Consider the following 112801-nt stretch of genomic DNA (forward strand, 5'->3'; position numbering starts at 1 on the left):
GGGCAGCAGCACGGTGATGACTTTTTCTTCGGTGTAGGCCAGCGCGCCGGGCAGGCCACCTTCGCGGCCGATGCCGCTGGTCTTCAGGCCGCCCCAGGGCAGGTTGGCGTCGAGCGGGCTCCAGCAGTTCACGCCGACGGCGCCCACGCGGATCGCTCCGGCGACCTTGTGCGCGCGCTCGAGGTTGCTGGTCCACACGGTGGCAGCGAGGCCGTAAGCCGAGTCGTTGGCCAGGGCAATGGCTTCCTCTTCGGTCTCGAACTCGATGACCGTGCCCACGGGGCCGAAGATCTCCTCGCGGGCGATGGTCATCTGGTTGCTGGCCTTGCCGAAGATGGTGGGCCTGACGAACCAGCCCTTGCCACCCTCCGAGACGCCGCCCGCCAGCAGCTCGGCGCCTTCGTCGATGCCGAGCTGGATGTAGCGGTTCACCCGTTCGCACTGGGCCTTCTTGGCCACGGGCCCCATCTGCACGCCATCCTGGCCAGGGTCGCCCACCGTGACCGCTTTCGCGGCCTGCGCCAGTGCGGCGGAGAACCGCCCCGCAATGCCTTTCTGCGCCAGGATGCGCGAGCCTGCGGCGCAGACCTGCCCCTGGTTGATGAAGATGCCCATCGCACAGCCGCGCACGGCGTCGTCGAAGCGGGCGTCGTCAAACACGATCTGCGGGCTCTTGCCTCCCAGCTCCAGCGTCACCCGTTTGAACAGCGGCGCGGCAATGCGCTGGATCGCCGCGCCCGCTTCGGGGCTGCCGGTGAAGCTGATCTTGGCCACCAGCGGGTGCTCGCACAGGGCGCGCCCCACCACGTTGCCCAGGCCCATCACCACGTTGACCACGCCGTCGGGGAAGCCCGCTTCCTGGCACAGGGCGGCCAGGTGCAGCGCCGACTGCGGTGTTTCTTCAGAGGGTTTGATGACCACCGTGCAACCCGCCGCCAGCAGCGCCGCCAGCTTCCAGGTGGTGATCATCAGCGGCGAGTTCCACGGCACGATGGCCGCCACCACGCCCACCGGTTCGCGCACCGTGTAAGACAGTGTGCGCACCCCCATGTAGCCCCCGCTCGGGATGGTGCGCCCCTCCAGCTGGTTGGCCCAACCCGCTGCAGCGCGCAGGTGGGCCACCGCGTTGGGCACGTCCATCATGCGCGGCTCCATGCGCGAGCGGCCGATGGCCCGCGCGTCCATGTCGGCCAGGATTTCCAGATCGCGCTCGACCAGGGCCGCCAGGTTGTTCAGCAGCGTCGCGCGGTGGGTGCCGTTGAGCTTGCTCCAGGCCCCGCCATACAGCTGCGCGTGGGCCGCCGCAACGGCGCGCGCCACGTCGTCCGCGGTGCCGCTGGCGGCGGTCGCGTACACCTGTTCATCCACGGGATTGATCAGGTTCAGCCGGGCGCCACCGGAGGCCTCGGTGTGCGCGCCTTCGATGAAGTGTTTGAGATGCTGGGTCATCTTGAAAAAGTCGGGTGGGTGGAGGAGATCGATGCACAGGAACCAGGTGTGGCCCCGAACGAGTGCCGAGTGTCGGTGTGGGTTCTGGTGATTCAGTAGCCCAAATCAGCAAGTCGTCGAGGTTTGCGCGGGTGCCTTCGGGTTAGCACGGGTACCTGCATGCCCGGGGCCAGAGGCACACTTCTTGCGCGCACAGGGATCACTTCGTCACGGGCCGCCAGATGCCCGCATTCGGACCACGCTGACCGGGGATCTCATGAACACCAGAACAGATCGCTTCAACGACGTGCACCTGCACGCCACTTCGGTGCATGGCTGGGGGCAGACCTACAGCCAGATCTCTGCCGGCGCTGCGCAATGCGCGCTGTCCCAGTTCTCCACCGCGCGCATCCATGCGTTCCGCGAGCACATCAACCAGCGGGTGGTCCAGCAGGGCGAGGCGCCGCGCGGTCAGATCTGTTTCGCGGTGCCGCTGGCCGTGACGGGTGCGGCGCGGGTGCAGGGCCGGGCGGCGGACGACAAGTGCATCTTCGTGCTGCAGGGCGGCGACGAGTTCATGTTCCACATGCCCATGCACATGGACATGCTGTCGATCACCTTCGAGCGCGATGCTTTCGAGCGCGCGATGTCGGGCGCGCCCTGGCCCACCGGCATTGATGCACTGCTGAAACAACCCGTGGTGCAGGTGCCCGGCCACCGCCTCGTGGAGAGCCGCAAGCGACTGCTGGCCCTGTTCAACGCGGTGATCGCCGCCCCCGAGCAGGTGGCCACACCCGAGGCCGAGCAGCAGATCGAGCAGGCCATGCTGGGCGAGCTGATGCGCCTGATCTCTGACCCCGCGTGCGACCGGACCCAGCGCCACGGCAGCTCGTCACGCAGCTTCATCGTGGAGAAGTGCCACCACATGACGGTGTCGGACGCCGCCAACGCACCCAGTGTGGAGCAACTGTGCCAGCGTCTGAGGGTCAGCCGCCGCACCGTGCAGAACAGCTTCCAGAGCGTGACCGAGACCAACCCGGTGAACTACATCCGCAGCGTGCGCCTCAACGGCGTGCGTCGCGAACTCACGGCCACCTGCGCGAACGACGTGTCGATTGGGGACGCGGCCGCGAAGTGGGGGTTCTTCCACCTGAGCCACTTCGCGTCGGAGTACCAGGAGCTGTTCATGGAGCTGCCCTCGCAGACGCAGCGCGCTCGCAGCGCGCCACCGGCACGGCAAGCCGCCGTCGCCTGACAACCGCTGGCGCTGTGCGCCAGACCGGTTGTTGGCCGGCGTGAAGGCAGGCCATCAAAGCTTGCCGATTCGGGCTAACCCCAGGCGGGTGCCCAGAAACAGAATCACCCACACCAAAGCAGTGCGCAGGCGCTTGTTGCCCTGGGCCGCGGTGCATCTGCACGGCGTTCAGGTTCACCCGCATGCCGCGCCACTTTGTCCTCATCGATGCCCGCCGCCCATGGCGGCGGGACGTCGCCGACCCCTGTTCCTCCAAGGTGCATTTATGAACGAAACAGAGCTGGAAGCCTTGAGCTTTCCCGACGCCCCCCACATGGTGTCCGCCACCTTTCCCGGCCCCAAGGCGCTTGAAGCCCTGGCGCTGTCCGCGCGCACGGAATCGATGGCGCGCGGTGGCGGCCGCATGCCGGTCGTCATGGACCGGGCCTTCGGCGTCACCATCAAAGATCCGGACGGCAACACCTTCATCGACCTGTCCGCCGGTGTGGGCGTGAGCAGCGTGGGCCGCTGCCACCCGAAGGTGATCGAGGCCATCCGCCAGCAGTCCGAGGTGCTGATGCACGCCATGGAGGTCAACAGCACCAAGCGCACCGAGCTGGCGGCCAAGATCTCCGAAATCATGCCCGAGGGCCTGCGCGGCGACTGCATCACCTTCTTTGCGCAGAGCGGCAGCGACGCGCTCGAAGCGGCGGTGAAATTCGCCAAGCGCGTCACCGGCCGCCACCAGATCATTGCCTTCCATGGCGGCTACCACGGTGTGTGGAATGCCTCGAACGCGCTGACCACCGGCACGGCCTACCGCAAGGGCTACGGTCCGTTCATGGGCGGCGTGATCCACGCGCCCTATCCCTACGCCTACCGCTTCCCCTTCGACACCACCCACAAGAGCGCCGAGCAGATTGCGGGCGAGTACGTGGACTACCTGCTCAACACGCCGTACACCGCCGCCGACGACGTGGCGGCCGTGATTGTGGAGCCGGTGCAAGGGGAGGGTGGTTACGTGCCGCCATCGCCCGAGTTCCTGCAGCTGCTGCGCAAGGCCTGCGACAAGAGCGGTGCGCTGCTGATCGTGGACGAGGTCCAGTCGGGTGCGGGCCGCACCGGCAAGATGTGGGCGGTGGAGCACTCGGGCGTGAAGCCCGACATGCTCACCTTCGGCAAAGGCATGGGCGGCGACGTTCCCATGGCGGGCCTGGTGATGCGCTCTGACCTGGCGGCGAAGATTCCCGACGGCTCGGCGCCCAACACCTTCGCCGCCAACTCGCTGTCAGCCGCGGTGTCGCTGACCAACATCAGCCTGCTGCAAGACCCGAAGCTGGACCTGCTCAACCGTGCCCACCAGCTGGGGCAGGAAGTGCAGGAATACATCCGCGGTTTCAACAGCCCCTATGTCGGCGAGGTGCGCGGCCGCGGCTTGATGATCGGCATCGAACTGGTCGAAGACAAGGCCACCAAAGAGCCTCTGATCGGTGAAAAGCTGGGCAAGCTCATGGGCCATGTGCTGAGCCACGGCGTGCTGATGGTGCCCTGCGGCCGCTACACCAACGTGATGCGTGTCATGCCCTCGCTCACCATTCCGCGCAAGCTGCTGTTCAAGGCGCTGGACGTTTTCGGCGAAGGTCTCAAGACCCTCTAATACCGCAACCGCCGGCCTGGCGGTTGTGCGGTGGATCCGCGATCACTCGCGGATCCATTGGGCATGGGCGATGCGCCACTTGCCCGCCTCCAGCTTCATGGGCAGGGCGCTGCGGTTGAGCTGGTGCCGGCCGTCGGTAGCCACCCGAAAGGGCTGGTCCATCATGCCGCTGCGCCAGGGCGCCATGGTCGCCAGGGCCTGAGACACGCTGGCCCGGGTGATGGGGCCGCGGATGCCTGTCAAGGTGTGCACCAGGGCCTGTGCAGCGAGATAGCCGCCTTGCGAGAGCGAGCTCGGTTCGATCTGTCGGGCGATCAGCAGGCGCCGCCAGCCCATGATCTGCAGCGAGCCGCTGGACCAGGGGTCGAACTCGGCCATCGCGTACAGGCCGTCGCCCGCGCCCGCGAGCGCCTGCGCGGCCTGCGTGGTGTAGACCGGCGTGAGCATCACGATGGGCACCTGGGGCATCGCTGGCCGGCTGGCCAGCACCCATTCGATGGCGGGGCCGCCGGGGCCGGTGTAGATCACCGCCTGGCACTGGCGCGCTGCCACCCGCTGCACCAGTGGCAGCAGGGGTTCGCCCAGCTGGTACATGTCCAGCGACGGCGCGGGCGCCTTGGTGCGCTGGGTCCAGTGGCGCACCGCTTTTTCAAAGGCCTCGGTCATGCCCGGCAGCGCGGGAGAGACCACGCACAGGCGCTCGTGGCGCAGCACCTGGTGCGCGAAGCTCAGGGCCGTGGCGGTGGCCACATAGGGGCCTGCGTTCAAGGGCGCGATGTGGGTCGAGGCAAAACACGCTGGGTCGCCGCCTGCGCCCGGCAGGTTGAACAGTCCGGCTTGCGCGTAGCGCGCCTGGTTGACGCCACATTCCAGTGCGCTGGAGCCTCCGGCCAGCGCCACGGTGCGCGGGTCCTGAATCAGCTGGGTGGCGGCCACATGCGCCTGCTGCGGCGACATCTGGTCGTCGATCACCCGGTATTCGATGCGCCGCCCCTGAATGCCTCCGGCGGCGTTGATGGCGTCGAAGTACAGGCGGGCTGCCTGCACGCTGGCGTCCGAGGCGCCCTGGCCGGTGAGGCTGCTGACCGCGCCCACCACGATGGGCGGCGGGCCGTTGCCTTGCGCGCAGACGTTGGCGGCCGAGGCCGCCAACGCGGTGGCCAGAGGCAGGAAGCGGGCGGAGCGTTTCATGACGTGGCCTTGCGGAGAGAGATCCAGGGGCGCAGTCCCAGCAGCCCGCGTGGGGCCCACAGGCTGACCACCACCGCCACGGCGCCCATGGCGATCAGGTACCAGCCACCCGAGATGCCGAGCGAGGTGGCCAGCAGCTCGCGCAACCCGAACCAGACCAGCACGCCGATGACCGGGCCGCCGATGGTGCCGATGCCGCCGATGAGCGTGGCAAACAGCATCATCACCACCCAGTTGACGTCGAAGGCCGCGCTGGGCGCGAGGAACATGCCGCCCATGAAATACACCGCGCCCGCGAGTGCACTCATGCCGCCGGAGATGACGAAGGCCACCAGGCGAACGCGCTGAACGTCTATGCCCACGCTGCGCGCAGCCACCTCGTTGTCGCGAACGGCGGTCATGGCCAGGCCCAGGTGCGAGCGCATCAGCTGCTGCATGCCGGCCACCGACACGATGCCCAGCGCGCAGGCGAGCCAGAAGCTCATCTGGCCGAAGAACTCGATGTCGTCCAGCGCCGACATGTCCAGCGTCAGGCCCGCGCTGCCGCCGAGCGCCGATGTCTTGGAGACCAGCAGCGCCACCACCTCGGCCACCACCCAGATGCCGATGGCGAAGTAGGCGTCGCGCAAGCGGAACAGCGCGGGTGCGATCAGCGCCGCGCACAGCGCGCCGGCCAGGCCGCTCAGCGGCAGCAGCCAGTAGGGCGAGACACCGGTGCGCTGCGCCAGATCGAACAGCGCGTAGGCCCCGACACCGATGAACAGCTGGTGGCCCAGCGACATCAGGCCGCCGTAGCCGGCCAGCAGGTTCCACATCTGCGCCATGCAGATCGCCAGCAGCACCTCGCTGGCCAGGCGCATCAGGCCGGCGTCCAGCCAGTGCGGCGCCAGCCAGGCGGCCAGCGCGCAGGGCAGGGTCCAGGCCAGGGGAAGCAACGAGGCGGTTTTCATGCGCGGCCTCCGGCCAGGCCCTTGGGGCGAACCATCAGGGTGATCAGGAACAGCAGGTGCGCGTACAGCGAGCCGGCGTTGGAGTCGAAACGCTGGCCAAAGAGCTGGGCCACACCCAGCACCAGGCCCCCGGCGATGGCGCCCCAGAACGAACCGAGGCCGCCGATGATCACCACCTCGAACGCCACCAGCATGCGTTCCACCCCCGAAAACGGTGTGAACAGCGTGCGCTGCGCGAGCAGGTAGCCCGCGCCCATGGCGAAGGCCGCGGCCAGGCCCATGACCTGGCAGAACACGCGCTCGGGCTTCACGCCCATGAGCCGCACCACGTCCGGGAAGTCGGCCGTGGCGCGCACCGTGCGGCCGAACTCGGTGTGCCGCAGCACCCACTGAAGGCTGGCGAACAGGGCCAGCGCCAGCAGCAGCATCAGCACCGGGTACACGCCCACCGAGAGGCCGAACAGGTTCATGCTCGCGCTGCCCAGCGCACCGGCGTCCACCGCGCGCGAGTCGGCACCAAAGAGCTCGACCATGCCGTTGCGCAGCAGCACCGAGAGGCCGAAGGTGAGCACCAGCGGTGTCAGCACGTTGCCCGAGCGCACCGCGCGGTTGAGCAGCGTGGCCTGCAGCAGCCAACCGAAGGCGTAGCCGATCAGCACCACCGGGATGAGCATGGCCCACACCGGCACGGCGCTGAACCAGCCCACCAGAAAGAACCCGGCGTAGGCGCCGAGCACGATGAATTCGCCGTGGGCCAGGTTCACCACCCGCATCACGCCGAACACCAGCGCCAGGCCCAGGCCGAAGAGCGCGTACAGGCCGCCGAGCAGCAGGCCGTTGATCAAGGTCGATAGCCAGTCCAAGTCATTCCCCAAAATAGGCCGCAGTCACCTGCGAAAGTTCGATGGCCTGGCTCACGCCCTGCAACGTGACCTGGCCTTTGAGCAGGCAGGTGACCTGGTCGGAGACCGCGCAGGCACGCGCCACGTCTTGCTCCACCAGCACGATGGACAGGTCGGCGCCGCGGATGCGCTCGAAGGTGCGGTAGATCTCCTGCACGATCAGCGGCGCCAGGCCCAGCGAGAGCTCGTCGCAAATCAGCAGGCGCGGGTTGCTCAGCAGCGCGCGGCCGATGGCCACCATCTGCTGCTGCCCGCCCGAGAGCTGCATGGCGTTGCGCTGGCGCAGGTCTTTCAGCGCCGGGAACACGTCGTACACGGCGTCCAGCGTCCAGACGCCACGCCGGCGGGTCAGCGTCCCCATCTGCAGGTTTTCCTGCACCGTGAGCGAGGGGAACAGCATGCGGCCCTCGGGCACCATGGCGATGCCGCGGCGCGCCAGGGCTTCGGCGGGCAGGCCGGTCACGTCGTCGCCGTCGAAGCGGATGCGGCCCGAGCGCGGCGGGTGCAGGCCGGTGAGCGCGCGCAGCAGCGTGGTCTTGCCCGCGCCGTTGGCGCCGATGAGCGCGAGCACCTCGCCCGCTGACAGCGACAGGCTCACGCCCGAGACCGCCTGGAAGTCGCCGTAGAACACGTCCAGCTGTTGAATGTCAAGCAGCGGCATTGGCGGGCACCCCCATGTAGATCTCGCGCACGATGGCGCTGTCCATGACCTCGGCGGGGCTGTCCTCCAGCAGCTTGCGCCCGAAGTGCAGCACCATGATGCGGTCGGCCACCGCGCGCAGCGCGTGCGCGATGTGTTCGATCCAGATCACGGCGTAGCGCTGTTTGAGTTCCCCCACCAGTTCCACCATCTGCTGCACCTCGCGCTCGGTCAGGCCGCCGGCCACCTCGTCGAGCAGCAGCAGGCGCGGCTGCGAGGCCACGGCCTTGGCCATCTCCAGGCGTTTGCGGTCCAGCAGGGGCAGGGCACCGGCGGTCTTGTGCGCCATCGCTTCCAGCCCGCAGCGACGCAGGGCCTCGCTCGCGGCCTGGGCCGCCGCCTCGCCGCGCAGGCCACCGGCAAAGCTGGCCGCCGCTAGGGCGTTGTCGAACACACTCAGGTTGCCGAAGGGCTGCGGCACCTGGAAGGCGCGCGCCACGCCCAGGCGGGCGCGCCGGTGGACGGGCAGCCCCGACAGGGCCCGGCCGTCGAGCGCGATGTGGCCCGCGTCGGCCGCCACGGTGCCGGTTAGCAGGTGGAACAGCGAACTCTTGCCAGCTCCGTTGGGACCGATCACACCCAGGCACTGGCCGACCGGCAGATCGATCTCGATCTGGTCGGCCACCACCACCTGGCCGTAGGCCTTGCACAGGCCCCTGACTTTCAAGCTCATGGGGTGGGCCTTATTTGATCTGCGAGAGCAGTTCGAGCTTGCCGCCCAGGGGGATGGCCGGCGCCAGCGCGTTGTTCACCACCACCAGTTCGTAGGGGTGCTTGGCCCCGTTCGCCGTGCGGCGCCACTGGCCACCGGCCAGCGCGGTTTTGGCCACGCTCTTGATCGGGCTGTTCTTGAAGTCCACCCGGCCGACGATGGTGTCCAGGGTCATGTTCTGGATCGCATCGCGCACGGCTTTGCGGTCGAACGGATCAGCCGCCGTCTTGAGCGCGTGCAGGCCCACCTCCCACAGCGCGTGCACGTAGCCCAGCGGCTGTATCCACTGTTGGCCGGTGCCTTTCTCCCAGTCGGTCACCAGATCCCTGGCACTCTGACCGTTCAGCGAAGAACGGAACGGGAAGGTCGGCGCCCAGACCACCTCGGTGCTCATGCCGTTGCCGGCGTTGCCAAGCGCTTTCACGGCGCTGGGAAACGGGAATGCAGCCGCCACGCTCACCACCTCCGGCCGAAGGCCGCTCTGCTGTGCCTGCTTCCAGAAGGTGGCGAAATGGCTCTCGTACACGAAGCCGCTGATGATCTGCGTGCCGCTGTTCTTGAACGTGCTCACCTGGTTCGAGAAGTCGTCGGCGGAGAGCTTGAAGAAGCCTCCTGTGGATTCCCGGTAGCCGCCGCTGCGGATCATGGCCGGCATGCCGCGCAACGGGTCGGCAAACGCCTGGCCCGCCGGGTTGTCCACATACAGCGTGCCGACTTGCTTGTTGGTCGTGACGCTGTCCCACATCGCGACGAATTGCTTGACCAGGTCGTCCGCGCCCCAGAAGAAGTGAAAGGAAAACGGAAACCCTTTGCTCACCTTGCCGTTCCGGGCAAACAGAAACGCTTGCCAGGGCGACATGGTGCTCACCATGGGAATGCCGTGCACATCGCACAGCTGCCCCGCAATGGTGCTGGCGTCACCGTCTTGCACCAGCATCAGGTCCACCTTGTCGCGCAGCACCAAGTCTTGCGCCACCTGCATCGACCGGTTGGCCTCGGACTGGTTGTCTTTCATGATGATTTCGACCGGCAGGCGCTTGCCACCCGCCACCTCGATGCCGTCCTTCAACAACGCACGCATGCGCGCCAGGTGCCATTCGTCGGCGACACCGAACGGCGCCCTCGGACCGGACAGGGCGGTGATGTAGCCGATGCGCAGCGTCTTCTGTTGCGCGATGGCGAAACCAGGCAAGGCGCTGGCGGCGGTGAGGGCGACCGAGGTCTTCAGGAAGTCTCGGCGGGGTGCCGGTGCAAAAGGCGTGGGGAAGGGCTTGGGCTGGTCGGTCATGGTGGTGCTCCGGGGAAGTGGGTTGAACGGGCGACGGTCAGGTCAACGAGGGCGCGGCGCGGGCGCCGGTGAACTTGTGCAGCGTGTTTTGAATCACCTGAGGCTCCATGCCCTGGGTGATGAACACGAGCCGCGAGCGGCGGTCGGCATCGGGCCAGGCCGGCAGGGACACCGGGGGATGGACCAGGTGCTGCGCGGCATGCACCACGAGCGGCCGTTCCGGGTCTTCGGCGATGTGGATCAGGCCCTTGAAGCGCAGCAGGCGCTCGCCGCGCATGGCGGTCAGCAGACCCAGCCAGTGCCGGAAGGCCTCGTTTTCGAAGGGCTCGTCCACGGTCAGGCAGAGGGTCTGGATGTCGCTGGCGTGGGGGCGATGCGCGCGCTGGAACAGCGATCCGGTGCGGGCCTTGGCCGCGCTGAACAGCCAGGTGCCGGCGCCCGGCGCGGGGGCGTCCGGCGGTTGCTGAGAGAGAAAGGGGTTGTGAAGGTTTTCCAGGTAGAGCAGGTGCTCGGACCGCAGCGCGCCGTGGTTCACCCGGTGCTGGGGTGCGCTGGGGTTGATGCGCGCCAGGCGCTGCTCCAGCTGTTCCCGTGCCACCGCTTGCACCAGATCGCACTTGCTCAGCAGCAGCGCGTCGGCCACGGCCACCTGCCGCCGGGCCTCCTCGTGCTGGTCGAGGGTGGCAAAACCATTGAAGGCATCAACCACCGCGACCACGCCCGCCAGCCGGAAGTCGCGGGCGAGCGCCGGATGGGTCGTCAGCGTGTGCATCACCGGCAGGGGGTCGGCCAGCCCGGTGGTCTCCACCACCACACGCTCGAAGTGCAGCTCCTTGCGTTGCCGGCGCGCCAGCAGGTCCGTCAGGGTCAGCGTCAGGTCCTCGCGCACCGAGCAGCACAGGCAGCCGCTTTTGAGCAGGCGAACATGGGGCGCGACGTGCTGCACCAGCAGGTGGTCCAGCCCGGTCTCGCCCAGCTCGTTGATGATCACGGCCGTGTGGCGCCACTCCTCGCGCTGCATCAGTTGCTGCAGCAGCGTGGTCTTGCCGCTGCCCAGAAAACCGGTGAGCACGGTCACCGGAAGACGCGGGTCGTTCATGTCAACGCTCCATGGCGCCGGAGCGCCAGCCCGATGCATGGAAGGGTGCCGCCCAGGGCGCCGCCGGGCCGGCTTCGCCGGACGGCCAGTGCCGCCCCCTTGAGGGGGTCGCGCGAAGCGCGGCGGGGGTGTTCATTGCCCATACACGCAGCGGCCTTCGAACCAGGTCTGCAGCACCCGGGTCTGGCCCAGTTGGTTGGGGTCGATGTCGAAGACCCGGCGGTCCAGCACCGCCAGGTCGGCCGACTTGCCGACCTGGATGGAGCCCGCCCGGTCCGCCAGGCCGGTGGCCTGGGCGGCGTTGACGGTGTAGGCGCGCAGCGCGTCCTGCACGCCGATGGCCTGTTCGGGCACCAGCGCACCCTCGACCCGGCCCGACGGGTCGCGCCGCGTGACCATGCCCTGCATGGCCGGCCAGGGGCTGGGGTCGGGCACCACGGGCCAGTCCGAACCGCCGGCGATCAAGGCACCGGCCTTGACCAGCGAGCGGATGGGCGCCATGCGGTCGACGATGGACTGGGCCACGGTGGTGCGGATGGCGTCGATGATCACGCTCGGGAACCACAGCGGGGGCGAGAGGTCGGCCACGACGTTGAGCTCGGCAAAGCGCGGGATCTCGGCCGGGTCGATGAAGGTCGCGTGCGCGATGTGGTGCTGAAGACCCGGGCCGTTGAAGCTGCGCAGCACGTCGATGGCATCGAGCGCCGCGCGCGTGGACGCATCGCCGGTGCAGTGGATCTTGACCCGGATGTTCTTCTGTTCGCAGTCGGCCAGCACGCGGGCCAGTTGCGGCACAGTCAGTGTGGTGCCGCCCCGGAAGCAGCAGCCGTGCACCGCATCGGGCAGGTAGGGCTCCAGCATGGCGGCGGTGCGTGAGGTGGGCACGCCGTCGAGGAAGATCTTGCCGGCGTCGGGCAGGAAGTGCCGGGTCCGGAATTGATCTCGCAGGGCCTGCAGCTCGTCCGGCATTTCACCGGGCGCCAGCGGGGCCTCCGTCATGGGCAGGGAACCCATGACCCAGGCGCTCAGGCGTCCTTCGTCGTCCAGGGTCTTGAGGGCACGCATCACCGCGCGCGTCGTGAGGGCCTCTTGCATGCCGGTGACGCCGACGGCGTTCAGGCGTTTGACCGCGTGTGCCGCTGCCTCCACGTCGAGCCGGGGTTCGGCATCCAGCGCGCTCGCCACCGCCATCTCCACCAGGCTGCAGGCGGCCTCCAGCAGCAGGCCGGTGGCTTCACCGGTGGTTGGGTCGCGCACGATGCTGCCGTTGGTGGGGTCCGGCGTGTCGTTGTCGATGCCCGCGGCGGCCAGGGCCGCGGTGCTCACGAAACGGTTGTGGTGGGAGTCGTCCCGCAGCATCACCGGGCGGCCGCCCGCGGCCTCGTCCAGCCGCAGTCGGGCGCTTCGATCCATCTGGCCGATCAGTGCCGAGCCCCAGATGCCGCCCACGATCCATTCACTGGGGGCCTTGCTCTTCGCGGCCACGCGAACCGCGTCCAGCACCTGGTCCAGACTGAAGAAGGGCGGCACGAACATCTCGTAAAGCTCGGCGCGGCCGGCCCAGACAAAGTGGTTGTGCACGTCCAGAAGGCCCGGGGTGACCATCTCTCCGGGCAGGCGCACGAGGGGTGCGTCCGGCAGCGCCTGGCGGGCGTCTTCCATGGAGCCCACGGCCACGATGCGGCCGTCGCGGACCGCAATGGCCTCGGCCCACGGACGGCTCTTGTCCATGGTGCAGATCAGGGGATGGTGCAGGATGATTTCTGGCATGGCGATTGCTCTGACTCAGGTTGATAAAAGGAGCGCATGGGCAGGGAATCCACCCTTGCGATGCGTCGGTTGCTCGTTAATCTTTCGCACCATGTCGATCACCCCACCCGCCTTCCTGAGAAAACCCGATGAGCTGATGCTGGACGTGTACGCCGGTGCTGCGCAGCCGGCACGGTGGGTGCGGTCGATGGACCGCCTGTGCAGCCTCACCGGTGCCCAGTCGGCCGTGGTGCAGGCCTTTCGTTTCGAGGGTGGACAGGCGCAGGTGCTGTGGTCCGCGCAGGACTCGCGCACCCAGGCGGTCACCTCGGTGCAGTCGCCCGATCTCAACACCGGTGACAACCCGCGCCTGGACCAGCGCCGCGTGCTGCGCGGGCTGGACCGGGTGGCCAGCGACGAGCTGCTGTTCGACCCCGACGACGAGGCCCGTCCCCGGTTGCAGCAGCGGCTGGCCACGCTGGGCCTGGGCCGCTTCATCGGCACCCTTCAGGACGTGGGCCGGGGCGTGTACCTGGGCCTGGCCCTGCACCGCGCGGTGCATGACGACAGCGATTTTTCTGCCGAGCACATCAACCGGCTGGCCGAACTGGCGCCGCACATCGGGCAGGCATTTCTGCTGACCGACCAGCTGCAGGCGTCCATGGAGCGCGACGAGCGCTTGCGCGGCCTGCTGGACAGCCTGTGTTTCGGCGTCGTGCTGTGCAGCGAGAACGGCCGCGTGCAGTGGGTGAACCGGCAGGCCACGGCCCTGCTGGCGCCCGGCGCGGCCCTGTGCCTGCAGGGAGACCATCTGTATGGACGCATCGCCCAGGACACCCAGGCGTTGCTGGCGGCGCTGTCGGCGGCCATGCGCGCGGGACCACAGCGGGTGGGCTATCTGCGGCTGGGCGAAGGCGCACAGGCCTTGCATGTGGCCATCCGGCCAGGCGATGATCCCGGCTCGCTGATGCTGGTGCTGTCCTCGGCTGCGGTGGCGCTGGAAATGCCCGCCGGCGCCCTGGAGAACCTGTTCGGACTCACCCCGACCGAGGCCCGACTGCTGGGAGCCATCGCGACCGGCAGCACCGTGGAGGCGTACGCGCAACTGCGTGGCGTCTCGGTGGGTACCGCACGGGTGCAGCTCAAGCAGATCCAGTCCAAAACAGGGCGGCACCGGCAGTCCGACCTGGTGCGGCTGGTGCTGTCGTCTGCTGCGGCCCATCTGACGGTCCCTCGCCAGGGTTGAGGTCAGAACGACCACGCCGCGCGCACCGCGAGGTGTGTGCCCTGGGTGCGGTTTCGGGCACCGAACTCCTTGTAGACGTGCGCCCAGAACACCGGCCAGTCCGAACCGGGGTCGAAGAAGCTGATGGCCGGGCCCAGCGCCATCACGCGGGAGCGGTTGCCGTCCTGGAAGCGGGCTCCATTGACCTTGTCGTCGCTGAGCTGCTGGTTCAGGTAGCCACCGACGCCGAGGGTCCAGGGCCCCACGTGCTGACCGACGGCGAACTCGTGCTGGTACTCGATGCCCGACCGGTACTGCGTGTCCTTGTTCTTGCCGTGGACGTTCAACTGGATGTTGGAGGACACTTCCAGCCCGCTGGGGCCGATCCAGGTGAAGGACACGGCGGGTGATGCGGTCCAGTGGTTGGAGCCCGAATTGATCAGGCGGTCCGCCTTGTAGGAACCGGTGGGCAGTTGCAGTTCGACGCGGCCAGTGACGAACAGGCCGGGTGAAGGGGTCCACTTCACCACCACCGGGGCGACGGTGATGTCGCCCACGGCGGCGTTGGTTCCCTTGAGGGGCATCGGACCGACCGGCGTGGGAATCGTGAGCCGGTTGCTCATGTCCAGGTAGGGCACCACGGCCATGAAGGCGTAGGTTCCACCGAGCAGCGGAACGTCGGTGGTCTTGACGATGGCCAGCGATGCGCTTTGGACCTTGAGCTTGATGCTGACCGGGGACCGCTCACCCCGGGTGTCGCGAAGCTGGCTGGCGCTGTAGCTGGCGCCGCGCACGCCGACGGTGGCGGCGAGCGACGACGGAGGCAGGGTGCCCGCGCCGAATTCAAAGATGCCGATGGGCGTGATGGGTGCGCCGTTTTCGACGCTCTGGGCGGTGGAGGCCACGCACGCAAGCGCGACGGCCATCAAGGGATGGGTGAAGTGGAAGGCGGGTTTGCGGTGCATGGGCTGGCCTCTGGGTGGTGTGTGTGGGGGTCGGACGAAATCCACAGACCAGAGGTTAGGCAGCGCAAGGGCATCGGGCACCTACCAAACGGGATAGGTGGCGACTGGGGTTTGTATGGGATCGACGGCCCCGGTGTATCTCCTTTGGGGGGAACGGACATGCTCAAAGGGCGCTTGCAGGCCGACGGCCTGCTGCTCAATGGCCGCCCTGTGCTGCCGTGCGCGTCGGTGCTCAGTGATCACGTCGGTGCCGAGCACGTCTACGGTGTCCGTCCGGAGCACTTCCGGTTGGACGATGCGGGATTCGAGGCTACGGACGAGGTGATCGGACCCCGCCAGCGGGCAGCGCGTCTGACGCCGCGCGGCCACTGTCCCGGGGTCAGCGCTGGTGCGGAAACAACCGTTCGATGGGGCAGTGGGCTTTGATGAACGGCGACTTGATGACGATGTAGCTGAAGTACTTCGCGATCCCGATGTTGCTTTCCAGCAGTTCCTCAACGACCTCCTGGTAGTGGTTGACACCCCGTGTCAGGAACCGCAAAAGGTAGTCGTAGCCTCCGCTCACCAAGTGGCATTCCAGCACCTCGTCCACTTCGCGGATGGCCGCCTCGAAGCGGGCGAAGTCCTCGCGGCGGTGGTCGGCCAGCGTGACTTCGGTGAACACGGTGAGCGTGTCGCCCAGCTTTTCCAGTCGCAGGTGCGCGCCGTAGCCGGCGATGTAGCCCGCCTGTTCCAGCCGCTTGACCCGGATGAGGCAAGGACTGGGCGACAGACCCACCGCGTCGGCCAGGTCCACATTGGTCATGCGCCCGTTTTTCTGCAGCTGCGCCAGGATGCGCAGGTCGAGGCGGTCGATCTTGGTGGCGTCGTTCATCACGGTGTCCTGTGGACTGTTGGGAATGTTTGTATTCTGCCGCTGCGCTGGTGCTTGAATGCTATGGAATACCAGTGTTCAGTCTTTCAGTGCGGCACGCACATCGGGCTCGGCCAGCACATCGTCGAGCGTCTTTTTCAGGCGCTCGAACATCAGGCCGAAGTCCGACTCGGTGAACGTGAGGGCCGGCGCGAAGCCCAGGATGTTGTCGCCGAACGCGCGGAAGATGAGACCGTTCTGGTAGGCGGTGGCCGCCATGCGGTTGGGCAGGTCCAGCGCGGCGTCGAAGCCGGCCTTGGTGGCCTTGTTGCTCACCAGCTCCAGCGCGCCGAGCAGGCCGCGGTGGCGCGAGTCGCCCACCAGCGGGTGGGTCAGCAGATCGTCCAGCCCCTGGCCGAAGCTGCTGGCCACGCGCTGGCCGTTGGCCAGCACACCGCCGTCTTCGTACAGGCGCAGCACCTCCAGGGCCACGGCCGCGCTCACGGGGTGCGCCGAGTAGGTGGCGCCGTGGCCAATGGGCGCTCCCTTGGGGGCACCGTCGGCGATGGCCGAGTAGACCTTGTCGCTCATCAGCGTGGCGCCCATGGGCACGTAGCCCGAGGTCAGGCCCTTGGCCACGGTCATCAGGTCGGGCTCCACGCCTTCCGCATCGCAGGCGAACATGGGGCCGGTGCGGCCGAAGCCGGTGATGACTTCGTCCACCACGAACAGGATGTCGAGCGCGCGGGCGGCTTCGCGCATGGCCTTGAGCCAGCCTTTGGGCGGCACGATCACGCCGCCCGAGCCCTGGATGGGTTCGCAGAAGAACGCGGCCACGTTCTCGGCGCCCAGCTCGGCCACCTTGGCCTTGAGGGCGGCGACCGAGGCGTCGATGATGGCCTGCCCATCGGCCGGGTTGGCGGCGCGGTAGGGGTTGGGCGACGGGATGTAGTGCTGCGTGGGCAGCGGCAGGTCAAAGCCCCGGTGGAACACGGGCAGCGCCGTCAGGCCCGCGCCGGTGGACGAGGAGCCGTGGTAGCCGCGCTCCAGCGCAATGAAGTGCTTCTTGGCCGGTTTGCCGATGGCGTTGTGGTACTGCACGATGAAGCGCACCGCAGCGTCCACGGATTCCGAACCACCCAGCGTGAGATACACGTGCCGCAGCGAAGCGGGCGTGATCTGCACCAGCTTGGCGGCCAGGCGGATGGCGGGCTCGCTGCTGAAGTGGAAGTAGCCCGTGGCGTAGGGCAACTGGCGCATCTGTTCGGCGGCGGCTTGCACCACGCTCTCTTGCCCATAGCCCACGTTCACGCACCACAGGCCGGCAAAGGCGTCGAGCAGTTGTTGGCCCTTGCCGTCGGTGAGCCAGACGCCTTTCGCCGCGGTGAGGATGTTGGGGCCACGCTCTTCATGCACGCGCCAGGGCGCGACGGGGTGGATGAGGTGGGCGCGGTCCAGCGCGTCCAGCGCGGCGATCTGGGGAAGGGCTTCGGAGTGGGTCATGGCGGGCATCCGTTGGTGACAGGGGGACAAGGACACGAGGGGCGGTACGACTTGCACCGTTGCACCTCTTCATGACCTCAAGGTTAGGGGGATTGCCCGCCAAGATGGTGCTGCTTTGAGGGGTTTGCACGCAGCAGCATGCGGTTGTTGGTGGCCAGACAGCACATCGTTTGGTGGCGACCATCCGGGCGGGTTTTGGGCCGTGTGAGGTGCCGCGCGCCCGAACCGCTCTGGCAAAAAATGCCAGGACCCCCGTGGATTGACAACGAATCTGCGTGCAGGCCACCGCGATATGGCATCTCCTGCAGTGGCGTTAAACCTAGACTTTCTTCGTCTCAACGCAGCGGATCAACCCATGACATTCCAACCCAAATTCATCAGTTTCGATTGCTACGGCACCCTCATCAACTTCGAGATGGGGCCGACGGCCAAGGTCCTGTTCAAGGACCGTGTGCCGGCCGAGCGCATGCCAGCGTTCCTGGACAGTTTCCGGGCCTATCGCCTCGACGAGGTGCTGGGCGACTGGAAGCCGTTTTTCGACGTGCTGGAAAATTCCATTCAGCGCACTTGCAAGAAGCACGGCATCGAATGCCTGGCCTCTGATGCGGTCGCTTTGTACGCTGCGGTGCCGACCTTTCAGCCGCACCCGAACGTGGTGGAAGTGCTGGAAGCCATCGCGCCGCACGTGCCGCTGGTGATCCTGTCGAACTCGATGGTGGACCTCATTCCCCACAGCGTCGCGCACCTCAAGGCCCCTTTCCACAAGGTGTACACCGCCGAGGAAGCGCGCGCCTACAAGCCACGCATGCAGACCTTCGAATACATGTTCGACCAGCTCGGCTGCGGGCCCGAACAGATGATGCATGTCTCGTCGAGCTTCCGGTACGACCTGATGACGGCCTCCGACCTGGGCTTCATGGCCAAGGCCTTCATCGACCGCGGTCACGAGCCCACGTCGACCGAATACGGCGTGAGCCGCCTGAGCGACGTGCGTCAGCTGCCTGCGCTGCTGGGTCTGTGATGCTCAGCCCCGATGCACACCGTGGACCGCCCGAGGCGGTGCCGCCGGAAGGCCCAAACGAGGCTGCGGAGTTGAGCACCGCGGCGCCCAGCCTGGCGCCGGCCGAGGTGCAGGCGCTGGTGGCACGCCTCTACGGCATCGACGGCAGCGTCAAACCGCTGGCTGGCGAGCGCGACCAGAACTGCGCCGTGGAAACCGCCGATGGCACGCGCTACGTGTTCAAGATCAGCAACGCCTCCGAGCCGGTGCCGCTGGTCGATTTCCAGATCGCCGCGCTGGAACACATCGCCCGCACATCGCCCAGCCAGCCGGTGCCCCGCGTGGTGCGCACGCTGGACGGCCAGACGCGTGACACCGTGGTGCTCGCCGACGGCGCCCGCACGTCGGTGCGCATGCTCACCTACCTGGAGGGCACCCAGATCCGCGAGACGCCGCGCACCGCCGCGCAGCGCGTGGCGATGGGCCGCACACTCGCCGAACTGAACCTCGCCCTGCAAGGCTTCACGCACCCCGCGGCCGCGCACGAGCTGCTGTGGAACGTGTCGGCCGCGCACCGGCTCACGGTGCAACTGGACAGCCTGCCCGAAGGGCCACGGCGCACACTGGCGCGGTTGTTCATGGCGCGCTTCACCGAGCACGTGCTGCCTCGCCTTGCGTCGCTCCGGGCGCAGGTGATCCACAACGACTACCACCTCTACAACGTGCTGGTCGCGCCCGACGACCAGTCGCGCATCACCGGCATCATCGATTTTGGCGACATGCTGCACGCGCCGCTGGTGGGCGAGGTGGCCACCGCTGCGGCCTTTCACATGACCGGCAACGCCGACCCGTTCGAAGGGCCGTCGCAGTTCGTCGGCGCCTACCAGGCCGTGCTGCCGCTGACCGTGCCGGAGCAGGAGATCGTTGGCGACCTCATGGCGACGCGCCACCTCATTACCGCCCTGATCTCGGAGTGGCGCGCGCTGCGCTACCCCGAAAACCGGGGGTACATCATGCGCCACAACCCCGCGGCCTGGGAGGCGCTCTCGCAGATGGCGGACCTTCCCCGCCACGAAGTGCGCGACCGTTTGCTGACTCCCTCACACCAAGGAACCTCTTCATGAAAACCACCGCCGACTTCAACATGGTCAACGCCTACATTCCCGGGCGTGCCAACGTCGAGCCCGCCACCGAGGCCATGATTGCGCGGCGCAATGCGCTGCTCGGCCCGGCCTACCGGCTGATGTACGAACACCCGCTGCACATCGTGCGCGGCGAAGGCGCATGGCTGATCGACCCGCAAGGCCGCCGCTACCTGGACGCGTACAACAACGTCACCTCGCTCGGGCACTGCCACCCCGCGGTGGCCGAGGCCATCTGCCGCCAGGTGCAGACGCTCGCGACCAACACGCGCTACCTGCACGACACCATCCTTGAGCTGGCCGAGCGCCTGCTCGCCAGCGTGCCCGGCACCGACCTGGCTCACCTGATGCTGACCTGCACCGGCAGCGAGGCCAACGACCTGGCCTACCGCATCGCCAAAGTGCGCACAGGGGGAACGGGCGTGATCGTCACCGACACCGCCTACCACGGCATCACCGACGCCGTGTCGCAGTTCTCGCCGTCGCTGGGCCCGACCGTCGATCTCGGCCCGCACGTTCGCCTGGTGGCGGCGCCCCGCCAATACCACGCCGAAGGCGCTGACCTGGGCGAGCGCTTCACGCGCGACGTCGAGGCGGCCATCGCCGACCTGCGGCGCCACGGCATCCAACCGGCGGCACTGATCGTCGATTCGCTCTTCACCAGCGACGGCATCCTGCCCGAGCCTGCGGGCTTCCTGAAGGGCGCGGTCGAGGCGATCAAACGCGCCGGCGGCCTGTTCATCGCCGACGAGGTGCAGCCCGGCTTTGGCCGCACCGGCGAGCACATGTGGGGCTTCCAGCGCCACGGCCTGGTTCCCGACATCGTCACCCTGGGCAAGCCCATGGGCAACGGTCAGCCCATCGCCGGCCTGCTCGCCACCGCCGACGCCCTGGCGGAGTTCGGCGAGTACTCGCGTTACTTCAACACCTTCGCCGGCAACACCGTCTCGTGCGCAGCGGCCCTGGCGGTGCTGGAGACCATCGAACGGGAACAGCTGGTGCCGCATGCCGCCACGGTCGGCAAGCTGCTGCTCAACGGCATTGCCGAGCTCGCTGCGAAGCACGAGGCCATTGGCGACGTGCGCGGGGCAGGGCTTTTCGTCGGCGTCGAACTCGTGTCGGACCGCAAGACGCGGGCCGCGGACCGCGGCCTCACCAGCCGGGTCGTCAACCTGATGCGCGACAAGGGCGTGCTGCTCAGCGCCTGCGCCCAGGGCCACAACGTGCTCAAGATCCGTCCGCCGCTGGTGCTGTCGGTGGAGCAGGCCGGCATGGTGATCAATGTGCTGGACCAGGCCTTGGCCGAAGCGCAACGCACATCGCCCAGGTCGGCCTGACGGTACGATGGCGCCATGAGTTCTGCAGTTTCGTTCGACCGGTTTGACCTCAAGATCCTGGTGCGTCTTCAGCGCGAAGGCCGCTGCTCGAACGTGGATCTGGCCCAACACGTGGGCCTCAGTCCCAGCCCGTGCTTGCTGCGCACGAAGCGCATGCAAGAGGTCGGGCTGATCCGCAGCTACGGCGCCGACGTTGCACTGGAAAAACTGGGTGACCACGTCATCGTGTTCTCCGAGGTCACCCTCGGCAGCCACACGCCTCACGACTTCCGCAAGTTCGAGGAAGCCGCGGCGAAGCACGAGGAAATCGTCGAGTGCTACAACGTCAGCGGCGGCTACGACTACCTGCTGAAGATCGTGGCACCGGGCATCGGCTATTTCCAGGCGCTGATGGACCAGATGCTGGACGACGACATGGGCATCGAACGTTTCGCCAGCCGGATCGTGCTGCGTCAGCCGCTGAACCGGCGCGAATACCCACTGGGCATCATCGCGACCCGCAAGCGCTGGGAATGATGCCCGTGGGGCTCGGCTCCACTGATTGCCCCCTGGCCCAGGCCGCGCCGAAAGCACGACGGCAGGATCTGCTGGCAGGGCCTCACACAATCGCAGCCTGCTTGGCGCAAGCCCCTCAATACGGCATGGGTGAGAGGGGCATGCGGCCTAGACTTTGGTGATCCACCCCTGAATGACGAAACAGATCCACCATGTCCCCTCCGCTGCAACGCATCCAAACCTCGACCACGCTGCCGGCCTCTGCCGACGTCGTGGTGATCGGCGGCGGCATCATCGGTGTCTTCACCGCCTACTACCTGGCCCAGCGCGGCGTGTCGGTCGCCCTGGTTGAGAAGGGGCAGATCGGCGCCGAACAGTCCAGCCGCAACTGGGGCTGGTGCCGCCAGCAGAACCGCGACGCTCGCGAGCTGCCCATGGCGAGCAAGAGCCTCGACCTGTGGGAACAGTTTGCCGCTGAGAGCGGAGAAGACACGGGGTTCAACCGCTGCGGGCTCTTGTACCTGAGCAACGACGAGGCCGAGATCTCGCGTTGGGCCAGCTGGGGCGAATTCGCCAAGACCGCCGGCGTGACCACCCACATGCTGAGCGCTCGCGAGGCCGCCGAGCGCGGGCGGGCGACCGGCCGCGCCTGGAAAGGCGGCGTGTTCTCGCCCACCGACGGCACCGCCGACCCGGGCAAGGCCGCACCCGCGGTGGCGGCCGCGCTCATCAAGCTCGGTGGCAGCGTCCACCAGAACTGCGCGGCCCGTGGCATCGAGCTTGCGGGCGGGCGCGTCAGCGGCGTCATCACGGAAGCAGGCGTCATCAAGACCAAGACAGCCGTGCTCGCCGGCGGCGCCTGGGCGTCCTCGTTCTGCCGCCAACTGGGCATCCGGTTTCCGCAGGCCACGGTCCGCCAATCCATCCTGAGCGTGTCGCCCGTGGAACACCGCTTGCCGGGTGCCCTGTTCAGCGCGGACGTGTCCGTGACGCGCCGCAGCGACGGACGCTACGCACTGGCCATCAGCGGCAGTGGGCATGTGGACCCGACCTTGCAGCTGTTGCGCTTCGCGCCCCAGTTCCTGCCGATGTTCGCCAAGCGCTGGCGCAACATCCGCCCGGGCGGTCTGGAAGGCATTCGCGGCGGCCATGAAACGCTGGCGCGTTGGCGGCTCGACGCGCCGACGCCCATGGAGCGCGTGCGCATCCTCGACCCGAGGCCCGATGTGTCCATGATCCGGAAGATCCACCACCGCGCCGTCGAACTGCTGCCCCAGCTTCGCGAGGCCCAGATCACCCACACCTGGGCGGGCTACATCGACAGCACGCCGGACGGTGTGCCCGGCATCGGCGAGGTGCCGGGCGTGCCCGGCTTCATCCTGGCCGCGGGCTTTTCCGGACATGGCTTTGGCATCGGCCCTGGCGCCGGCCACCTGATTGCGGACCTGGCCAGCGGCGCCCCACCGATCTTTGATCCCGCACCCTTCCGGCCGGAACGGTTCAGCGGCTCGGCATGGGGCAAGGTCGCTGACTTTTAGTGCGCCGGAGTCCGCACCCTTGGAGGCTGCGCGCGCAGCCTCCTATTGATCCGGCCCTTTGAAGTCTGTGGTTCCGTTCGGGCTGAGCTTGTCGAAGCCCTCACCCGAACTCAGGTGAACCCTTCGACAGGCACACCGGGTATCAGTCTGTAAAACAATCCATCCAGGGAGTAGCTGCCTTTGAGGCCGACCGCGCATCAATGGGTGGCCGGGCCAAGCTACGTGTCGATGCGCTGTAGGGAGAGGTCGCGCCAGCGGCAGCCAGATCACGCCAGGTGTGCCCAGTCGACATGGCGCGCGGGGTGATAGGGCCTGTGATGACACAAACTGCCTCGAACAGGTACATACACATCCCCCGGCCCCTGACATACTGACTGCCGCCCATACGGCCGGCGCTTTTTGTGCGACTGCGGCCAGCGTTGTCGGCCCCACTCGGCCGTACATGACGAACCACCATCCAAGGAGATCTCCATGATGCAAAAACCCCGTTGGGCGCGCATGGCCGTGATGGCCACGCTCGTCGCCGCAGTGTGCAATCCGGCTTACGCCTTTTCCGTGTCGGGTGGGCAGATATATGACAACGCCGGCGCACGCGTCACGCTCAAGGGCGTGAACTGGTTCGGTTTCGAGACCGAAACCCGGGTGGTGCATGGCCTGTGGGCGCGCAACTGGAAAGAGATGCTCGACCAGATGCAGTCTGCCGGATTCAATGCGGTGCGCCTGCCGGTGTGCCCCGGCGCATTGCGCGGCGACGCGGTGAACTCGATCGACTACGGCCGCAATGCCGACCTGCAAGGCCTCAACAGCTTGCAGGTACTGGACAAGCTGGTGGTCGAGCTCAACCGGCGCGGCATGTACTTTCTGATCGACCACCATCGGCCCGACTGCAACGCGATCTCTGAGCTGTGGTACGTCAACGGCTACACCGAGGCGCAGTGGATCGCCGACCTTCGTCTGGTGGCGCAGCGCTACAAGGGCTACGCGCATTTTCTGGGCCTGGATCTGAAGAACGAGCCGCACGGGCGGGCCACCTGGGGCCTCGGCAACAACGCCACCGACTGGAACCTCGCAGCCGAGCGTGCCTCGCAGGCCGTGCTGGCCATTGCCCCCAATGCGCTGGTATTCGTTGAAGGCATCGGCGACCAGAGCGCCTGCAGCACCACGCCCGGCTGGTGGTGGGGCGGCAACCTGGAGCCACTGGCCTGCAAGGGCCTGAACATCCCGATGAACCGTCTGGTGCTCGCACCCCACGTCTACGGGCCCGACGTGTACGTGCAGAACTACTTCAACGCAGGCAACTTCCCGAACAACATGCCTGCAATCTGGAACGCGCACTTCGGCCAGTTCGCGAGTCAGGGCTATGCCATGGCGATCGGCGAAACCGGGGGCAAGTACGGCGCCGGACATCCCAAGGACAAGGCGTTCCAGGACGCCCTCTTCACGTGGCTCAAGACCAAGGGCATCACCAACGTCTTCTACTGGTCGTGGAACCCGAACAGCGGCGACACCGGCGGCATCCTGCAAGACGATTGGGTCACGCTGCGGCAAGACAAGCTGGCGATGTTGCGGAATTTCTGGAGTGGAACGCCAGCACCAGCACCAGCACCAGCACCAGCACCAGCACCAGCACCTGCGCCTGCGCCTGCGCCTGGCGTTTCAACCAGCGTCGTCAAGACGAACGATTGGGGCAGCGGCTACTGCGCCAACGTCAATGTGACCAACGGTGCCAACACGGCACAAACCTGGCGCGTCAATCTGCAGATCGAAGGCGCCATCTACACCCTGTGGAACGCTGTGTGGCAGCAGTCCGGGGCGACACTGACCGCCTCGGGGGTGAGCTGGAACGCCACGCTTGCACCGCAAGCGACTGCGCAGTTCGGCTACTGTGCGAACCGTTGAGCAGGCTGCTACGGCTTTGTACGCCACGGGCGCCACAGCCCGATCTCAGATCGTTGCACGAGCCCTTCGAAAGGCTCAGGGCGAACGGTTGATACTTCACTGGGCCGGGTCCATAGCGCTACTCAGCCCCGGCATACACCTCGGCCAAGTCGCACAGGTCCCAGTTCCCGCCGGTCAGCACCACACAGACTTTTTCGTCGGGCCTGAGCTTCACGCTGCCGGCCAGCAGGGCGCCGATGCCGATGGAGGCGGCGGGCTCGGCGATCAGCTTCGCATCCTTGGCCAGCGCGCGCATGCCCGCGATGATGTGTTCGTCCTCGACGAGGATGATCTCGTCGACGTACTTTTCGATGATGGGATAAGGGTTCTGCCCCGGCACGCTGATGCGCAAGCCGTCCGCGATGGTGTTCTTCAGCGGCAGCGAGGTGCGTTCCTGGTTGAGGCGGCTGTGGAAGTACTTGGGTGTCAGGGCGGGTTCGGCGCCGATCACGCGCACCGAGGGCCGGGTTTCCTTGATGGCGGTGGCGATGCCGGAGATGAGGCCGCCGCCGCCCATGGGGATGATGACCGTGTCCACATCGGCCAGGTCTTCCAGGATTTCAAGGCCGATGGTGCCCTGGCCGGCCATGACCAGCGGGTCCTCAAAGGCGTGCACCACCGCGTAGTGGTGCTCTGCGGCGATCTCGTGCACCCGCTTCCATCGGGCGGCGGTGTCGCCATCGAACAGCACCACTTCCGCGCCCAGCGCCTTGGTGTTCTCGATCTTGATCTTGGGTGTGGTCACGGGCACGACCAGCACCGCCTTGACACCCAGCATCCGCGCGGCGTAGGCCAGCCCCTGGGCATGGTTGCCCGACGAGGTGGCGATGATGCCGTTGGCAATGGCTTCTTTGGGAAGCGACAGCGACTTGTTCAGCGCGCCCCGGATCTTGAAGGCGCCGGTGATCTGCAGGGTCTCGGGCTTCAGGTACAGCTGGCAGCCCACGCTGGTCTCGATCTTTTCAGCGCGCAGCAAGGGCGTGTGCCGGATGTGGGGCTTGATCCGTTCATGGGCCTGGTGGATGTCCTGCAGGGTGGGGTGGTCGAGCAGGCTGATGGTCATTGAATGAACTCAAAGGTGGTGCCGGTGTGGCTGGCGATGGCATTTCGGTAGATCTTGGCAGCGGTGGTGTTGTCCTGGATGGCCATGCCCGTGGAGTCGAAGATCGTGATCTCGTGATCGGTCTCGCGCCCCGGCTTTTGGCCCAGCAGGATCTCGCCGATCTCCGCGTGGATGTCGGCCTGGGTGATGATGTTCTGGTTCAGCGGGTGCCAGGTCTCGCCCTTTTCAATGCACTGCGCGGTCGAGTCGTTGACGATCTTGGCGTTGCGAAAAATCTCTGGTTCCAGTTCCTGCTTGCCATACATGTCCGTGCCCATGGCCACGATGTGCGTGCCGGGCTGGATCCAGGCGGCTTCCACCAGCGAGCCTTTGCCGCGGGTGGTGGTGATCAGGATGTCTGCCTGTTCCACCGCCGCTTGCATGGAGCGGGCCATCACCACCGGAATGCCGAACTCGCGTTCGATGTCGACTTTGTAGCGGGCGAGGTTCTCGGGGTGGTGGTCCCAGGCGTGGATTTCTTCGATCTTCATCACCTCATGGATGGCGCGGATCTGCATGCGGGCCTGGTTGCCGGTGCCGATGGAGGTGATCTTCCGGGCGTTCTGGCGGGCCAGCACCTTGACCGACACGGCGCCGGCGGCGCCGGTGCGCAGGCCGGTGATCAGGCTGCCGTCCATGACGCAGACCAGGGCGCAGGTTCGCGCGTCGAACAGCAAAATGGTGCCCATGCCGCTGGGCACGCCGTGCTCCGCCAGGTTGTTGGGAAAGCCACCGGATGAGGCCTTCATGGAAATCATTTCATTGGCTTCGCAGTAACCCAGCTTGAAATCGATCTCCCCCCGGGGCGGCGGCAGGTGGATGCAGGTGTAGGGCGGCTGATTCACCTGACCGCTGTTGAAGGCCTTGTAGGCCTCTTCCACCGTCCCGATGACTTCGTCCATGCGGATCAGGCTGCCCACGTCCTCTTTGTTCAGCAACAGTGTTTTCATGGTGGTAGGTTTGGGTTTCAGTAGCCCCGCGTGCGGTCGACCAGCCCGATCAACGGCAGGCCTTGTTGATGCCGACGCAAGTTGTCGAGGACCGCATCGGCTGCGGTTTCGGGCTGCGTCATGCTGGCGATGTGTGGCGTGAGGGCCACCTGGGGATGGGTCCAGAACGCATGCCCTGGTGGCAGCGGCTCGGGTTCACAAACGTCCAGCACGGCGCGGGAGAGCTGGCCTGCTTCAAGGGCTTTCAGCAGATCGTCCTGCACCAGGTGCGCGCCCCTGCCCACGTTGATCAGGCAGGCACCACGCGGCAGCTGGTCGAACAGCGATTGGGACAAAATTCCGCAGGTGCTGTCGGTCAGAGGCAGCAGGCAGATCAGGATGTCGGTGCGTTCCAGAAACGCCTGCAAGCCGTCGGGGCCGGCATGGCATTCGACGCCATCGATCTGCTGCGGCGACCGGCTCCAGCCCGCGGAGGGAAAGCCGAAGCTGCCCAGGCGCTCCAGCACGGCGCGGCCCAGCACACCCAGGCCCAGCACACCGACGCGCCGCGACGAGGCCGGATACACGCGGTGGGTCTGCCAACGCCCTTCCTGCTGTTGTTGCCGGTAGGTGTGCCAGTCGCGGTGCAGGGACAGCACGGCCAGGGTCACGTACTCGACCATGCCGTTGACGATGCCGGACTCCACCATGCGCACCACCGGCAGATTCTCGGGGATCGAGGAGAAGTCGAACTGATCGATGCCGGCGCCGGTGGAGAACAGCACTTCCAGATTCGGGTAGTGCGTGGCCAGGTCTGGCGGCGGTTCCCACGCGGCGAGGTAGCGCACGTCTAGCGTGTCTCCAGTGTCGGGCCAGATGCGAAACGGCAGCTCCGGCATGTGTTGTGCAAACCGTTCAGCCCACAGGGCACCGCGCACGGGGTCGGATTTGTAGAGAAAGCTCATGGCCATCACTTGGGCCGGTAGATCACGTAGACCTTGGTCACGTTTTCGCGGCTGTCCCAGGTGCAGCTGGCACCTTGCTCGACGAGGAAGATGTCGCCTTCCGCGAAGGTACCGCTGCGGCCGGTTTCATCCACAAAGTCCACGCTGCCTTCGAGCAGGTACATCAGCTCGTAGTGGCGGTAGAACAAGGGGCGGCGCGCGTAGGGCGTGGAGTCCCAGGTGCCGCACATGAATTCACCGTCAGCGGACACGTAGTCGGTGAAGTTCCGGCAAGAGGGCATCGGCGTGGTCAACAAGTCCAACGATGGCGTGCCAGAAGGCTTGAGCTCTGGCCCTGCCTGGATCGGCACGATGGCGCCGGTGCCCGGCTGGCTGTGGTTGTAGCGCGTGAAGATCAGCGACACCGGCCCTTGCGCCGACCAGGCGAATGCCGCACCCTGCTGGATCACCGCGCTCTGGCCCGGCGCCAGTGTCAGCGTGGCACCCGGTTGCGACAAGGTCAGGCTGCCCTCGGTGACGAGGATGAACTCATCCGCCGGCAGGGACGACACCGAGCCCTGACCGGCTTCGAGCGCGATCACGCCCGCGGTCACGGGGCCGCCCGGCGCCCAGTCCAGGACACGGCGGCTGGACAGGAAACGGTCTTCTCCGGCCGCCGTGACCACTGCGATGCCTTGGTTTTTGTCGCGCGCGAACTGGCGCAGATCCACGAAGGAGGGCGGATTGGCCAGCATGGCCGCTGCGTGCTGAAGATTCGACATGGTGTGTTCTCGATGGGGATAGAAAAGAAGGCTAGGCCGCCTGCAGCGCAGGCTGGGCAAAACGCCCGATGTGGTAGCACTCGATGGGGGTGGTCGTGGCACCGGTGTGGATCAGTTCGGCCATCACGTCGCCCACGCCCGGGCCCAGCTGAAAGCCTTCGCCGGAGAAGCCGAACGCGTAGTACAGGCCGGGCACGCGAGCGCTCGGCCCCATGGCCGGTCGGCTGTCTTGCATGTAGCCCTCGATCCCGCTCCAGACGCGGATGATGCTCAAGTGCTTGAGTGCAGGGATCACACGCGGTGCCTGCGCCAGCTTGATCAGCGTTCTGCGCGGGTTCACGTAGGTGCGCCGGTTCTCCATGTCCACCGGTTCATGGCCGCCGCCGCCGATGACGATGTTGCCGCGCGCCACCTGTCGGAAGTAGGCGCTCTGCTCAGGCACGTCCGTCAACGCACCCATGGTCGGCCGGATGGCGTAAGGCACCGGTTCGGTGACGCACATCTGAGGCGCTTTGACGATCATCGGCACCGGCTCCCCGAAGCTGGCGCTGATGCGGTCGCCCCAGGCGCCGGCGGTGATGAGCGCCACGGGCGCACGGAAAACCCGGCCATCGGTGGCGGTCACGCGGAAATCACCGCCGTCCTTTTCAACCGCCACGATCTCGGTGTTTTCAAACACCTGTGCGCCTGCGCGCGCTGCAGCCCGGCCAATGATCGGTGCCGCCAGACGGGGGTTCGCATGGCCGTCATGGGGGGCATAACAACCCGAAGTCACTTCTGGCCCCAGGTAGGGAAAGCGTTCCCGCAGCGTTAGCTTGCCCAACATCTGCATGCCCATGCCGAAGTCCTTCGCATCCTGCGCATACTGGACCAAGCGTTCTTCATGCGCGGGCGTGAGGCCGAGGCGCAGATGGCCGTTCAGCAAGAGCTCGACATCGGCGCCAAACAGTTCCTTGAACTTCAGCCAGGTCTCGCGAGCGCGGTTGGACAGCGGCAGTTGCTCGATGGGGCGGCCCATCCGGCGGGTGTTGCCGAAGTTGACGCCGCTGGCCTGCTGGCCGATCAATCCCCGCTCAAGCAGGATGACCGACATCCCGCGCTGGCGCAAAAAGAAGGCCGCAGAGGCGCCCATGATGCCGCCGCCGACGATGACCACATCTGCTTTTTCCGTGCTCATTCCACGGCCTCCCGCACCGCCATCGACAGCGGCTTGACCGGCGCCTGGCCGCGCAGCCGCCCGACCTGCTCCACCGGAACACCGGCGGCGTGCGCAATGACTTCCGCTCCCGCGTGTCCGCAATAGCGGCCCTGGCAGCGGCCCATGCCAACGCGGCTCAGGGCCTTGGCCCGGTTTGCTTCCTGCGCGCCCATGTCGCACACCACGCGGCGCAGTTCGCCGGCGGTGATGGCTTCGCAGCGGCAGACGATGGCTTCGTCTGGCAGTTGCGCCGCCTGCTGCACTGGCCAAGGGAAGGCTTGCGCCAGGCCCTGGCGGAAGCGCTCCATGCGGGTCTGCTCGGCCCGCAAGCGCTGCAGTACCTTGTCATCCACGGGCAGGCCGGCATCCTTCAGCACGGCCATCGCCGCGAGGCGGCCACCGATTTCGGCCGCGTCGGCACCCAGCACGCGCGTGCCGTCGCCCGCCAGGTACACACCCGGTACCGAGCTGCGTCCGTCCTCGTCCACCTCGGGCAGCCACTGGCGCGTTTCCTGATCGAAGCGGAAACCGCAGCGCGCCAGGTCGGCCAGCTGGGTTTCTGGCCGCAGGTGGTAGCCCATCGCGACCGCATCGCACTCGAAGCGGTGCGTGCGGCCACTGGCATCGCGCACGACCACGCCTTGCACGCCGTCGTCCGGCGAACCGGTGATCTTGACCGGTGTGATGCCGGTCAGCACCGGCACCCCCGCACGCTGGATACCGGCCACCAGGAACAGGCCCTTGAACAGCACCGATGGCCGTGCCAGCAGCTTGGGCAGCGCGGCCACGCGACGCATCAGCGGTGATGTGTCGAGCACGGCAGTCACCTTCGCTCCCGCCTTGATGTATTGCGAGGCCACCAGATAGAGCAGGGGGCCGGTGCCCATGAAGACAATCTGGCTCCCGATGGCACAGGCCTGCGCCTTCAAGGCGATCTGCGACGCGCCCAGGCTGTAGGTGCCGGCGTAATGCCAGCCCTTGACCGGCATCAGCCGGTCGGTCGCGCCGGAGCAGATCACCAGCGCGTCGTAGGGCAGGGCCGTTGAGACCTCGTCCCTGACGACATGCAGCTTCTTGTCGAAGATGTTCCAGGCCAGCGTTTCGGGCCGGTAGTGAATCTTGTCGCGCAGCGCGTCAAAGCTCTGGTGCAGCGCCTGCGCGCGAGGCGCCTCGGTGCCGTACAGCTTGGCGTAGGGGCGGGTGAAGTTGTCGGGCTGGCGGCGGTAGATCTGGCCGCCGTCGCGCCGGCCCTCGTCGACCACGGTCGGGCGCAGGCCGGCGGCCACCAGGGTCTCGGCGCAGCGCACGCCCGAGGGCCCGGCGCCCACGATGATCACGCGAGCTTGGGCCATGTCGCCTCCGGTTGCTTTGTGATGATGTGCAGGCCTGCTTCCACGACGGTGGTGCAGGCGCGTAGGCGTTCGCCGCTGGCGGTCCAGACCCAGCAGTCCTGGCAGGCGCCCATCAGGCAGAAGCCGGCGCGTTTGCCGTCGCCGAACTCAGATTCGCGCAGGTGGCGCACGTTGTTGAGCAGAGCGACCATCAGCGTGTCGCCGGCCAGCGCGTCCACAGCATGCCCATCGATCACGATGGGCACCCGCTCGCGGGCCGTTTCCGCCAGACGGACAAATCGTTGGCTCATGTGTCATGTCTCCTGGTTGCCTGCCGCGGTCACAGCAGGTCGCTGGGGTCGGTGATCGTTCAGCAGATGGCCTGCGAAACGATGGCAAACAGCCGGGGAGCGCCTTCAGGGTGCTGCAGTGGCGCGCCACGCACCATGGTGGTGGCAGCGTCCACACGCAGCAGGCCCAGGCTCTCCAGCCACTCGGTCAGGCCGGCATCGAAGTCGATGTCGATGCGGGTGAAGCGCCCGGCGTTGGTGCCCGCCAGGTGGGCGATCAGTGCCTTGGCGCTTTCGGCATCGGGCGCGATCACGGGACCAATGACGTGCCCGCGTCCAAAGCGGCGCAGGATGGCAAAGCCCTTCTGCGTGCCGTCGTGGTCCAGCACCACGCAGGCCTCGGCCTGAGCCAGCAAGTCATCGATGAGGGCCGGTCGCGGCATGCCCCGGGCTTCTTCGTCCAGCTTGTGCAGGGCCTGCGCCTCGTTCTGACCCGCTGGGCGCAGACGCCATCCCTCAGGCAGCGCGATCAGCGGCGCGGGTTGCGCCACACCCTGGTGCTGGCGGATTTCGCCGGTGCGCACAAAGCCCAGCCGCTCGTACAGCCCGCGGCCCTCCGTGGTGGCTTGCAGCAGCGCGGTGCAGTGGTCTAGGCCATCGAGCAGGGCCGTCATGAGACGGTGACCGATGCGGCGCCCCTGGCACGCGGGCGTGACGATGACCAGGCCCAGTGTGGCGTGCCGCTCGCCCCAGCGCCAGCGCTGCGCGGTGGCGATGATCTGGCCGTCGCGCTCGGCGACGATGCCTTCCGAGTGCGCAAACACATGCTCCCAATCGACCGGACGATGGGGCCAGCGCAACTCCGCTGACATTGCCTGGGCCTGCGGCAGATCGGCGTCGGTCATGGGGCGCAGCAACACACCGTCGTCGGCCGCAGGGGCCTTGTCTAGAGAGGGAAACGGGGAGTTCGATCGCATGTTGTGCCACCTCGGGTCGATGAAATTGGTGCTTATCTTGGCCGACATTGCGGCCGGACACCAGCAGGAATAAGGGCTTTCCCGCAACTTGCAAGCTTCGTCTGTTGGGCCCCTGCCTTTTGCAATTCGCTGCGGTGCAGCGGCCTCATACGGCCACATATGCCGGGCCTTCCTCCCTAGCATTGGTCACCAGTTTTCGCCGGTGTCCGAAGAGGCTTGGCACCGGGTTTTCGTCTCCTTCGTCGCCCTATTTTTTCAGGTGCTTCCATGCCGTTGTTCGACCCCCTCTCCATCACCGTATCCAGCGCTCACTTCATCGGGGGCCGTGTGGTGCCCGACACCGCACGCCTGGAGGTGCGACGCCCTTCGGACGGGCAGGTGCACGCCGGCCTGCCGCTGGCCGATGCCAGCACCGTGGACGCTGCGGTGCAAAACGCCTGGCAGGCCTGGCGCCAGACCGACTGGGCGCGCCGCGCACCGCGCGAGCGGGCACGGGTGCTGCGCCGCTGGGCCGATCTGATCGAGGCCGATGTGCAGCGCCTGGCCGAGCTGGAGGCCGTCTGTTCCACGCGCCCGGTGCGCGACGCCGCGGCCTGGGACGTGCCCTTCACGGCCGAGGGCCTGCGCTTCTTCTCCGAGTACGCCGACAAGCTGGGCGGCGAAGTGGCCGCCACGCGCCACGACAACTTGGGGCTGGTCGTGGCCGAGCCCTATGGCGTGGTGGGTGCGATCACGCCGTGGAATTTTCCGCTGGTCATGGTGTCGTGGAAGGTGGGCGCCGCGCTGGCCGCGGGCAATGCGGTGGTGCTCAAGCCGTCGGAGATGACGCCGTTCTCCGTCATCCGCCTGGCCGAGCTGGCGATCGAGGCCGGTGTGCCCGCGGGCATCTTCAACATCGTTCAGGGCGACGGCCGCACCACGGGGGACGCGCTCACGCGGCATCCGCTGATCAGCAAGATGACCTTCACCGGATCGACCCGCACGGGCGCGGCCATCATGGCCAGCTGCGCCTTGCAGGGGCCGAAGCCCGTGACCCTGGAGCTCGGCGGCAAGAGCCCGCAACTGGTGTTCGACGACGCGCCCGATGTGGACCGGCTGGCGGCCATGGTGGCCGGGGCCATCACCGGCAACGCCGGGCAGGTGTGTGTGGCGGGCTCGCGCCTGATCGTGCAGCGCGGCATTGCCGAGGCACTGGTGGATCGCATCACGCAGCGCTTCGGGGCGCTGCGCCCCGGCGCCACCTGGGACGCGCAGGCCACCTTGCCACCCATCATCTCGGCGCCACAGGCCGCGCGCATCCTGGACATCGTGGAGCGCGCGCGCGAGGCGGGCGCACAACTGCGTTGCGGTGGGGGCCTGTTTGAAGGCGGCCCGGGTGGCGCGTACTTCCAACCCACCCTGATTGAAGGCGTGGCCGCCGACAACCCCGCGGTGCAGGAAGAGATCTTTGGCCCCGTGCTCACCGTGCAGACCTTCGACACCGAAGAAGAGGGGCTGGCACTGGCGGCCCACGAACACTATGGGCTGGCCGCGGGTGTGCACACGGCCGACATCGGCCGCGCCCTGCGCGCCATGCGCAACCTGTCTGCGGGCACGGTGTGGATCAACCGCTACGGACGCAGCGCCGACTTCGTGATCCCCACCGGCGGCTACCACCAGTCGGGCATTGGCAAGGACCTGGGGCGCCAGGCGGTGGAAGCCAATCTGCGCTTCAAAAGTGTGCTGATTGACTTTGCTGCGTCGCACCAATGAAGGGTGTCCGCACACATCAAGTGCCAACCACACGACATGCTGTCAAGCCCCATGAAATGCGCAACTTTGTCGCGTGAAGCCACCCCATTTCCCTACGCACCCCGTGTTCTTGAATGCTCCAATCACTTCGTCATCACCCAGTCGCAAACAGCCATAAAAGCATGCGACCCGCGACGGTCGGCAACCGATCTTTCAAGGAAATGAGACCATGATTTTTCGACCCAAATACGTGACCTTCGACTGCTACGGCACGCTCACCCGCTTTCGCATGGGTGAGATCTCCCGCGAGCTGTTTGCCGACCGCATCCGGCCCGAGCAGATGGAGCAGTTCATCGCCGACTTTTCGGCCTACCGTTTCGACGAGGTGCTGGGCGCCTGGCAGCCGTATGAGGTGGTGCTGAAGAACGCCGTGCGCCGCCTGTGCAAGAAGTGGAAGATCCAGTACTTCGACACCGACGGTCAGACCTACTACGACGCCGTGCCCACCTGGGACCCGCACGCCGACGTGCCCGCCGGCCTGGCCAAGGTGGCCAAGGAGATCCCGCTGGTCATCCTGTCCAACGCCGACGACGCGCAGATCCAGAAGAACGTGGCCATGCTGGGCGCACCGTTCCACCGCGTGTACACCGCACAACAGGCCCAGGCCTACAAGCCCCGCCTCAAGGCCTTCGAGTACATGCTCGACTCGCTGGGCTGCAACCCCGAGGACCTGCTGCACGTGTCCTCCAGCCTGCGCTACGACCTGATGTCGGCCGACGATATCGGTATCAAGAACAAGGTGTTCGTGAACCGCGGCCATGGCCCTGGCTGCCCGGCCTACGGCTACACCGAGATCCAGGACATCGGCGGCCTGCCTGGCGTGGTCGGTCTCTGATCCACTTGACGACGCCACCAACCCACGACGCACCATGAAACTCGACTCCTACTGGAATCACTCGCTCGCTGCGGTACCGGTGACTGGTGCACAGGCCTTGCCCGCGCAGGTGGATGTGGCCATCGTGGGGGCGGGCTTCACGGGCCTGTCCGCGGCCCTGAAGCTGGCGCAGCGCGGCGCCTCGGTGGTGGTGCTGGAAGCCGGAGCGACGGTGGCGCCGGAAGCCTCCGGGCGCAACGGTGGCCATGTGAACAACGGCCTGGCGGTGGACTACGCCGAGGTGGCGGCCAAGGTCGGCATCGAACGGGCCCGCGCCTGGTACCACGCCTACGACGACGCGGTGAACACCGTGGCGCGTCTGGTGCAGGAAGAGCGCATCGACTGCGACTTCCTGCGCCACGGCAAGCTCAAGCTGGCCACCAAGGCCTACCAGGTGGACGCCTTGCATCGCAGCGCCGAGCGCCTGGTGGCCGATGGCGTGGACACCGACGTCCAGGTGCTGGACGCCTCGCAAGTGCAGGCGGAGGTGCAGAGCGAGCGCTTCGTGGGTGGGCTGCTCTACAAGCGCAGCGCACAGATGCACATGGGGCGCTTTGCCCAGGGCCTGGCGCAGGCAGCGCAGCGACAGGGCGCACAGATCCACACGGGCACCCGGGTCAACCGCGTGGAGCGCGTGCAAGGCCAGGTGCACCGCCTGCACACCGACCGCGGCGTGGTGCGGGCCAACCAGGTGCTGCTGGCCACGGGCGCATCGCGCCACGGTGGTTACGGCAGTTTTGGCTGGCTGCGCCGGCGCATCGTGCCGATTGGCAGCTTCATCGTGGTGACGGAGCCCCTGGGCGCCGAGCGGGCACAGGCCTTGCTCGCCCATCGCCGCACCTACACCACGATCGCCAACATCCACCACTACTTCCGCCTCACCGCAGACCACCGACTGGTGTTTGGTGGGCGTGCGAGGTTTGCCATTTCGAGCCCCACCTCTGATGCCGCGAGCGGCGAGGTGCTGCGCGCAGGCCTGGCGGCCACCTTCCCGCAACTGGGCCCCGTCCGGCTGGACTACTGCTGGGGCGGACTGGTGGACGTGACGCAGGACCGCTTGCCCCATGCGGGCGAACGCGACGGCCTGTTCTATTCCATGGGCTACAGCGGCCATGGCACGCAGATGTCGGTGCACATGGGCCAGTGCATGGCCGATGTGATGGCGGGCGATGCCAGCGCCAACCCCTGGAAGGACCGCGACTGGCCCGCCATTCCGGGCCACTTCGGGCCACCTTGGTTCCTGCCCGCGGTGGGCTTGTACTTCCGGCTCAAGGACCGTCTGGCCTGAAGGCCAGAGCACTGCCAGCCGCCGCTTGCGCTTGCCTTCAATTGTTTTTTTCGACCCACGATCCCTTTCATTTTTACAACCAGGAGCATCACCATGAGCGATAGCCACAACCCGTTCCAGCAACTTGTCGGTCCCAGCGAGAGCCTGCGCGTGATGGACTCGCTCAAGCGCGGTGCCACCCGACGCGACGTCATCGCCATGCTGGCCGCCTGCGGCATGCAGGCCACGGCGGCCGGCGGCATGGCGGCGCTGGCCACCACGGCGCACGCGCAGACCCCACGCAAGGGCGGCCGCATCAAGGTGGCCAGTTCGAGCTCGGGGGTGAGCGACACGCTCGATCCGGCGCGCCAGTCCAGCCACATCGACTACTGCCGCGGCTTCATGTTCTACAACGGCCTGACCGTGCTGGACGGCAACCTGGCCCCGCAGCCCCAACTGGCCGAGGAGTTCACCACCAAGGACGCCCAGACCTGGGTGTTCAAGCTGCGCAAGGGCGTGAGCTTCCACAACGGCAAGCCGCTGACGCCGGCCGACGTGGTGTTCTCGATCATGCGGCACAAGGATCCGGCGACCGCCTCTCGGGCCAAGGTGCTGGCCGACCAGATCGAGTCCGTGACCGCCACCGGCCCCAACGAGGTGACCTTCCGCCTGACCTCGCCCAACGCCGATTTGCCGGTGATCATGGGCACCTACCACTTCCACATCGTCCCGGCCGGAACGACCGACTTCAACGCCGGCATCGGCACCGGCCCCTTCAAGGTGAAAGAGTTCAAGCCGGGCGAGCGCTCCATCGCCGTGCGCAACGAGAACTACTGGAAGCCCAACCGCCCGTACCTGGATGAGATCGAACTCGTGGGCATCACCGACGAGTCGGCCCGTGTCAACGCGCTGCTCTCCGGTCAGCTGGACCTGGTGGTGGCGGTGTCCCCGCGCTCGATCAATCGTGTGCTGTCCAGTGGCACCCACACCATCTTCGAGACCAAGGCGACGTCGTACACCGACCTCATCATGCGGCGCGACAGCGGCCCCGGCAGCAACCCGGACTTCGTGCTGGCCATGAAGCACCTGTTCAACCGCGAGCAACTGCTCAAGTCGATCCAGCTCGGTCGTGGCGTGGTGGCGAACGACCAGCCCATCGCTTCGAACAACCGCTTCTACTTCAAGGGCCTGCCCCAGCGCGCGTACGACACGGAAAAGGCCAAGTGGCACCTGCAGAAGGCCAACCTGGGCAGCGCGCCCATTCCGGTGGTGGCCTCGCCGGCCGCGACCAATTCGGTCGAGACCGCCCTGGTCATGCAGCACGCCGCCAAACAGATCGGGCTCAACCTGGACGTCAAACGCATGCCGGCCGACGGCTACTGGTCCACCCACTGGATGAAGCACCCGGTGGGCTTCGGCAACGTCAACACCCGCCCGAGCGCCGACCTGGCCCTGACCCTGTTCTTCAAGTCCGACGCCCCCTGGAACGAGGCGGGCTGGAAGAACGAAAAGTTCGACCAGTTGCTGGTGGCCGCGCGTGGCGAAACCGACCAGACCAAGCGCACCCAGATGTACGCCGACATGCAGGTGATGATTCATCAGGAAGGCGGTATCGGCATTCCGTTCTTCACCTCCAGCCTCGACGGGCACAGCAAGAAGCTCAAGGGTCTGTCGCCGATCCCGATTGGCGGGATGATGGGCACGTCCTTCGCCGAGCACGTGTGGCTCGACGCGGCCGCCTGAAGCGGGTGCCAAGACCATGAACAGCATCCTGTTCAAGCTGCTCGCGCAGCGAATCGGCCTGGCGCTGCTGTCGTTGCTGGCGGTGTCGGTGGTGGTGTTTGCCATCACCGCCGTGCTGCCGGGCGACGCGGCGCAAGAGCAGCTCGGGCAGGAGGCCACGCCCGAGGTGCTGGCCGAGCTGCGCGCGCAGCTCGGCCTCAACGTGCCGGCGCACGAGCGCTATCTGCGCTGGCTCGGCGGACTCACCCGGGGTGACCTGGGGCTCTCCTCCACGGCCCGCGTGCCCGTGATCGACCTCATTGCCAGCCGGCTGCCGAACTCGCTGCTGCTGGCGGCGGTGACCGCGCTGTTCTCGGTGCCGATCGCCCTGACGCTCGGCATCGCCGCGGCGGTCTGGCGCGGCTCCTGGTTTGATCGCGGGGTCTCCACCGCCGCCGTGACCGTGGTCTCGGTGCCGGAGTTTCTGGTGGCCACGCTGGCGGTGCTGGTGTTTGCGGTGCATCTGCGCTGGCTGCCCGCGCTCTCCTACGTCAGCGACATCGAGTCCGTGGGCCAGATGCTGCGCGCCTTTGCCATGCCGGTGGTGACGCTCACCTGCGTCATCGTGGCGCAGATGATGCGCATGACGCGAGCCGCCGTGATCGACCAGCTGGAAGCGCCCTACATCGAAATGGTGCGCCTCAAAGGGGCCTCGCCAATGCGAACCGTGCTCGCGCACGCACTGCCCAACGCCGTGGGGCCGATCGCGAACGCGGTGGCGCTGAGCCTGTCGTACCTGCTGGGTGGCGTGATCATTGTCGAGACCATCTTCAACTACCCCGGCATCGCCAAGTTGATGGTCGAAGGCGTCGTCCAGCGCGACATCCCGCTCGTACAGGCCTGCACCATGCTGTTCTGCACCGGCTACCTCTTCCTGGTGACCATTGCCGACATGTGCGGCATCCTCGCCAACCCCCGTCTGCGTCACCGCTGAAGGAAACTGCAATGAGCAACGCCATTCATGGTGCTCGCCTGGACCAACCGGCCATGCGCCGCTGGGGCCAGTGGCTGGCCCACTTCGGCCTGACCGGCTGGCTCGGCCTGGCCATCGTCATCTTCTGGGCCGGGGCCGCGATCTTCGGCCCCTCCTTGCTGTCGCAGAGCGGCTCCGCCGATGGCGGCGACGTGTTCGCCCCCATCAGTGCAGCGCACTGGCTCGGCACCGACTACCTGGGCCGCGACATGCTGGCGCGTGTGATCGAGGGCGCCCGCTACACCGTGGGTGTGGCCTTCGCCGCGACGCTGCTGGCCAGCGGCACCGGCACGCTGCTGGCCCTGCTGGCGGCGGCCACCGGGCGCTGGACCGACAGCGTGCTGAGCCGCGTGCTCGACACCCTGACCGCCATCCCCAGCAAGATGTTCGCGCTGCTGATGGTGGCCAGCTTTGGCTCGTCGGTGCTCATGCTCATCGCCACGGCGGCCATCATCTACCTGCCCGGCGCCTTCCGGATCGCGCGCTCACTGGCCGTCAACATCAATGCGCTGGATTACGTGACGGTGGCTCGCACACGCGGCGAGAGAACCCGCTACGTGATGCTCTACGAGATCCTGCCCAACATCACCGGGCCGATGCTGGCCGACTTCGGTCTGCGCTTTGTCTACGTGGTGCTGCTGCTGGCCAGCCTGAGTTTCCTGGGCCTGGGCATTCAGCCGCCCGAGGCCGACTGGGGCTCGCTGGTGCGCGAAAACATTGAGGTGCTCTCCGAAGGCGGCGCCGCCGTGATCGCACCTTCCATCGCCATTGCCAGCCTGACGATTGCCGTCAACCTGGTCATCGACAATCTGCCGGGCCGTGCGGCCCGCGAACGGGGAGGGCGTTGAAATGGGCTCACTGGTCGTTGTTGACAAACTCACCATCCGTGCGGGCGATGCCACGCTGGTCGATGGCTTGAGCTTCACCATCCGTCCCGGCGAGGTGCTGGCGCTGATCGGCGAGTCGGGTTCCGGAAAAACCACCACCGCACTCGCACTCATGGGCCATGCCCGTCGCGGCTGCCACATCAGCAGCGGCAGTGTTCGCATCGGCGACACGGACGTGTTGTCGCTGGGCGCGGGGCCGCTGCGGGCGCTGCGCGGTCGCACCGTGTCGTACATCGCGCAGAGCGCGGCCGCTTCGTTCGACCCTTCGCGCAGCATCATGGACCAGGTGGTCGAACCCACGCGCATTCACGGCACCATGTCGCGGGCGCAAGCGGAGGCCAAAGCCGTGCAGCTGTTTCGAGAGCTGGCCCTGCCCAACCCCGACACCATCGGCCAGCGCTACCCCCACCAGGTTTCGGGCGGGCAGTTGCAGCGGCTGATGGCCGCCATGGCGCTCATCACCGATCCCGAACTGGTGATCCTGGACGAGCCCACCACGGCGCTGGACGTGACCACGCAGATCGAGGTGCTGCGCGCGTTCCGCCGCGTGGTGCGCGAGCGCCGCGCCACGGCGGTGTACGTGAGCCACGATCTGGCGGTGGTGGCGCAGATGGCGGACCACATCCTCGTGCTGCGCAACGGCAAGGCACAAGAGGTCAACACCACCGAGCGCATCCTGTCCCACCCCGCCCATGAGTACACCCAAAGCCTCCTGGCCGCGGCCCGCCCGGCACCCCTCGCATCCGATCTGAAAAAGGGTGAACTGCTGCTGGAAGTGAACACGCTGTCGGCCGGGTACGGTGCACTCAATGCGCAGGGCCAACCCGCGGTCCTGATTCTCGAAGACATCAACTTCAAGCTCCACAAGGGCCAGGCCATTGGTGTGATCGGCGAATCCGGGTCCGGTAAGACCACGCTGGCCCGCGCCATTGCGGGCTTGATCGCCCCGTGCCAGGGCAGCATCTTGTTCAAGGGGCGCCCGCTCAAGCCCGAGGTGCGCCAGCGCAGCAAGGAGGAACTGCGGCAGGTCCAGATCGTGTTCCAGATGGCGGACACGGCGCTGAACCCGTCGCAGACCATCGAGCGCATCCTGGCCCGTCCCCTGCAGTTCTACAAGGGCCTGAAAGGGCCGGCGCTGCAAAAGCGCATCCACGAACTGCTGGACCTGGTGCGGCTGCCGCACTCGGTTGCGCAACGGCTGCCGGGCGGGCTGTCGGGCGGGCAAAAGCAGCGCGTGAACCTGGCCCGTGCCCTGGCCGCCGAGCCCGAGCTGATCCTCTGTGACGAGGTGACCTCGGCCCTGGACACGGTGGTGGGTGCGGCGGTGCTGGAGCTGATGGCCGATCTGCGGCGCGAACTGGGTGTGTCTTACCTCTTCATCAGCCACGACCTGCACACCGTGAAGTCGGTGTGCGACGAGATCATCGTCATGCAACACGGTCGCAAGCTCGACCAGGTGGCGCGTGCCGACTTTGAACGCGGCCCCCACCACCCGTATTACGAGCTGCTGGCCGCCTCGGTGCCCGAGATGCGCCAGGGCTGGCTGGACGAACGTGATGCTGCCATGCCCGCTGCTGTGGCGCTGGCAACTTGAACCAAGGAGAGATATTTCATGAACCCGATTTTTCGGATTGCCGTTCTGGCCGGCGACGGCATCGGCAAGGAAGTGATGCCCGAAGGCCTGCGTGTGGCACAGGCGGCCGCGCAGCGTTTCGACTTCGAGCTGGAATGCCACACCTTTGAGTGGGCCAGTTGCGACTACTACGCCGCCCACGGAAAAATGATGCCCGACGACTGGAAAGCGCAGCTCTCGGGCATGGACGCGATCTTCTTCGGCGCCGTCGGCTGGCCCGCCACCGTGCCCGACCACGTCTCGCTGTGGGGCTCGCTGCTCAAGTTCCGCCGCGAGTTCGACCAGTACATCAACCTGCGCCCCGTGCGCCTGTTTGAAGGCGTGCCCTGCCCACTGGCCGGCCGAAAGCCCGGTGACATCGACTACCTCGTGGTGCGAGAGAACACCGAAGGTGAGTACACGTCGCTCGGCGGCATCATGTACGAGGGCACCGACCGTGAGGTCGTCATCCAGGAGTCGGTCTACTCGCGCCACGGCGCCAATCGCCTGTTGAGGTTCGCCTTCGACCTGGCGCAAAGCCGCAGCAAGAAGCACGTGACCCTGGCGACCAAGAGCAACGGCATCGCCATCAGCATGCCGTGGTGGGACCAGCGCGCCGACGCGGTGGCCAAGGACTACCCCGATGTGGTGCTGGACAAGCAGCACATCGACATCCTCACCGCGCGCTTCGTGCTGCAACCGGGCCGCTTCGACGTGGTTGCCGCCACCAACTTGTTTGGCGACATCCTGTCCGATCTGGGCCCCGCCACCACCGGGACGATTGGCCTGGCCCCATCGGCCAACCTCAACCCCGAACGCGACTTCCCCAGCCTGTTCGAGCCGGTGCACGGCTCGGCGCCCGACATCTACGGCCAGAACATCGCCAACCCCATCGCCATGATCTGGTCGGGTGCGCTGATGCTGGACTTCCTCACGCGCGGTGAGGGTGCCGGCCGCGCCGCGCACGACGCCATCGTGGCCGCCATCGAAGAGGTCCTGCGGACAGGGCCGCGCACGCCCGACCTGGGCGGAACGGCCAACACCACGCAGGTCGGCGAGGCGGTGGCGGCCCTGGTGGCAGCGGCCTGATTCGCTGCCTGGGTCAACACCTTCCTTCCACTTTCATTCCTTCACTGCCATGCCCCTGACCCTTCACCGTGCGGATTTGATCCGCAGTGCCAACTTCATTGACGGCCAATGGACCGACGCGGCCGCCGCATCGTTCGACGTCACCGATCCCGCCACGGGCGCGCTGATCACTCGCGTGCCCGACTCGGGCGCGGCCGAGGCCGGCGCGGCGCTGGACGCCGCCCACCGGGCCTTCGCCACCTGGAAGAAGGTCCCGGCCAAACAGCGGGCCGCGATCATCAAGCGCTGGAACGACCTCGTCATGGCGCACCAGGACGACTTGGGCAAACTCATCTCGCTCGAGCAAGGCAAGCCCCTGGCCGAGGGCAAGGGCGAAGTGGCCTATGCCGCGAGCTACATCGAGTGGTTTGGTGAAGAAGCCACGCGGCTCAACGGTGAAGTCATTCCCGCGCACGTCAGCGGTCGCAAGGTGTTCGCGTTGAAGGAGCCCATCGGTGTGGTGGCCGCCATCACGCCCTGGAACTTCCCCGCCGCGATGATCGCCCGCAAGATCGCGCCCGCGCTGGCCGCGGGTTGCACGGTGGTGTGCAAGCCCGCCGAAGACACCCCGCTGACCTCGTTGGCGCTGGTGCATCTGGCCAACGAGGCCGGGATTCCGCCGGGCGTGCTGAACATCGTCACGGCCTCGCGCGAGAAGACGCCAGAGGTGGTGGACGTGTGGCTGGACGACAGCCGCGTGCGCAAGATCACCTTCACCGGCTCCACACTGGTGGGCAAGCACCTGGCCCGGCGCAGTGCCGACACGCTCAAGAAGCTGTCACTGGAACTCGGTGGCAATGCACCCTTCATCGTGTTCGACGACGCGGACCTGGACGCCGCGGTTGACGGCGTGATGGCCGCGAAGTTCCGCAACGGCGGCCAGACCTGCGTCAGCCCCAACCGCTTGTTCGTGCACCGCAAGGTGCAGGAAGCGTTTTCTCAGAAGCTCTGTGCGCGCGTCGCAGCGCTCAAGGTGGGGCCGGCCAGCGACCCCGCCTCACAGATCGGCCCCATGATCAATGCGCGCGCGGTGGAAAAGATCGAGCGCCATGTGCAAGACGCCGTGGCGCAGGGCGCGCAGCTGCTCACCGGTGGCGAGCGCCTGACCACACTCGGCCCCAACTACTACGCGCCCACGGTGCTCATGGGCGTGGACCCGCGCATGGCCTGCTCGTGCGAAGAGACCTTCGGCCCGGTCGCATCGATGGCGGTGTTCGATGACGAGGCGACCGTGGTGGAGCTGGCCAACGACACGCCGTTTGGCCTGGCCGCGTACTTCTACAGCCAGGATGTGCGGCGCATCTGGCGCGTGGCGGAGGCGCTGGAGACCGGCATCGTCGGCATCAACGAAGGCGCGCTCGCGTCCGAAGCGGCACCCTTCGGTGGCGTGAAGGAATCGGGTTACGGCCGCGAGGGTTCCACGCACGGGCTGGACGATTACACGCACGTGAAATACATCTGCCAGGGGCAGCTGGACTGACGGCGGGTCCTGATCGGCGCCGTGTTCCCTGACGGTGCGCCGGCCCTATTTTTATGTGGCCGCCCGCAGCAGGCCGGTGCCGGGGTGGCAGTTGACGTACTCGAAGTGCGCGTCTCCTGCCTGCAGAACGCTGACCTCGTGGTACAGCCGTAGGTTGGGCGGCGCCGCAATGGCCTGCAGCATACCCATGAAGGAACCGAAAATTTGCTGGTGCGTGGGGTGCTTCTCGGCCCAGGCCTCCATGTGCGCCAGACTGCGCCACCCGCTCAGACCGTAGCTCTTGTCCATGGGCAAAAAATCTTCGTCCAGCACGCGCAGGTAGCGGTTGAACAGGCAGCCCACGCCCAGGCCCTGAGGTGAGGAGAGGAAGTCCATGCCCTCGCGCAGCACGGGCTCGACCTCGCCCAGGTAGCGCTCGCGCTCCACACCGCCGGTGTGTGCCCAGTTTTGGCCGCTGCGGATCAGGGCCATGTTGTGCTGGCCTTCAATGACCACCCGCTGGCCCGGCCGGGGCTTGGTCGGTGGGGCGGCAGGCGTGGCGCCGGTCAGAGCGTCCGTCTGTGAGGCGGGCAGACGATCGCGCATGCCGCCCCAGTAGGCGTGTTCCAGGATTTCATCGCTCACCGCATCGGCCAGACGCGCCACGGCCTCCTGCCCGTCGGGCGATGACATCAGGGTCTCGAAGCGGTCCACCCCAGGGCAGGCCACTTCACGAAACCATCCCGTGCTGCCGCTCAGGCGTTCGTCGCTTTGCCAGAAGATCTGTACGGCCGGGTGCAGCTGCCAGCGCTGGTGGCTCGCCCGGTCGGACCAATAGGCCGTCCACACCAGCGTGTCCCAACCCTCGGGGTCGCGGTACTGTGCCAGGTCGGAGAAGCGGGGCGCGTCGGCGCCGTGCACGGCGTTGCGCAGGGTCTGCAGGCCGGCGACCGCCGCCTCGCGGTCGGCCAGGTCCCGGTACTGCACGCCGTGGTACGCCATGACGGCGTGTGTCTGGCCGGGCGCATAGCGGGCGGTGTACGCAGGCACCGGCGGCGTGTAGCCGGCCGGCATGCGCGCGGGCTGGCTGCGCGGGCAGCGCAGGTGCGGCGCGATGGCGGATTCCATGACAGCTCCTGTGGAAGGACAGATCGCTCTCAGTTCACGGGCAGGTTGTCTTGAGGATCGACCGCGTCGACGGGCAAGGAAAAGTGCTCCACGGGCGAGCCCTTCTTGCGGTTGAGCAGCAGGCGGTGCACGTCGGGGCGGGCATAGTGCCCCACCGGGTCCATGGCGTTCTTGGCCACGCCGATCATGCCGAGGTCGATTTCCGCGATCAGCAGGCCTTCAACGTCTTCCGGCAGCTTCTCCGTCAGAGGAGCGCCATCGGGACCGTAGATCACCGCGTGCCCACCACCCACATGGGTCAGGGCATGCTTGTCAGGGGTGTCGCACAGCTCATCCACCATCGCTTTGGACATGATGGCGCAGGGCGCCAGCACGAAGCAGCCGCCCTCCACGGCATACACCTTGCTGACGGCGTTGTTGACCTCCCAGCCCAGGGCGTGGGCAAAGGGTTCGTAGGTCGAGAAGCTCGGCCAGGCCGCAATGTGCACCTGTTCGTGCTGCGAGTACATGGCGTACTTGTTCAGCGACAGGATGTTCTCCCAGCAGGCCAGCTCGCCCACGCGGCCCAGTGGCGTGTCATGCACTTTCAGGTCGCTGCCGTCACCGTCTCCAAAAACAGTGCGTTCGGAGTGCGTCGGGCGCACTTTGCGCCGCTGCGAAATCGTTTCACCGCCGGGTCCGATCAACCACTGCGCGATGTAGAGGCTGCCGCCGGAACGCTCCGACAAGCCCAGCGATGCCGTGATGCCCGCCGCCTTGACGGCCTGGCGCAGCTTTTCGGCCTGAGGGCTGTCGTAGGACAGCGCGTTGTCGAAATACCGCTGCACAAAGCCCCGGCCAATGGCCCAGGCGGGCGCGCCCATCCAGATGTGCCACGGGTAGCCAGGAATGAACGTCTCGGGGAAGGCGATCAGCTTGCAGCCTTTTCCGGCGGCCTCGTTGATGAGCTGGATGCATTTGTCGACGGTGCCGTCAAGGTCCAGCCAGACGGGGGCGGCCTGGACAACAGCGACTTTGTACTTGGGGTGGGAAATGCCCATGGTGTGTGCTCCTGGTGGGGTTGTGGAAAGGGAAAGCGTGAAGGGGCGTCGTGACGGGTTCAGGGCATCCAGCGCCGGGTGCGCATCGGGTCCAGCGAAGGCCAGCGGCGCATCACCAGTCCCCAGGCGCCCTGGGGCGACAGCACCATCGTGACGATGGCGATGAGACCGAGCGCCACGAAGTACCAGACACCGTGGTCAGCGCCGAGCTCGCGCAGCAGGAAATAGATGGCCGTGCCGATGACGGGGCCTTCGATGCGCCCGATGCCGCCGAGCACCGAAATGAAGATCGCCATGGCGGTCCAGCCCAGGCCGAAGCTGGCGTCCGGGCTCACCTGCAGCGTGTTCATGTAAGCCACGGCACCGGCCAGGCCGGTGAGCGCGGCGCACATCAGCCAAAGCGCGAGCTTGGTGCGCCGCACCGGTACCCCGCTGGCTCGCGCAGCCTCCTCGCTGTCGCGGATGCTGGCCAGCGCCAGGCCGAGCGGGCTCTTGAGCAGACCTCTGGCCCAGAACAGGGCCAGCGCCGCCACCGCCAGCGCGGCCCAGTAGGTGCCCATGTTGCGCTCGGCGCGGTTGAAGTCGCCCAGGGTGCTCAGGGGCATGCCGCCGCCCGCGCCCAGTGTGTCGGTGTTGAGCACCAGGATGCGCATCAGCTCGGCCAGCACCCAGGTGCCCACGGCAAAGTGGGCGCCGCTGAGGCGGAACATGGGCAGGGCCGTCAACGCTGCGAAGAGGGCCGTGACCACCATGGCCAGTGGCAGTGTGGCCCAGGGGTTCCAGCCCAGGGTGTTGGAGAGGAAGAACAGGGCGTAGGCGCCCACGCCCACGAACACATGCAGCCCCACCACCACCATGCCGCCGAAACCGGCGAGCAGGTTCCAGGCCATGGCGATGGCGAACACGGTGAACACCTCCACCAACAGGCGCTGGGTGCCAAAGCCGGTGAACCAGGGCAGGGCGGCCAGCAGGGCCAGACCGGCCAGGGTCAAGGCCAGGCCGCGCCAGGAAGACAGCAGAGAGTGAATGGCTGCTCGCATGGGGATGTCCTTGTCAGTGCTTGCGGGTCATGGGACTGAACAGACCCTGCGGGCGCACGAGCAGGACCACGAAGAAGGTGAGGTGCCCGAAGAAGGCGCCCAGACCGGGGTTGACCTGCGCCCCCAGCACCTGGGCCAGCCCGATCAGCAGGCCACCAAAGAAGCTGCCCCACAGGCTGCCCAGACCGCCCAGCACCACCGCCTCGAAGGCGAACAGCAACCGCTCCGGGCCGGCCATGGGAGCGAACGGCGTGCGCATGCCGTAGAGCACCGCGGCCAGACCGGTGACCACCATCACGAAGCCCGCCATCAGGGCGAAGAAGCGCTTGTCGTTCACGCCCACCAGCCGCGCGGTGGGGGCGTCGTCGGACACGGCGCGCGCCTGGCGGCCCCAGTGGGTGTGGGCCACCAGCAGGTGGGTGCCGGCGTACATCAGCACGCTGATGGCGGCGATCAGCAGCGGGAACACGCCCACCGACACGCCGCCGAAGTTCAGGCCTTGCAGGGTCAGGTCGCCGGACGGCAGGCTGCGCGTGTCGGCGCTGAACACCTCCTGCAGCAGGTTCTGGATCACCACCGACAGACCGAAGGTCACCAGCAGCGGGGACAGCTCGTGGGCGCCCACCACGCGGTTGAGCAGCGTGGTCTGCAGCAGCCAACCGACGCAGAACATGGCCGGCAGCACCAGCGCCAGGCTGGCCAGCGCGGACCAGCCGGTGCTGGACATCACCACCATGGACAGGTAGGCGCCGAGCACGATCAGGTCGCCATGGGCCAGGTTGATCATCTTCATCACGCCCAGGCTCAGGCTCAGCCCCAGCGCGAACATGGCGTAGAGAGAGCCCAGCAGGATGCCGTTGAGCAGCACTTCAATCAGGGTGTTCATGCCGTTTCGACTCCGAAGTACGCAGCGGCCACCTCGTGGTGGCTGGCTTGCAAGGAAACGCCTTCCAGCACCACGCGGCCCTTCTGCAGGCAGACGTAGCGGTCGGAATCGTTGAGGGCACGGCGGACGTTCTGCTCCACCAGCACCAGCGCCATGCCGGACGCACTGGCCTGGCGCAGCAGACGGTAGACCTCTTCCACGGCCAGCGGGGACAGGCCCAGCGACACCTCGTCGCACAGCAGGAATCGCGGGTTGCACAGCAGCGCGCGGGCGATGGCCACCAGCTGCTGCTGCCCGCCGGACATGGCGGTGGCGGGGCGCGCCAGCAGATCGCGCAGCACCGGCATCTCGTCGAGCACGCGTTCGGTCGTCCAGGCACCGGGCCGGCCGTTACGCTGCGCCAGGGCCAGGTGTTCGCGCACCGTGAGGCTGGGAAACAGCCGGCGTCCTTCGGGCACCAGGGCAATGCCCTGGCGCAGGCGATCGAGCTCGTGTCCCGCGCTGATGCATTGGCCGTCAAGGCGGATGCTGTCCGGGCGGGCACGCAGCGCCCCGGCCAGGGTGCGCAGCAGCGTGGTCTTGCCGGCGCCGTTGGAGCCGATCAGGGCGAGCGTCTGGCCCGGCTCCACCCGCAGGCTCACACCGAACAGCGCCTGGAACAGGCCGTATTGCGCATCGAGTTGTTCAACCTGCAGCATGTTCCACCTCCGCTTCCATCTCCAGCTCGGAGCCCAGGTAGGTTTCGCGCACCAGCCGGCTGGCGATCACCTCGGCCGGGGGGCCGTCGGCCAGCAAGGCGCCGTCGGTCAGCACCACCAGACGGCGGGCCACCTTCACCAGTGCGTGGACCAGGTGCTCGATCCACAGCACGGTCACACCCTGGGCGTGGATCTCGCTGACCAGTTCGAGCAATTCATTCACCTCGGCATCGGTCAGACCACCGCCGACCTCGTCGAGCAGCAGCAGCCGGGGCGAGGTGGCCAGGGCGCGCGCCACCTCCAGCCGCTTGCGCTGCAGCAGCGTCAAGCCGCCGGCCGGCTGGTTGCCCTGGGCCGAGAGTCCGCAACGGCGCAGGGCATCACAGGCCGCATCGGCCGCCGGTTCCGGGGCCAGGCCGGCGCCGTAGGTCGCCGCCACCAGCGCGTTCTCGTACACGCTCAGGCCGGCAAAGGGTTGCGGGATCTGAAAGGTGCGGCCGATGCCTGCGCGGCAGCGCTGATCAGCGCTCAGCGCGGTGATGTCGCGCCCCTGCAGCTGGATGGTTCCGCTGTCGCAGCGCAGGTGGCCGGCAATGAGGCCGAATGCGGTCGTCTTGCCCGCGCCGTTGGGACCGATGACGCCGACGAACTCGCCTTCGGCGACCGTCAGGTCCAGGCCGCGGATCACGGGCGTGCGGCCATAGGCCTTGTGCACACCGGTCAGTGTGAGAAGGGAGGTCATGTGGGTCTCTGGTGGTGGACCGAAGGAGGGGTGCCGATCGGCCAGTTCACGGCGGCCGTGATCGCCGACGCGGATGTGCCTGAACAGGGCACCTGGGTGACCTGGCCCGAGCGAATGGCCAACAGGGTCGGGTAGCTGCTGATGCCCAGGGCACGCGCCATCTCGAAATCCTGGAGGGCCCATTCGCGCGCCCGGCCACTCTCCAGGTCCTGTCCAACCCGCTCGGCATCCAGGCCTTCCTGGCGGGCGATGTCGATCACGGTTGCCGGCTCGGACAGGCTGCGCCCGTGCACGTAGAAGGCTTCCTGAAGGCGATGGGCCAGCACCACTGCGCGCGAAGGCGCCTGGACGCGCAGCGCTGCAAACGCAATCGCCGCGCCCAGGGAGTCGAGCACGAAGCTGCCATCGCGCAGCAGCGCTTCGTAACGGTCGCCGAAGCGGACGCCGGTCAGCTCCGCGATGCGCCGGTTGGCGCCGGGAATGTGCGGGTAGGTGTCGATGCGCGCCGAGCGTGGCCCCACGAAGAGGCCTCCGCTGATCACGATGACCGGCACGCCCGGCGCCCATGCCGACGCCAGCTCCTGAATGAGGGGCGACGCGCCCCAGCACCAGCCGCAATAGGCGTCGAACACATACAGCGCACACGGCTCGGGCAGGCCAAGTCCGTTGGCCCGCCCATGTGCCGTGTCACCACCGTGTGTTGCGAACTGCATGGCCGTCAGCTTCCCAGCAGCACGAACTTGCGCTGCACCGGAATCTCCGGGGCGGTGCCGTTGTGTGTGACAACGATGTCGAGCTTGCCCTTCTCATCGACGATCCACTGCCCACCGACGACGCGCATCTTCGAGACGTTCTTGATGCCGCTGCCCGCAAAGTCCAGGCGGCCGATCACCGTGTCCTGCTTCATGTTGCGGATGGCGTCGGCCACCTTCTGCGGGTTCTTCGGGTCGCCGCTGGCCTTGAGCGCCGCGATGCCGGCTTCCACCAGGGCGTGCATCACGCCGATGGGCTGGGTCCATTCCTTCTTCGTCGCGGCCATGTAGGCGTCGGCCAGTTGGCGTGCGGTCTGGCCGGTCAGGCTGCTCTTGAACGGGTAGGCCGGCGACCACCATATCTCGGTGGACATGCCGTGAGCACTCTTGCCCAGGGCCTGCACGCCACCGGGGAAGAGCAGGGCCTTGGCGATGGTCATCACCTTGGGTTTGAAGCCCATCTGCGCGCTCTGCTTGACGAAGCTGGCCCACTCGGGCGGCGCGAACAGTCCGGTGACGACCTCGGCGCCTTCTTTCTTGAACGCCTGGATCTGCGCCGAGAAGTCGTTGCTGCCGGGGGCGAACTTGCCGATGTCGACGATCTTGTAGCCGGCCTTGGCGAACATGGCGGGCATGCCCATCTTCATGTCGCCCATGGCGTTGCCGGGCAGCGTGTTCTCGAAGGCCGAGCCGATCACCTTGGGCAGCTTGAGGTCCTTCCAGATGTCCAGGTACACGTTGGCGATGTCGTCGATGCCCCAGAAGAAGTGGAAGACGTTCTTGAAGCCCTTGGCCGGGTCGCCCTTCATGGGGAACATCCAGGCCTGCCACGGGCTCATGGTGGTGATGCAGGGCACGCCGTTGATCTCGCACTGCTGGGCAATGCCGGGGCCGATGGTGGCCTGACCCAGCATCAGATCCACCTCGTCCTTGTTGATCAGTTCGGCGGCCAGGTTGGACTGGCGGTCGGGGTTGCTCTGGTCGTCCTTGGCGATGAACTCGATGCGGTACTTCTTGCCGCCGATGTTCAACCCACCGGCCAGGGCCTTGGTGGCGTTGTCCAGGATGAAGCTGTCGGCTTCGGCGAACGGGGCGAACGGGCCGGTGCGGTGCGTCAGATAGCCGATCTTGATCACGTCGTCGGCCGCGAACACCTGGGGTGCGGCGACGCTGGCGGCCGCCAGCGCGGAGCCTTGGACCAGGAACTGTCGGCGGGTGCTTTGTGCGGTGGAAGAGGGCTGCTCGTCTTGCATGTGGGGCCTCGTGGAGGTGGGTTGGAACGAGGCTTGAGCTTAGGTTTGGCAGGCGCTTCGAGCTTGCACGGGCACGGCGCAGCGCTTGGTTCAGTCCGACCGGAGCAAGGGCGTTGCAGCCCGGGCGGACGGGACTTGTCTGGATCCGGCCTGGGTCTTGTCCGGGGCCTGCGGCGCGCGCGGCGAGCGCCTGCCAGGCGCCGTGGTGAGGGTTGAACCCGATGCAGCGCAGCCGCCTGCTGGCGTAAGTTCTGTTGCCCGGTGCAGGTCTTGCTTGCCAGGTCCGCATCCCTGAGGAGAACGCCGTGGAAAACCAGTCCCCATCAATGAACGCCCATCAAACGGCCCCCGTGTGCCCGCCGCGCAGCCGCATGGCCACCGGTGAGGTGCCCGAGAACCAACGGTTCGAATACTGGCTGGACATGATCTGCTCCACTTATGTGCAGCTGGAGTGCGACAGGCCCCAGGAAAGGGCGCTGTTCGGCGAGATCGAGTTTTCCCGCATCGGCGGACTGGACCTGACCGAGCTGCGAGCCAACGTGCCACGGGTGCGTCGCACGCCGCTTCATGTGTCCCGTTCGGGTGAGGACTACTGCCTGGTGCAGTTGCAGCAAGCCGGCAAAGGCGTGGTGTGTCAGGACGGGCGGATCGCCGTGGTCAACCCGGGTGACTTCGTGCTCTACGACTGCACCCGGCCCTACGAACTGATGTTCGACGACGAGGAACACCACGTCATGGTGTTGAGGCTGCCGCGCGCGCACCTGGAGCAGCATGTGACGGGGCTGGAAGAACTCACCGCGACCACGGTGTCGGGCGACGGCGCCGCCGGGCACCTCCTGCTCTCTATGGTGAGCACCTTGCGAAATCAGGCCGATCGCCTGCACCCGGCGTCTGCGCAAGGGGTGTCCGATGCCATCACCCAGATGATCGCGGCCGGCCTGCGCAGCCTGCCGCAGGCCAACTCCCGCCGCCCCTCCAACCTCCATGCGTACCACCTCGCCCGCATCAAGGCGTACGTCAAGGAGCGGCTGCGGGACCCCGTTCTGTCTGTCGCCAGCGTGGCCCAGGCGGCCGGCCTGTCGCCTGACCACCTTTCGCGTCTGTTCCGGGGCGAGCCCTTGCCTCTGTCGCGCCTGATCTGGCAATGGCGGCTGGAGGCCTGCCACCGCGACCTCGTCGATCCGCGCCTGGCCAGCCGCAGCGTCAGCGACATCGCGTTCTCGTGGGGCTTCAACGAAGCCGCCCACTTCAGCCGCTCCTTCAAGGAGCTGTATGGCCTCACGCCTCGCGAGTGGCGGCAGCAGGCCTTGGCTGTCCAGCCGTTGGCCTGACGCTCCCCCATGCCCGGGCGGCTTGGCCACCGCCCGTCACCCGCAGCACGCAAGGTTTCCAGCGCGGAGTCTCGCGACCCTGGTGGGCACCGCTGCGCTGGACATGACCGCCGGTCCGCTGCTCAACAGCCGCATGAAGGCGGCACAGATCGCAGCCATCCCGGAACGGGGGATGTCGTGTTTTCTCACAGCCAAAGATTCTTTGTTTCCAGTGCTCACAAACACAAACTGTGCTGTTTGACGCCCTCATTACGAGGCGTGAAATTTGTTCGGTGGTGCTTCAATGATCCGGCCCCAATTGGATGTTCCAAAGGGGTGACCAGCGTGGTGGCCGACATGCCACCCGCCGGTCCAGAAGCAACCATCTGAGGAATAAATGAAACTCTCCACAAGCATTCGGTACCTGCTCTCGACGGGACTCGTTCTCGGCGGCGGTGCTGCCATGGCCCAGTCCAACGTCACCATCAGTGGCAGCCTCGACGTCGGCGTGTTCCGGGACAAAGCGTCGGTGACCAATCTCGGGACCATCAAGCGCAGCCATCTGCAGTTCGATGGCTCGGAGGACCTGGGCGGCGGCCTGGCGGCCACGTTCAAGCTGCGTCAGCGCCTGGATGTGGACACCGGTGCGCTGGAAGGTGCGGGCACCAAGCCGGCATGGCATGGCGAAACCACGGTGGGCCTCAAGGGCGGGTTCGGCGCACTGCGCCTGGGCCGCGCGGTCGATGCGATCCAGAGCCACGACTGGGCCTTTGACGCCTGGGACAACTTCAGCCGGGTGGCTTCGCCGGCCTGGGACCTGTGGCACTGGAACTACTCGGCCGATCCGGTCGGTGGTGGCTCGGGCCGCGTGGCCAACGCCGTGTTCTTTGACTCAGCCAAGTTCTCCAACTTCTCCGCGCACCTGAGCTACTCGCCGGAAAAGCCCGCCGACGCCGTGGGAACCACGCGCGCGGCTTCGGTGGTCTACAACGACGGCACCACACGAGCCATGCTCGGCGCCGGCAAAAACAGCGCCGGAGCCAAAGAGACCTCCATCGGTCTGCGCAGCCGCTTTGCCGACCTGACACTGATGGGCATGTACAACGTCAGCGAGTCCGCCGCCGGGTCCGAAGCCAAAGTGTCCACGCTGGGCGCGACGTATGCGCTGGGCGCCACGACCCTGAAGGCCGGCTGGGGCAGTGCGGATGTGGACGGCATCAAGAAGCAGCGAGTCGTGTCCCTCGGCGCGAACTACGCGCTGTCCAAGCGCACCGGTGTCTACGTCGATCTGGCGTCCAAGCGCTACATCGCCGATGGCACGAAACGGGTCTACGGCGTGGGCCTGACCCACTCGTTCTGAAGCACTCTCATTGCGCAGCAGGACTGCGCTGACTTGAAAGCGGGTCCCGGGTTCGTGCGCGGTGCGCGAACCCGGGACCCCACACCAGACAGGTAGAACCATGGCCCTCTTGCCCAACGATGTCTCCCCGGTCCGGGACTTGCTGCCGGACCTGATCACCTTGCGCCGGGATCTGCACGCCCACCCGGAACTGGCCTACGAGGAGCGGCGCACGGCCGGCATCGTGGCCAACGCCCTGCGCCTGCTGGGCCTGGAGGTGTGTGAGGGCGTGGGCGGCACGGGGGTCGTCGGGACCTTGCGTTGCGGCGACCAGGCGGCAGGGTGGGACGACGGCCAGCGCCCGCGCAGTGTCGGCCTGCGGGCCGACATGGACGCCTTGCCGATGGTGGAATTGGGGCAGCGGCCTTACGCCAGCCAACATGCCGGCAAACACCACGGATGCGGCCACGACGGCCACACCGCGATGCTCATCGGCGCAGCGCGCCAACTGGCACGGACGCACCAGGCGCTGGGCCTGACCGGCACGGTGCATTTCATCTTTCAACCGGCCGAAGAGGGCCAGGCCGGCGCGGCCCGCATGATTGAAGAGGGGCTGTTCGAGCGCTTTCCCTGCGACAGTGTGTATGCCCTTCACAACTGGCCCGACCTGCCCTTGGGCCATGCGCAAACCCGGGCCGGCCCCATCATGGCGGCGGCCGACCGGTTTGACCTCACCGTGCGCGGCAAAGGGGGGCATGCCGCGCAACCCCATCACACGCCCGATGCCCTGTTGGCCGCGAGTCAACTCGTGGTGCAGCTCAACACCATCGTCTCCCGGCGGATCGATCCGAACGAGTCGGCCGTGCTCTCCGTCACCCGCATGGAGGGCGGACACAGCCACAACGTGCTGCCCGCGGAAGTGTCGATCACGGGCACCGTGCGCAGCTTTGACCCGGACACGCAAGACCGCATCGAAGCAGCCCTGCGTGACACCGCTCAAGGCATCGCGCTGGCAACCGGCACCACGGTGGAAGTGAATTACCAGCGCTATTACCCCGCCACCGTCAACACCGCCGTCGAAGCCACGCTGGCCCTCGAAGCGGCCATGGCCGTGGGGCTGCAGGCCCAGATGGCGCCCCGCGCCGCGTTCACCTCGGAAGACTTCGCCTTCATGTTGCAGCGCAAGCCGGGCGCCTACCTCTGGCTGGGGCAGGGCAGGGAGGGGCCAGATGCCAACGGGTCTTTCGCGCTGCACCACCCTTGCTACGACTTCAACGACGACGCCTTGCCCCTGGGCGTGCGCTGGTTCTGCGAAGTGGTGATTCGGGCTCTTGCAAGCGAGACGGCCTGCTGCCCCGCCACCTGATACGGCGTTGCCTTCAAACGTATAACTGCGTTGCTTCGCCTTGCCGTGCTTTCGCACTGTCTGCGGCTTCGCGCCTTGTTCTACGCTTGAATGCAAAGCCGTATGAAAAGGTCGGCGGGCTTGTTCTTTTCGGGACGGCGTTTCTGGGACAGCGTTTTCTTTAGGGCAATAGCCCACGCGACGCCTGTGCGTTGCACCGCGCCACGACAATGCGCCGATGTCCCGACCCACACCCTCCACGCTGTCTGGCGCCGCCTTCGCCACCCTGTTGCTCATTGCTTTCATGATGGGCGCCAACCACGTGGCGGCGCGGCTGGCGTTCAACGACGGCGTGGGCGTGACCACGGCGGTGCTGTTTCGCAGCGGCATCACTGCGCTGGTGGTGCTGGCCTTGCTGCGGAGCACGCGCACCTCGCTGCGGCTTGATGCGCGCCAGCGCCGGGCGCTGCCCGCCATCGGGTTGTTGATTGGTGTGCAAAGCCTGTGCCTGTATGCCGCGGTGGCCCGGTTGCCGGTGGCGCTGGCCTTGCTGGCTTTCAACGCCTATCCGTTGTGGACCGCGTTGTGGGCGCGGGTGGTGTACGGCGAGCGGCCCGAGCCCCGTGTGCTGGCGGCGATGCCGGTGATGCTGGTCGGGCTGGCGCTGGCGCTCGATGTGGCCGGCGCTGCGTCAGGGCTGGGTGCGGCTGGGCACTGGGCGCAGATCGGCGCCGGGGTGGCCTTTGCCCTGTCGGCTGCGGCCACCTTTGGTTTGGCACTGGTGCTCACGCAGCACGAAACGGTTGGCCTGGATGGCCGCCTGCGCACCGCCGCGACCATGGGCCTGGTGGCCTTGCTCGCGTTGGTGGGGGTGGTGTTCCAGGGTGGGCCGAGTTTGCCGGCCACCCCGACCGGCTGGTGGGGTCTGTTGGGTTTGACGGTGCTGTATGGCACGGCCTTCACGCTCATGTTCACCCTGCTGCCGCGCCTGGGCGTGGTGGGCAACTCGGCCATCATGAATGTGGAGCCGATCTTCGCGCTGATGCTGGCCTGGGCCATCCTGGGGCAGAGCATCGCGCCGGTGCAAGTGGCAGGCGGGCTGTTGGTGGTGGCCACGGTGATGTGGCTGGGGCTGCGGCGCCGCTGATTGGGGCCTAGTCGTCCAGCGAGGCGCTCCAGCGTTGGTTCCATTCGCCCGGTGCGGCCCGGCCGCGCAGGGTGTCCATGTCGCGGCGGTCGCGTTTGCTGGGGCGACCCTGGGTGAGGCTCTGAGCAGGCTCGGGCGCGAGACGCCGTTGCTCGGCGTTGGCCAGCCTCAGGGCCACCGAGGCTTCGGTTTCCTGGTACAGCAGCGCCGCCGTCGGGGCTGGCCCGCGCACGCCGCTCAGTGCGCGAACCGTTACCGTGCGCACGACCGGGCCTGAACGCATCTCCACGGTGTCGCCCACCCGCAGCTCCTTGGCCGGTTTGACCGTGGCGCCGTTCACGTGAACGCGCCCCTTGTCAACTTCTTCGGCGCTCAGTGAGCGCGTCTTGTAGAAGCGCGCGGCCCACAGCCATTTGTCCAGACGGACCTTGCCGCCGCTTTGGAGTTCATTGTGGTTCATGGGGTGCATGGCGTTCGGTGGGTGCCAGGGGCAGTCGCACGGTGGCATCAAGTCCTTGCACCACGCCGTGTTCGACGCGGTTGTCCAGCTCGATGCTGCCACCCAGCGACTGGACGATGCCGTGGCAGATCGCCAGGCCGAGGCCCGAACCCGCACCCGACGGGCGCGCGCCGTGGTCGGTGGCAAAGGGCTGGAAGAGGCGCTCCCTCAGCGTTGCCGAGATGCCAGGCCCGCTGTCGCGGATGGAGAGCGCCACCGCCCGCGAGTCCTTCACCATCTCGACGGCCAGGCGCGATCCGGGTGACGTGTTCTTGATGGCGTTGTGCAGCAGATTGCGCCCGAGCTCGCGCAAGGCCCATTCGTGTGAACGAACGCGGGCGGGGACCACATCCAGAGAGAAATCCAGCTCGCGTTCGGCGATCAGTGGCGCGAGGTCGAGCGCCACCGAGCGCACCACCTCGGCCCAGTCGATCACGGGTGCGTCCTTGTCTTCGCGCAGTTGCTCCACCTTGGCGAGCGCGAGCATCTGGTTGGCCAGCTCGGTGGCGCGTTCCACCGTGTGGCCGATTTCATCCAGGGCTTGCAGGGGCGGCACGTCGCCGCGGCGGGCCGATTGCACCTGGGTCTTCAACACGGCGAGCGGCGTGCGCAGCTGGTGCGAGGTATCGCGCACAAAGCGCTTCTGGTGCTCCAGCAGGTGCGAGAGGCGCTGCATGTGCTGGTTCGCCGCTTCCAGCAGTGGCAGCAGTTCGCGGGGCGCGCTCAGCGTGGGCAAGGGCGACAGATTGTTCTCGCTGCGGTGGGCCAGCGCGTGGCTGAGCGCGCGCACCGGGCGCGTGGCGCGCTGCACGACGTAGACCACCACCAACACCATCACGATCACCAGGGCCGCCTGGCGCCAGAGCGTGTCGATCAGGATCTGCCGTGCCAGCGTCTGGCGCAGCTCCAGCGTTTCGGCCACCTGAATGATGGCCATGCCCTGACCCGCCACGCCCGCGACCGGTTGCAGCAGCACCGCCATGCGCACCGGGTCGCCGCGGTACGCCTCGTCGTAGAAATGCACCAGGGCGGCGTAAATTTTCTGGTCGGGCAGCTGGGTGCGCGGCGGGGGGAGGTCTTCGAAACCCGAAACCATCTCGCCTTTGAAGCCATTCACGCGGTAGAAAAGGCGGCTGCGGTTGTCGGCCTCGAAGGCCTCCAGCGCGGAATACAGCAGCGAAGACCGCACCACCGCTTGTTCGCCGTTGCCGACCACCTCCAGTTGTTCACCGAGCGATTTGGCGGTGGCCAGCAGGGTGCGGTCATAGGCCGTGTCGGCCGCCGCGAGGGCCTGGCGGTAGAGCACCACGGTGTTGATGATCATGAAGCCAAACAGCGGCAGCAGGATGCCCAGCAGCAGGGTGCGGCGCAGCGACAGCGGCGTGTTCATTGGGTGAGCGTCCGTGCTGCGCACTGCGGGGCGGAGCGCCTTCGGAGCGGCCGGGCGGCGCTCACGCCATGGCTTTCAGCAGGTAGCCCAGGCCGCGCAACGTGACCAGTTGTGCGCCGGTGTGGGCGATCTTTTTGCGCAGTCGGTAGGCCACGACCTCGATGGCCTCGGGTTGCACGTGACTTTCACCGGGGAACACGAGCTCGAACAGCCGCTCTTTGGTGATGGCCTGGCCGGGGTTGGCGAGCACGGCGCGCAGCAGGGCGAGTTCGCGGGGCGCCAGCTCCAATGGCGAGCCGTCGTGGTACACGGCCCCGCTGTCGCGGTCGGTCTGCATGCCGCACCAGCTCGCGCTGCGAGAGGGCAGGGGGCCGGCATGGTCGTTGTTGTTGGCCGAGCGGCGCACCAGCGCGCGCACACGGGCTTCCAGTTCGTCCAGGTCGAAGGGTTTGGGCAGGTAGTCGTCGGCACCGGTGTTCAGGCCGATGATGCGGTCGCCCACGGTGCCGCGCGCGGTGAGGATGATCACCGGCGTCTGCAGCCCGGCGGCGCGCGCATCGCCCAGCACCTGCAGGCCATCGCGCCCGGGCAGGCTCAGGTCGAGCAGCACGGCGTCGGGCAGACTGGCCTGCCAGAGCGCCAGCGCGCGGTCACCGTCGCCACAGGTCAGCACCTGCATGCCCCGGCGTTCCAGGGTGCGCTGCAGCGTCGCCTGCATGGTGGGGTTGTCTTCGATCAGGAGCAGTTTCATGCAAGGGAGATTATCGGCAGGTCTGGCGCGGCAGGTTTGGGTGTTCGACCACCATCCGATGGCGGCGAGCTGGTGGTCCTCTCCCCCTTCGAGGTGAATGTGCGCTGGCTCAGGATCGACCGGAATTGATGAGTGCCTGACGCGTCACCTCGTCGAGTGCGTCGTCGACCAGCCCGTGTTCGGCGACCACCCGCAAGCGCCCCGTGCTGCGCAACCGATCCAACCCGCGCAGGGTCAGCGAAACGCTGCGTCCATTGGCGGCATTGAACAGGAACATGGAGCCGCTTGGACTGGCCCAGGTCAGCTGGCATCGCAAGTCCTGCGCCCCGTCGCGCAGATCGACCCAGGTGCCCACGGCCAGCGGACGTGATGCCGCCATCTCGGTCTCCCGCAGGCTGCGCCAGTCGGTGCCCAGCGGCTCGGTGTCCTGAAAGGCCGGCTGACTCTCGATGAACATGTCGTCCATGAACCCGGAATCGCGAGCCTCCGCCGGATGCACCCAGGTGTCAGGCAAGTCAGGTTCAAGCTGGCCGCCCAGCCGATCCGGCGTGTCCACTGGCTCGTTGCGCTTCGGCTTGTAAGTGACCTCGTGCAGTTCCATCAACGCCTGAAAAAAGGAGTCGGCCTGGGCACGCGGAAAGTCGATGGAATCCAGCCCGTCGCGCAGCGTGCGCAACAAGCCGGGGATGACCTTGATCAGCCTGGGCCGGTTGAGGCTGGCCAACTCAAACCGGCTTGACCACAGCAGGTCCGGCAGGATGTCCATGTAGCGCAGCGCTGGGGCATCACCCGGTGCCAGGCCCTCGATGGCCTGCGCCTGGATGCGCGCCTGCGCCACCACCTGCGCCCAGGGCCCTGCCAAGAAACGGCGGACCACACCGGGCGCGCGGGCGAAGTCGTTTCGCGCCTGAATTTCCGCCGCCACCCGTTGGGCCAGAAGGTTGCGCTGCTCCACTTTCACCAGCGTCTGCATCGCCAGACCCCGTGCGGGCGCCTGCGTCACTGGATCGCTGCGCCCCAGGGACGTGAGCAGTTTGGCGATGCGCTGCGACAGCTGGCTGGCGGGTACCTGCAGATCCTGCAAGACCTTCCGCAATTGCTGGGCGTAGGCCTCGAATCCGGCGTCGTGCTCACTCTTGAAAGCCAGTGCGCGCTCGGTCAAGACATCCAGCAGGCGTCGCGCCGGATTGCTGCGGTCGGCGAAGAAACGGGGATCGTTGCGCGCCAGCTCCAGCAGCACGGGCTTGAGACGCAACAACATCTCACGCACGGGCTCCAGCAACCGGACGTCATCGGCGATGCGGCGCAACATCAGTGTCACCACCTCCACCGCCAGGGAGCGCACCATGGAGCCGGCCTCCAGCGCCTGCGACGAATCAGCGAGACCACTCCCACCGCCCATGTTGCCCACCAGCAGCTGGTGCAGGTGATCCAGCGTCAACAATTCGTTCTTGCCGGTCAGCGCCGCCATGGGAACGCTGTCTTCCCGGCTTCTGGAGGTGCCGCCGTCCAGGGGTTTTCCCACCGGTGTCTGCACCACCTTGTAGCCAGCAGGCTGCACGCCCCAACGGTCCAGCAGATCGATCATCTGCTGGTAAAAACCTTGCAGCTCTTGTCCGAGGGGGAGCGCTCCGATGTGCAGCCACTGCACACGCACCGCGTCCTCGATGTGCAGGATGGACAGCGCGCGGATCAGCGCACCGATGATGGCCTCGGGATGCAAGGGATTGGCCTTGCTGCGCACCACCGTCAGGCCCCTGGCACTGCTCAGGCGCGCGTCGAGCATCACCAGCTCGTCGTCTACCGCCATGTGCACCACTTGCTGGATGCGCGCCAACTCCACCGTGTCCTGCACCTGCTGGTGGTCCATCAGCTCCAGCTCGTCGAAACTGAGCATGTCTAGGCGGCGGGGTGGTGCCTTTCCGCTGACGGGATCAAGATCGCCGTCCCCAGAGGCGGCAGTCCCAAGGGACTGCCCCAGTGCAGCCAGAAAATGCTCGGTCACAAGCTTGTGGTGCGTCGCCAGGGTGGAGCGCGCCTTACCGACGCTGTGCTTCTCCGACATTCCGACAGCGGCGGCTTCGCGCTGCTGCAAAGCACTGCCGAGCGCCGCCAGCCAGCGCGGAACCCACTCGGCCGACAACACCAGCCCTTCCTTGAGGCAGGCATCAAAGAGGGAATCGGCACGTGCAACCATGTGTGTGAGCGCGCGAATCAGACCTGGGTGGTGTTAGGCATGCTGACGCGATTATCTGCCTAAGCCCTGAAGGCCGAAAAGCGGAAGTTGTTCCCGAAACACCGCCCATTCACTCGTTCGGACGTTACAGCGGCGCCAGGTAGCGGTTCTGCCGCATCGCTCAAGTCGACGGCTTGTTCAGCCTCGCCCTAGGGTTTGTCCGTAGTGATGCGACAGCCGATTGACAGCGGCCGGCAGGAAGATCTCTACTGTCGATCAACCTCCAACGGAGACCACACATGCGTCGCGATACCTTCCTCAAATCCCTGGCCGCTCTGGCCGCTGCTGGTGCCTTGCCCAACGCTGCCTGGGCCGCTGCCAACGTCAAGATGATGATTCCTGCCAACCCGGGTGGTGGTTGGGACGGCACGGGCCGCGCCCTGGGCGAAGCCCTGCGCGACGCCAAGGTGGCCGACTCCGTGACCTTTGAAAACAAGGGCGGCGCGGCCGGTGCCATCGGTCTCGCCCAGTTCTACAACTCGGCCAAGGGCGACCCGAACGCCATGATGGTCATGGGTGCCGTCATGCTCGGCGGCATCATCACCGGCAAGCCGCCGGTCTCGATCACCCAACTGACCCCCATCGCCCGTCTGACGACCGAATACAACGTGTTCGTGCTGCCCGCCAGCTCGCCGTTCAATTCCATGAAAGATGTGGTCGAAGCGCTCAAGAAAGACCCCGGCAGCGTCAAGTGGGGCGGTGGTTCGCGCGGTTCCACCGAGCACATTGCCGCATCGCAGATCGCCCAGGCCGTGGGCGTGCCCGCTTCCAAGATCAACTACGTGCCGTTCCGTGGGGGCGGTGAGGCCGTCGCCGCCATCCTGGGTGGCAACGTCACCGTGGGCGGCAGCGGCTACAGCGAGTTCCAGCAGTACATCGAGAGCGGCAAGATGAAGGCGATTGCCGTCACCGCCGGCCAGCGCGTCAAGGGCATCGACAAGATCCCCACGCTCAAGGAGCAGGGCATCGACGTGGAGATCGGCAACTGGCGCGGTGTCTACGGTGCGCCCGGCATCACCCCGGCCGAGCGCGATGCCCTGACCGACATGATTGTCAAGGCCACCAAGAGCAAGGCTTGGCAGGATGCCCTGGTCAAGAACAACTGGACCCCGGCCCTGCTGACCGGCAAGGCCTTCGACGAGTTTGTTGACAAGGATTTCTCCGGCCTGCGCGCGACCATGGTTCGCGCCGGCATGGTCTGACCACCGCCCCGGTTCCCATGTGACACAGCGGCCGCGGCGTTTGCGTCGCGGCCGCATTTTTTTCACGCAGGAGAGCGCCCATGCAAACCCCCAACCCAGCGGCCAACGAGCCGCGTCCCGATCACCGCCCCGGCCAGCTGGCGCTGGGCATTGCCGCCGTGCTGCTGGCCGCAGGGCTCGCCTACGGCGCGGCGAACATCCCGTCGGACGCGGGCTACGCGGGCGTGGGCCCCGACTTCCTGCCCTGGGTGGTGTCGGCCGCGATGGGGCTGTGTGGCGTATTGCTCATCTGGGAGGTGCGCACCGGCGGCTACCGCAACATGGAAGAGCCTTCGGGTGCGGCCCGTGGTGACTGGCACGCCATGGCCTGGGTGTCGGCCGGTATTTTGGGCAATGCGGCGCTCATCACCACCATCGGCTTCGTGCTGAGCTGCGCGCTGTGTTTCACGCTGGCGGTGCGCGGCCTGCGCATCAGCGAAGGCAAGCCCTCGGGCAGTGGCATGCAGACGGTGAAAGACGTGGTGATCGGCATGCTGATCTCGGCGCCCACCTTCTGGCTGTTCACCAAATTCCTCGCCGTCAACCTGCCGGGCCTGACAGGCACCGGCTGGATCTGATTCGCACGACGGACCTGAAAGGAATTCACCATGCTTGACACCTGGAACAATTTGCTCGGTGGTTTCATGACCGCCGGCACCCCCATCAACCTGCTATGGGCGCTGGCCGGCTGCGCGCTGGGCACGGCCATTGGCGTGTTGCCCGGCCTGGGCCCGGCCGTGACCGTGGCCATGCTGCTGCCGATCACCGGCCAGGTGGAACCCACCGCCTCGATGATCTTCTTCGCGGGCATCTACTACGGCGCGATGTACGGCGGATCGACCACCTCGATCCTGCTCAACACCCCGGGTGAAACCGGCACCATGGTGACCGCGCTCGAAGGTTTCAAGATGGCCAAGAACGGGCGCGCCGGCGCGGCCCTCGCCACCTCGGCCATCGGTTCTTTTGTGGCCGGCACGATCGCCACGATTCTGGTGACGCTGTTCGCGCCCTTCCTGGCCGAGTTCGCCGTGAAGCTCGGGCCGCCCGAGTATTTCTGCCTGATGCTGCTGGCCTTCACCACCGTGAGCGCGGTGCTGGGCCAGAGCACGTTGCGCGGCATCACGGCGCTGTTCTTCGGCCTGGCGCTGGGCCTGGTGGGCATGGACCAGATCACCGGCCAGGTGCGGTACACCGGCGGCATCATCGAATTCATGGACGGTGTGGAGGTGGTACTGGTGGCGGTGGGTCTGTTTGCCGTGACCGAGGCGCTCTACAACGCCCTGTACGAAGGCAAGAGCGACGCCAGCCTGAACAAGATGAACAAGGCGCACATGACCAAGACGGAGTGGAAGCGCTCCTGGCCCGCCTGGTTGCGCGGCACCTTCATCGGTTTTCCCTTCGGCACCATCCCCGCCGGTGGCTCCGAGATTCCCACCTTCCTGAGCTACGCCACCGAGCGCAAGCTGGCCGACCCTGAATACAAGAAGGAATTCGGTACCACCGGCGCCATCGAAGGCGTGGCCGGTCCCGAAGCCGCCAACAACGCGGCCGTGACGGCCACCCTGGTGCCGCTGCTCACGCTGGGCATCCCGACATCGGTGACGGCCGCCATCCTGCTGAGCGCACTGCAGAACTACGGCATCAACGCCGGCCCGCAGCTGTTCCAGACCTCTTCTGCCCTGGTGTGGGCGCTGATCGCCTCGCTCTACATTGGCAACGTGATGTTGCTGGTGCTCAACCTGCCGATGGTGGGCCTGTGGGTCAAGCTGTTGAAGATTCCGAAGGCGCCGCTCTACGCCGGCATCCTGATCTTTGCCACGGTGGGTGTGTACGGCATGCGCCAGAGCTCGTTCGACCTGTTCCTGATGTTCGGTCTGGCGCTGGTGGGTGTGGCATTGCGCCGGTTTGATTTCCCGACCGCCCCGGTGATCGTGGGCTTGATCCTGGGCCCATTGGCCGAGGCACAGTTCCGCAACGCCATGTCGATCGGCGAAGGCAATCTTTCGGTGTTCTTCCAGCGCCCCATGTCGGCCACGTTGCTGACGGTGGTGGTGTTGGTTCTGGTGACGCCGCGTCTGTTGGCCTGGCACCGGCGTTCCTGATCGATACGGCACCGGGCCGCCCCAAGCCGGATCAGCCCCTTGGGGCAGCGACCCGCGCAGCGGCGGAGCGTGGGGGTGATGATCGCTTGGCGATACCATGCCCAGCATGACTGCCGACAACCGACTTCCCCGCGACGCCCAAAGCATCCTGGAGCTGGCCGCCCGGTCGATGTTCGACCTGTTCGCCACCGCCAGCGAAGGCATGATGCTGGTGGACCGCAAGGCGCGGGTGGTCTGGATCAACGACCAGTACCGCCGCTTCCTGCCCGCCTTGGGTTTCGAGCGCGAGGAAGACTTCGTCGGCCACCCGGTTTCCAGCGTGGTGCAGAACACGCAGATGCACCAGGTGCTGGCCACCGGCAAGCCCATCCTGATCGACCTGCTGACCAACAAGGCCGGTACCTTCGTGGTCAGCCGCATCCCGCTGCGCGACGACGCGGGCGAGGTGATCGGTGTGCTCGGCATCGTGCTGTTCGACCACCCTGAAACCACGCTGCAGCCGCTGATCGCCAAGTTCGCGCGGCTGGAGCAGGACCTGAGCGACGCCCGCCGCGAGCTGGCCAGTCAGCGCCGCACCAAATACACCTTCGCCAGCTTCGTCGGCACCAGCCCGGTGGCGCTGGAGGTGAAGCGCCAGGCGCGGCGAGCGGCGTCCTCCCACAGCCCGGTGCTGCTGCTGGGCGAAACCGGCACCGGCAAGGAGTTGCTGGCGCACGCCATCCACGCATCGTCGCCGCGCGCGGGGCGGCCGTTCGTGAGCGTGAACATGGCGGCCGTGCCCGAGGCGCTGCTGGAGGCCGAGTTCTTCGGTGTGGCGCCCGGCGCCTACACCGGTGCCGACAAAAAGGGCCGCGACGGCAAGTTCAAGCTGGCCGATGGGGGCACACTGTTTCTCGACGAGTTGGGCGACATGCCGATGGCCGTGCAGGTCAAGCTGTTGCGCGCGCTGCAGGAGGGTGAGATCGAGCCGCTGGGTTCCAACAAGTTGGTCAGGTTCGATGTGCGCGTGGTGGCTGCCACCTCGCGCGACCTGCAGCAGATGGTGCGCAACGGCCAGTTCCGTGAAGACTTGTACTACCGCCTGAACGTGTTGCCCATCCGCGTGCCGCCGCTGCGCGAGAGGCGCGACGACCTGGCGCTGCTGGTGGAGGCGCTGTGCGAAGACATCGCCGCGCGCGGCGCCACCGCCCACTTGGATCTGGCACCGGCCGCGCTCGATCTGCTGGCTGCCCAGCCTTGGCGCGGCAACATCCGCGAGCTGCGCAACGTGCTGGAACAACTGGCCCTGCGCAGCGACTCGCCGCAGATCGATGCGCCGCAGGTGGAGCAGGTGCTGCGCGAATCAGGGCAGGAGCGCATCGAGCCACCGCTGGCACCGGCCGTGCGGGCTGCCCATGGTCTGCCCCAGTCACCGACCGTGGACGAACGGCCCTTGCCCGAGCAGATCGCTGAGCTGGAGCAGCGGGCCATCGCAGCGGCCCTGGCCCGCACCGGCGGCAACCGGGCGGCGGCGGCGCGGCTGCTGGGCATCTCGCGCGCCAGCCTGTACGACAAGCTGGGTGGTATGTCTGAATTAAAGACGACTGTCTGAAAATTAGACAATTTCAACGGTGCTTGAATGTCTGAAGTTCAGACGTTTTGAGTGATGGTGGATCGCAAGTCATTGATTTCATTGCCCTGACCTCGCTGGCACGCTCCGTGCAAACAGGGTGCACGGGCACCGCCCGGGTGCGCCGGAAACACCTCAGGAGACACACATGATCACAACGACCCGCCGCCTTGCGGTGATGGCCTTGGCCTGCAGCGCCACCCTCGGTTTCGCCCAATCCGGCGGTGAAATCCGCATCGCCCACGTCTACAGCAAGACCGGCCCGCTGGAGGCCTACGGCAAGCAGACCCAGACCGGGCTGCTGATGGGCCTTCAGTACGCCACGGGCGGCACCATGATGGTGGGTGGCAAGAAAATCGTGTTGATCGAGAAGGACGACCAGGGCAAGCCCGATCTGGGCAAGAGCCTACTGGCCGCGGCCTACGCCGACGACAAGGCCAACCTCGCCATTGGCCCGACCAGCTCGGGTGTCGCGCTGGCCATGCTGCCGGTGGCCGAGGAATACCAGAAGATCCTGCTGGTCGAGCCCGCTGTGGCCGATTCGATCACCGGCGACAAATGGAACAAGTACATCTTCCGCACCGGCCGCAACAGCAGCCAGGACGCGATCTCCAACGCCGTGGCGCTGGATAAGGCCGGCGTGACCATCGCCACCCTGGCGCAGGACTACGCCTTCGGTCGCGACGGTGTGAAGGCCTTCAAGGACGCGATCAAGACCGCCAAGATTGCCCATGAGGAATACCTCCCCACCAGCACCACCGACTTCACCGCCGGTGCGCAGCGCATCATTGACAAACTGAAGGACGCGCCCGGCCGCAAGGTGATCTTCATCATCTGGGCCGGTGCCGGCAACCCGTTCAAGATCGCCGATCTGGACCTGAAACGCTACAACATCGAGATCGCCACGGGTGGCAACATCCTGCCGGCCATGGCCGCCTACAAGAACTTCCCCGGCATGGAAGGCGCGACGTACTACTACTTCGGCATCCCCAAGAACCCGGTGAACGAGGCGATGGTGGCCCAGCACTACACCCAGTTCAAGAGCCCACCCGACTTCTTCACCGCCGGCGGCTTCAGTTCGGCCATGGCCGTGGTCACCGCGCTCAAGAAGACCAACGGTGACGCGAAGGCCGCCACGCTGATCAAGACCATGGAAGGCATGAGCTTCGAGACGCCCAAGGGCACGATGACCTTCCGCAAGGAAGACCACCAGGCCATGCAGAGCATGTACCACTTCAAGATCAAGGTGGACCCGGCGTTCCCGTGGGGTGTGCCTGAACTCGTGCGGGAAATCAAACCCGCAGACATGCAGGTTCCGATCCGGAACAAGAAGTGAAGGGTTGACCCCCTGCGCCGCTGACACGGCCTCCCCCTGAAAAAGGGGGACAACACGAGCGGCCCGGCAAAGCCGGTTCCGCTGTGTTTCTGGAAGGTGCTGCACTTGCTGCCTTCCATTTCTGCTCGTTCCATGAGGAACTCCCGGACACACGGGGGCCGGCGATGTTTTGCCCAAAACTCACCTGGAGACAAGCCAATGAGGTTCGATTCGATGCGTGCGCTCGCCGCCATCGCGGCGCTTTCCTCTGGCACGGCACTGGCCGCCATCAACCTGCCTGCCTACAACGTGGACACCAGCCAGACCACGGTGTCGGGCCTCTCCGCGGGCGGCTTCATGGCCAACCAGCTGGGCATCGCCTACTCGGCGCTGTTCAAGGGCGTGGGCGTGTTCGCGGCCGGCCCCTACCTGTGCGCGGGCCTGAGCAACTACACGGCCTGCATGTACAACGCCAGCATTTCGAGCACGGCGCTGGCCAACATGCAGAACCGCATCGACAGCTACAGCGCCAGCGGCGTGATCGACAACCAGTCGGCCATCGCCGGCCAGAAGGTGTACCTGTTCATCGGCGCCAGCGACACCACGGTGGGGCAGAACCCCGTCAACGCACTGAAGACGCAGTACACCAGCAACGGCGTGACGGCTGCGAACATGGAACACATGGTGCGCGGCGGCGCGGCCCACACCTTTCCCACCGACTTCGACAGCACCGGCAACAACGGCTGCGGCAGCGCCGCCTCGCCCTACATCAGCAACTGCGGATACGACGGCGCCAAAGCCGTTCTGCAGAAGTTTTACGGCACGCTGAACCCGCGCAACAACGCGCCCGCGGCCGGCAACTACATCGAGTTCAACCAGGGTGAGTTCGTCAGCAACCCCGGCATGGCCGCGACGGGCTGGGCCTATGTGCCGGCCAACTGCGCCAGCGGCAGCCAGTGCAAGTTGCACGTGGCGCTGCACGGCTGCCAGCAGAGCACCGACAAGATCGGCGACAGGTTCATCAAGAACACGGGCTACAGCCGCTGGGCCGACACCAACAGCATCATCGTGCTGTTCCCCCAGACGAAGATCGACAACACCAGCCGAAGCACGACGGCCAGCGGCTCGCTGGCCAACCCCAATGCCTGCTGGGACTGGATCGGCTGGTATGGCGGCAACTTCGGCCAGAAGGCCGGCACGCAGATGGCCGCCATCAAGGCCATGGTGGACCGCGTGTCCTCGGGCGGGGGTGGTGGCACCCCGACCCTGCCAGCGCCCACGGGCGTGGTGGCGTCCAGCCCGACCGACACCACCATGACGATCAGCTGGAGCGCCGTGAGCGGCGCCGACAGCTACAACGTGTACCGCAACGCCAACAAGACCAACGCGCTGCCGGTCACAGCCACCAGGTTCACCGACACGGGCCTCGCCGCCGCCACGCGGTACAGCTGGACGGTGCGCGCGGCGGACGAAGAGGGCGTGGAGGGCGCGGCGTCCGCGGCGGCCTTGGGCACCACCACGGGCAGCCCGCCGCCGCCCGCCACCTGCTACACGGCCAGCAACTACGCCCACACCACGGCGGGCCGTGCTTACCAGTCGGGCGGCTACACCTACGCCAACGGGTCCCACCAGAACATGGGCCTGTGGAATGTCTTCGTCACCCGGACGCTGAAGATGACCGGCAGCAACCATTACGTCATCGGCACCTGCCCCTGATGCAACGGACCACCCCAAGGAGATCATGAGCCAGCTATCCACCCAGGACCTGACCGTCCGCTTCGGCGGCCACGTGGCGGTCAACCGCGTGACCTGCACTTTTCAGCCGGGCACGCTGACCGCCATCGTCGGCCCCAACGGGGCGGGCAAGACGACCTACTTCAACCTCATCTCGGGGCAGATCAAGGCCTCGGCGGGCAGCGTCCGCCTGAATGGCGTGGACATGTCGGGCCTGAGCGCACCGGCTCGGGCGCAGGCCGGGCTGGGTCGGGCGTTCCAGCTGACCAACCTGTTTCCCAACCTGAGCGTGCGCGAGAACGTGCGGCTGGCGGTGCAGGCGAGGGCGGGCGCGGGCTTGAACCTCTGGCGCATCTGGAGCGACCGCAAGGACCTGATGGTGCGCGCAGACGAGGTGCTCGAAGCCGTGGCGCTGGCCGACAAGGGCGACGCGCTGGCGTCGAGCTTGCCGCATGGCGATCAGCGCAAGCTGGAGGTCGGCATCCTGATGGCGCTGGAGCCGCAGGTGTTCATGTTCGACGAACCCACCGCAGGCATGAGCGTGGACGAGGTGCCGGTGATCCTGAACCTGATCCGCCAGCTCAAGGCCGACAAGACCAAGACCATCCTGCTGGTCGAACACAAGATGGACGTGGTGCGCGAACTCTCGGACCGCATCATCGTGCTGCACAACGGCGAGCTGGTGGCCGACGGCGACCCGGCCACCGTGATCGCCTCGCCGGTGGTGCAGCAGGCCTACCTCGGCATCAATCCCACCGAAGAGGTGACCTCATGAGCAATCTGCTGACCCTTCAAGGGGTGCACACCCACATCGGCGCGTACCACATCCTGCACGGCGTGGACCTCACTGTGCCCCAGGGCCAGCTCACCATGCTGCTGGGCCGCAACGGCGCGGGCAAGACCACGACGTTGCGCACCATCATGGGCCTGTGGCACGCGAGCCAGGGCCGCGTCACGCTGGCGGGACAGGACATCACGGCGCGCCAGACACCCGAGATCGCGCAGAGCGGCGTGGCCTACGTGCCTGAGAGCATGGGCATCTTCTCGGACCTCTCGGTGCGCGAAAACATGCTGCTGGCGGCGCGCGGCGCGCGCACGCTGGACGACATCGACACCACGCGGCTCGAATGGATCTTCGGCCTGTTCCCGGCCATGAAGAAGTTCTGGAACCACCCGGCGGGCAAGCTCTCGGGCGGACAGAAACAGATGCTCGCAGTGTCGCGCGCCATCGTCGAGCCGCGCCAGCTGCTGCTGATCGACGAGCCCAGCAAGGGCCTGGCGCCCGCGATCATCCAGAACATGATCGAGGCCTTCCGCCAACTCAAGGCGGCGCAGACCACGATCCTGCTGGTCGAGCAGAACTTCAACTTCGCGCGCCAGCTGGGCGACACGGTGGCGGTGATGGACGACGGGCGCGTGGTGCACAGCGGCTCCATGGCCGAGCTGGCCGCCGATGAATCGATGCAGTCGAGATTGCTCGGCCTATCTCTGGGAGCCCATCAGTGACACCCCACGTTCATCACTTCGTGTATTCACTGCCCCTCCAAGAGGGGCTGGCCTCCCTTGGGGCGGCCCGGCGGGAGGCCGTTCTATGACCACATTCAAAGACATGGACTGGAAGCCCATGGCCCTGGTGCCGGTGCTGGCGCTGGCCGCCTTGCCCGCCATCGGCAGCCCCTCGACCTGGCTCACGCTCACCGTGGCCGGCCTGGCCATGGGCATGATCGTCTTCATCATCGCCTCGGGCCTCACGCTCGTGTTCGGCCTGATGGACGTGCTCAACTTCGGCCACGGCGTGTTCATCGCGCTCGGCGCCTTTGTGGCCACCACCGTGCTGGCGAGCATGGGCAGCTACACGACCTCGCCGAGCCTGTGGATGAACCTGCTGGCGCTGCTGCCGGCCATGCTGGTGGCGATGGCGGTGGCCGGCGCGCTGGGCCTGGTGTTCGAGCGCTTCATCATCCGCCCGGTGTATGGCATGCACCTCAAACAGATCCTCATCACCATGGGCGGCATGATCATCGGCGAGGAGATGATCAAGGTCATCTGGGGCCCCGAGCAGATTCCGCTGCCGCTGCCCGAGGGCCTGCGCGGCTCGCTGCTGCTGGGCGACGCGGCGGTCGAGAAGTACCGCATCGTCGCGGTGCTGGTCGGCGCGGCCGTGTTCGCCGCCATGGTCTGGACGCTCAACCGCACCAAGGTCGGCCTGCTGATCCGCGCCGGCGTGCAAGACCGCGAGATGGTCGAGTCGCTGGGCTACCGCATCAAGCGCCTGTTTGTCGGCGTGTTCGTCGCGGGCAGTGCGCTGGCCGGCTTGGGCGGTGTGATGTGGGGGCTGTACCAGCAGACGGTGACGCCGCAGATGGGCGCGCAGGTCAATGTGCTGATCTTCATCGTCATCATCATCGGCGGCCTGGGCTCGACGCTGGGTGCGCTGATCGGCGCGCTGCTGGTGGGGCTGATGGCCAACTACACCGGCTTCCTGGTGCCCAAGGTGGCGCTGTTTTCGAACATCGCGTTGATGGTCGCCATCCTGCTCTGGCGGCCGCAAGGCGTCTACCCGGTGACCAGCCGTTGAAGGCCTGACCATGCTGCAAAGACTTCTCTCCAAAGACCTGCCCCGCAGCCGCTGGCTCGCCGCGCTGCTGGTGGTCCTGTTCCTGGGCCTGGCGTTCGCGCCGTTCCTGTTCCCGGGCGTCAAGGCGCTCAACGTCGCGGCCAAGATCCTGATCTTTGTCGCGCTGGTCACCAGCTTCGACCTGCTGTTGGGCTACACCGGCATCGTGAGTTTTGCACACACCATGTTCTTCGGCATCGGCGCCTACGGCGTGGCGATCGGGCTGAGTTCGGTGGAGGAGGCCTCGTGGGGCGCGCTGTTGCTGGGCGTGCTGGGCGCGCTGGTGGTGTCGTCGGTGCTGTCGCTGCTGATCGGGCTGTTCTCGTTGCGGGTTCGGGCGATCTTCTTCGCCATGATCACGCTGGCCGTGGCTTCGGCCTTTCTCACGCTGGCCTCGCAGCTGTCGGACTTCACGGGTGGTGAAGACGGGTTGACCTTCAGCGTGCCCGAGCTGCTGGCGCCCGGGTTCGAGCTGAGCGAAACACCGCTGGTCACGCCGTTCGGCGAGGTGAACCTCAACGGCAAACTCATCACCTACTACCTGGTGTTCTTGAGTGTCTGCGCCATCTTCCTCACCATCCTGCGCATCGTGAACTCGCCCTTCGGCCGGGTGCTTCAAGCCATCCGCGAAAACGATTTCCGGGCCGAGGCACTGGGCTACCGCACAGTGATCTACCGCACGCTGTCCAACGTGCTCTCGGCCCTGTTTGCCACGCTGGCCGGCTGCCTGCTCGCGATCTGGCTGCGCTACAACGGGCCGGACACCTCGCTGTCGTTCGAGATCATGCTGGACATCCTGCTGATCGTCGTGATCGGTGGCATGGGCACGCTGTATGGGGCGCTGATCGGCAGCGTGTTGTTCGTGCTGGCACAGAGCTACCTGCAGGACCTGCTGCGTTTGGCCGGCGAAGCGACCGCAGGCATTCCGGTGTTGCCCGCGCTGCTCACGCCCGACCGCTGGCTGCTCTGGCTGGGGGTGCTGTTCGTGCTGTCCGTTTACTACTTCCCCACCGGCATCGTCGGCAAGCTGCGCGAGCGCGCGGTGCTCGGAAAACTCAAGGGGCTGAAATGAACGCCGTTGCCGCCCACACGCCCCGGTCGCGCTACCTCACATGCGAAGGCCGCGAGATCCACTTCATGGACTGGGTGCCGGCCCCCGGCGCGGCGGACCACGGCACGGTGATCGCCTGGCACGGCCTCGCTCGCACCGGCCGCGACATGGATGCCCTGGCCGCGCACCTGAGTGCCCTGGGCTACCGCGTGATCTGTCCCGACACCATCGGGCGCGGCCTTTCGCAATGGAGCCCCGAGCCCAAGACCGAGTACTGCCTTGCCTTCTACGCGAAGCTGGCGCGCTCGCTGGTGAACCAGCTCGGGCTGGAGCGCTTCCACTGGGTCGGCACCTCCATGGGTGGCGCCATCGGTATGGTCTGCGCCGACGGGCCGCTGCGCGGGCGCATTCAGCGCCTGGTGCTCAATGACATCGGTCCCCAACTGGCGCAGGCGGCCATCGAACGCATCCGAAGCTACGCCGGCAACCCGGCGTCTTTTGCCACGGTCGGCGAGCTGGAGTCGTACTTCCGAGCCATCTACAAGCCCTATGGCTTCATGAGCGATGCGCAGTGGACGCTGCTGACCGAGAGCTCCACACGCCGCCTGCCCGACGGTCGCGTGACGCCGCACTACGACCCGGCCATGGTGATGCAGTTCACCGAGCACCCGGCCGACTACGACCGCTGGGCCGAGTACGACCGCATCGACGTGCCGGTGCTGTGCCTGCGTGGAGCGGAGTCCGACCTGCTGCTGGCCGACACAGCCGAAGCCATGCGCGACCGTGGCCCGCGCGCGCTGGTGGTCACCATCGTGGGCTGCGGCCACGCACCGGCGCTGAACGTGCCGGAGCAACTGCTGTTGGTAAGCCGGTTTTTTGCGGGGCTGTGAGGTTGGGTGATGCTATTGACGACGGACAAGTAGCGCCTCGTTCGTATTCGCTGCAGCGCAATAGTCCACTTCGGCACTCAGTGGTAGCTGAAATCGGCCGCAGCCCCAAAATGGGGCGGCCGAATTTCTAGCCGAGGAGACCAATTGCACCACCGACCGCGGCAGCTACGAGGGGGTGCTGAAGAAACTTTCGCAGCAGACCGTTTGCCTCCTCTTTCTGCTCCTGAGTTCCTGAAGACGACTCAACGGCAGCGATGAGATCTCGGACGGATTGCGTCACAACATTGTTGTCGCCGATTACCACATTCGTGGAGCCGGTGATGTTGATTGTCTTGCTTTGCACGAACTCAACCTTTAGCTCGGATTTCGCTCCGCCTTCGACTACGTCGATGCCAAAGGCGTTGATTTTTCCTATGCCGGCGTGAATATTACCGTGCGATCCTTGTCGTCTCCATTCCAGGAGGTTGTGCTCGGCCAGTTGGTCCGCCACGTGAAGTATGTCCTGCTCTGAGAGTCCTCCTCCCAAGTCTTCCGGTTTTGGCAGCGACCACCCCTCTCGCCGCCGCGCGTAGTAGTACTCCAGAATGAATCCGCGAATTTCTGAGTCTTTCATTTTTGCCTTCTCGCGAAGTGAAATCGATGCTGCCCAAAGCCTGCGTTAGGAGCTTTTCATGGCACGTCGGCACTGGATGCCCACGAGCTATTAATTTGCTTGAGCAAAGCTATGCAATTTTCTGAATCCTCGATTTTGCTCAGCATAAACACCTTGTTTCCAGCATCCTTGATTGAACAGCCAATGTGCCAGCAAGCCGTGTCGTCTATGACCACGAATCGATCATGAAACTCGCGATTGGTGCGAACTGCAAGGGTAGCATTCTTATATTGGGCGCGCCAAGCCTTCATCTCGTTTGGAAAGTCTGGTGGAACTTTGGCCGTCAATACTTTGATTGACATGCCGATCTTAAGCGCAGAGGCGAAGAGTTGGAGAACTGATTGATCGACATATGGGTCCACCACCGTGATGGATTTTTTTGAGGTCTGTAGGACAGCGCGGATCTCCAAGTAAGCATCATATTGGCTCCCCTTCGGGAAGAAAAGTTCCTTCACATTTGCGGAGTCGGGCGCCAATCGACCTTCATCAAGCCGCCAGCCGATCGCGCGAAGTGCACTTTCAAGATGCTCCGATTTACCTCGCTTCACAAGCTCGTCGGTGACGACGTAAGCGGCTCTAAGGCCTGCTTCTTCATTCAGTTCGTTGAATGCGGCGTCTATTCTCGGCCTGTAAGCTGCGATTCGCATCTTGTTCGAGTAATCCTTCTGTGTTGTGAGAGTCCAATCAACAGGAATCCCAGCTCGATCGATGACCATGGGGACTTCGTAGCTATCGAGTTCGAGAACGATGCTGCGTAGAACACGCCATGGATGTAATTCGGATGTATGCATGAGATAGTGTTTTTTTTGGGGGTCCAACGTGCGTGTTAGTAGCGATATCCTGGAGCTGAGCAGTGCGAGACATCCTAAATGTGCGATTCGTACCCGAATCCAATTACATCAACGACATTCGCGCGAAGGGCCGATTCATGCATGGGTTCGAAGCAAGTGAGAGACTGCGGCGACGGTTACCTCGAATACCTCAATCCCTCGCGCCCCGCGCCAGCGCGCGCTCGCGGCTGGCCTGGAGCTGCATGGGGTCGTCGGCCTGTTTCGTGGGCCAGCCCTGCAGGTGCTGCTCGGTCAGGTGGGTCAATGCGCGGATCCAGTCGGGGCTGTCGTTGAGGCAGTCGATGTAGTTGAACTGCAGTCCACCCGCGTGCAGAAAGGCCTCGCGGGCTTCCATGTTGATTTCTTCCAGCGTTTCCAGGCAGTCGCTGGTGAAGCCCGGGCAGACCACGTCCACGCTCCTGACCCCTTTTTTTGCCAAGGTGATCAGCGTCGGCTCGGTGTAGGGCTCCAGCCATTTGGCCTTGCCAAAGCGCGACTGGAAGGTCACGGTGTAGCGGTCTTTGCTGAGGCCCAGTTTTTCGGCCAGCAAACGCGCCGTTTTCAGGCACTCGCAGTGGTAGGGGTCGCCCAGGTGCAGGGTGCGTTCGGGCACGCCGTGAAAGCTCATCACGAGGTGGTCCGCCTGGCCGCTGTGCATCCAGTGTGTGCGCACCTTGCGGTGCAAAGCGTCGATGTAGCCCAGATCGTCGTGGTAGCGGTTGATGAAGCGCAGCTCGGGCAGGTGGCGCACCTTCAGGCCCCAGTTCGCCACCGCGTCGAACACGCTGGCGGTGGTGGTGCCGCTGTACTGAGGGTAGGCGGGCAGGATGAGCACGCGGGTCACGCCCTGCGCCTTGAGTTCGTCGAGCACGGCAGGGATCGAGGGGTTGCCGTAGCGCATGGCGTAGCGCACCGTGAGCTGGTGTCCGCGTTCGCCGAGGTAACCGCGCAGCAGCGTGGCCTGCTTGTCGGTCCAGACCTTGAGCGGTGAACCTTCGGGTGTCCAGACGCTGGCGTACTTGGCGGCCGACTTGGCCGGGCGGGTGCGCAGGATGATGCCGTGCAGGATCAGCATCCACACCGCCTTGGGGATCTCGACCACGCGGTGGTCGCTCAGGAACTCGGCCAGGTATCGGCGCAGCGCGGGGGCGGTGGGTTCGTCGGGGGTGCCCAGGTTGCACAGGATCACGGCCGTGCGTGGGCCCTGGCCGTGGGAATGGGCGGGTTCTGGTTGGAATGGCATGCGCTATTCTCCTGCAGACAGTGAGCGCAACGCAGGGCCGTCCCAAGCAAGCTCGCACCGCAGCCGACAACGCGGAGACATTCCGATGAACGCACCCGAACCCCAACCTCTCGCGCCGCCGGTGAACGACATCGGCCTGGACGTGTCGCGCATCCGCGCCATCACGCTCGACCTGGACGACACGCTGTGGCCGATCTGGCCCACCATCGCCCGCGCTGAAAATGTGCTGCAGGCCTGGTTGGACCAACACGCGCCCGCCACCGCCGCGCTCTGCGCCGCGCCGGGTGCCTTGCGCGAGCTGCGCAACCAGATGCACCTCACCCGGCCCGATCTGGCGCACGACATGAGCGGCCTGCGCCGCGAGTCGATCCGCCTGGTGCTGCAGCGAGCGGGCGAGGACCCGGCGCTGGCTGAGCCGGCGTTCGAGGTGTTCTTTGCCGAACGGCACCGTGTTGAGCTGTTTGACGACGCGCTGCCGGCGCTCGAATGGCTCAGCGGCCGCTACCCGGTGGTGGCGGTGTCCAACGGCAATGCGGACGTGCACCGCGTGGGGATTGGCGCGCACTTCCGTGCTTCGCTCAACGCCCACGGGTTTGGCGCCGCCAAGCCCGATCCGAGCATCTTCCATGCCGCAGCGCAGGCCGCCGGCGTCGATGCATCGCAGGTGCTGCACGTCGGCGACGACGCCCACCTCGACGGTGTGGGCGCGCTCAACGCCGGCATGCAACTGGCCTGGGTGAACCGCGCGGATCACGCCTGGGATCACGCGCCGCTGGCGCCCCACATCACCGTGAGCGAGTTGCTCGCGTTGTGCCGCGCGCTGGGCTGAGTTTCTTTTTTGCCATGCCACTCACGATCCACGGCATTCCAGCCTCGCGCGCCATCCGCCCGCTGTGGGCGGCCACCGAGCTGGGGCTGGCTTTCAACCACGTGCCCACGCCCTACCTGGGCGGCGCCACGCGCACCCCCGGGTTTCTGGCGCTCAACCCCAATGGCCACATTCCGGTGGTGGTGGACGCGCGACCGGACGGTGACGTGGTGGTGTGGGAGAGCATGGCCTGCGCGCTGTACATCGCGCGCCACCACGGGCAGCCCGATGGCGCCAGCATCACGCCAGCGAATCCGCGCGAAGACGCCGAAGCACTGCGCTGGAGTTTCTGGGCCGTGACCGAGTGCGAAGCGGACGCACTGACCGTGCTCATGCACCGCCTGGCCATGCCCGCCGAGCGGCGCAAACCCGAGCTGGCACAGGCCGCCGAGAAGCGGTTGGCGGTGCGACTGAGGGTCATGGAGCAACACCTGACAGCGCAACAGGCGGCGGGGTGTCTGTACCTGGCCGCCGAGCGCTTCACCGTGGCCGACCTGTGTGTGGCCAGCGTGCTGAACTGGGCGCGACCGGCGCGTGAGCTGATGAAGGGCCACCCGTTGACGCACGACTGGATCGTCCGTTGCACCGAGCGACCGGCCCACGACGTGGCCAGGGCGCTGGGCTGAAATTCACCCGCCCACGATGCCTTGCGGGGGCCGTGAGTGCGCCACCGCCGCCAGACCGCTGCGCACCGCGCCTTCCAGTGTGGCCGGGTACGGTCCCTCCACGTAGTCACCCGCTGCCCAGAGGCCCGGTGCAATGGCCTGCGCGGGGCGCCGCAGGCCGGGGGTGCAGGCGAAGGTGGCGCGTTTTTCCACCACGGTCTGGATCGGCCGCAGCCCGCTCAGGCCGAGCTGGCGCGCCGCCTGCTGCAACACGCGCGCCTGCAGCTCGTCACGGTCGCCCTCGCTGGCGCTGATCACGAACGCCAGCACGCCTTGCATCGACGGGTCGTCCGGGCGGAGCTGTCCGCGGTCGAAGGCGAACTGCGCGGGTGCGGTCTTCGCATCAGGCTCGGTGCGCAGGGCGAGCATCGGCGCGCTCAAGCGCGCGCCCGGCGCCCAGGCATAGACGGTGGTGATGGCGGTGAACGCCAGCGAGGCGGCGGTGTGTGCCCAACCCGACAGGGCATGCTCGAGTGCGGTGTCGCCCGCTTCGCGTGCGGCGTTCGCGGCAGCGGCCATGGCCTGTGCCGCCGGGCTGGGCGCTGTGGCCCAGATCACCTGGTCGAAGTCTTCGTGCCAGCCGTCACCTGCCAGGCGCCAGCCCTGGGGCAGCGCGTGGATCGACTGCACCCGCGTGGCCCTGCGCACTTGTGCGCGGGCGCTGTGTTCGCCCGCCAGCCAGCCGGCCGCAGCTTCGGGTAGCAGCGCGCCCAGGTCGTCGCGCGGCAGCAGCAGGCTGGACGCGCTCCAGCGCCCGAAACCCCGGCCGAACAGCGCGTCCCGCATCACGCGCAGGAACACTTGCGCGCTCGCTGCCGCCGCCGGCAGGTTTAGCGCCGACACGCACAGCGGCTCGATCAACTCGTCCATGACGCGGGCGGGCAGGGCGCGGCACAGCGCGCCCACGGTCAGCGCCGGGTCACAAGCGAAGCCGCCGCGCTGCCAGCCCAGCGACGCGCGGACCAGCGCCAGCCGCTCGCTCCAACGCCAGCCGCGCGCGGTGGCGATGGCGGCGACGGCGTTCAGCGGCGCAGGCCAGCGCGCGGCCCAGGCGGGCGTCTGCAGGCCAAGCCCGTCGGGGTAGGGCATGGCCAGAGGCAGGCCGAGCAACAGGCGCTCGGGGCTCAGCCCCACGCGCTGCATGAGCGCGAGCGATTCGATGTAGGCACCGATCAGGATGTGCTGCCCGTTGTCCAGGGTCAGTGGCACGCCGTCGGGGCGCTGCGCGGTCAGGGCGCGGGCTCGACCCCCCAGCGCGCGGGTGGCTTCGAACACCGTCACGTTGGCGCCGGCCTCCGCCGCCGTCACGGCGGCCGCCATGCCTGCCCAGCCGCCGCCGACAACGGCCAGTTTCATGACGGACTCCCATGCTCCGCAGCGGCGCGGGTCATGGCCATCCGGGAGGTGTGTGGGGCTTTGAACGGAGGAACGCCGCTCACAGTCGCCCCAGCGCTTGCACCTTCCACGCCAGCCAGAACTTGCGCAGCGGGGTGAGGCTCACGCGCTGGGTGAGCACGGGCAGCGGGTCGGCGGCAATCTCCTGCAGCAGGGTGCGGTAGATGCTCGCCATCATCAAACCCGGTTTTTGCGCTCGGCGGTCGGCCTCAGGCAAGAGGGCCAGGGCCTCGTCGTAGGTGTTCAGGGCGCGTTCACACTGGAAACGCATCAGGGCCAGGAAGCGCTGGTGGAAATCGGCGGTGTCCATGCCCGGCGCCGCGCCGCGTTTGATCAGCTCGTGCGCCTTCACGTCAAAGCGCTGCAGCTCGTTGACCGGCAGGTAGATGCGGCCGCGCGCGGCGTCCTCGCCCACATCGCGGACGATGTTGGTGAGCTGGAACGCCAAACCCAGCTGGTGCGCGAACGCGGTGGTCTGCGCCTGGGTCTGGCCGAAGATGCGCGCGGCCACCTCGCCCACCACGCCGGCCACCAGGTGGCAGTACCGCTGGAGGTTCGCAAAGTCCAGGTAGCGGTTCTGGTCCAGGTCCATCTGGCAACCGTCGATCACGGCCAGCAGGTGCCGGGCCTCAATGCCGTAGGTGTCTGTGTGGGGCATCAGCGCCTGCAGCGCCGGATGGCTGGATCGGCCCTCGAAGGCCTGGCCGACTTCCTGGCGCCACCAGCCGAGCTTGGTCTGCGCCACCCCCAGGTCATGCACCTCGTCGACCACATCGTCCACCTCGCGGCAGAAGGCGTAGAAGGCGGTGATGGCGGCACGTTTGGGCGGCGGCAGGAACAGAAAGGCGTAGTAGAAGCTGCTGCCGGAGGCGGCGGCTTTCTGCTGGGCGTAGTCTTGGGGCGTCATGAGGGCGGGCGAGGGTTGCCCGAGTGTAATCAGGCGCCCGTGGGCGAAGCTTGGGCTGTCTCTGCCCGTTCAATTACTCCACCACACCTTGACAAAGATTAAGGCGCCCTTCAGCCCCCGCGTGTAAGTTGCGCAGGCAATTTTGCATATTCCCCACGAGGTTTTCATGAAGTCTTCCAGCCGCCGCATTTTCATGCTGCAAGTCGCCGCCGGCTCGGCCGTCCTGGCCGCAGGTGCCGCCCAGGCTCAGAGCGCACCCATGGTCAATGAAAAGGATGCCCAGCCCATGGCGCTGGGCTATGTGGCCGACACGACCAAGGCCGATGGCAAGAAGTACCCGAAGCACGCTGCCACACAGAAGTGCAACAACTGCTCTCTTTACACCGGCAAGGCCGATGCGGCGTCCGGCCCCTGCGGCATTTTTCCCGGCAAGTCGGTCGCGTCCGCCGGCTGGTGCAGCGCCTACGTCAAAAAGGCCTGAGACTGAAGGGTCGTGGTCTTCGCTGGCGTCCGCTCAACCCTTGAGCGCGGCGTCGTCGAAGACCACCCGGTGGCTGCCGCTGAGCGCTGCGTGCCAGCGATCGATGCGCCGGATGAAGCCGTCGGTTTCAAGCTGGCGCAGCGTGCGCGCCACCGATTCGCGCGTGGTGTTCAACACGGCGGCCAGGGCCGCATGGCTGGGCAGGCGCACCGCGCCTGCGCCCTGTTCCTCTTCCAGCAGCATCAGCGTGGCCACCAGTTGCCGCGGCAGACCGCGCAGACGCATGATTTGGGCCCAGTCCGCCAGCCGCGAGTAGCTGTGGGCCATGCCGCTGTGCAGCGCCGCCAGGAACACGGGGTCCTGCAGCCACGGGCCGCCCAGCGCCGAAGCGGGCAATTCACAGACCCTGCCACTGGACAAAGCCATCGCGCCGACCCCTGTGGGCAGATCGAGCAGGCGCCACTGGCCGAGCAGATGCCCCCGACCCACAATGCCCACCGGGCGCGCCACGCCGTCAGGCCCTTGGCGGGTGAGCATCACGGTGCCGAGTTTGACGGGGCGAACCACCTCGGTGGACACGCCTTCGACCTGTAGGGTATCGCCTTTGTGGAACTCGACCTCGCCGATCCAAGGGTCGATGCGAACCTGCCGTGCGCGTGGCAAACGGCCGATCAGGCAGTTTTGGCGGGCCGCGCAGACCTGGCAGCGGGTGGAGGGCGAGGGGCTCGGAGCCGTGGTGCGGGTCATGAGAACGTGGTGGTTAGCATCGCGAAGTGATGGCTGGAGACTCACTCGGGCCGAGGGGGCGCTGGTGAGGACTCGGCGCCCAGCGGTATCTGGCCGCTCTTGTTTTATCGGCCGCAGCGGGCGTTATTGAAGGCCTGGTGGCGTGCCGTGCGTCACGGGCACAGGCACTGAGGTGCGGGCCAGACCGGTTTCGTCGCCTGCGCTTGGCGGCAACCGCTGGTGCAAAAGTGCGATGGCCGTCACATTGGGAGTTGAAAAAGGCGTGGGCAGCGACGGACCCTGATGTACACCAAGGTTTAAATCCCAGTAAGGCGTTAGTGTGGCGTCTTTGGGTGACTACCCTGTGCTTGGCCCCTTCTTTGCAACATATGACTTCCAGTCGCGATTCCGCCCATCCACTCGCTTTGCGTTCCGTTTCGATGGACCCCGATTCGGGTTCGGGACCATCACATGCCTTGTCGGATGCCTCGTTGGCAGCGCGCCTGGATTCGGCCGAGCAGACGCTGCGCGACATCGCACATGCCCTGGCCCACGACCTGCGGACCTCCTTGCGCCATGTGGTGAGCTACGCGCAGTTGCTGGGCGACCCCGCCTACGCCGACCAGCCCGAGGCGACCACGCGCATCTCGCACAAGGTGCTCGACTCCAGTCGCCGGCTCCAGCGGCTGATGGAGTCCATGGCCGCGCTGGCTCGGCTGCAGGTGGCCGACGTGCAGCTTGAAGCGGTGGACACCACCGAGCTGTTGCGCCATTTGATCCGGGAGCTGGACGAGCGCGCCCACGGTCACCGTGTGGCGTGTGTGCTGGCACCCGATCTGCCGCCCGCTGTGGCCGACGCCGGTTTGCTGCGGCGTGTCTGGCAGGAGCTGCTGGACAACGCCTGGCGCCACGCGCGCAGCCATGTGTCGCCGCGCATTGAGGTGAGTTACGAGGCGGTGCCCGGCGGACACGCCTACTTTGTGCACGACAACGGGCTGGGCTTTGAGCCGGAGAAAGCGGCCGAGCTGTTCGGCCTGTTCCAGCGCGCACAGGGCGCGCCCGATCCAGGTCTGGGGCTGGGCCTGGCCATGGTTCGGCGCATCGTCGAATGCCACGGCGGCCGCGTCTGGGCCACGGCCCGCCCGGGCGAAGGCGCCCGCTTCGGGTTCAGCCTGCCCGAGCGAGCCGCCTGAGGCCCATCCCGAACGCGGCACGCCACAGCAGCAGCGGCACGTCCGTCTTGCTCAGCGTGGGGCGCGTTTGCCAGCTGCGGTGGTGGAGGGCATCGATCTTGTCGAGGATGCGCAGTCCGCCTTGCACCACCAGCCGCAGTTCCCAGCCCGCGCGTCCGGGGATGCGCAGCGCCAGCGGGGCACCCTGGTTCATGAGCGTGCGGGCTCGGTCACACAGTTCGGCCACCAGCGCCTGGCATGGCGCTGTGCGATTTGCGTCGGCACCGCTGGCGAAGTCCACCAGGCTCAGTCCGTGGTGGCTCAGCGCGTCGGCCGGCAGGTAGTTCCGCCGGCGCGGCAGGTCCACGCTGATGTCTTGCCAGAAGTTGATGAGTTGCAAGGCGCTGCAAATGGCGTCGCTCTGCTGGAGCGAGACCTCGTCGCGGATGTCATACAGGTGCAGCAGCAAGCGCCCCACCGGGTTGGCGGAGAGACGGCAATAAGCGAGCAGCTCGGCGTCGTCGGCGTAGCGGTGGCCGACGGCGGTGTGGCGCACGTCTTGTTCAAAGGCACTGATCAGGTCGTGCAGCAGCGGGCCTGGCAACTGGTGTTGCTCAATGGCCCGGGTCAGCGGGCCGAACACATGTCCCCACGGCGTGTCCTGACTGGCAGGGCGGCTGTCGCTCAGCGAGTACGTCAGGGCGAGCCGGTAGCTGGCCAGCTCCGTCAGGCGCTGTCCGGGCGAGGCGTCGCCTTCGTCGGCGATGTCGTCTGCCGTTCGGGCGAAGTGGTAGATCGCCATGACCGCCGGACGCAAGGCCGGTGGGCAGAGCAGCGAGGCCACGGGGAAGTTTTCATAGTGGCGCACGCCCCCCGACAGGGGCGCTGGAGCGGCCGCGGGGGCTGAAGAGAGCGGAGCAGGCGGGATCATGTGGCGGGATTTCGGCGGTTGCAGGGTTTGTCAGTGAATGGCTCTGGGCGTCGTCGGCATCGGGCAGAGTGGCGCGCCATTGAACGGGTGCACTCCAGCTTGGATTGCACTACAATTTTGGTTACTAACCGGTCAGTCATTAATTTTGCTGACCGGCTTCCTTCCGATTTTCGGCGCAAACCAGGGTGGTGGGCGCCACCATCAGCCGACCGACACCATGAACATCCGCCCGCTCATCCTTGTTTCGACGGCCGCTCTGTTGCTGACCGCGTGTTCCAAGCCCGAGGCGCCGCAGGAGCCGATCCGGGCGGTCAAGCTGCTCAAGGTGAGCAGTGGCACGGTGCGCGGGCAGAGCGAGTACGCGGGCGAGGTCAAGGCGCGCACCGAGTCGCGCCTGGGGTTCCGGCTGGGCGGCAAAGTGACGCAGCGTCCGGTTGAGGTGGGGCAGCGTGTGGTCGCGGGCCAGTTGCTGGCGCAGCTGGATGCGCAGGACTTCGTGTTGTCCAGCCAGGCGGCGCAGGCGCAAGTGAGCGCAACTCAAACGCAGCGCGATCTGGCTGCCGCCGACCTGAAGCGGTACATGGATCTGAAGAACCAGGGTTTCGTGAGCGGCGCCGAGATCGAGCGCCGCCAGGCCACCTTGCAAGCGGCCGACGCCAGCTTGAGGCAGGCCCGCGCCCAAGGTTCGGTGCAGGGCAACCAGGCCGCCTACGCGCGGCTGCTGGCCGATGGTGCCGGCGTGGTGCTGTCGGTGGATGCCGAGGTGGGGCAGGTGGTCGCCGCCGGCACGCCGGTCGTGCGCCTGGCCAGGGACGGTGCACGCGATGTGGTCATCGCCGTGCCGGAGGACAAGCTGGCCCAGGTGCGCATCGGGCAGGTGGCCCAGGTGCGGCTGTGGGGCAACGGGATGCCCGGGCAGGCGCCGCTGGGGGCCACGGTTCGCGAGGTCGCGGCCAGCGCCGACCCGGTCACCCGCACCTTCCAGGTCAAGCTGGCCCTGCCAGCGGACGCGAGCGCGGCGCTCGGCGCGACCGCCACGGTGTCGTTGTCGGCGACCGGCGGCGTGGCGGTGTCGGCCATCAAGCTGCCCACCAGCGCACTGATGCGCGCGCCTGGTGGCGCCCCAGGCAAGACCGCCGTGTGGGTCTTTGACTCCGCCAGCCACGCGGTGGTGCTGCGTCCGGTGGTTGTCGGTGGCGCCGATGGCAATGACCTGTTGATCGCGGAGGGCCTGAAAGACGGTGAGGAGGTGGTAGCGGCGGGCGTGCATGTGTTGTCGCCGGGCCAGAAGGTCACGCGCTTCGCCGCTCCCGCCACCGAGTGAGGCCACACATGCATCCGCAAACCAACAGCGCCCATCCCGAAGAGACGTCCTGGGTGTCGCGCTTCAACCTCTCGCAGTGGGCCCTGGACCACCAGGCCTTCACGCGCTATTTGATGATCGTGCTGATGCTGCTGGGCGTGGCGGCCTACTTCCAGCTTGGCCAGGACGAAGACCCTCCATTCACCTTCCGCGCCATGGTCGTTCGCGCCTACTGGCCGGGCGCCACCGCGCAGGAAGTGGCCGAGCAGGTGGCTGATCGCCTGGAGAAGACGCTGCAGGAAGTGCCTTACGCCGACAAGATCCGCAGCTACTCCAAACCGGGTGAGACCCTGATCCTGTTCCAGGTCAAGGACAACGCGCCCGCGGCCGAGGTGCCGCAGACCTGGTACGCCGTGCGCAAGAAGATCGGCGACATGCGCTCCACCCTGCCTCAGGGCGTGATCGGCCCCTTTTTCAACGACGAGTTCGGCGATGTGTACGGCGTCATCTACGCGCTGCAGGGCGACGGTTTCTCCCCGGCGGACAAGAAGCAGGTGGCCGACACGGTGCGCCAGCGGCTGCTGCGGGTGAAAGACGTGAACAAGGTCGAGCTGTTCGGCGTGCAGGACGAGAAGCTCTACATCGAGATTTCCCATCAGCGCCTGGCCACGCTGGGTCTGGACATGCAGCAGGTGCTGGCCGCGCTGGGCCAGCAGAACGTGCTGGAGCCGGCCGGCGCGGTGCAGACGCCGCACGACGTGGTGCAGGTGCGCGTGGGCGGGGCGTTCAACTCGGTCGAGCAACTGCGTGCGATGCCGGTGCGGGCCGCCAACGGCACCCAGCTGCGCCTCGGCGACTTCGCCGACATCCGCCTGGGCTATGTCGATCCCGAGCAGGTCAAGGTGCGTCACAACGGCAAGGGCAGCGTGGCACTGGGCATTTCCATGGCCAAGGGCGGCGACATCATCGCCCTGGGCGAGGCGCTGAAGACGGCGGTGGCCGACATCGAACGGCAGTTGCCGGCCGGCATGCAGCTGGTGCAGGTGCAGGACCAGCCCAGCGCGGTGACCCGGTCGGTGAATGAGTTCGTGAAGGTGCTGATCGAGGCCGTGCTGATCGTGCTGGCGGTCAGCTTCCTGAGCCTCGGCCTGCACAGGCGAGAGGGCGGGACCGGGTGGCGCCGCTACCGGCTTGATGCGCGTCCGGGCCTGGTCGTGCTCATCACGATTCCTCTGGTGCTCTCGATCACGTTTCTGGCCATGCAGTACTGGGGCATCGGGCTGCACAAGATTTCGCTCGGCTCGCTGATCATCGCGCTGGGCCTGCTGGTGGACGACGCGATCATTGCGGTGGAGATGATGGTGCGCAAGCTGGAGGAAGGCTACTCGATGATGAAGGCCGCGACCTTCACCTGGGACGCCACCGCCATGCCCATGCTCACCGGCACCCTGATCACTGCCGCGGGTTTCCTGCCCATCGGCATGGCGAACTCGACGGTGGGGGAATACACGTTCGCGATCTTTGCGGTGACCGTGATCGCGCTGGTGCTGTCATGGATCGTCGCCGTGATGTTCGTGCCCTACCTGGGTGTGCGGCTGCTCAAGGTCAAGCCACACGTCGGCCCTGCCCACGAGGTGTTCGACGGGCCTTTCTATGTGCGCTTTCGTGCGCTGGTGAACTGGTGCGTGCAACACCGCTGGATCACCATCGGCCTCACCATCGCCACCTTCGTGCTGGGCATCGTCGGCATGGGCCAGGTGCAGCAGCAGTTCTTTCCTGATTCAAGCCGCCCCGAGATCATGGTCGATCTCTGGCTGCCCGAAGGCGCGAGCCTGTCGGCCAACGACGCGATCACGCGCCGCGTCGAGGCGCGCATGACGAAGGAGCCGGGGGTGAGCAGCGTGAGCACCTGGGTGGGCTCGGGCGTGCCGCGTTTCTATCTGCCCCTGGACCAGGTGTTCCCGCAGAGCAACGTGTCGCAGCTGATCGTGTTGCCCAAAGACCTTGAGGCGCGTGAACGCATCCGCAAGGCCCTGCCGGCCCTGCTGGCGACGGAGTTTCCCGAGATCCGGGGCCGTGTGAAGCTGCTGCCCAACGGGCCGCCGGTGCCGTACCCGGTGCAGTTCCGCGTGGTCGGCACGGACCCTGCGGTGTTGCGCGGCCTGGCCGACGAGGTGAAGGCGGTTCTGCGCGAGAACCCGAACATGCGCGGTGTGAACGACAACTGGAACGAGTCGGTCAAGGTGCTTCGCCTGGACGTGGATCAGACCAAGGCGCGTGCGCTGGGGGTGTCCAGCCAGTCGATTGCACAGGCCGCCCGTACCATCCTGAGCGGCAGCACCGTCGGGCAGTACCGCGACGGCGACAAGCTGATCGACATCGTGCTGCGCCAGCCGCTGTCCGAGCGCGACGCCATCACCAGCCTGGCCAACGCCTACCTGCCCACGGCAAGCGGCAAGAGCATTCCGCTGTCTCAGATCGCACGACCGGTGTTCGATTGGGAGCCGGGCGTGATCTGGCGAGAAAATCGCGACTTCGCCATCACCGTGCAAGGCGATGTGGTCGAGGGCCTGCAGGGCGCGACCGTCACGGCCGAGTTGCTGCCGGCGCTGCACAAAATCGAGGCCGGCTGGGCCGAACGCGGGCTCGGCGCTTACCGGGTGCAGGTGGCGGGTGCGGTGGAAGAGAGCAGCAAAGGCTCGTCGTCGATCGCGGCAGGTGTCCCCCTGATGCTGTTCATCACCTTCACGCTGCTGATGCTGCAGTTGCAGAGCTTCAGCCGTTCGCTGCTGGTGTTCCTGACCGGTCCGCTCGGTTTGGCTGGGGTTGCCGGTGCGTTGTTGCTGCTGAACAGGCCGTTCGGGTTCGTGGCGCTGCTCGGCGTGATTGCGCTCATGGGCATGATCCAGCGCAACTCGGTGATCCTGATCGACCAGATCGAGCAGGACCGCGCGCGAGGCGTGCCTGCCTGGGACGCGGTCGTCGAAGCGGCGGTGCGCCGCATGCGCCCCATCGTGCTGACCGCTGCCGCCGCCGTGCTGGCCATGATCCCGCTTTCGCGCAGTGTGTTCTGGGGGCCGATGGCCGTTGCCATCATGGGCGGACTGATCGTCGCGACCGTGCTCACGCTGCTGGCCCTGCCCGCCATGTACGCCGCCTGGTTCCGGGTGAAGCGGGAGGCTTGAGCCCCAGGCTCCGCCGCTGCGCGGGTCGCTGCCCCAAGGAGCAGATTCAGCCTTGGGGCGGCCAGGCGGCGAATCGTTGAACCCAGCGGCTACAATCAAAGGTTGCCGAAAAGCGGAAAGCAGGCTTTGCAGTGTCAGTGCTGCGGGGCTTGATCACCGTGCAGGCGCGCGGGTGGCGAAATTGGTAGACGCACCAGGTTTAGGTCCTGACGCCAGCAATGGTGTGGGGGTTCGAGTCCCCCCCCGCGCACCACATCAGATACAGCGATTTCATGCGGCAGGCAGCACCTTCTGACCCGCCGTCCCTACTTGGAGAAAACCATGACCGTGACCGTAGAAACCCTGGAAAAACTGGAACGCAAGATCACGCTCACGCTGCCGGCCGACGTGATCCAGATCGAGGTCGCCAAGCGTCTCAAACGCTTGGCCCGTGAAGTCAAGATGGACGGTTTCCGTCCCGGCAAAGTGCCGATGAACGTGGTGGCCCAGCGTTACGGTTATTCCGTGCACTACGAGGTGATGAACGACAAGGTGGGCGAGGCTTTTGCCACCGCCGCCGACGAAGCCAAGTTGCGCGTGGCCGGTCAGCCCACGATCACCGAAAAGAACGAGTCACCCGAAGGCCAGTTGGCTTTCGATGCTGTCTTCGAGGTGTACCCGGAAGTCAAGATCGCCGATCTGAGCACCGCTGAAGTCGAGAAGGTGTCGTCCGATGTGACCGACGCAGCCATCGACCGCACGCTGGACATCCTGCGCAAGCAGCGCCGCACCTTCGCGCAACGCGCGCAGGACCAGGTGGCCACCGATGGCGACCGCGTCACCATCGACTTCGCCGGCAAGATCGACGGCGAAGCCTTTGATGGTGGCAAGGCCGAAGCCTTCCAGTTCATCGTGGGCGATGGCCAGATGCTCAAGGAATTCGAAGATGCGGTGCGCGGTATGAAGTCGGGTGAGTCCAAGACCTTCCCGCTGCCATTCCCGGCCGATTACCACGGCAAGGATGTGGCCGGCAAGACCGCCGACTTCCTGGTCACGGTCAACAAGATCGAAGCAGCCCACCTGCCCGAAGTGGATGAGGCTTTGGCCAAGTCCCTCGGCATCGCCGAAGGCACGGTGGAAGGTCTGCGCGCCGACATCAAGAAAAACCTGGAGCGCGAGGTCAAGCACCGGCTGCAGGCTCGCAACAAACAAGCTGCCATGGATGCACTGGCCGCCAAGGCCGAGTTGGACCTGCCGAAGTCGGTGGTGCAGTCCGAACTCGACCGCTTGGTGGAAGGTGCTCGCGCCGACCTGAAGCAGCGCGGCGTCAAGGATGCCGACAAGGCTCCAATCCCTGACGACCTGTTCCGTCCGCAAGCCGAGCGCCGCGTGCGCCTGGGCTTGGTGGTGGCCGAGCTGGTGCGCGCCAACGAGCTGCACGCCAAGCCCGAGCAGATCAAGTCCCACATCGAAGATCTGGCTGCGTCCTACGAAAAGCCGGCCGACGTCGTGCGCTGGTACACCAGTGACAACCGCCGCATGGCCGAAGTGGAAGCGATCGTGATCGAAAACAACGTCACCGAGTTCGTGTTTGCCAAGGCGAAGGTCACCGACAAAGTGATTGGTTTTGACGAGTTGATGGGCCAAGCGTGATTGGCAAGGCCTGATGCAGGCAGTCGACGCGGGCGACGAGGGCGGAGGAATCCGCCCTTTTTTTTGCGGTGTCGCTTGTCTTTTGTGGTGGGCACGCCATATGCAAGTCTCGGACAAAGCCGCTGTGGAATCGCGGCTTTGTCGGGTTGGTTACAGTAGTGACATGGTCTCAAACACACACCGGAGAAACGCATGAGCGCAATGGACATTCAGGGACTGGGCATGGTGCCCATGGTCATCGAAACCTCGGGCCGCGGTGAGCGTGCCTACGATATCTATTCCCGGCTGCTCCGAGAGCGGGTGATCTTCCTGGTCGGTGAAGTCAATGACCATTCGGCCAACTTGGTGGTGGCCCAGTTGTTGTTTCTGGAGAGTGAAAATCCCGACAAGGACATTTCGTTCTACATCAACTCGCCCGGCGGTTCAGTGAGCGCAGGCATGGCCATTTTCGACACGATGAATTTCATCAAACCCGACGTGTCCACCCTGTGCTGTGGCTTCGCCGCCAGCATGGGCGCGTTCCTCCTGGCGGCCGGCGCCAAGGGCAAACGGTTTTCACTGCCTAACTCGAAAGTCATGATTCACCAGCCTTCGGGTGGCAGCCGTGGTCAGGCGACAGAGATCGAGATCCAGGCCCGCGAGATTCTCAAAACCCGCGAACAACTCAACAAGATTCTGGCCGAACGCACAGGGCAACCCTTGGATCGCATCGCACGAGACACCGAGCGCGACTACTACATGTCCGCCGCCGAGTCTGCCGAGTACGGCCTGATCGACAAGGTGATTGAAAGACGCCCCACCGCAGCCTGACCGCGGAAACCTTGGCTGTCGCCAGAAAGGGCCCGTTCTGGCAGCGGAATGGGCCTGATTGGCCCTCTTTTCCTTCGTTTGAGCCTGTGTAGGCTTGAACTATCATTGATTCCACCGCTCCCAACAGGCATTCCGGACCTCCAGACCTATGGCCGACAAAAAATCCGCCTCCAGTGAAAAAGCGCTCTACTGCTCGTTTTGTGGCAAGAGCCAGCACGAGGTGAAGAAACTGATCGCCGGTCCGTCGGTGTTCATCTGCGACGAGTGCATTGATTTGTGCAACGACATCATTCGTGATGAGTTGCCTGGTCTGGAGTCGGTCAAGGCGTCCAGCGACGACGTGCCGACACCGGCCGATCTCAAGGGCAATCTAGACAACTATGTCATTGGGCAGGAAGCCGCCAAGCGCGCCCTGGCCGTGGCGGTCTACAACCACTACAAGCGCCTGCGCCACAAGCAAAATGCCCGCAAGGATGATGTCGAGCTGGCCAAGAGCAACATCTTGCTGATCGGTCCTACGGGGTCAGGCAAGACGCTACTGGCTCAGACCATGGCTCGAATGCTCAACGTTCCATTCGTGATGGCCGATGCCACCACACTGACCGAAGCGGGTTACGTGGGCGAAGACGTCGAAAATATCGTGGCCAAGCTGCTGCAGAGCTGCAATTACGACGTCGAGCGCGCGCAGCAGGGCATCGTCTACATTGACGAAATCGACAAGATCACGCGCAAGTCCGACAACCCCTCGATCACCCGCGACGTGTCGGGCGAGGGCGTGCAGCAGGCTTTGCTCAAGTTGGTTGAAGGCACGATGGCGAGCGTGCCGCCCCAGGGCGGTCGTAAACACCCCAACCAAGACTTTTTGCAGGTTGACACGACCAACATCCTGTTCATTTGCGGTGGCGCGTTTGCCGGTCTGGAAAAGATCATCGAGAACCGCACCGAGGCCTCTGGTATGGGGTTCAGCGCGGTGGTCAAGAGCAAGCAACAGCGCAGCCTGACCGATGCTTTTAAGGAAATCGAACCCGAAGACCTGATCAAGTTCGGGTTGATTCCAGAGTTGGTCGGCCGTGTGCCCGTGATTGCTGCATTGTCGGAACTTAGCGAGGATGCGCTCGTGGAGATCCTCACCGAGCCGAAGAACGCGGTGGTCAAGCAGTTTTCGCGTTTGCTGGCCATGGAGGGGGCGGAGCTGGAAGTGCGTCCGGCGGCGCTGAAAGCGATCGCGCGCAAGGCGTTGGCTCGCAAGACCGGCGCGCGCGGACTGCGCTCTATCCTGGAAAACGCGCTGATCGACACCATGTTCGATCTGCCCGGCATGAGCAATGTCGAAAAAGTGGTGGTCGATGAGTCCACGATTGAAGAGAACAAACCCCCCCTGCTGGTGTACCGAGAGGCGGCCAAGCAGGCTTGAGCGCGTGCGCTGTGTGGTGTGTGCAACGTAGAGGGCCGATGCGAGGTCTTACGCGTTGTTCCACCGAAACCTTTTAGAGGTTAAGTATGTCCGGACAAATTCCCTTGCCCAGCACGCCCGTTGATCTGCCCCTGTTGCCCCTGCGCGATGTGGTGGTCTTTCCGCACATGGTGATCCCGTTGTTTGTGGGACGCCCCAAGAGCATCAAGGCTCTGGAAGCGGCCATGGAGGCCGAACGGCGCATCATGCTGGTGGCGCAAAAGGCCGCCGCCAAAGACGAACCTGCGGTGGATGACATGTTCGAGATGGGCTGTGTCGCCACCATCTTGCAAATGCTGAAGCTGCCTGACGGTACGGTGAAGGTACTGGTCGAGGGCGTGCAGCGTGCGAAGGTGCTGTCGATTCAGGACGGTGAAAGCCATTTTGTGGCGAACGTCGCGCCTGTCGATCCCGCTCAGGAAAAACTGGCCGCTCAGTCGAACGAGCTGGAAGCGCTGCGCCGTGCGGTGATGCAGCAATTCGATCAGTACGTCAAACTGAACAAGAAGATCCCGTCAGAGATCCTGACCTCGATTTCCAGCATTGACGATCCGGGCCGCTTGGCCGACACCATTGCCGCCCACCTGCCGCTCAAGCTTGAGTCCAAGCAGGTTGTGCTCGACCTCGACCCGGTCAACAAGCGCCTGGAAAACCTGTTCGAGCAATTGGAACGCGAAGTTGACATTCTCAACGTTGACAAAAAGATCCGGGGTCGCGTCAAGCGCCAGATGGAGAAGAACCAGCGCGACTTCTACCTGAACGAACAGGTCAAGGCGATCCAGAAGGAGCTCGGCGAAGGCGAAGAGGGCGCCGACATCGAAGAGATCGAGAAGAAAATCAAGGCCGCCAAGATGCCCGCTGAAGCGCGCAAGAAAGCCGATGCAGAGTTCAAGAAGCTCAAGTTGATGTCGCCCATGTCGGCCGAAGCCACCGTGGTGCGGAACTACATCGACGCGCTCGTCGCCTTGCCTTGGAGCAAGAAGACCAAGATCAAGCACAACTTGGCGCACGCGGAAGAAGTGCTCAACGAGGATCATTACGGGCTGGACAAGGTCAAAGACCGCATCCTTGAATACCTTGCGGTGCAGCAGCGCGTGGACAAGGTCAAGGCGCCCATCCTGTGTTTGGTGGGTCCTCCGGGTGTGGGAAAGACCTCGCTGGGTCAGTCGGTGGCCAAGGCCACGGGCCGCAAATACGTGCGCATGGCACTGGGTGGTATGCGCGACGAAGCCGAAATCCGAGGCCACCGCCGCACCTACATCGGCGCCATGCCGGGCAAGGTGCTGCAGAGTCTGAGCAAGGTGGGCACGCGCAACCCGCTGTTCCTGTTGGATGAGATCGACAAGCTGGGTACCGACTTCCGCGGTGATCCGTCCAGTGCTCTGCTTGAGGTCCTTGATCCTGAGCAGAACCACACCTTTGGCGATCACTACGTCGAAGTGGATTTCGACCTGTCGGACGTGATGTTCGTGGCCACCTCGAACTCGATGAACATCCCGCCGGCCCTGTTGGATCGCATGGAAGTGATTCGCTTGTCGGGCTACACAGAAGACGAAAAAACCAACATCGCGATCCGCTACTTGCTGCCCAAGCAGTTGAAGAACAACGGTATCCGCGAGGGCGAGTTGAACGTCAAGGACGAAGCGGTGCGCGACATTGTTCGCTACTACACCCGCGAGGCGGGCGTGCGTTCGCTGGAACGCGAACTCGGCAAGATCTGTCGCAAGGTGGTGAAGGGCTTGCTGCTCAAGAAATACACGCCCACGGTGGTGGTGGACGCGGACAACCTCAACGATTTCCTGGGTGTGCGAAAGTACAGCTACGGCCGCGCCGAAGCGCAGAACCAGGTGGGTCAGGTGGTGGGTCTGGCGTGGACCGAAGTGGGTGGCGATCTGCTGACCATTGAGGTGGCGATCATGCCGGGCAAGGGTGTGATCACGCGCACCGGGTCACTGGGTGATGTCATGAAGGAATCGGTGGAAGCGGCAAGGACGGTGGTGCGAAGCCGCGCTCGCTCGCTCGGCATCAAGGATGAACAGTTCGACAAGCGTGACATCCACATTCACGTGCCCGATGGTGCGACGCCGAAAGACGGACCGAGTGCGGGTGCCGCCATGACCACGGCGCTGGTGTCTTCGCTCACGGGCATTCCTGTGCGGGCCGATGTCGCGATGACCGGTGAAATCACGCTGCGCGGGGAAGTGACGGCGATCGGTGGATTGAAAGAGAAGCTTCTGGCCGCGCTGCGTGGCGGTATCAAAACCGTGATCATTCCGGAAGAGAACGTGAAAGACCTGGCAGAGATTCCTGACAACGTGAAGCAGGGGTTGGAGATCGTGCCGGTGAAGTGGATTGACAAGGTGTTGTCCATCGCGCTCGAGCGCATGCCCGTTCCGTTGACCGATGAAGAAGTGGCTGCGCAACTGGCCGCCGCCGCTGTGCGCACGCCCGCAGCGGCACCAGATGCCGTGAAGCACTGACCCAAAAAAGTTGAGTGGGCTTGAAAAGAGTGCATTTTCTGAGCTAGAATTCTAGCTTCCGACGAACATCACCAAACGTCGGAAGTTTGCGGGAATAGCTCAGTTGGTAGAGCGCAACCTTGCCAAGGTTGAGGTCGCGAGTTCGAGTCTCGTTTCCCGCTCCAGTTTCAGAAAAAGGGAAGCCCGGCTTCCCTTTTTTGTCGATGGCGGTGGATGGGGTTTCCCGATCCGGCGTTTTGGGCGCGATAGCAAATCGGTTATGCAACGGATTGCAAATCCGTCTAGCCCGGTTCGACTCCGGGTCGCGCCTCCATTCAGCAACTGGTTTTTGACCATGCGGGAATAGCTCAGTTGGTAGAGCGCAACCTTGCCAAGGTTGAGGTCGCGAGTTCGAGTCTCGTTTCCCGCTCCAATCTCCAAAAAATGGGAAGCGCTGCTTCCCATTTTTGTTTCTGCGCAGGCGTCCCTTCGTCTCTTCAAGCGTCCTTCGTGACACCAGTGATCACCGACTCGACCATAGGCGATGCGGGTGAACCTGCGACAATCACCTGCGGCCTCGATGGTGAAATTGGTAGACACAGCGGACTTAAAATCCGCCGGCTTTAAACGGCCGTACCGGTTCGACCCCGGTTCGAGGCACCACCCCCTAGGCTTTTGCGGTTTTCGTCGCTACAGTGAGTTTCCATGACCCGATACAACGCGCCTTTTGAAATCCATGTGCATGGGGACGTGCCCCTGCGCGAGGATGTGGCCTACAGCCAGATTCAGGATGCGCTCAAGCCGCTTTGGCAGTACGCTGGCGCGCGTTCGCTTGCCGCTGCCGCCGAAAGCGCCTACGAAGACGAACCCGGCATCCGGTTCGATGCCGAGGCCCACGTGCTGCAGATGTGCTGGACCGTGCCCGGTGACGAAGACTTCCGTCAAGTGATCGAAGAGGCCTGCATGGGGTTGAATGACATTGCGGCTGCTGGCGCACCTCTGGAAGTGTCGTTCTACGACACCGAGTTCGATGAAGAGGACGAGTCATCGGAAGAAGAGGCTCGTGACGACTTCATGATGTGTTTTGTCGGTCCGACGCCAGCGGCCATCATGCAGGCTCAGCGCGACCTGCTGGTAGAAGATGTGGTGCACGTCATGGAACGGCATTTCGACGCCTCTGAGCTGGGCAGCGTGGTGGCCGCCATCGACAGGTTGTTCACGGAGCGCTTCGATGCGCTTGTGAGTTCCATGCAGTTGGGGAAACCACCCCGCGGGCATGGAGGATCGTCCGGCCATGGTGGCGGGCGCAAGCCTCGGCACCTCCATTGACGCCCGAGCCTCGTTTGTTCCCGGCGTGCCTCCATCAAGGCGGGCGCGTTCCAGCAATCTCCGAATAGGATCTGGATGAAGGTGTTTTCTACCGACGCCCTCAACCCGGGCGTTCGCAAGCGTGAGCTGTTGGGGTGGGCGATGTACGACTTCGCCAACTCGGGTTACACCACGGTTGTTCTCACGGCCGTTTTTGCCGCCTATTTCGTTGGTGCTGTGGCGGGCGGTGCTCCTTGGGCAACGTTTGCTTGGACAGCTGCGCTCAGTGCCTCGCACGTGATCGTCATGCTGAGCATGCCGGCCATCGGTGCCTGGGCTGACCGGCATGGTGCCAAGAAGCGACTGTTGGTCTTCATCACCGCGGGTTGCGTAACAACCACTGCGGCGCTCTCGCTGGTGTCGCCGGGCGGCGTGGCACTCGCCATCGGGTTGGTCATCGCGTCCAACGTCTTCTTCTCATGGGGTGAGTCATTGATCGCGGCGTTTCTGCCCGAGCTGGCTCGGCCCGAGTCCATGGGCCGTGTCAGTGGCTGGGGCTGGAGTTTTGGCTATCTGGGCGGCATGTTGGCGTTGGGCTTGAGCTTGGTGATCGTGCTGCAGTCTCAGGCCGCAGGAAGGACCGCTGAGCAATTTGTGCCGCTGACCATGTTGGTCACTGCGACGCTGTTCGCGGTGGCTTCCTTGTTCACGTTCGGCCTGCTGCGAGAGCGCACGATGCCCAGCCAAAGTCAGGCGTTGGGCAGCTTGTGGTCTTCCTGGCGGAACCTGCTCGGTACCTACCGACGTGCCAAACGATACAAGGACTACATGTGGCTGTTGGCTTGCGCGGTCGCCTATCAAGGCGGGGTAGCGGTCACGATCGCTCTCGCGGCCATCTACGCCGAACAGGTGATTGGCTTCGCGCAGCAGGAGACGATGGTGCTGATCTTTGTGCTGAACATCGCCGCTGCGCTGGGGGCCTTTGCGTTTGGCTACTGGCAGGACCGCATCGGTCACAAGCTGGCCCTGGGCATCACGCTGGTCGGGTGGATGGCGACTTGCGCCATTGCGGCGCTCACCACCACCAAAGGCGGTTTCTGGTACGCCGCCGTCATTGCCGGGTTGTGCATGGGATCCAGCCAGTCGTCCGGCCGCGCCATGGCCGGTCTCTTCGCGCCGCCAGCCCAACTGGCCGAGTTCTATGGTCTCTGGACATTTGCGACGCGCCTGGCCAGCATCATCGGACCCTTGACCTACGGTGCCATTACTTGGGCCACCGACGGCAATCAACGCCTGGCCATCGCATCAACCGCGGTGTTGTTTGCCGTGGGGCTGGTGTTGCTCCAGCCGGTGAACATGGCGCGTGGCCGCCAGGCCGCCCTGGCCATCGATTGAGGGGCGCGCCAGTCAGCAAGCCAGGTGCTGGCCCCGAACCTGCAAACCCAGCCAACGTTGGGCGGCCCGTTCCAGTGGTTCCGGATCACCCGTGGACAGCAATGTGACCCCCGGAACGACGACCCGCTGGGTTTCAGGAAGGGGCAATGCTTCCAGCACCTGGCGCGTGCGTCGCGCCACCGGTGCACCGGTTTCCACCATCGTGACGTTCGGACCGCAGAGCGCCTGCAAAATCTCTGAAGCGAAAGGGTAGTGGGTGCAGCCGAGCACCAAGGTGTCCATCGGGGCTGAAGTGCCCGCATGAGACCGAAGTGCTTCGATGTAGCGCTGACTCAGCGTGTGAATGTCGGACTGGTCGTCCCGCTCGATGGCGTCAGCCAGGCCATCACAGGCCTGGAAGCTGAAGTGCAGTGGCTTGCTGGCCTCGCTCTCGAGCCGGTCACGCAGTCTCGCGAAGCGTGCGCTCTCCACGGTGCCGCGCGTGGCGAGCACGCCCACATGACCGCTGCGCGTGAGGGCTGCTGCCGGCTTGAGCGCCGGCTCGACCCCGACGATGGGCCACCCCAGATGCTGCTCGCGCAGGCCTTCGATGGCCAGCGCGGTGGCGGTATTGCAGGCCACCACCAGCGCGTCGATGTGAAATGTTTCGCGCAGGCGCTGGGTGATGCGGTGCGCTCGCTCGGCCACTTGCTCCGCACTGCGTTCGCCATAGGGAGCGTGAGAGCCGTCGGCGAGGTAGACAAAGTGCGCCTGCGGCATTTCGCCGAGCAGGGCCTTGAGCACGCTCAGGCCGCCGACCCCGCTGTCGAATACCCCGACCGTGAAGCCACTGGAATTCAAGCGCTGGCGACTGAGATGCCCTTGAACTCGCCCGAGGCGATGCGCTTGCTCCACTCGGCCGGGCCGGTGATGTGGGCGCTGGTGCCGCCCGCGTCCACCGCGACGGTGACCGGCATGTCTACCACGTCGAATTCGTAGATGGCTTCCATGCCGAGGTCGGCAAAGCCCACCACCTGGGCGGTCCTGATGGCCTTGGAGACCAGGTAGGCCGCGCCGCCCACGGCCATCAAGTAAGCCGACTTGTGCTTCTTGATCGCCTCGATGGCGACGGGGCCACGTTCGGCCTTGCCGACCATGGCGATCAGTCCGGTCTGGGCCAGCATCATTTCGGTGAAGCCATCCATGCGCGTGGCGGTGGTGGGGCCGGCGGGGCCGACCGCTTCGCCCTTGACAGGATCAACGGGGCCGACGTAGTAGATGACGCGGTTGGTGAAGTCCACCGGCAGCGTCTCGCCCTTGGCCAGCATGTCCTGGATGCGCTTGTGCGCAGCGTCGCGGCCGGTGAGCATCTTGCCGTTGAGCAGCAGGGTGTCGCCCGGCTTCCAGCTCGCCACTTCGGCGGCCGTGAGGGCGTTGAGGTCCACCTTTTTGCTTTTCACATAGTCGGGTGTCCAGGCCACGTCGGGCCACAAATCCAGGCTCGGCGGGTCGATGTAGACCGGGCCGCTGCCGTCGAGCACGAAGTGGGCGTGGCGCGTGGCGGCGCAGTTGGGGATCATGGCCACGGGCTTGCTGGCCGCGTGCGTGGGGTACATCTTGATCTTGATGTCGAGCACGGTGGTCAGGCCGCCCAGGCCCTGCGCGCCAATGCCGAGTGCGTTGACCTTCTCGAACAGCTCCAGGCGCATTTCTTCGACCTTGCTGAGCTTCTCGCCCTTGGACGCCTTGGCCTGCAGCTCGTACATGTCCAGGTCGTCCATCAGGCTTTCCTTTGCCATGAGCACGGCCTTCTCGGCGGTGCCACCGATGCCGATGCCCAGCATGCCCGGCGGGCACCAGCCTGCGCCCATGGTCGGCACGGTTTTGAGCACCCAGTCGACCACGTTGTCGCCGGGGTTGAGCATGACCATCTTGGACTTGTTCTCCGAGCCGCCGCCCTTGGCCGCCACGGTCACTTCCACCGTGTTGCCGGGCACGATCTCGGTGAAGATCACGGCGGGGGTGTTGTCCTTGGTGTTCTTGCGGTCGAATTGCGGGTCGGCCACGACGCTGGCGCGCAGCGTGTTGTCGGGGTGGTTGTAGCCGCGGCGAACGCCTTCGTTGATGGCGTCGTCCAGGCTGCCCGTGAAGCCTTCCCAGCGCACGTCCATGCCTACCTTGAGGAACACGTTGACGATGCCGGTGTCTTGGCAGATCGGGCGGTGGCCGGTGGCGCTCATCTTGCTGTTGGTCAAGATCTGCGCGATCGCGTCCTTGGCGGCGGCGCTCTGCTCGCGCTCATAGGCGCGGGCCAGGTGGGCGATGTAGTCGGCCGGGTGGTAGTAGCTGATGTACTGCAGGGCGGCGGCAACGGATTCGATCAGGTCGTTCTGGCGGATGCTCGTGGTCATGGTGGGGCAATGGTGGGGACGTGGACAAGGCGTGCCTTGCTGGTGGCGCGGCGCAAGGTCTGCTACGGTGGGATCAGCCCGTTATTTTGACAGGCCCAGCCTTTCACCGGCTGACGACTGGAGCCAAGCCATGAACACCCGGACCGAACGCGACAGCATGGGGCAGATCGATGTGCCCGCAGACCGACTGTGGGGCGCGCAAACCCAGCGCTCACTCGAACACTTCGACATTTCCGGTGAGCACCTGCCGGTGGAGTTGATCCGCGCGCTGGCGCAGGTGAAGCGGGCCTGCGCGGTGGTGAACCCGTCGCTGGCCGGGTTGGATGCGGGAATGGCGCAGGCCATCGTGGCGGCGACCGACGAGGTGATCGCTGGGCGGCACAGGGCCGAATTTCCGCTGGTGGTCTGGCAGACCGGCTCCGGCACCCAGAGCAACATGAACCTGAACGAGGTGCTGGCCAACCGCGCCAGCGAATTGCTGGGCGGCGCGAGGGGAGAAGACCGGCGGGTGCACCCGAACGACGACGTGAACCGCAGCCAGTCGTCCAACGACGTGTTCCCCACCGCCATGCACCTGGCGGCGGTGGAGGGGTTGACGCAGCGCCTGCTGCCGGCCTTGGCGGGTTTGCGCGAAACCCTGGCCGCGAAGGCCGTGGCCTTTGACGACATCGTGAAGATCGGCCGCACCCACTTGCAGGACGCCACCCCCCTCACGCTGGGGCAGGAGATCTCGGGCTGGGTGGCGCAGCTGTCGCACGCCGAACGTCATGTGCGCGCCGCGCTGCCGCACCTGAGCGAGCTGGCGCTGGGCGGCACTGCGGTGGGGACCGGGCTCAACGCGCCGCCGGGCTTTGCTGACGAGGTGGCGGCTGAGCTGGCCCGCCACACCGGGTTGCCGCTGGTCAGTGCGCCCAACAAGTTTGAAGCACTCGCCAGCTGCGACGCGCTGGTGCACGCCCACGGTGCGCTCAAGGGCCTGGCGGCGAGCCTGATGAAGATCGCCAACGACGTGCGATGGCTCGCCAGCGGGCCGCGCAGCGGGCTGGGTGAGCTGTCGATTCCCGAGAACGAGCCGGGTTCGTCCATCATGCCGGGCAAGGTGAACCCCACGCAGTGCGAGGCTCTCACCATGCTCTGCTGCCAGGTGATGGGCAACGACGTGGCCATCAACATGGGTGGTGCGTCGGGCAACTTTGAGCTCAATGTGTTCCGCCCGATGGTGGCTCACAACTTTCTGCAGAGCGTGCGCCTGCTGGCCGATGGCATGCGAAGCTTTGATCACCACTGCGCCGTGGGCATCGAGCCGAACCGTGAGCGCATCAACGAACTGCTGGCGCGCTCGCTGATGCTGGTGACCGCGCTCAACCCGCACATCGGCTACGACCGGGCGGCACAGATCGCAAAGGTGGCGCACCAGAAAGGCATCACCCTGCGCGAGGCGGCGCTGGCTTTGGGTTTTGTCTCGGGCGAAGACTTTGACCGCTGGGTGGTGCCCGACCGGATGGTGGGTCGCTGAGGCGTCGGGCGAAAAAAAGCGGCCACACGGGCCGCATTCGTGAAGGAATTGAGTGGCTCTCAGTGAGCGTCACCTGCAGGCTTGCTCATCAGCCGGTCGGTGAACGCGATCGCCATGGCGCTGAGCAGGAACACCACGTGAATGATGGTCTGCCACTGGAGCACCTGCTCAGAGTAGTTGGCGGCGTTGATGAAGGTCTTCAGCAGGTGGATGGAGCTGATGCCGATGATGGCCGTGGCCAGCTTCACCTTAAGCACCGAGGCGTTGACGTGGCTGAGCCACTCAGGCTGGTCCGGGTGGCTCTCCAGGTTCATGCGGCTCACGAAGGTCTCGTAACCTCCCACGATCACCATGATCAGCAGGTTGGAGATCATCACCACGTCGATCAGTGCCAGAACCACCAGCATGATGATGGTTTCGTTGAGCGCCGTGACATCGAACGACTCCTTGTAGCCGATGCTCTTGACCAGGGCGGCCAGTGCGTCCTTGTTGCCAAAGGCGGCTTCGATCAGGTGCACCAACTCCACCCAGAAATGGAACACATAGATGCCCTGGGCCAGGATCAGCCCGAGATACAGGGGCAGTTGCAGCCAGCGGCTGGCGAAAATCAGGTTGGGCAGAGCCTGCAGATTGCCGTTGGTTTTGGGTGGGTGACTCATTGAATGGCTGACAAAATGGGGTGGGCCGCTGGCGCGGGAAAACTTGAGCGCGATTGTAGGTCTCCATCACAATACCCTTGCGCTTGCACCATTCATCCTGATCCCCGATGACGGGTCCTGAATGCCCAAGTAAGCGGCTCGTAAGAGCCTTTGCGCACATTCGCCAGGTTCACTGTTCCACACCCCAAGAGGAGACTTGCCCATGTCAACGCCGTCATCGTCCATTGAATCGACCTTGGTTGAAAACCGTGTCTTCGAGCCCAGCGAAGCCTTCCGCAAGGGGGCTTGCATTTCCGGTATGGACGCGTACGACGCGCTGTGCGCCGAGGCAGAGAGCGACTTTGAAGGCTTCTGGGCCAAGCGCGCCCGTGAAACCCTGACCTGGAGCAAACCTTTCACCAAGGTGCTCGACGAATCCAACAAGCCTTTCTACAAGTGGTTCGAAGATGGTGAGTTGAACGCCTCGTACAACTGCCTGGATCGCCACATGGGCACGCCGGTCGAAAACAAGACCGCAATCATTTTCGAGGCCGATGGTGGTGAAGTGACCAAGGTCACCTACAAAGAGTTGCTGGCCAAGGTGTCGCAATTTGCGAATGCTTTGAAGGTGCGTGGTGTGAAGAAGGGTGATCGCGTCGTCATCTACATGCCCATGACGATTGAAGGTGTGGTGGCCATGCAGGCCTGTGCCCGCATCGGCGCCACCCACAGTGTGGTGTTTGGTGGCTTCTCGGCCAAGGCGTTGCAGGAGCGCATCCAGAACGCCAGCGCCGTGGCGGTCATCACCGCCAACTACCAGCTGCGCGGTGGCAAGGAACTGCCGCTCAAGTCCATCGTGGACGAAGGCATTGCGATGGGCGGTTGTGAGTGCGTGAAGGACGTGATCGTGTTCCAGCGCACGCCCACCGCCGTCAACATGGTGGCCGGCCGCGACAGCTTCATGCACGAAGTCATGGACGCTGCCTCCAACGATTGCCCCGCCGAAATGGTGAGCGCCGAGCACCCGCTGTTTGTCCTTTACACCTCAGGCTCCACCGGTACCCCCAAGGGTGTGCAGCACAGCACCGGCGGCTACCTGCTGTGGGCCAACCTCACGATGAACTGGACCTTCGACCTGAAGGATTCCGACGTCTTCTGGTGCACGGCCGACATCGGCTGGATCACCGGCCACACTTACGTGGCCTACGGCCCGCTGGCCGCTGGGGCCACGCAGATCGTGTTTGAAGGCGTGCCCACCTACCCGAACGCAGGTCGCTTCTGGCAGATGATCGAGAAGCACAAATGCACGATCTTCTACACGGCGCCGACCGCGATCCGCTCGCTGATCAAGGCCGCCGAAGGCGACGAGAAGGTGCACCCGGCGCGCTCGGACCTGAGCAGCCTGCGCCTCCTGGGCTCGGTGGGCGAGCCCATCAACCCCGAAGCCTGGATGTGGTACTACAAACACGTGGGTGGAGAGCGTTGCCCCATCGTGGACACCTTCTGGCAGACCGAGACCGGTGGCCACATGATCACCCCGCTGCCGGGCGCCACGCCGCTGGTGCCGGGTTCCTGCACGCTGCCGCTGCCGGGCATCACCACCGCCATCGTCGACGAGACGGGCAACGATGTGCCCAATGGCGCGGGCGGCATTCTGGTCGTCAAGAAACCTTGGCCGTCAATGATCCGCACCATCTGGGGCGACCCCGAGCGTTTCAAGAAGAGCTACTTCCCTGACGAGCTCAAAGGCTACTACTTGGCCGGTGACGGTGCGGTGCGCAGCGTGGATCGCGGCTATTTCCGCATCACGGGCCGCATCGACGACGTGCTGAACGTCTCGGGGCACCGAATGGGCACGATGGAGATCGAGTCGGCGCTGGTGGGCAAGACCGACCTGGTGGCTGAAGCCGCTGTGGTGGGCCGCCCTGATGACCTGACCGGCGAGGCCATCGTGGCCTTCGTGGTGCTCAAGCGCTCGCGCCCCACGGGTGACGAAGCCAAAGCGATTGCCAAGGTGCTGCGCGACTGGGTGGGCAAGGAGATCGGCCCCATCGCCAAGCCGAAAGACATCCGCTTCGGTGACAACCTGCCCAAGACCCGGTCCGGCAAGATCATGCGCCGCCTGCTGCGCTCGATTGCCAAGGGCGAGGCCATCACACAGGACACATCCACCCTGGAGAACCCGGCCATCCTTGATCAGTTGTCCGAAAACAATTGACGTTCTGGCCCCATGCCTGACATTTGAAAAGTGCCAGGCAACAAAAAACCCGCTGGTATCCAGCGGGTTTTTTGTTTTGAGCGCAATCGTTGATTACTTCAGGCTCAACACCCAGGCCGCGAGCTTCTTGGCGTCCGCGTCATTGACCTGGGCATTGGCTGGCATGGGGATCGCACCCCAAACGCCAACGCCACCTTTCATGATCTTCGCGGCCAGCATGTCGGCGGCTTTGGCATCGCCAGCGTATTTTTTGGCGACGTCTTTGTAGGCAGGACCCACCAGCTTTTTGTCTGTCGCGTGGCAAGCCATGCAGTTCTTGGCGGTGGCCAGTGCCTGGTCGGCCATGGCAGGGGCAGAAATGGCGGCCATCGCAGCCATAATCATCAGAGCGCGTTTCATGGTGTCGTCCTTTTGTGTGGAAGTGAACATCTCACAGAGCGCGATTTTAGCGAGTTGGCCTGGGTGTCTCGCGGGGGCTTACAGGAACTTGCCGAGCTTCATCGGACCTTTACCGGAGAGTGTGATGTATTTGCTGATTCTGGGCGTCGCCCTGATGTTGTTGAAGTACCTGGAGATCGGTTCCGTTGCCGGGCTGTCTTGGTGGTGGGTGCTGTCACCGTTTGCGTTGGCGGTGGCCTGGTGGGCATGGGCAGATGCCACGGGTTACACCAAGCGCAAGGAAATGGAAAAGATGGACCAGAAAAAACAGGATCGTATCGACAAGCAGCGCGAGGCTTTGGGCATCAAACCCAGGCGCCGCTGACCGCCTCCTCCATGCGGCGGGCAGTGTCCACGCCAGTGCCGTGGCTGCTGCCGCCAACCCCGGGTCGCACAGGCCCTTGCGGGATAATTGAGGGCTGCGCTCCAAGTCCCAGTCCCACACGTCACTGAAGAAGCTTCATCATGCCCGTTTACCGCTCCAAGACCTCCACCGCCGGCCGCAACATGGCGGGTGCCCGTTCCCTGTGGCGTGCCACTGGCATGAAGGATGGCGATTTCAGCAAACCCATCATCGCCATCGCCAACTCCTTCACCCAGTTCGTGCCCGGCCATGTGCACCTGAAGGACCTGGGCCAGCTGGTGGCACGCGAGGTCGAAGCCGCAGGCGGCGTGGCCAAGGAATTCAACACCATCGCGGTGGACGATGGCATTGCCATGGGCCACGACGGCATGCTGTATTCGCTGCCTAGCCGCGACCTGATCGCCGACTCGGTGGAGTACATGGTCAATGCGCACTGTGCCGACGCGCTGGTGTGCATCTCCAACTGCGACAAGATCACACCCGGCATGTTGATGGCCGCGATGCGCCTGAACATCCCGGTGGTGTTCGTGTCGGGTGGTCCGATGGAGGCCGGCAAGGTGCGCCTGGCCAACCCGCAGACCCATGTCATGGAGTTCAAGAAGCTCGACCTGGTGGACGCGATGGTGATGGCTGTGGACGACAAGGTGAGCGACGCCGACCTCGCCGAAGTGGAGCGTTCGGCCTGCCCGACCTGCGGCTCGTGCTCGGGCATGTTCACCGCCAACTCCATGAATTGCCTGGCCGAGGCGCTGGGGCTGGCGCTGCCAGGCAACGGGACCGTGGTGGCCACGCACGCTGACCGCGAGCAACTCTTCAAGCGCGCCGGTCGCACGGCGGTGGCGCTGTGCGAGCGTTACTACGAACAGGGCGACGAGTCGGTGCTGCCGCGCTCCATGGGCTTCAAGGCCTTCGAGAATGCGATCACGCTCGACATCGCCATGGGCGGTTCGACCAACACCATCCTGCACATCCTGGCGATCGCTCAGGAGGCTGGCATCGACTTCACCATGCAGGACATCGATCGTCTCTCGCGCGTGGTGCCTCAGCTGTGCAAGGTGGCGCCCAACACCAACAAGTACCACATCGAAGACGTGCACCGCGCGGGCGGCATCATGGCCATCCTGGGCGAGCTCGACCGCGCCGGCAAGCTGCACACCGACGTGCCCACCATCCACGCGAAGACCATGAAGGACGCGCTGGACCAGTGGGACATTGCCCGCAACCCGTCCGAAGACGTCAAGACCTTTTACATGGCCGGCCCGGCAGGCATTCCCACACAAGTGGCGTTCAGCCAGGCCACGCGCTGGCCCAGCCTGGATGTGGACCGCGCTGAAGGTTGCATCCGCTCGGGCGAACACGCCTTCTCGCAAGAGGGTGGGCTGGCCGTGCTGCATGGCAACATCGCGCTCGATGGCTGCGTGGTGAAAACAGCAGGGGTGGACGAGTCCATCCTGGTGTTCGAAGGATCGGCCTACGTGACCGAATCGCAGGACGAAGCCGTGGCTGAGATCCTGGCCGACAAGGTGAAGGCCGGCGACGTGGTGGTCGTGCGCTACGAGGGTCCCAAAGGCGGCCCTGGCATGCAGGAAATGCTTTACCCGACCAGCTACATCAAGTCCAAGGGCCTGGGCAAGGCCTGCGCGCTGCTGACCGATGGGCGCTTCTCTGGTGGCACCTCGGGCCTGTCCATCGGCCACTGTTCGCCCGAAGCAGCAGCGGGTGGTGCGATCGGCCTGGTGCGCCATGGCGACAAGATCCGCATCGACATTCCCAACCGCAGCATCAACCTGTTGGTGAGCGACGAAGAACTGGCGCAACGCCGAGCCGAACAAGACGCCAAAGGCTGGAAGCCCGTGCTGCCGCGCCCGCGCAAGGTATCGACGGCACTCAAGGCCTACGCCTTGCTGGCGACCTCGGCGGACAAAGGCGCCGTGCGCGACCTGTCGTTGCTGGGCGACTGAGCCCAATGGCCCGGCAACCAGGCAGCCCCTTCGGGGGCTGTTTGGTTTCTGGCCCTCTGAATGCGCTTTCAGCGCGGAGCCTTTTTGCCACGTGCACAATCCACAGCCATGTTGATCCATCCCTCCATCGACCCTGTCGCCCTGCAACTCGGCCCCATCGCCATTCACTGGTATGGGCTGACCTACCTCGCAGCCTTTGGCCTCTTCGTGCTGCTGGGTCGGGCACGCCTGAAGCACCAACCGTTCGCTTCGATCACCACGCCGAGCCCCTGGACCGCGCGCGATGTGGAAGACATCCTGTTTCTCGGGGTCATGGGCGTGGTGGTCGGCGGTCGTATCGGCTACTGCCTGTTCTACAAACCGGCCTACTACCTGAGTCACCCATTGGAGGTGTTTGCGGTTTGGCAAGGCGGCATGAGTTTTCACGGCGGCATGCTGGGCGTGCTGGTGGCCATGGTCTGGTACGCGCGCAGCCGCCAGCGGCCTTGGCTGCAGGTGATGGATTTTGTGGCGCCCTGTGTGCCCACCGGGCTGGCTGCTGGCCGCGTCGGCAATTTCATCAACGGTGAGCTCTGGGGCCGTGTGGCCGACCCGTCACTGCCCTGGGGCACGGTGTTCAGGGGGGCGGGTGACCTGCCGCGCCATCCCTCGCAGGTCTATCAGTTCCTGATGGAGGGGCTGCTGCTCTTTGTGCTGCTGTGGCTGTACGCGCGCAAGCCGCGCGCCACTGGGCGGGTGAGCGCGGCGTTCTTGTTCGGCTACGGCGTGTTCCGCTTCATCGCCGAGTTCTTCCGCGAGCCCGATGCCCACTTGGGCCTGCTCACGTTGGGCATGAGCATGGGGCAGTGGCTCTGCGTGCCCATGATCCTGGGCGGGGTTGTGATGTGGGTGTGGTGCGGTCGCCGTCCCTGAGTCACCGCACCCGGTGACGTGACGGCGATGCCGGCTCGGGCACGCATCGGATGATCAGTCGACCGTTCATCTGACCAAGCGGGGCCTGCGGGTAAATACCCGTTTCCAGATGCGAGTGGCGCTTTAATATTATCTGTAATTACAGGTAATCACAGATGCGACTGGTGCTCAACTCCCTGCACGATGAAGTGGCCTCGAAGCTTCGAGAGCGCATCTTCACGGGTGAGCTGGCGCCAGGCAGCTTCGTTGATGAGCCAGGGTTGTGCAGCGAGTGGTCGATCTCGCGCACGCCGCTGCGTGAGGCGCTCAAGGTGCTGACGGCGGAGGGCTTGTTGCGCCACGAGCCTCGTCGAGGCTGCTTCGTGAGCGAGATCACCGAACGCGATCTGGACGAAATCTTCCCGGTGATCGCCTTGCTCGAGGGGCGTTGCGCGTTCGAGGCGGCGAACAACGCGACCGATGCCGACCTCGGCGCGTTGGAACAACTGCATGACCGCCTCCAGCGCAGTGCCAAGGCCAAGCGCATCACCGAGTACTACGAGACCAACTTCGCGATCCACGAGGCCATCATCCTGCTGGCCAACAACCGCTGGCTGGCCCAGGTGATCGGCGACCTGCGCAAGATCGTCAAGCTCGCCCGCCTGCAGCAGTTGCACGCACCGGGACGCCTGGAGCAAAGCCTGTCGGAACACATGGCGGTCTACGCCGCCCTCAAGGCGCACGACGCCGAGGGTGCGGAGGCGGCCATGCGCACCCATCTGACGCGCCAGCGCGTGGCGCTGCGTGAGCTCGCGCGCAACCAGAAGTCAAGGATCACGGCATGAACACCCGCGAATGGCTGACCGAACGCGTCTCCCGTCTGCGCAAACCGGCACCGACGGCGCGATCCACTCAAGACCGTCTCAGAGCCCGACTGCGCCAGGGAGAGGAGGCGATGTCGCCGAGCGCCTTGCGCCACAAGCTCGGCGAGCTCAAGGCCATTGTTGACCCGCTGGTGAGCGAGGTCGAAGGGGGGCGCCGCGCCGGGGCCTTGATGGATTGGTGTGCCAGTGCACCGCCTGCCCACCGGCGCGATCTTTGGCTGCTCATGAGCGAACGCTTTGTGGCCGATCCGGCGCAGGTGAAGGCGGCGCAGCTGAAGTACGCGGCAGCGGTGGGAACGCCCGACGAAGCCGCTGCCGAAGTGCTGTACCGGCGCGCCACGGTGTCGCCGCGCCGGCGCCTGCTGCAGCGCTTCAGCGCCCACCCGGACGGCATTCCGTTTCTGGTGAACCTGCGGGCGGAGATGCAGCCGCAACTCAAGGCCGACAAACGCCTGCTCGCGCTGGACGTGGAGATGGAGTACATGTTCTCCACGTGGTTCGATGTGGGCTTTCTGGAGCTGCGCCGCATCAGTTGGGACTCGCCCGCCTCACTGGTGGAAAAGCTCATCAAGTACGAAGCGGTGCACGACATCCGCAGCTGGGACGATGTGAAAAACCGGCTGGACAGCGACCGGCGTTGTTACGGCTTCTTTCACCCGCGCCTGCCGGGTGAGCCGTTGATCTTCGTCGAGGTGGCGCTGATCAATGAGATCGCCGCCAGCATCACGCCGCTGCTGGATGAATCTGCCGCGCCGGCCGATCTGGGCCGCGCCACCACCGCCATCTTCTACTCCATCAGCAACACCCAGGCTGGGTTGCGTGGCGTGAGCTTTGGCGACTCGCTGATCAAGCGCGTGGTGGAAAGCCTGCACGAGGAGTTTCCGCGCCTCAAGACGTTTGCGACGCTCTCTCCGATTCCTGGTTTGCGTGGCTGGCTGACCAAGAACGCGCCAGCAGAATTGCTGCAGGCTTGGGAAGCGGCTCCAGAGCTGGTCGAAAAATCGCCGCCGCGTGTGGCCCTCAAGCAATGGGCCGCGCGCTACCTGGCCCAGGAGCTCAAGGAGGGCAAGCCGCTGGACGCGGTGGCACGGTTTCACCTGGGCAACGGCGCACGGGTCGAGCGCCTGAATTGGGCTGCCGATCCTTCGGTCAAGGGCTTCAAGCAGTCCTACGGGCTGATGGTGAACTACCTCTACGACCTCAAGAAGCTCGATAAAAATCGGGCAGCGCTCGCGCTGGGCAAGGTCCCGGTCGCGTCATCGATCAAGGACCTGCTGCCCTGACGCTCTTCCACCAAAATAACAGAGACAAACCATGCAACAAATCAATTTCAATCGGCGCGACGTGCTGCTTGCCGCTGCGGCTGGCCTGGTGGTGTACAGCGGCGCCGGCCATGCGCAGGGTACCTGGCCCAGCAAGCCGGTGACCATGATCGTGCCATTCCCGGCCGGTGGCGGCACCGACGCTTTCGCCCGTCCAATGGCCGCGCAGTTCACCAAAAACACCGGCAAGGCCTTGGTGATCGACAACCGGGGAGGTGCCGGCGGCACGCTGGGCGCCGGTATCGCGGCCAAAGCCGCGCCCGACGGCTACACCTTGTTCATGGGTGCGGTGCATCACACCATCGCGCCCAGCATGTACCCGAGGTTGGAATACGACCTGGAGCGTGATCTGGTGCCGCTGATCCAGGTGGCCAGCGTGCCGCAGGTTCTGGTGGTCAACGCCAAGAAGTTCGGCAACCTGGATTTCAAAGCCTTCCTTGAGCAAGTCAAGGCCAACCCTGGCAAGCTCAACTACGGTTCGGCCGGCGGCGGCACCTCGCACCATCTGGCTGGCGAGTTGTTCAAACTGCAGAGCAAAACCTTCATCACGCACATCCCCTACCGAGGCGCGGGTCCGGCGCTCAATGACCTGATCGCTGGCAACGTGGACATGATGTTTGATGGGCTCGGTTCATCGGCTGCCCACATCAAGGGCGGGCGCATCAAGGCGCTGATGGTCTCGGGCAACAAGCGCAGTCCGGCTTTTCCGGAGGTCCCCAGTGCAGCGGAAATGGGCCTGCCCGACTACAACGTGACCACCTGGTACGGCGTCTGGGCCCCCAAGGGCACGCCGGCCGATGCACAGGCGCGCGCCATCGAAGAGATTCGCAAGGCAGTGCAAGCCGACGACGCCAAGCTGGTCTGGGCTTCGCAAGGGGCCGAGTTTCCCAACCTCACTGGCGCGCAGTTCGACGGGTTCATCAAGACCGAGCTGAAGAAGTGGGCACAGGTGGTCAAGGCCTCCGGTGCCAAGCTTGACTGAGCCTCGCGCCAGAGAGGACCGTGTGTCAGGGCAAGTCTGTTTTCTGATGGATGGCGCGGTGGCGCTGGTGACGCTGTCGAACCCGGCCAAGTTCAACGCCATGTCGCGAGCGATGTGGCGCGAACTGAGGCAGGTGTTTGCCGAGCTGCAACAGCGCGCCGACGTGCGTGCTGTGGTGGTGGCGGGCGAGGGTGGACATTTCTGTGCGGGCGGTGACATCGCTGAGTACACCGACTTCCGTTTCCACCCCGAAGGCCTGCGAGACTTTCACGAGAACGATGTCTGGGGCGGCCTCTCGGCCATGCTGGCCTGCGACCTGCCCATCGTGGCGCAGATCGAGGGCAACTGCATGGGGGCGGGCGTGGAGATCGCCAGCTGTTGCGACATCCGTGTGGCGGGGCAGGGTGCGCGTTTCGGTGCGCCGATCGCCAAGCTCGGCTTTCCCATGGCGCCGCGAGAGGCCGAACTGGTGGCGCGCGAGGTGGGTTTGGCCACGGCGCGCCAGATGCTGCTGGAAGCTGCGGTGCTGGACGCACCCACCATGCTGGTGCGTGGTTTTCTGCAGACGGTTCTGCCCGATGCAGACGTTCCGGCCGCGGCCTTCCAGCGCGCTCGGCACATGGCGCGCCTGGCCCCGCAGGCGGCCCGCCTGAACAAGCAGACGCTGCGCGCCCTGGCGGGCGGACTGGACGCGGCGGCTTTGCTGCCCACTGCCTACGACTACGCCGACCATGCCGAACATCGCGAAGGCATCGCGGCCTTCCTGGCCAAACGTCCGCCGAATTTCTGAACGTTTCTTTCGGACTCACATGAGCAATAAAAACCTGTTCGTCGCCCTGCGCGCTGCCTTTCCTGCCCAACTGGACAGCACCGCTGTCGAGACCGATGAAGGGCTGATCTATAGCTGGCGCGACCTCGACCGCGCCACGGCCATGGTGGCCAACCTGCTCGATTCGCTGGAGCTGCCTCCCGCGTCGCGCATCGCGGTGCAGGTCGAGAAGTCGGTCGAGGCCATGGTGCTGTACCTGGCGACGCTGCGCACGGGCCATGTGTTTCTACCGCTCAACACCGCGTACCAGAGCGCCGAGATCGAGTACTTCGTCGGCAACGCCGAGCCGGCGGTGATGGTCTGCAGTCCGAAGAACCACGGCTGGGTGAGCAAGATCGCCTTCACGGCGGGGACGAAATTCGTGTTCACGCTGGGCGACGACCGCAGGGGCAGCCTGCTGGACCGCGCGGCCCACATGAGCGACGGCCACACACCTGCCACGCTGCAAGACGACGACCTCGCCGCCATCCTCTACACCAGTGGCACCACCGGTCGCAGCAAGGGCGCCATGCTCACGCACGGCAACATGCGCAGCAACGCCGTGATGCTGCGCGACTACTGGCAGTGGCAACCCGATGACGTGCTGATCCACGCGCTGCCCATTTT

Annotated in this window: 98 protein-coding genes and 5 tRNA genes (1 of these 103 cut by a window edge); 60 read left to right on the forward strand and 43 right to left on the reverse strand. The window is 65.8% G+C overall.

Features of this window, described 5'->3' with window-relative positions:
• On the reverse strand, nt 1-1449 hold a 1449-nt coding region (locus B0E41_RS11045; protein ID WP_077331367.1), incomplete at its 3' end, for an aldehyde dehydrogenase family protein.
• A 256-nt stretch (nt 1450-1705) separates the two neighbouring features.
• Here B0E41_RS11045 and B0E41_RS11050 point away from each other — a divergent pair.
• Nucleotides 1706-2683 (forward strand): helix-turn-helix domain-containing protein, encoded by a 978-nt coding sequence (locus tag B0E41_RS11050; RefSeq protein WP_077331208.1) that lies wholly within the window; start codon nt 1706-1708, stop codon nt 2681-2683.
• Between the two features lie 265 nt (nt 2684-2948).
• A complete protein-coding gene (locus B0E41_RS11055; protein WP_077331209.1) occupies nt 2949-4319 on the forward strand; it encodes an aspartate aminotransferase family protein in 1371 nt (456 codons plus the stop codon).
• Nucleotides 4320-4361: 42 nt separating this feature from the next.
• Here the strand turns inward: B0E41_RS11055 and B0E41_RS11060 are convergent, their stop codons facing one another.
• From B0E41_RS11060 to B0E41_RS11095, 8 genes are all read right to left on the reverse strand, one after another.
• Nucleotides 4362-5510 carry an ABC transporter substrate-binding protein gene (locus B0E41_RS11060; RefSeq protein WP_077331210.1) on the reverse strand — a complete coding sequence of 383 codons (1149 nt, stop codon included), beginning with the start codon at nt 5508-5510 and terminating at the stop codon, nt 4362-4364.
• Nucleotides 5507-6460: a branched-chain amino acid ABC transporter permease gene (locus B0E41_RS11065; RefSeq protein ID WP_077331211.1), complete on the reverse strand. Its 954-nt coding sequence runs from the start codon at nt 6458-6460 to the stop codon at nt 5507-5509. Before B0E41_RS11065 ends, B0E41_RS11060 begins: the two co-directional genes overlap by 4 nt.
• Entirely contained in the window at nt 6457-7323 is an 867-nt protein-coding gene (locus tag B0E41_RS11070; protein WP_077331212.1) for a branched-chain amino acid ABC transporter permease, read from the reverse strand. The genes B0E41_RS11065 and B0E41_RS11070 overlap by 4 nt, the downstream gene beginning before the upstream one ends.
• Before the next feature lies 1 nt (nt 7324).
• Nucleotides 7325-8023, reverse strand: a complete 699-nt coding sequence (locus B0E41_RS11075; protein WP_077331213.1) for an ABC transporter ATP-binding protein — start codon at nt 8021-8023, stop codon at nt 7325-7327.
• Nucleotides 8010-8735, reverse strand: coding sequence for an ATP-binding cassette domain-containing protein (locus B0E41_RS11080; RefSeq protein ID WP_077331214.1), 726 nt, complete (start codon nt 8733-8735; stop codon nt 8010-8012). Before B0E41_RS11080 ends, B0E41_RS11075 begins: the two co-directional genes overlap by 14 nt.
• Before the next feature lie 10 nt (nt 8736-8745).
• Complete coding sequence (locus tag B0E41_RS11085) at nt 8746-10062, reverse strand: ABC transporter substrate-binding protein (protein WP_077331215.1); 1317 nt, start codon at nt 10060-10062, stop codon at nt 8746-8748.
• 37 nt (nt 10063-10099) lie between these two features.
• Entirely contained in the window at nt 10100-11161 is a 1062-nt protein-coding gene (locus tag B0E41_RS11090; RefSeq protein WP_077331216.1) for a GTP-binding protein, read from the reverse strand.
• Nucleotides 11162-11293: 132 nt separating this feature from the next.
• Nucleotides 11294-12931 (reverse strand): amidohydrolase, encoded by a 1638-nt coding sequence (locus B0E41_RS11095; RefSeq protein WP_143433788.1) that lies wholly within the window; start codon nt 12929-12931, stop codon nt 11294-11296.
• A gap of 91 nt (nt 12932-13022) precedes the next feature.
• On the opposite strand from B0E41_RS11095, the gene B0E41_RS11100 reads away from it, so the two are divergent.
• The gene (locus tag B0E41_RS11100; protein ID WP_077331217.1) at nt 13023-14156 is read left to right on the forward strand and encodes a hypothetical protein; all 1134 of its coding nucleotides are present in this window, start codon (nt 13023-13025) and stop codon (nt 14154-14156) included.
• Nucleotides 14157-14158: 2 nt separating this feature from the next.
• Here the strand turns inward: B0E41_RS11100 and B0E41_RS11105 are convergent, their stop codons facing one another.
• The 3 genes from B0E41_RS11105 to B0E41_RS11120 form a co-directional block, all read right to left on the reverse strand.
• On the reverse strand, nt 14159-15100 hold the full coding sequence (locus tag B0E41_RS11105; protein ID WP_253194784.1) for a transporter: 942 nt from the start codon (nt 15098-15100) through the stop codon (nt 14159-14161).
• Between the two features lie 379 nt (nt 15101-15479).
• Nucleotides 15480-15974 (reverse strand): Lrp/AsnC family transcriptional regulator, encoded by a 495-nt coding sequence (locus B0E41_RS11115; RefSeq protein ID WP_077331219.1) that lies wholly within the window; start codon nt 15972-15974, stop codon nt 15480-15482.
• Between the two features lie 78 nt (nt 15975-16052).
• On the reverse strand, nt 16053-17456 hold the full coding sequence (locus B0E41_RS11120; protein WP_077331220.1) for an aspartate aminotransferase family protein: 1404 nt from the start codon (nt 17454-17456) through the stop codon (nt 16053-16055).
• A gap of 355 nt (nt 17457-17811) precedes the next feature.
• On the opposite strand from B0E41_RS11120, the gene B0E41_RS11125 reads away from it, so the two are divergent.
• The 6 genes from B0E41_RS11125 to B0E41_RS11150 all read left to right on the forward strand — a co-directional run bounded on the left by B0E41_RS11125 (nt 17812) and on the right by B0E41_RS11150 (nt 24867).
• The gene (locus B0E41_RS11125; protein ID WP_077331221.1) at nt 17812-18477 is read left to right on the forward strand and encodes a haloacid dehalogenase type II; all 666 of its coding nucleotides are present in this window, start codon (nt 17812-17814) and stop codon (nt 18475-18477) included.
• Nucleotides 18478-18548: 71 nt separating this feature from the next.
• A complete protein-coding gene (locus B0E41_RS11130) occupies nt 18549-19580 on the forward strand; it encodes a phosphotransferase (protein WP_253194786.1) in 1032 nt (343 codons plus the stop codon).
• Complete coding sequence (locus tag B0E41_RS11135; RefSeq protein ID WP_077331222.1) at nt 19577-20935, forward strand: aspartate aminotransferase family protein; 1359 nt, start codon at nt 19577-19579, stop codon at nt 20933-20935. The genes B0E41_RS11130 and B0E41_RS11135 overlap by 4 nt, the downstream gene beginning before the upstream one ends.
• A gap of 15 nt (nt 20936-20950) precedes the next feature.
• Nucleotides 20951-21451, forward strand: a complete 501-nt coding sequence (locus B0E41_RS11140) for an Lrp/AsnC family transcriptional regulator (RefSeq protein WP_077331223.1) — start codon at nt 20951-20953, stop codon at nt 21449-21451.
• A gap of 191 nt (nt 21452-21642) precedes the next feature.
• Nucleotides 21643-22968 (forward strand): FAD-binding oxidoreductase, encoded by a 1326-nt coding sequence (locus B0E41_RS11145; protein ID WP_077331224.1) that lies wholly within the window; start codon nt 21643-21645, stop codon nt 22966-22968.
• 471 nt (nt 22969-23439) lie between these two features.
• A complete protein-coding gene (locus B0E41_RS11150; protein WP_253194788.1) occupies nt 23440-24867 on the forward strand; it encodes a cellulase family glycosylhydrolase in 1428 nt (475 codons plus the stop codon).
• Between the two features lie 118 nt (nt 24868-24985).
• On the opposite strand, the gene B0E41_RS11155 is transcribed toward B0E41_RS11150, so the two are convergent.
• The 8 genes from B0E41_RS11155 to B0E41_RS11190 are packed head-to-tail and all read right to left on the reverse strand — an operon-like array spanning nt 24986 to nt 32459.
• On the reverse strand, nt 24986-25969 hold the full coding sequence (locus B0E41_RS11155; RefSeq protein ID WP_253194790.1) for a threonine/serine dehydratase: 984 nt from the start codon (nt 25967-25969) through the stop codon (nt 24986-24988).
• Nucleotides 25966-26958, reverse strand: a complete 993-nt coding sequence (locus B0E41_RS11160) for an ornithine cyclodeaminase family protein (protein WP_077331225.1) — start codon at nt 26956-26958, stop codon at nt 25966-25968. The genes B0E41_RS11155 and B0E41_RS11160 overlap by 4 nt, the downstream gene beginning before the upstream one ends.
• 17 nt (nt 26959-26975) lie before the next feature.
• Entirely contained in the window at nt 26976-27908 is a 933-nt protein-coding gene (locus tag B0E41_RS11165) for a glyoxylate/hydroxypyruvate reductase A (RefSeq protein WP_216350750.1), read from the reverse strand.
• Nucleotides 27908-28663, reverse strand: a complete 756-nt coding sequence (locus tag B0E41_RS11170) for a cupin domain-containing protein (protein ID WP_077331226.1) — start codon at nt 28661-28663, stop codon at nt 27908-27910. The genes B0E41_RS11165 and B0E41_RS11170 overlap by 1 nt, the downstream gene beginning before the upstream one ends.
• Before the next feature lie 31 nt (nt 28664-28694).
• A complete protein-coding gene (locus tag B0E41_RS11175) occupies nt 28695-29840 on the reverse strand; it encodes an FAD-binding oxidoreductase (RefSeq protein ID WP_077331227.1) in 1146 nt (381 codons plus the stop codon).
• Nucleotides 29837-31213: an FAD/NAD(P)-binding oxidoreductase gene (locus B0E41_RS11180; protein ID WP_077331228.1), complete on the reverse strand. Its 1377-nt coding sequence runs from the start codon at nt 31211-31213 to the stop codon at nt 29837-29839. Before B0E41_RS11180 ends, B0E41_RS11175 begins: the two co-directional genes overlap by 4 nt.
• Complete coding sequence (locus tag B0E41_RS11185) at nt 31195-31503, reverse strand: (2Fe-2S)-binding protein (RefSeq protein WP_077331229.1); 309 nt, start codon at nt 31501-31503, stop codon at nt 31195-31197. Before B0E41_RS11185 ends, B0E41_RS11180 begins: the two co-directional genes overlap by 19 nt.
• 59 nt (nt 31504-31562) lie before the next feature.
• The gene (locus B0E41_RS11190; RefSeq protein ID WP_077331373.1) at nt 31563-32459 is read right to left on the reverse strand and encodes a GNAT family N-acetyltransferase; all 897 of its coding nucleotides are present in this window, start codon (nt 32457-32459) and stop codon (nt 31563-31565) included.
• 267 nt (nt 32460-32726) lie between these two features.
• Here B0E41_RS11190 and B0E41_RS11195 point away from each other — a divergent pair, with 267 nt between their 5' ends.
• The 9 genes from B0E41_RS11195 (at nt 32727) to B0E41_RS11235 (ending at nt 44253) form a co-directional block, all read left to right on the forward strand.
• Entirely contained in the window at nt 32727-34211 is a 1485-nt protein-coding gene (locus B0E41_RS11195) for an aldehyde dehydrogenase family protein (protein ID WP_077331230.1), read from the forward strand.
• A gap of 208 nt (nt 34212-34419) precedes the next feature.
• Nucleotides 34420-35085 (forward strand): haloacid dehalogenase type II, encoded by a 666-nt coding sequence (locus B0E41_RS11200; RefSeq protein ID WP_077331231.1) that lies wholly within the window; start codon nt 34420-34422, stop codon nt 35083-35085.
• Between the two features lie 34 nt (nt 35086-35119).
• Entirely contained in the window at nt 35120-36412 is a 1293-nt protein-coding gene (locus B0E41_RS11205) for an FAD-binding oxidoreductase (RefSeq protein ID WP_077331232.1), read from the forward strand.
• Between the two features lie 93 nt (nt 36413-36505).
• Nucleotides 36506-38134 (forward strand): ABC transporter substrate-binding protein, encoded by a 1629-nt coding sequence (locus tag B0E41_RS11210; RefSeq protein ID WP_077331233.1) that lies wholly within the window; start codon nt 36506-36508, stop codon nt 38132-38134.
• A gap of 16 nt (nt 38135-38150) precedes the next feature.
• A complete protein-coding gene (locus B0E41_RS11215) occupies nt 38151-39107 on the forward strand; it encodes an ABC transporter permease (protein WP_077331234.1) in 957 nt (318 codons plus the stop codon).
• 53 nt (nt 39108-39160) lie between these two features.
• Complete coding sequence (locus tag B0E41_RS11220) at nt 39161-39994, forward strand: ABC transporter permease (RefSeq protein WP_253194800.1); 834 nt, start codon at nt 39161-39163, stop codon at nt 39992-39994.
• A 1-nt stretch (nt 39995) separates the two neighbouring features.
• A complete protein-coding gene (locus tag B0E41_RS11225) occupies nt 39996-41627 on the forward strand; it encodes an ABC transporter ATP-binding protein (protein ID WP_077331236.1) in 1632 nt (543 codons plus the stop codon).
• 18 nt (nt 41628-41645) lie between these two features.
• Nucleotides 41646-42734, forward strand: coding sequence for a tartrate dehydrogenase (locus B0E41_RS11230; RefSeq protein WP_077331237.1), 1089 nt, complete (start codon nt 41646-41648; stop codon nt 42732-42734).
• A 49-nt stretch (nt 42735-42783) separates the two neighbouring features.
• The gene (locus B0E41_RS11235) at nt 42784-44253 is read left to right on the forward strand and encodes an NAD-dependent succinate-semialdehyde dehydrogenase (RefSeq protein ID WP_077331238.1); all 1470 of its coding nucleotides are present in this window, start codon (nt 42784-42786) and stop codon (nt 44251-44253) included.
• A gap of 51 nt (nt 44254-44304) precedes the next feature.
• Here B0E41_RS11235 and B0E41_RS11240 read toward each other — a convergent pair whose 3' ends face one another.
• The 8 genes from B0E41_RS11240 to B0E41_RS11275 are packed head-to-tail and all read right to left on the reverse strand — an operon-like array spanning nt 44305 to nt 51771.
• Nucleotides 44305-45360, reverse strand: a complete 1056-nt coding sequence (locus B0E41_RS11240; RefSeq protein ID WP_077331239.1) for a phenylacetaldoxime dehydratase family protein — start codon at nt 45358-45360, stop codon at nt 44305-44307.
• A 29-nt stretch (nt 45361-45389) separates the two neighbouring features.
• Nucleotides 45390-46400, reverse strand: coding sequence for a carbon-nitrogen hydrolase family protein (locus tag B0E41_RS11245; RefSeq protein ID WP_077331240.1), 1011 nt, complete (start codon nt 46398-46400; stop codon nt 45390-45392).
• A 59-nt stretch (nt 46401-46459) separates the two neighbouring features.
• Nucleotides 46460-47440 (reverse strand): branched-chain amino acid ABC transporter permease, encoded by a 981-nt coding sequence (locus B0E41_RS11250; protein ID WP_077331241.1) that lies wholly within the window; start codon nt 47438-47440, stop codon nt 46460-46462.
• A 13-nt stretch (nt 47441-47453) separates the two neighbouring features.
• On the reverse strand, nt 47454-48326 hold the full coding sequence (locus B0E41_RS11255; protein WP_077331242.1) for a branched-chain amino acid ABC transporter permease: 873 nt from the start codon (nt 48324-48326) through the stop codon (nt 47454-47456).
• Nucleotides 48323-49024, reverse strand: coding sequence for an ABC transporter ATP-binding protein (locus B0E41_RS11260; RefSeq protein ID WP_077331243.1), 702 nt, complete (start codon nt 49022-49024; stop codon nt 48323-48325). Before B0E41_RS11260 ends, B0E41_RS11255 begins: the two co-directional genes overlap by 4 nt.
• Entirely contained in the window at nt 49011-49766 is a 756-nt protein-coding gene (locus B0E41_RS11265; RefSeq protein WP_077331244.1) for an ABC transporter ATP-binding protein, read from the reverse strand. Before B0E41_RS11265 ends, B0E41_RS11260 begins: the two co-directional genes overlap by 14 nt.
• Nucleotides 49763-50479, reverse strand: coding sequence for a DsbA family protein (locus tag B0E41_RS11270; RefSeq protein WP_077331245.1), 717 nt, complete (start codon nt 50477-50479; stop codon nt 49763-49765). Before B0E41_RS11270 ends, B0E41_RS11265 begins: the two co-directional genes overlap by 4 nt.
• Nucleotides 50480-50484: 5 nt before the next feature.
• Nucleotides 50485-51771 carry an ABC transporter substrate-binding protein gene (locus tag B0E41_RS11275; RefSeq protein ID WP_077331246.1) on the reverse strand — a complete coding sequence of 429 codons (1287 nt, stop codon included), beginning with the start codon at nt 51769-51771 and terminating at the stop codon, nt 50485-50487.
• A 305-nt stretch (nt 51772-52076) separates the two neighbouring features.
• Here B0E41_RS11275 and B0E41_RS11280 point away from each other — a divergent pair, with 305 nt between their 5' ends.
• The 4 genes from B0E41_RS11280 to B0E41_RS11295 all read left to right on the forward strand — a co-directional run bounded on the left by B0E41_RS11280 (nt 52077) and on the right by B0E41_RS11295 (nt 56912).
• Complete coding sequence (locus B0E41_RS11280) at nt 52077-53102, forward strand: helix-turn-helix domain-containing protein (protein ID WP_253194792.1); 1026 nt, start codon at nt 52077-52079, stop codon at nt 53100-53102.
• A 376-nt stretch (nt 53103-53478) separates the two neighbouring features.
• On the forward strand, nt 53479-54441 hold the full coding sequence (locus B0E41_RS11285; protein WP_077331247.1) for a porin: 963 nt from the start codon (nt 53479-53481) through the stop codon (nt 54439-54441).
• A gap of 100 nt (nt 54442-54541) precedes the next feature.
• Nucleotides 54542-55786 (forward strand): M20 aminoacylase family protein, encoded by a 1245-nt coding sequence (locus B0E41_RS11290; RefSeq protein ID WP_077331248.1) that lies wholly within the window; start codon nt 54542-54544, stop codon nt 55784-55786.
• Between the two features lie 217 nt (nt 55787-56003).
• Nucleotides 56004-56912: a DMT family transporter gene (locus B0E41_RS11295; RefSeq protein WP_077331249.1), complete on the forward strand. Its 909-nt coding sequence runs from the start codon at nt 56004-56006 to the stop codon at nt 56910-56912.
• A gap of 7 nt (nt 56913-56919) precedes the next feature.
• Here B0E41_RS11295 and B0E41_RS11300 read toward each other — a convergent pair whose 3' ends face one another.
• The 4 genes from B0E41_RS11300 to B0E41_RS11315 all read right to left on the reverse strand — a co-directional run bounded on the left by B0E41_RS11300 (nt 56920) and on the right by B0E41_RS11315 (nt 61749).
• Nucleotides 56920-57372: an RNA-binding S4 domain-containing protein gene (locus tag B0E41_RS11300; RefSeq protein ID WP_077331250.1), complete on the reverse strand. Its 453-nt coding sequence runs from the start codon at nt 57370-57372 to the stop codon at nt 56920-56922.
• Nucleotides 57359-58801 carry a sensor histidine kinase gene (locus B0E41_RS11305; protein ID WP_077331251.1) on the reverse strand — a complete coding sequence of 481 codons (1443 nt, stop codon included), beginning with the start codon at nt 58799-58801 and terminating at the stop codon, nt 57359-57361. Before B0E41_RS11305 ends, B0E41_RS11300 begins: the two co-directional genes overlap by 14 nt.
• Nucleotides 58802-58862: 61 nt before the next feature.
• Nucleotides 58863-59552, reverse strand: coding sequence for a response regulator transcription factor (locus B0E41_RS11310; RefSeq protein ID WP_077331252.1), 690 nt, complete (start codon nt 59550-59552; stop codon nt 58863-58865).
• Nucleotides 59553-59661: 109 nt separating this feature from the next.
• A complete protein-coding gene (locus tag B0E41_RS11315; protein ID WP_077331253.1) occupies nt 59662-61749 on the reverse strand; it encodes a DUF1631 family protein in 2088 nt (695 codons plus the stop codon).
• Nucleotides 61750-62027: 278 nt separating this feature from the next.
• Between B0E41_RS11315 and B0E41_RS11320 the strand changes: the two genes are divergently transcribed.
• The 11 genes from B0E41_RS11320 to B0E41_RS11370 all read left to right on the forward strand — a co-directional run bounded on the left by B0E41_RS11320 (nt 62028) and on the right by B0E41_RS11370 (nt 74347).
• Entirely contained in the window at nt 62028-62990 is a 963-nt protein-coding gene (locus tag B0E41_RS11320; RefSeq protein WP_077331254.1) for a tripartite tricarboxylate transporter substrate-binding protein, read from the forward strand.
• A gap of 80 nt (nt 62991-63070) precedes the next feature.
• Nucleotides 63071-63607 (forward strand): tripartite tricarboxylate transporter TctB family protein, encoded by a 537-nt coding sequence (locus tag B0E41_RS11325; protein WP_077331255.1) that lies wholly within the window; start codon nt 63071-63073, stop codon nt 63605-63607.
• A 30-nt stretch (nt 63608-63637) separates the two neighbouring features.
• Nucleotides 63638-65131: a tripartite tricarboxylate transporter permease gene (locus B0E41_RS11330; protein ID WP_077331256.1), complete on the forward strand. Its 1494-nt coding sequence runs from the start codon at nt 63638-63640 to the stop codon at nt 65129-65131.
• Nucleotides 65132-65228: 97 nt separating this feature from the next.
• Nucleotides 65229-66722: a sigma 54-interacting transcriptional regulator gene (locus B0E41_RS11335; protein ID WP_077331257.1), complete on the forward strand. Its 1494-nt coding sequence runs from the start codon at nt 65229-65231 to the stop codon at nt 66720-66722.
• Nucleotides 66723-66888: 166 nt separating this feature from the next.
• Nucleotides 66889-68076, forward strand: a complete 1188-nt coding sequence (locus B0E41_RS11340; protein ID WP_077331258.1) for a substrate-binding domain-containing protein — start codon at nt 66889-66891, stop codon at nt 68074-68076.
• A gap of 198 nt (nt 68077-68274) precedes the next feature.
• Nucleotides 68275-69771 (forward strand): PHB depolymerase family esterase, encoded by a 1497-nt coding sequence (locus tag B0E41_RS11345; RefSeq protein ID WP_077331259.1) that lies wholly within the window; start codon nt 68275-68277, stop codon nt 69769-69771.
• Between the two features lie 25 nt (nt 69772-69796).
• Nucleotides 69797-70564, forward strand: coding sequence for an ABC transporter ATP-binding protein (locus B0E41_RS11350; RefSeq protein WP_077331260.1), 768 nt, complete (start codon nt 69797-69799; stop codon nt 70562-70564).
• Complete coding sequence (locus tag B0E41_RS11355) at nt 70561-71295, forward strand: ABC transporter ATP-binding protein (RefSeq protein ID WP_077331261.1); 735 nt, start codon at nt 70561-70563, stop codon at nt 71293-71295. Before B0E41_RS11350 ends, B0E41_RS11355 begins: the two co-directional genes overlap by 4 nt.
• Before the next feature lie 85 nt (nt 71296-71380).
• Nucleotides 71381-72367: a branched-chain amino acid ABC transporter permease gene (locus B0E41_RS11360; RefSeq protein WP_077331262.1), complete on the forward strand. Its 987-nt coding sequence runs from the start codon at nt 71381-71383 to the stop codon at nt 72365-72367.
• A gap of 10 nt (nt 72368-72377) precedes the next feature.
• Nucleotides 72378-73478: a branched-chain amino acid ABC transporter permease gene (locus B0E41_RS11365; protein WP_077331263.1), complete on the forward strand. Its 1101-nt coding sequence runs from the start codon at nt 72378-72380 to the stop codon at nt 73476-73478.
• Complete coding sequence (locus B0E41_RS11370) at nt 73475-74347, forward strand: alpha/beta hydrolase (protein ID WP_077331264.1); 873 nt, start codon at nt 73475-73477, stop codon at nt 74345-74347. The genes B0E41_RS11365 and B0E41_RS11370 overlap by 4 nt, the downstream gene beginning before the upstream one ends.
• 127 nt (nt 74348-74474) lie before the next feature.
• Here B0E41_RS11370 and B0E41_RS11375 read toward each other — a convergent pair whose 3' ends face one another.
• The 3 genes from B0E41_RS11375 to hemH form a co-directional block, all read right to left on the reverse strand.
• Nucleotides 74475-74960 carry a hypothetical protein gene (locus B0E41_RS11375; protein WP_077331265.1) on the reverse strand — a complete coding sequence of 162 codons (486 nt, stop codon included), beginning with the start codon at nt 74958-74960 and terminating at the stop codon, nt 74475-74477.
• Between the two features lie 56 nt (nt 74961-75016).
• Nucleotides 75017-75715, reverse strand: a complete 699-nt coding sequence (locus B0E41_RS11380) for a hypothetical protein (protein WP_143433790.1) — start codon at nt 75713-75715, stop codon at nt 75017-75019.
• Between the two features lie 265 nt (nt 75716-75980).
• Nucleotides 75981-77072, reverse strand: coding sequence for a ferrochelatase (gene hemH, locus B0E41_RS11385; protein ID WP_077331267.1), 1092 nt, complete (start codon nt 77070-77072; stop codon nt 75981-75983).
• 85 nt (nt 77073-77157) lie between these two features.
• On the opposite strand from hemH, the gene B0E41_RS11390 reads away from it, so the two are divergent.
• Both B0E41_RS11390 and B0E41_RS11395 read left to right on the forward strand, forming a co-directional pair.
• Nucleotides 77158-77901, forward strand: a complete 744-nt coding sequence (locus B0E41_RS11390; RefSeq protein ID WP_077331268.1) for an HAD-IA family hydrolase — start codon at nt 77158-77160, stop codon at nt 77899-77901.
• 14 nt (nt 77902-77915) lie between these two features.
• Nucleotides 77916-78566, forward strand: a complete 651-nt coding sequence (locus tag B0E41_RS11395) for a glutathione S-transferase family protein (protein ID WP_077331375.1) — start codon at nt 77916-77918, stop codon at nt 78564-78566.
• A 3-nt stretch (nt 78567-78569) separates the two neighbouring features.
• On the opposite strand, the gene hpnE is transcribed toward B0E41_RS11395, so the two are convergent.
• Both hpnE and hpnD read right to left on the reverse strand, forming a co-directional pair.
• Nucleotides 78570-79961, reverse strand: coding sequence for a hydroxysqualene dehydroxylase HpnE (gene hpnE / locus B0E41_RS11400; RefSeq protein ID WP_077331269.1), 1392 nt, complete (start codon nt 79959-79961; stop codon nt 78570-78572).
• A 79-nt stretch (nt 79962-80040) separates the two neighbouring features.
• Nucleotides 80041-80907, reverse strand: a complete 867-nt coding sequence (gene hpnD / locus B0E41_RS11405) for a presqualene diphosphate synthase HpnD (protein WP_077331270.1) — start codon at nt 80905-80907, stop codon at nt 80041-80043.
• A gap of 166 nt (nt 80908-81073) precedes the next feature.
• On the opposite strand from hpnD, the gene B0E41_RS11410 reads away from it, so the two are divergent.
• Nucleotides 81074-81388 carry a high-potential iron-sulfur protein gene (locus tag B0E41_RS11410; protein ID WP_077331271.1) on the forward strand — a complete coding sequence of 105 codons (315 nt, stop codon included), beginning with the start codon at nt 81074-81076 and terminating at the stop codon, nt 81386-81388.
• A 33-nt stretch (nt 81389-81421) separates the two neighbouring features.
• Here the strand turns inward: B0E41_RS11410 and B0E41_RS11415 are convergent, their stop codons facing one another.
• Complete coding sequence (locus B0E41_RS11415) at nt 81422-82135, reverse strand: Crp/Fnr family transcriptional regulator (protein WP_077331272.1); 714 nt, start codon at nt 82133-82135, stop codon at nt 81422-81424.
• 419 nt (nt 82136-82554) lie between these two features.
• On the opposite strand from B0E41_RS11415, the gene B0E41_RS11420 reads away from it, so the two are divergent.
• Nucleotides 82555-83307, forward strand: coding sequence for an ATP-binding protein (locus B0E41_RS11420; RefSeq protein ID WP_171984735.1), 753 nt, complete (start codon nt 82555-82557; stop codon nt 83305-83307).
• Here B0E41_RS11420 and hpnC read toward each other — a convergent pair.
• Complete coding sequence (gene hpnC, locus B0E41_RS11425; protein WP_077331274.1) at nt 83282-84217, reverse strand: squalene synthase HpnC; 936 nt, start codon at nt 84215-84217, stop codon at nt 83282-83284. The genes B0E41_RS11420 and hpnC overlap by 26 nt on opposite strands.
• 217 nt (nt 84218-84434) lie before the next feature.
• On the opposite strand from hpnC, the gene B0E41_RS11430 reads away from it, so the two are divergent.
• The 13 genes from B0E41_RS11430 (at nt 84435) to B0E41_RS11490 (ending at nt 97762) form a co-directional block, all read left to right on the forward strand.
• Nucleotides 84435-85541, forward strand: a complete 1107-nt coding sequence (locus B0E41_RS11430) for an efflux RND transporter periplasmic adaptor subunit (RefSeq protein WP_077331275.1) — start codon at nt 84435-84437, stop codon at nt 85539-85541.
• A gap of 8 nt (nt 85542-85549) precedes the next feature.
• A complete protein-coding gene (locus B0E41_RS11435; protein ID WP_077331276.1) occupies nt 85550-88705 on the forward strand; it encodes an efflux RND transporter permease subunit in 3156 nt (1051 codons plus the stop codon).
• Between the two features lie 166 nt (nt 88706-88871).
• Nucleotides 88872-88958 (forward strand) — tRNA-Leu (locus tag B0E41_RS11440).
• Between the two features lie 68 nt (nt 88959-89026).
• Nucleotides 89027-90337, forward strand: a complete 1311-nt coding sequence (tig, locus tag B0E41_RS11445; protein WP_077331277.1) for a trigger factor — start codon at nt 89027-89029, stop codon at nt 90335-90337.
• A 192-nt stretch (nt 90338-90529) separates the two neighbouring features.
• Nucleotides 90530-91147, forward strand: a complete 618-nt coding sequence (gene clpP / locus B0E41_RS11450) for an ATP-dependent Clp endopeptidase proteolytic subunit ClpP (protein WP_077331278.1) — start codon at nt 90530-90532, stop codon at nt 91145-91147.
• 148 nt (nt 91148-91295) lie between these two features.
• Nucleotides 91296-92561 (forward strand): ATP-dependent Clp protease ATP-binding subunit ClpX, encoded by a 1266-nt coding sequence (gene clpX, locus B0E41_RS11455; RefSeq protein ID WP_077331279.1) that lies wholly within the window; start codon nt 91296-91298, stop codon nt 92559-92561.
• An 86-nt stretch (nt 92562-92647) separates the two neighbouring features.
• A complete protein-coding gene (gene lon / locus B0E41_RS11460) occupies nt 92648-95080 on the forward strand; it encodes an endopeptidase La (protein WP_077331280.1) in 2433 nt (810 codons plus the stop codon).
• An 88-nt stretch (nt 95081-95168) separates the two neighbouring features.
• A tRNA-Gly gene (locus B0E41_RS11465) sits at nt 95169-95244 on the forward strand.
• Between the two features lie 75 nt (nt 95245-95319).
• Nucleotides 95320-95393: transfer RNA gene (locus tag B0E41_RS11470), tRNA-Cys, on the forward strand.
• Nucleotides 95394-95416: 23 nt separating this feature from the next.
• Nucleotides 95417-95492, forward strand: a tRNA-Gly gene (locus B0E41_RS11475).
• A gap of 141 nt (nt 95493-95633) precedes the next feature.
• A tRNA-Leu gene (locus B0E41_RS11480) sits at nt 95634-95722 on the forward strand.
• A gap of 42 nt (nt 95723-95764) precedes the next feature.
• On the forward strand, nt 95765-96388 hold the full coding sequence (locus B0E41_RS11485) for a DUF6806 family protein (protein WP_077331281.1): 624 nt from the start codon (nt 95765-95767) through the stop codon (nt 96386-96388).
• 75 nt (nt 96389-96463) lie between these two features.
• Nucleotides 96464-97762: an MFS transporter gene (locus B0E41_RS11490; protein WP_077331282.1), complete on the forward strand. Its 1299-nt coding sequence runs from the start codon at nt 96464-96466 to the stop codon at nt 97760-97762.
• A 12-nt stretch (nt 97763-97774) separates the two neighbouring features.
• Here B0E41_RS11490 and murI read toward each other — a convergent pair whose 3' ends face one another.
• Together murI and B0E41_RS11500 are read right to left on the reverse strand one after the other, a co-directional pair.
• Nucleotides 97775-98602, reverse strand: a complete 828-nt coding sequence (gene murI, locus B0E41_RS11495) for a glutamate racemase (RefSeq protein ID WP_077331283.1) — start codon at nt 98600-98602, stop codon at nt 97775-97777.
• Complete coding sequence (locus tag B0E41_RS11500; RefSeq protein WP_077331284.1) at nt 98599-100152, reverse strand: fumarate hydratase; 1554 nt, start codon at nt 100150-100152, stop codon at nt 98599-98601. Before B0E41_RS11500 ends, murI begins: the two co-directional genes overlap by 4 nt.
• Nucleotides 100153-100282: 130 nt before the next feature.
• Here B0E41_RS11500 and fumC point away from each other — a divergent pair, with 130 nt between their 5' ends.
• The gene (fumC, locus tag B0E41_RS11505) at nt 100283-101668 is read left to right on the forward strand and encodes a class II fumarate hydratase (RefSeq protein ID WP_077331285.1); all 1386 of its coding nucleotides are present in this window, start codon (nt 100283-100285) and stop codon (nt 101666-101668) included.
• Between the two features lie 59 nt (nt 101669-101727).
• Here fumC and B0E41_RS11510 read toward each other — a convergent pair whose 3' ends face one another.
• Nucleotides 101728-102327, reverse strand: a complete 600-nt coding sequence (locus B0E41_RS11510) for a YqhA family protein (protein WP_077331286.1) — start codon at nt 102325-102327, stop codon at nt 101728-101730.
• Between the two features lie 202 nt (nt 102328-102529).
• On the opposite strand from B0E41_RS11510, the gene acs reads away from it, so the two are divergent.
• Nucleotides 102530-104524 (forward strand): acetate--CoA ligase, encoded by a 1995-nt coding sequence (gene acs, locus B0E41_RS11515; RefSeq protein ID WP_077331287.1) that lies wholly within the window; start codon nt 102530-102532, stop codon nt 104522-104524.
• A gap of 93 nt (nt 104525-104617) precedes the next feature.
• Here acs and B0E41_RS11520 read toward each other — a convergent pair whose 3' ends face one another.
• The gene (locus tag B0E41_RS11520; protein WP_077331376.1) at nt 104618-104923 is read right to left on the reverse strand and encodes a c-type cytochrome; all 306 of its coding nucleotides are present in this window, start codon (nt 104921-104923) and stop codon (nt 104618-104620) included.
• A 124-nt stretch (nt 104924-105047) separates the two neighbouring features.
• Between B0E41_RS11520 and B0E41_RS11525 the strand changes: the two genes are divergently transcribed.
• The 8 genes from B0E41_RS11525 to B0E41_RS11560 form a co-directional block, all read left to right on the forward strand.
• On the forward strand, nt 105048-105287 hold the full coding sequence (locus B0E41_RS11525; protein ID WP_077331288.1) for a TIGR04438 family Trp-rich protein: 240 nt from the start codon (nt 105048-105050) through the stop codon (nt 105285-105287).
• A gap of 140 nt (nt 105288-105427) precedes the next feature.
• Nucleotides 105428-107287, forward strand: a complete 1860-nt coding sequence (gene ilvD / locus B0E41_RS11530; protein WP_077331289.1) for a dihydroxy-acid dehydratase — start codon at nt 105428-105430, stop codon at nt 107285-107287.
• A gap of 108 nt (nt 107288-107395) precedes the next feature.
• Nucleotides 107396-108199 (forward strand): prolipoprotein diacylglyceryl transferase, encoded by an 804-nt coding sequence (lgt, locus tag B0E41_RS11535; RefSeq protein WP_077331290.1) that lies wholly within the window; start codon nt 107396-107398, stop codon nt 108197-108199.
• A 155-nt stretch (nt 108200-108354) separates the two neighbouring features.
• Nucleotides 108355-109023 (forward strand): GntR family transcriptional regulator, encoded by a 669-nt coding sequence (locus B0E41_RS11540; protein WP_077331291.1) that lies wholly within the window; start codon nt 108355-108357, stop codon nt 109021-109023.
• Nucleotides 109020-110345: a malonyl-CoA decarboxylase family protein gene (locus tag B0E41_RS11545; RefSeq protein ID WP_077331292.1), complete on the forward strand. Its 1326-nt coding sequence runs from the start codon at nt 109020-109022 to the stop codon at nt 110343-110345. The genes B0E41_RS11540 and B0E41_RS11545 overlap by 4 nt, the downstream gene beginning before the upstream one ends.
• A gap of 31 nt (nt 110346-110376) precedes the next feature.
• Complete coding sequence (locus B0E41_RS11550; RefSeq protein WP_077331293.1) at nt 110377-111366, forward strand: tripartite tricarboxylate transporter substrate binding protein; 990 nt, start codon at nt 110377-110379, stop codon at nt 111364-111366.
• Nucleotides 111367-111388: 22 nt separating this feature from the next.
• On the forward strand, nt 111389-112156 hold the full coding sequence (locus tag B0E41_RS11555) for an enoyl-CoA hydratase/isomerase family protein (RefSeq protein WP_077331294.1): 768 nt from the start codon (nt 111389-111391) through the stop codon (nt 112154-112156).
• A gap of 19 nt (nt 112157-112175) precedes the next feature.
• Nucleotides 112176-112801: the start of a malonyl-CoA synthase gene (locus tag B0E41_RS11560; RefSeq protein WP_077331295.1), read on the forward strand. It continues 916 nt past the right edge of the window; only the first 626 of its 1542 coding nucleotides appear in the window; it begins with the start codon at nt 112176-112178; the stop codon falls past the right edge of the window.

The sequence above is a fragment of the Hydrogenophaga sp. A37 genome (assembly GCF_002001205.1).
Classification (GTDB): domain Bacteria; phylum Pseudomonadota; class Gammaproteobacteria; order Burkholderiales; family Burkholderiaceae_C; genus Hydrogenophaga.

What these genes read in the sequence shown, in the direction of transcription:
- B0E41_RS11050 (WP_077331208.1), top strand. Translation starts at nt 1,706, where the DNA reads ATGAACACCAGAACAGATCGCTTCAACGACGTGCACCTGCACGCCACT.
- B0E41_RS11055 (WP_077331209.1), top strand. Translation starts at nt 2,949, where the DNA reads ATGAACGAAACAGAGCTGGAAGCCTTGAGCTTTCCCGACGCCCCCCAC.
- B0E41_RS11060 (WP_077331210.1), bottom strand. Translation starts at nt 5,510, where the DNA reads ATGAAACGCTCCGCCCGCTTCCTGCCTCTGGCCACCGCGTTGGCGGCC.
- B0E41_RS11065 (WP_077331211.1), bottom strand. Translation starts at nt 6,460, where the DNA reads ATGAAAACCGCCTCGTTGCTTCCCCTGGCCTGGACCCTGCCCTGCGCG.
- B0E41_RS11075 (WP_077331213.1), bottom strand. Translation starts at nt 8,023, where the DNA reads ATGCCGCTGCTTGACATTCAACAGCTGGACGTGTTCTACGGCGACTTC.
- B0E41_RS11080 (WP_077331214.1), bottom strand. Translation starts at nt 8,735, where the DNA reads ATGAGCTTGAAAGTCAGGGGCCTGTGCAAGGCCTACGGCCAGGTGGTG.
- B0E41_RS11085 (WP_077331215.1), bottom strand. Translation starts at nt 10,062, where the DNA reads ATGACCGACCAGCCCAAGCCCTTCCCCACGCCTTTTGCACCGGCACCC.
- B0E41_RS11090 (WP_077331216.1), bottom strand. Translation starts at nt 11,161, where the DNA reads ATGAACGACCCGCGTCTTCCGGTGACCGTGCTCACCGGTTTTCTGGGC.
- B0E41_RS11095 (WP_143433788.1), bottom strand. Translation starts at nt 12,931, where the DNA reads ATGCCAGAAATCATCCTGCACCATCCCCTGATCTGCACCATGGACAAG.
- B0E41_RS11100 (WP_077331217.1), top strand. Translation starts at nt 13,023, where the DNA reads ATGTCGATCACCCCACCCGCCTTCCTGAGAAAACCCGATGAGCTGATG.
- B0E41_RS11105 (WP_253194784.1), bottom strand. Translation starts at nt 15,100, where the DNA reads ATGCACCGCAAACCCGCCTTCCACTTCACCCATCCCTTGATGGCCGTC.
- B0E41_RS11115 (WP_077331219.1), bottom strand. Translation starts at nt 15,974, where the DNA reads ATGAACGACGCCACCAAGATCGACCGCCTCGACCTGCGCATCCTGGCG.
- B0E41_RS11120 (WP_077331220.1), bottom strand. Translation starts at nt 17,456, where the DNA reads ATGACCCACTCCGAAGCCCTTCCCCAGATCGCCGCGCTGGACGCGCTG.
- B0E41_RS11125 (WP_077331221.1), top strand. Translation starts at nt 17,812, where the DNA reads ATGACATTCCAACCCAAATTCATCAGTTTCGATTGCTACGGCACCCTC.
- B0E41_RS11135 (WP_077331222.1), top strand. Translation starts at nt 19,577, where the DNA reads ATGAAAACCACCGCCGACTTCAACATGGTCAACGCCTACATTCCCGGG.
- B0E41_RS11140 (WP_077331223.1), top strand. Translation starts at nt 20,951, where the DNA reads ATGAGTTCTGCAGTTTCGTTCGACCGGTTTGACCTCAAGATCCTGGTG.
- B0E41_RS11145 (WP_077331224.1), top strand. Translation starts at nt 21,643, where the DNA reads ATGTCCCCTCCGCTGCAACGCATCCAAACCTCGACCACGCTGCCGGCC.
- B0E41_RS11150 (WP_253194788.1), top strand. Translation starts at nt 23,440, where the DNA reads ATGATGCAAAAACCCCGTTGGGCGCGCATGGCCGTGATGGCCACGCTC.
- B0E41_RS11155 (WP_253194790.1), bottom strand. Translation starts at nt 25,969, where the DNA reads ATGACCATCAGCCTGCTCGACCACCCCACCCTGCAGGACATCCACCAG.
- B0E41_RS11160 (WP_077331225.1), bottom strand. Translation starts at nt 26,958, where the DNA reads ATGAAAACACTGTTGCTGAACAAAGAGGACGTGGGCAGCCTGATCCGC.
- B0E41_RS11165 (WP_216350750.1), bottom strand. Translation starts at nt 27,908, where the DNA reads ATGGCCATGAGCTTTCTCTACAAATCCGACCCCGTGCGCGGTGCCCTG.
- B0E41_RS11170 (WP_077331226.1), bottom strand. Translation starts at nt 28,663, where the DNA reads ATGTCGAATCTTCAGCACGCAGCGGCCATGCTGGCCAATCCGCCCTCC.
- B0E41_RS11175 (WP_077331227.1), bottom strand. Translation starts at nt 29,840, where the DNA reads ATGAGCACGGAAAAAGCAGATGTGGTCATCGTCGGCGGCGGCATCATG.
- B0E41_RS11180 (WP_077331228.1), bottom strand. Translation starts at nt 31,213, where the DNA reads ATGGCCCAAGCTCGCGTGATCATCGTGGGCGCCGGGCCCTCGGGCGTG.
- B0E41_RS11185 (WP_077331229.1), bottom strand. Translation starts at nt 31,503, where the DNA reads ATGAGCCAACGATTTGTCCGTCTGGCGGAAACGGCCCGCGAGCGGGTG.
- B0E41_RS11190 (WP_077331373.1), bottom strand. Translation starts at nt 32,459, where the DNA reads ATGCGATCGAACTCCCCGTTTCCCTCTCTAGACAAGGCCCCTGCGGCC.
- B0E41_RS11195 (WP_077331230.1), top strand. Translation starts at nt 32,727, where the DNA reads ATGCCGTTGTTCGACCCCCTCTCCATCACCGTATCCAGCGCTCACTTC.
- B0E41_RS11200 (WP_077331231.1), top strand. Translation starts at nt 34,420, where the DNA reads ATGATTTTTCGACCCAAATACGTGACCTTCGACTGCTACGGCACGCTC.
- B0E41_RS11205 (WP_077331232.1), top strand. Translation starts at nt 35,120, where the DNA reads ATGAAACTCGACTCCTACTGGAATCACTCGCTCGCTGCGGTACCGGTG.
- B0E41_RS11210 (WP_077331233.1), top strand. Translation starts at nt 36,506, where the DNA reads ATGAGCGATAGCCACAACCCGTTCCAGCAACTTGTCGGTCCCAGCGAG.
- B0E41_RS11215 (WP_077331234.1), top strand. Translation starts at nt 38,151, where the DNA reads ATGAACAGCATCCTGTTCAAGCTGCTCGCGCAGCGAATCGGCCTGGCG.
- B0E41_RS11220 (WP_253194800.1), top strand. Translation starts at nt 39,161, where the DNA reads ATGCGCCGCTGGGGCCAGTGGCTGGCCCACTTCGGCCTGACCGGCTGG.
- B0E41_RS11225 (WP_077331236.1), top strand. Translation starts at nt 39,996, where the DNA reads ATGGGCTCACTGGTCGTTGTTGACAAACTCACCATCCGTGCGGGCGAT.
- B0E41_RS11230 (WP_077331237.1), top strand. Translation starts at nt 41,646, where the DNA reads ATGAACCCGATTTTTCGGATTGCCGTTCTGGCCGGCGACGGCATCGGC.
- B0E41_RS11235 (WP_077331238.1), top strand. Translation starts at nt 42,784, where the DNA reads ATGCCCCTGACCCTTCACCGTGCGGATTTGATCCGCAGTGCCAACTTC.
- B0E41_RS11240 (WP_077331239.1), bottom strand. Translation starts at nt 45,360, where the DNA reads ATGGAATCCGCCATCGCGCCGCACCTGCGCTGCCCGCGCAGCCAGCCC.
- B0E41_RS11245 (WP_077331240.1), bottom strand. Translation starts at nt 46,400, where the DNA reads ATGGGCATTTCCCACCCCAAGTACAAAGTCGCTGTTGTCCAGGCCGCC.
- B0E41_RS11250 (WP_077331241.1), bottom strand. Translation starts at nt 47,440, where the DNA reads ATGCGAGCAGCCATTCACTCTCTGCTGTCTTCCTGGCGCGGCCTGGCC.
- B0E41_RS11255 (WP_077331242.1), bottom strand. Translation starts at nt 48,326, where the DNA reads ATGAACACCCTGATTGAAGTGCTGCTCAACGGCATCCTGCTGGGCTCT.
- B0E41_RS11260 (WP_077331243.1), bottom strand. Translation starts at nt 49,024, where the DNA reads ATGCTGCAGGTTGAACAACTCGATGCGCAATACGGCCTGTTCCAGGCG.
- B0E41_RS11265 (WP_077331244.1), bottom strand. Translation starts at nt 49,766, where the DNA reads ATGACCTCCCTTCTCACACTGACCGGTGTGCACAAGGCCTATGGCCGC.
- B0E41_RS11270 (WP_077331245.1), bottom strand. Translation starts at nt 50,479, where the DNA reads ATGCAGTTCGCAACACACGGTGGTGACACGGCACATGGGCGGGCCAAC.
- B0E41_RS11275 (WP_077331246.1), bottom strand. Translation starts at nt 51,771, where the DNA reads ATGCAAGACGAGCAGCCCTCTTCCACCGCACAAAGCACCCGCCGACAG.
- B0E41_RS11285 (WP_077331247.1), top strand. Translation starts at nt 53,479, where the DNA reads ATGAAACTCTCCACAAGCATTCGGTACCTGCTCTCGACGGGACTCGTT.
- B0E41_RS11290 (WP_077331248.1), top strand. Translation starts at nt 54,542, where the DNA reads ATGGCCCTCTTGCCCAACGATGTCTCCCCGGTCCGGGACTTGCTGCCG.
- B0E41_RS11295 (WP_077331249.1), top strand. Translation starts at nt 56,004, where the DNA reads ATGTCCCGACCCACACCCTCCACGCTGTCTGGCGCCGCCTTCGCCACC.
- B0E41_RS11300 (WP_077331250.1), bottom strand. Translation starts at nt 57,372, where the DNA reads ATGAACCACAATGAACTCCAAAGCGGCGGCAAGGTCCGTCTGGACAAA.
- B0E41_RS11305 (WP_077331251.1), bottom strand. Translation starts at nt 58,801, where the DNA reads ATGAACACGCCGCTGTCGCTGCGCCGCACCCTGCTGCTGGGCATCCTG.
- B0E41_RS11310 (WP_077331252.1), bottom strand. Translation starts at nt 59,552, where the DNA reads ATGAAACTGCTCCTGATCGAAGACAACCCCACCATGCAGGCGACGCTG.
- B0E41_RS11315 (WP_077331253.1), bottom strand. Translation starts at nt 61,749, where the DNA reads ATGGTTGCACGTGCCGATTCCCTCTTTGATGCCTGCCTCAAGGAAGGG.
- B0E41_RS11320 (WP_077331254.1), top strand. Translation starts at nt 62,028, where the DNA reads ATGCGTCGCGATACCTTCCTCAAATCCCTGGCCGCTCTGGCCGCTGCT.
- B0E41_RS11325 (WP_077331255.1), top strand. Translation starts at nt 63,071, where the DNA reads ATGCAAACCCCCAACCCAGCGGCCAACGAGCCGCGTCCCGATCACCGC.
- B0E41_RS11330 (WP_077331256.1), top strand. Translation starts at nt 63,638, where the DNA reads ATGCTTGACACCTGGAACAATTTGCTCGGTGGTTTCATGACCGCCGGC.
- B0E41_RS11335 (WP_077331257.1), top strand. Translation starts at nt 65,229, where the DNA reads ATGCCCAGCATGACTGCCGACAACCGACTTCCCCGCGACGCCCAAAGC.
- B0E41_RS11340 (WP_077331258.1), top strand. Translation starts at nt 66,889, where the DNA reads ATGATCACAACGACCCGCCGCCTTGCGGTGATGGCCTTGGCCTGCAGC.
- B0E41_RS11345 (WP_077331259.1), top strand. Translation starts at nt 68,275, where the DNA reads ATGAGGTTCGATTCGATGCGTGCGCTCGCCGCCATCGCGGCGCTTTCC.
- B0E41_RS11350 (WP_077331260.1), top strand. Translation starts at nt 69,797, where the DNA reads ATGAGCCAGCTATCCACCCAGGACCTGACCGTCCGCTTCGGCGGCCAC.
- B0E41_RS11355 (WP_077331261.1), top strand. Translation starts at nt 70,561, where the DNA reads ATGAGCAATCTGCTGACCCTTCAAGGGGTGCACACCCACATCGGCGCG.
- B0E41_RS11360 (WP_077331262.1), top strand. Translation starts at nt 71,381, where the DNA reads ATGACCACATTCAAAGACATGGACTGGAAGCCCATGGCCCTGGTGCCG.
- B0E41_RS11365 (WP_077331263.1), top strand. Translation starts at nt 72,378, where the DNA reads ATGCTGCAAAGACTTCTCTCCAAAGACCTGCCCCGCAGCCGCTGGCTC.
- B0E41_RS11370 (WP_077331264.1), top strand. Translation starts at nt 73,475, where the DNA reads ATGAACGCCGTTGCCGCCCACACGCCCCGGTCGCGCTACCTCACATGC.
- B0E41_RS11375 (WP_077331265.1), bottom strand. Translation starts at nt 74,960, where the DNA reads ATGAAAGACTCAGAAATTCGCGGATTCATTCTGGAGTACTACTACGCG.
- B0E41_RS11380 (WP_143433790.1), bottom strand. Translation starts at nt 75,715, where the DNA reads ATGGTCATCGATCGAGCTGGGATTCCTGTTGATTGGACTCTCACAACA.
- hemH (WP_077331267.1), bottom strand. Translation starts at nt 77,072, where the DNA reads ATGCCATTCCAACCAGAACCCGCCCATTCCCACGGCCAGGGCCCACGC.
- B0E41_RS11390 (WP_077331268.1), top strand. Translation starts at nt 77,158, where the DNA reads ATGAACGCACCCGAACCCCAACCTCTCGCGCCGCCGGTGAACGACATC.
- B0E41_RS11395 (WP_077331375.1), top strand. Translation starts at nt 77,916, where the DNA reads ATGCCACTCACGATCCACGGCATTCCAGCCTCGCGCGCCATCCGCCCG.
- hpnE (WP_077331269.1), bottom strand. Translation starts at nt 79,961, where the DNA reads ATGAAACTGGCCGTTGTCGGCGGCGGCTGGGCAGGCATGGCGGCCGCC.
- hpnD (WP_077331270.1), bottom strand. Translation starts at nt 80,907, where the DNA reads ATGACGCCCCAAGACTACGCCCAGCAGAAAGCCGCCGCCTCCGGCAGC.
- B0E41_RS11410 (WP_077331271.1), top strand. Translation starts at nt 81,074, where the DNA reads ATGAAGTCTTCCAGCCGCCGCATTTTCATGCTGCAAGTCGCCGCCGGC.
- B0E41_RS11415 (WP_077331272.1), bottom strand. Translation starts at nt 82,135, where the DNA reads ATGACCCGCACCACGGCTCCGAGCCCCTCGCCCTCCACCCGCTGCCAG.
- B0E41_RS11420 (WP_171984735.1), top strand. Translation starts at nt 82,555, where the DNA reads ATGGACCCCGATTCGGGTTCGGGACCATCACATGCCTTGTCGGATGCC.
- hpnC (WP_077331274.1), bottom strand. Translation starts at nt 84,217, where the DNA reads ATGATCCCGCCTGCTCCGCTCTCTTCAGCCCCCGCGGCCGCTCCAGCG.
- B0E41_RS11430 (WP_077331275.1), top strand. Translation starts at nt 84,435, where the DNA reads ATGAACATCCGCCCGCTCATCCTTGTTTCGACGGCCGCTCTGTTGCTG.
- B0E41_RS11435 (WP_077331276.1), top strand. Translation starts at nt 85,550, where the DNA reads ATGCATCCGCAAACCAACAGCGCCCATCCCGAAGAGACGTCCTGGGTG.
- tig (WP_077331277.1), top strand. Translation starts at nt 89,027, where the DNA reads ATGACCGTGACCGTAGAAACCCTGGAAAAACTGGAACGCAAGATCACG.
- clpP (WP_077331278.1), top strand. Translation starts at nt 90,530, where the DNA reads ATGAGCGCAATGGACATTCAGGGACTGGGCATGGTGCCCATGGTCATC.
- clpX (WP_077331279.1), top strand. Translation starts at nt 91,296, where the DNA reads ATGGCCGACAAAAAATCCGCCTCCAGTGAAAAAGCGCTCTACTGCTCG.
- lon (WP_077331280.1), top strand. Translation starts at nt 92,648, where the DNA reads ATGTCCGGACAAATTCCCTTGCCCAGCACGCCCGTTGATCTGCCCCTG.
- B0E41_RS11485 (WP_077331281.1), top strand. Translation starts at nt 95,765, where the DNA reads ATGACCCGATACAACGCGCCTTTTGAAATCCATGTGCATGGGGACGTG.
- B0E41_RS11490 (WP_077331282.1), top strand. Translation starts at nt 96,464, where the DNA reads ATGAAGGTGTTTTCTACCGACGCCCTCAACCCGGGCGTTCGCAAGCGT.
- B0E41_RS11500 (WP_077331284.1), bottom strand. Translation starts at nt 100,152, where the DNA reads ATGACCACGAGCATCCGCCAGAACGACCTGATCGAATCCGTTGCCGCC.
- fumC (WP_077331285.1), top strand. Translation starts at nt 100,283, where the DNA reads ATGAACACCCGGACCGAACGCGACAGCATGGGGCAGATCGATGTGCCC.
- B0E41_RS11510 (WP_077331286.1), bottom strand. Translation starts at nt 102,327, where the DNA reads ATGAGTCACCCACCCAAAACCAACGGCAATCTGCAGGCTCTGCCCAAC.
- acs (WP_077331287.1), top strand. Translation starts at nt 102,530, where the DNA reads ATGTCAACGCCGTCATCGTCCATTGAATCGACCTTGGTTGAAAACCGT.
- B0E41_RS11520 (WP_077331376.1), bottom strand. Translation starts at nt 104,923, where the DNA reads ATGAAACGCGCTCTGATGATTATGGCTGCGATGGCCGCCATTTCTGCC.
- B0E41_RS11525 (WP_077331288.1), top strand. Translation starts at nt 105,048, where the DNA reads ATGTATTTGCTGATTCTGGGCGTCGCCCTGATGTTGTTGAAGTACCTG.
- ilvD (WP_077331289.1), top strand. Translation starts at nt 105,428, where the DNA reads ATGCCCGTTTACCGCTCCAAGACCTCCACCGCCGGCCGCAACATGGCG.
- lgt (WP_077331290.1), top strand. Translation starts at nt 107,396, where the DNA reads ATGTTGATCCATCCCTCCATCGACCCTGTCGCCCTGCAACTCGGCCCC.
- B0E41_RS11540 (WP_077331291.1), top strand. Translation starts at nt 108,355, where the DNA reads ATGCGACTGGTGCTCAACTCCCTGCACGATGAAGTGGCCTCGAAGCTT.
- B0E41_RS11545 (WP_077331292.1), top strand. Translation starts at nt 109,020, where the DNA reads ATGAACACCCGCGAATGGCTGACCGAACGCGTCTCCCGTCTGCGCAAA.
- B0E41_RS11550 (WP_077331293.1), top strand. Translation starts at nt 110,377, where the DNA reads ATGCAACAAATCAATTTCAATCGGCGCGACGTGCTGCTTGCCGCTGCG.